This window comes from Candidatus Accumulibacter necessarius, from assembly GCF_036625085.1.
Window position 1 is genome coordinate 115343 of sequence record NZ_JAZKUM010000005.1, and the last position, 113394, is coordinate 228736.

General features: G+C 64.2%; 104 protein-coding genes, 9 pseudogenes and 1 riboswitch (1 of these 114 running past the window's edge). Of the genes and pseudogenes, 70 read left to right on the forward strand and 43 right to left on the reverse strand.

Annotated features, from left to right (window positions below):
* On the reverse strand, positions 1–779 hold the 5' portion of the coding sequence (locus V5B44_RS14385) for a transposase (protein WP_332359712.1). 139 nt of this gene lie to the left of the window's left edge; 779 of the gene's 918 nt are visible here — the first part of the coding sequence; it begins with the start codon at positions 777–779; its stop codon lies beyond the left edge, outside the window.
* Between the two features lie 239 nt (positions 780–1018).
* Positions 1019–1198 (reverse strand): annotated as a pseudogene (locus V5B44_RS26740) (hypothetical protein); the annotation flags it as partial.
* A 38-nt stretch (positions 1199–1236) separates the two neighbouring features.
* On the opposite strand from V5B44_RS26740, the gene V5B44_RS14395 reads away from it, so the two are divergent.
* The 3 genes from V5B44_RS14395 to V5B44_RS14405 all read left to right on the forward strand — a co-directional run bounded on the left by V5B44_RS14395 (position 1237) and on the right by V5B44_RS14405 (position 2664).
* Positions 1237–1653, forward strand: coding sequence for a hypothetical protein (locus V5B44_RS14395; protein ID WP_332359714.1), 417 nt, complete (start codon positions 1237–1239; stop codon positions 1651–1653).
* Positions 1654–2005: 352 nt separating this feature from the next.
* Positions 2006–2248 carry a type II toxin-antitoxin system Phd/YefM family antitoxin gene (locus V5B44_RS14400; protein ID WP_332359715.1) on the forward strand — a complete coding sequence of 81 codons (243 nt, stop codon included), beginning with the start codon at positions 2006–2008 and terminating at the stop codon, positions 2246–2248.
* The gene (locus V5B44_RS14405; protein WP_332359716.1) at positions 2248–2664 is read left to right on the forward strand and encodes a type II toxin-antitoxin system VapC family toxin; all 417 of its coding nucleotides are present in this window, start codon (positions 2248–2250) and stop codon (positions 2662–2664) included. Before V5B44_RS14400 ends, V5B44_RS14405 begins: the two co-directional genes overlap by 1 nt.
* A gap of 16 nt (positions 2665–2680) precedes the next feature.
* Here V5B44_RS14405 and V5B44_RS14410 read toward each other — a convergent pair.
* Positions 2681–2948: pseudogene (locus V5B44_RS14410) on the reverse strand (cobyrinate a,c-diamide synthase); the annotation flags it as partial.
* 270 nt (positions 2949–3218) lie between these two features.
* On the opposite strand from V5B44_RS14410, the gene V5B44_RS14415 reads away from it, so the two are divergent.
* Positions 3219–3800, forward strand: coding sequence for an amino acid permease (locus tag V5B44_RS14415; RefSeq protein WP_332360049.1), 582 nt, complete (start codon positions 3219–3221; stop codon positions 3798–3800).
* Between the two features lie 178 nt (positions 3801–3978).
* On the opposite strand, the gene V5B44_RS14420 is transcribed toward V5B44_RS14415, so the two are convergent.
* Both V5B44_RS14420 and V5B44_RS14425 read right to left on the reverse strand, forming a co-directional pair.
* Complete coding sequence (locus V5B44_RS14420; protein ID WP_332359717.1) at positions 3979–4719, reverse strand: RES family NAD+ phosphorylase; 741 nt, start codon at positions 4717–4719, stop codon at positions 3979–3981.
* Entirely contained in the window at positions 4716–5153 is a 438-nt protein-coding gene (locus V5B44_RS14425; protein WP_332359718.1) for an antitoxin Xre-like helix-turn-helix domain-containing protein, read from the reverse strand. Before V5B44_RS14425 ends, V5B44_RS14420 begins: the two co-directional genes overlap by 4 nt.
* 281 nt (positions 5154–5434) lie before the next feature.
* Here V5B44_RS14425 and V5B44_RS14430 point away from each other — a divergent pair, with 281 nt between their 5' ends.
* Together V5B44_RS14430 and V5B44_RS14435 are read left to right on the forward strand one after the other, a co-directional pair.
* The gene (locus V5B44_RS14430; RefSeq protein WP_332359719.1) at positions 5435–5815 is read left to right on the forward strand and encodes a hypothetical protein; all 381 of its coding nucleotides are present in this window, start codon (positions 5435–5437) and stop codon (positions 5813–5815) included.
* An 84-nt stretch (positions 5816–5899) separates the two neighbouring features.
* Complete coding sequence (locus V5B44_RS14435; RefSeq protein WP_332359720.1) at positions 5900–6052, forward strand: hypothetical protein; 153 nt, start codon at positions 5900–5902, stop codon at positions 6050–6052.
* Between the two features lie 53 nt (positions 6053–6105).
* On the opposite strand, the gene V5B44_RS14440 is transcribed toward V5B44_RS14435, so the two are convergent.
* From V5B44_RS14440 to bluB, 4 genes are all read right to left on the reverse strand, one after another.
* Positions 6106–6918, reverse strand: a complete 813-nt coding sequence (locus V5B44_RS14440) for a DUF1223 domain-containing protein (protein ID WP_332359721.1) — start codon at positions 6916–6918, stop codon at positions 6106–6108.
* Positions 6919–7282: 364 nt separating this feature from the next.
* Positions 7283–7870 (reverse strand): cob(I)yrinic acid a,c-diamide adenosyltransferase, encoded by a 588-nt coding sequence (gene cobO / locus V5B44_RS14445; RefSeq protein WP_332359722.1) that lies wholly within the window; start codon positions 7868–7870, stop codon positions 7283–7285.
* Positions 7857–8885 carry a threonine-phosphate decarboxylase CobD gene (gene cobD / locus V5B44_RS14450; RefSeq protein WP_332359723.1) on the reverse strand — a complete coding sequence of 343 codons (1029 nt, stop codon included), beginning with the start codon at positions 8883–8885 and terminating at the stop codon, positions 7857–7859. The genes cobO and cobD overlap by 14 nt, the downstream gene beginning before the upstream one ends.
* Before the next feature lie 111 nt (positions 8886–8996).
* On the reverse strand, positions 8997–9752 hold the full coding sequence (gene bluB / locus V5B44_RS14455; RefSeq protein ID WP_287697676.1) for a 5,6-dimethylbenzimidazole synthase: 756 nt from the start codon (positions 9750–9752) through the stop codon (positions 8997–8999).
* Between the two features lie 41 nt (positions 9753–9793).
* Positions 9794–9979: riboswitch (cobalamin riboswitch) on the reverse strand.
* A 274-nt stretch (positions 9980–10253) separates the two neighbouring features.
* On the opposite strand from bluB, the gene V5B44_RS14460 reads away from it, so the two are divergent.
* The 4 genes and pseudogenes from V5B44_RS14460 to V5B44_RS14475 all read left to right on the forward strand — a co-directional run bounded on the left by V5B44_RS14460 (position 10254) and on the right by V5B44_RS14475 (position 14742).
* Positions 10254–10445 carry a hypothetical protein gene (locus tag V5B44_RS14460; RefSeq protein WP_332359724.1) on the forward strand — a complete coding sequence of 64 codons (192 nt, stop codon included), beginning with the start codon at positions 10254–10256 and terminating at the stop codon, positions 10443–10445.
* A gap of 2 nt (positions 10446–10447) precedes the next feature.
* Complete coding sequence (locus tag V5B44_RS14465; RefSeq protein ID WP_332359725.1) at positions 10448–11113, forward strand: DUF4194 domain-containing protein; 666 nt, start codon at positions 10448–10450, stop codon at positions 11111–11113.
* A pseudogene (locus tag V5B44_RS14470) lies at positions 11106–14481 on the forward strand (ATP-binding protein). The gene V5B44_RS14465 and the pseudogene V5B44_RS14470 overlap by 8 nt, the downstream one beginning before the upstream one ends.
* Before the next feature lie 30 nt (positions 14482–14511).
* On the forward strand, positions 14512–14742 hold the full coding sequence (locus V5B44_RS14475) for a Wadjet anti-phage system protein JetD domain-containing protein (RefSeq protein ID WP_434735468.1): 231 nt from the start codon (positions 14512–14514) through the stop codon (positions 14740–14742).
* Between the two features lie 40 nt (positions 14743–14782).
* Here the strand turns inward: V5B44_RS14475 and V5B44_RS14480 are convergent, their stop codons facing one another.
* Together V5B44_RS14480 and V5B44_RS14485 are read right to left on the reverse strand one after the other, a co-directional pair.
* Positions 14783–15067: a helix-turn-helix domain-containing protein gene (locus V5B44_RS14480; protein ID WP_287697670.1), complete on the reverse strand. Its 285-nt coding sequence runs from the start codon at positions 15065–15067 to the stop codon at positions 14783–14785.
* 3 nt (positions 15068–15070) lie between these two features.
* Positions 15071–15385: a type II toxin-antitoxin system RelE/ParE family toxin gene (locus V5B44_RS14485; protein WP_287697669.1), complete on the reverse strand. Its 315-nt coding sequence runs from the start codon at positions 15383–15385 to the stop codon at positions 15071–15073.
* A 198-nt stretch (positions 15386–15583) separates the two neighbouring features.
* On the opposite strand from V5B44_RS14485, the gene V5B44_RS14490 reads away from it, so the two are divergent.
* The 9 genes and pseudogenes from V5B44_RS14490 to V5B44_RS14530 all read left to right on the forward strand — a co-directional run bounded on the left by V5B44_RS14490 (position 15584) and on the right by V5B44_RS14530 (position 23515).
* Positions 15584–15967 (forward strand): transposase, encoded by a 384-nt coding sequence (locus V5B44_RS14490; protein ID WP_332359726.1) that lies wholly within the window; start codon positions 15584–15586, stop codon positions 15965–15967.
* Between the two features lie 134 nt (positions 15968–16101).
* Positions 16102–18465 carry an EcoAI/FtnUII family type I restriction enzme subunit R gene (hsdR, locus tag V5B44_RS14495; protein ID WP_332359727.1) on the forward strand — a complete coding sequence of 788 codons (2364 nt, stop codon included), beginning with the start codon at positions 16102–16104 and terminating at the stop codon, positions 18463–18465.
* An 18-nt stretch (positions 18466–18483) separates the two neighbouring features.
* Positions 18484–18966, forward strand: coding sequence for a hypothetical protein (locus tag V5B44_RS14500; protein WP_332359728.1), 483 nt, complete (start codon positions 18484–18486; stop codon positions 18964–18966).
* A gap of 10 nt (positions 18967–18976) precedes the next feature.
* Entirely contained in the window at positions 18977–20434 is a 1458-nt protein-coding gene (locus V5B44_RS14505) for a type I restriction-modification system subunit M (RefSeq protein ID WP_332359729.1), read from the forward strand.
* Between the two features lie 30 nt (positions 20435–20464).
* The gene (locus tag V5B44_RS14510) at positions 20465–20695 is read left to right on the forward strand and encodes a DUF4160 domain-containing protein (RefSeq protein ID WP_332360050.1); all 231 of its coding nucleotides are present in this window, start codon (positions 20465–20467) and stop codon (positions 20693–20695) included.
* Between the two features lie 4 nt (positions 20696–20699).
* Positions 20700–20918, forward strand: a pseudogene (locus tag V5B44_RS14515) (DUF2442 domain-containing protein); the annotation flags it as partial.
* A gap of 108 nt (positions 20919–21026) precedes the next feature.
* Positions 21027–21980, forward strand: a complete 954-nt coding sequence (locus tag V5B44_RS14520) for an IS1595 family transposase (protein ID WP_332358257.1) — start codon at positions 21027–21029, stop codon at positions 21978–21980.
* Positions 21981–22014: 34 nt separating this feature from the next.
* Positions 22015–22413, forward strand: a complete 399-nt coding sequence (locus V5B44_RS14525; protein ID WP_332359730.1) for a restriction endonuclease subunit S — start codon at positions 22015–22017, stop codon at positions 22411–22413.
* Positions 22414–22426: 13 nt separating this feature from the next.
* Positions 22427–23515, forward strand: a complete 1089-nt coding sequence (locus V5B44_RS14530; protein WP_332359731.1) for an endonuclease NucS domain-containing protein — start codon at positions 22427–22429, stop codon at positions 23513–23515.
* Positions 23516–23678: 163 nt separating this feature from the next.
* Here V5B44_RS14530 and V5B44_RS14535 read toward each other — a convergent pair whose 3' ends face one another.
* Both V5B44_RS14535 and V5B44_RS14540 read right to left on the reverse strand, forming a co-directional pair.
* Complete coding sequence (locus V5B44_RS14535; protein WP_332359732.1) at positions 23679–24008, reverse strand: HigA family addiction module antitoxin; 330 nt, start codon at positions 24006–24008, stop codon at positions 23679–23681.
* 26 nt (positions 24009–24034) lie between these two features.
* Positions 24035–24316 carry a type II toxin-antitoxin system RelE/ParE family toxin gene (locus V5B44_RS14540; RefSeq protein ID WP_434735469.1) on the reverse strand — a complete coding sequence of 94 codons (282 nt, stop codon included), beginning with the start codon at positions 24314–24316 and terminating at the stop codon, positions 24035–24037.
* Positions 24317–24611: 295 nt separating this feature from the next.
* Between V5B44_RS14540 and V5B44_RS14545 the strand changes: the two genes are divergently transcribed.
* A complete protein-coding gene (locus V5B44_RS14545; RefSeq protein WP_332359733.1) occupies positions 24612–25196 on the forward strand; it encodes a YbhB/YbcL family Raf kinase inhibitor-like protein in 585 nt (194 codons plus the stop codon).
* Between the two features lie 24 nt (positions 25197–25220).
* On the opposite strand, the gene V5B44_RS14550 is transcribed toward V5B44_RS14545, so the two are convergent.
* On the reverse strand, positions 25221–26792 hold the full coding sequence (locus tag V5B44_RS14550) for a sodium:solute symporter family protein (protein ID WP_332359734.1): 1572 nt from the start codon (positions 26790–26792) through the stop codon (positions 25221–25223).
* A 469-nt stretch (positions 26793–27261) separates the two neighbouring features.
* Here V5B44_RS14550 and V5B44_RS14555 point away from each other — a divergent pair, with 469 nt between their 5' ends.
* The 3 genes and pseudogenes from V5B44_RS14555 (at position 27262) to V5B44_RS14565 (ending at position 30164) form a co-directional block, all read left to right on the forward strand.
* Entirely contained in the window at positions 27262–28596 is a 1335-nt protein-coding gene (locus V5B44_RS14555) for an MFS transporter (RefSeq protein WP_332359735.1), read from the forward strand.
* Positions 28597–28731: 135 nt separating this feature from the next.
* Positions 28732–28992 (forward strand): annotated as a pseudogene (locus V5B44_RS14560) (hypothetical protein); the annotation flags it as partial.
* Complete coding sequence (locus V5B44_RS14565) at positions 28989–30164, forward strand: Wadjet anti-phage system protein JetD domain-containing protein (RefSeq protein ID WP_332359737.1); 1176 nt, start codon at positions 28989–28991, stop codon at positions 30162–30164. The pseudogene V5B44_RS14560 and the gene V5B44_RS14565, both read left to right, overlap by 4 nt.
* 40 nt (positions 30165–30204) lie before the next feature.
* On the opposite strand, the gene V5B44_RS14570 is transcribed toward V5B44_RS14565, so the two are convergent.
* The 3 genes from V5B44_RS14570 to V5B44_RS14580 are packed head-to-tail and all read right to left on the reverse strand — an operon-like array spanning position 30205 to position 30961.
* On the reverse strand, positions 30205–30348 hold the full coding sequence (locus V5B44_RS14570; protein WP_434735459.1) for an XRE family transcriptional regulator: 144 nt from the start codon (positions 30346–30348) through the stop codon (positions 30205–30207).
* Positions 30345–30731, reverse strand: coding sequence for a type II toxin-antitoxin system VapC family toxin (locus V5B44_RS14575; RefSeq protein WP_332359738.1), 387 nt, complete (start codon positions 30729–30731; stop codon positions 30345–30347). The genes V5B44_RS14570 and V5B44_RS14575 overlap by 4 nt, the downstream gene beginning before the upstream one ends.
* Entirely contained in the window at positions 30728–30961 is a 234-nt protein-coding gene (locus tag V5B44_RS14580) for a type II toxin-antitoxin system Phd/YefM family antitoxin (RefSeq protein ID WP_332359739.1), read from the reverse strand. Before V5B44_RS14580 ends, V5B44_RS14575 begins: the two co-directional genes overlap by 4 nt.
* A 494-nt stretch (positions 30962–31455) precedes the next feature.
* Here V5B44_RS14580 and V5B44_RS14585 point away from each other — a divergent pair, with 494 nt between their 5' ends.
* Both V5B44_RS14585 and V5B44_RS14590 read left to right on the forward strand, forming a co-directional pair.
* Positions 31456–32814: a glycine-rich protein gene (locus V5B44_RS14585; RefSeq protein ID WP_332359740.1), complete on the forward strand. Its 1359-nt coding sequence runs from the start codon at positions 31456–31458 to the stop codon at positions 32812–32814.
* A 188-nt stretch (positions 32815–33002) separates the two neighbouring features.
* A complete protein-coding gene (locus V5B44_RS14590; protein WP_332359741.1) occupies positions 33003–33341 on the forward strand; it encodes a DUF3322 domain-containing protein in 339 nt (112 codons plus the stop codon).
* Here the strand turns inward: V5B44_RS14590 and V5B44_RS14595 are convergent.
* The 4 genes from V5B44_RS14595 to V5B44_RS14610 all read right to left on the reverse strand — a co-directional run bounded on the left by V5B44_RS14595 (position 33274) and on the right by V5B44_RS14610 (position 37151).
* Positions 33274–33654, reverse strand: a complete 381-nt coding sequence (locus V5B44_RS14595; protein ID WP_332360068.1) for a hypothetical protein — start codon at positions 33652–33654, stop codon at positions 33274–33276. The two genes, V5B44_RS14590 and V5B44_RS14595, sit on opposite strands and share 68 nt — an antisense overlap.
* A complete protein-coding gene (locus V5B44_RS14600) occupies positions 33605–35212 on the reverse strand; it encodes an AsmA family protein (RefSeq protein ID WP_332359742.1) in 1608 nt (535 codons plus the stop codon). Before V5B44_RS14600 ends, V5B44_RS14595 begins: the two co-directional genes overlap by 50 nt.
* Before the next feature lie 157 nt (positions 35213–35369).
* Entirely contained in the window at positions 35370–35630 is a 261-nt protein-coding gene (locus V5B44_RS14605; protein ID WP_332359743.1) for a hypothetical protein, read from the reverse strand.
* 273 nt (positions 35631–35903) lie between these two features.
* Complete coding sequence (locus V5B44_RS14610) at positions 35904–37151, reverse strand: glucose-1-phosphate adenylyltransferase (RefSeq protein ID WP_332359744.1); 1248 nt, start codon at positions 37149–37151, stop codon at positions 35904–35906.
* Between the two features lie 332 nt (positions 37152–37483).
* On the opposite strand from V5B44_RS14610, the pseudogene V5B44_RS14615 reads away from it, so the two are divergent.
* The 3 genes and pseudogenes from V5B44_RS14615 to V5B44_RS14625 form a co-directional block, all read left to right on the forward strand.
* A pseudogene (locus tag V5B44_RS14615) lies at positions 37484–37840 on the forward strand (hypothetical protein); the annotation flags it as partial.
* Positions 37830–38909: an MBL fold metallo-hydrolase gene (locus tag V5B44_RS14620; RefSeq protein WP_332359746.1), complete on the forward strand. Its 1080-nt coding sequence runs from the start codon at positions 37830–37832 to the stop codon at positions 38907–38909. The pseudogene V5B44_RS14615 and the gene V5B44_RS14620, both read left to right, overlap by 11 nt.
* Before the next feature lie 100 nt (positions 38910–39009).
* Positions 39010–40149: pseudogene (locus V5B44_RS14625) on the forward strand (IS5 family transposase); the annotation flags it as partial.
* Positions 40150–40172: 23 nt separating this feature from the next.
* On the opposite strand, the gene V5B44_RS14630 reads toward V5B44_RS14625, so the two are convergent.
* The 9 genes and pseudogenes from V5B44_RS14630 to V5B44_RS14670 all read right to left on the reverse strand — a co-directional run bounded on the left by V5B44_RS14630 (position 40173) and on the right by V5B44_RS14670 (position 50676).
* Positions 40173–41006: an isocitrate lyase/PEP mutase family protein gene (locus V5B44_RS14630; RefSeq protein WP_434735470.1), complete on the reverse strand. Its 834-nt coding sequence runs from the start codon at positions 41004–41006 to the stop codon at positions 40173–40175.
* A gap of 23 nt (positions 41007–41029) precedes the next feature.
* Positions 41030–41293 (reverse strand): phosphopantetheine-binding protein, encoded by a 264-nt coding sequence (locus V5B44_RS14635; protein ID WP_332359748.1) that lies wholly within the window; start codon positions 41291–41293, stop codon positions 41030–41032.
* Positions 41287–42810 (reverse strand): class I adenylate-forming enzyme family protein, encoded by a 1524-nt coding sequence (locus V5B44_RS14640; RefSeq protein WP_332359749.1) that lies wholly within the window; start codon positions 42808–42810, stop codon positions 41287–41289. Before V5B44_RS14640 ends, V5B44_RS14635 begins: the two co-directional genes overlap by 7 nt.
* Before the next feature lie 13 nt (positions 42811–42823).
* Positions 42824–44209, reverse strand: a complete 1386-nt coding sequence (locus V5B44_RS14645; protein WP_332359750.1) for a hypothetical protein — start codon at positions 44207–44209, stop codon at positions 42824–42826.
* 483 nt (positions 44210–44692) lie between these two features.
* Positions 44693–44941 (reverse strand): hypothetical protein, encoded by a 249-nt coding sequence (locus tag V5B44_RS14650; RefSeq protein ID WP_332359751.1) that lies wholly within the window; start codon positions 44939–44941, stop codon positions 44693–44695.
* Between the two features lie 588 nt (positions 44942–45529).
* Entirely contained in the window at positions 45530–45874 is a 345-nt protein-coding gene (locus V5B44_RS14655) for a hypothetical protein (protein WP_332359752.1), read from the reverse strand.
* 142 nt (positions 45875–46016) lie between these two features.
* On the reverse strand, positions 46017–46895 hold the full coding sequence (locus tag V5B44_RS14660; protein ID WP_332359753.1) for a hypothetical protein: 879 nt from the start codon (positions 46893–46895) through the stop codon (positions 46017–46019).
* Positions 46896–47434: 539 nt separating this feature from the next.
* The gene (locus tag V5B44_RS14665) at positions 47435–47917 is read right to left on the reverse strand and encodes a phosphate-starvation-inducible PsiE family protein (protein WP_332359754.1); all 483 of its coding nucleotides are present in this window, start codon (positions 47915–47917) and stop codon (positions 47435–47437) included.
* Between the two features lie 96 nt (positions 47918–48013).
* Positions 48014–50676 (reverse strand): annotated as a pseudogene (locus tag V5B44_RS14670) (cation-translocating P-type ATPase).
* Between the two features lie 743 nt (positions 50677–51419).
* Here V5B44_RS14670 and V5B44_RS14675 point away from each other — a divergent pair.
* A complete protein-coding gene (locus tag V5B44_RS14675; protein ID WP_332359755.1) occupies positions 51420–51812 on the forward strand; it encodes a hypothetical protein in 393 nt (130 codons plus the stop codon).
* A 96-nt stretch (positions 51813–51908) separates the two neighbouring features.
* On the opposite strand, the gene V5B44_RS14680 is transcribed toward V5B44_RS14675, so the two are convergent.
* Positions 51909–52061, reverse strand: a complete 153-nt coding sequence (locus V5B44_RS14680) for a hypothetical protein (protein ID WP_332359756.1) — start codon at positions 52059–52061, stop codon at positions 51909–51911.
* Positions 52062–52248: 187 nt separating this feature from the next.
* Here V5B44_RS14680 and V5B44_RS14685 point away from each other — a divergent pair, with 187 nt between their 5' ends.
* Positions 52249–52641: a hypothetical protein gene (locus V5B44_RS14685; protein ID WP_332359757.1), complete on the forward strand. Its 393-nt coding sequence runs from the start codon at positions 52249–52251 to the stop codon at positions 52639–52641.
* A 35-nt stretch (positions 52642–52676) separates the two neighbouring features.
* Here V5B44_RS14685 and V5B44_RS14690 read toward each other — a convergent pair whose 3' ends face one another.
* On the reverse strand, positions 52677–53036 hold the full coding sequence (locus V5B44_RS14690) for a hypothetical protein (protein ID WP_332360069.1): 360 nt from the start codon (positions 53034–53036) through the stop codon (positions 52677–52679).
* A complete protein-coding gene (locus tag V5B44_RS14695; protein WP_332359758.1) occupies positions 52984–54399 on the reverse strand; it encodes an esterase-like activity of phytase family protein in 1416 nt (471 codons plus the stop codon). Before V5B44_RS14695 ends, V5B44_RS14690 begins: the two co-directional genes overlap by 53 nt.
* A gap of 567 nt (positions 54400–54966) precedes the next feature.
* On the opposite strand from V5B44_RS14695, the gene V5B44_RS14700 reads away from it, so the two are divergent.
* The 6 genes from V5B44_RS14700 to V5B44_RS14725 all read left to right on the forward strand — a co-directional run bounded on the left by V5B44_RS14700 (position 54967) and on the right by V5B44_RS14725 (position 67029).
* A complete protein-coding gene (locus tag V5B44_RS14700) occupies positions 54967–57138 on the forward strand; it encodes a PhoX family protein (protein ID WP_332359759.1) in 2172 nt (723 codons plus the stop codon).
* A 70-nt stretch (positions 57139–57208) separates the two neighbouring features.
* Positions 57209–57853, forward strand: a complete 645-nt coding sequence (locus V5B44_RS14705) for a PEP-CTERM sorting domain-containing protein (protein WP_332359760.1) — start codon at positions 57209–57211, stop codon at positions 57851–57853.
* Positions 57854–58244: 391 nt separating this feature from the next.
* Entirely contained in the window at positions 58245–60065 is a 1821-nt protein-coding gene (locus V5B44_RS14710; protein WP_332359761.1) for a serine protease, read from the forward strand.
* Positions 60062–62416 (forward strand): tetratricopeptide repeat protein, encoded by a 2355-nt coding sequence (locus tag V5B44_RS14715; protein WP_332359762.1) that lies wholly within the window; start codon positions 60062–60064, stop codon positions 62414–62416. Before V5B44_RS14710 ends, V5B44_RS14715 begins: the two co-directional genes overlap by 4 nt.
* A gap of 20 nt (positions 62417–62436) precedes the next feature.
* The gene (locus tag V5B44_RS14720) at positions 62437–63816 is read left to right on the forward strand and encodes an SWIM zinc finger family protein (RefSeq protein ID WP_332359763.1); all 1380 of its coding nucleotides are present in this window, start codon (positions 62437–62439) and stop codon (positions 63814–63816) included.
* 12 nt (positions 63817–63828) lie between these two features.
* On the forward strand, positions 63829–67029 hold the full coding sequence (locus V5B44_RS14725; RefSeq protein WP_332359764.1) for a DUF6493 family protein: 3201 nt from the start codon (positions 63829–63831) through the stop codon (positions 67027–67029).
* A 71-nt stretch (positions 67030–67100) separates the two neighbouring features.
* Here the strand turns inward: V5B44_RS14725 and V5B44_RS14730 are convergent, their stop codons facing one another.
* Positions 67101–67802 (reverse strand): pirin family protein, encoded by a 702-nt coding sequence (locus tag V5B44_RS14730; RefSeq protein WP_332359765.1) that lies wholly within the window; start codon positions 67800–67802, stop codon positions 67101–67103.
* Positions 67762–68607 (reverse strand): DODA-type extradiol aromatic ring-opening family dioxygenase, encoded by an 846-nt coding sequence (locus V5B44_RS14735; RefSeq protein ID WP_332359766.1) that lies wholly within the window; start codon positions 68605–68607, stop codon positions 67762–67764. Before V5B44_RS14735 ends, V5B44_RS14730 begins: the two co-directional genes overlap by 41 nt.
* Before the next feature lie 95 nt (positions 68608–68702).
* Between V5B44_RS14735 and V5B44_RS14740 the strand changes: the two genes are divergently transcribed.
* Positions 68703–69590 carry a LysR family transcriptional regulator gene (locus V5B44_RS14740; RefSeq protein ID WP_332359767.1) on the forward strand — a complete coding sequence of 296 codons (888 nt, stop codon included), beginning with the start codon at positions 68703–68705 and terminating at the stop codon, positions 69588–69590.
* 144 nt (positions 69591–69734) lie between these two features.
* Here V5B44_RS14740 and V5B44_RS14745 read toward each other — a convergent pair whose 3' ends face one another.
* A complete protein-coding gene (locus V5B44_RS14745; protein ID WP_332359768.1) occupies positions 69735–72554 on the reverse strand; it encodes an EAL domain-containing protein in 2820 nt (939 codons plus the stop codon).
* Between the two features lie 569 nt (positions 72555–73123).
* On the opposite strand from V5B44_RS14745, the gene V5B44_RS14750 reads away from it, so the two are divergent.
* Entirely contained in the window at positions 73124–74707 is a 1584-nt protein-coding gene (locus tag V5B44_RS14750) for an HPr family phosphocarrier protein (protein WP_332359769.1), read from the forward strand.
* 212 nt (positions 74708–74919) lie between these two features.
* Positions 74920–75525: a DUF4337 domain-containing protein gene (locus tag V5B44_RS14755; protein WP_332359770.1), complete on the forward strand. Its 606-nt coding sequence runs from the start codon at positions 74920–74922 to the stop codon at positions 75523–75525.
* Between the two features lie 64 nt (positions 75526–75589).
* Here the strand turns inward: V5B44_RS14755 and V5B44_RS14760 are convergent, their stop codons facing one another.
* Together V5B44_RS14760 and V5B44_RS14765 are read right to left on the reverse strand one after the other, a co-directional pair.
* A complete protein-coding gene (locus V5B44_RS14760) occupies positions 75590–76327 on the reverse strand; it encodes a DUF6639 family protein (protein WP_332359771.1) in 738 nt (245 codons plus the stop codon).
* A gap of 28 nt (positions 76328–76355) precedes the next feature.
* Positions 76356–77255 carry a recombination-associated protein RdgC gene (locus tag V5B44_RS14765; protein WP_332359772.1) on the reverse strand — a complete coding sequence of 300 codons (900 nt, stop codon included), beginning with the start codon at positions 77253–77255 and terminating at the stop codon, positions 76356–76358.
* Positions 77256–77483: 228 nt separating this feature from the next.
* Between V5B44_RS14765 and V5B44_RS14770 the strand changes: the two genes are divergently transcribed.
* The 25 genes from V5B44_RS14770 (at position 77484) to V5B44_RS14890 (ending at position 100990) form a co-directional block, all read left to right on the forward strand.
* A complete protein-coding gene (locus tag V5B44_RS14770; protein ID WP_332360051.1) occupies positions 77484–78353 on the forward strand; it encodes a 3',5'-nucleoside bisphosphate phosphatase in 870 nt (289 codons plus the stop codon).
* Positions 78354–78369: 16 nt separating this feature from the next.
* A complete protein-coding gene (locus tag V5B44_RS14775; protein ID WP_332359773.1) occupies positions 78370–78996 on the forward strand; it encodes an L-threonylcarbamoyladenylate synthase in 627 nt (208 codons plus the stop codon).
* Positions 78997–79005: 9 nt separating this feature from the next.
* Positions 79006–79659 (forward strand): site-2 protease family protein, encoded by a 654-nt coding sequence (locus tag V5B44_RS14780; protein WP_332359774.1) that lies wholly within the window; start codon positions 79006–79008, stop codon positions 79657–79659.
* A gap of 17 nt (positions 79660–79676) precedes the next feature.
* On the forward strand, positions 79677–80879 hold the full coding sequence (locus tag V5B44_RS14785; protein ID WP_332359775.1) for a tryptophan--tRNA ligase: 1203 nt from the start codon (positions 79677–79679) through the stop codon (positions 80877–80879).
* A 26-nt stretch (positions 80880–80905) separates the two neighbouring features.
* Entirely contained in the window at positions 80906–81748 is an 843-nt protein-coding gene (locus V5B44_RS14790; RefSeq protein WP_332359776.1) for a segregation and condensation protein A, read from the forward strand.
* Positions 81726–82313, forward strand: a complete 588-nt coding sequence (scpB, locus tag V5B44_RS14795; RefSeq protein WP_332359777.1) for an SMC-Scp complex subunit ScpB — start codon at positions 81726–81728, stop codon at positions 82311–82313. The genes V5B44_RS14790 and scpB overlap by 23 nt, the downstream gene beginning before the upstream one ends.
* Positions 82303–83271, forward strand: coding sequence for a pseudouridine synthase (locus V5B44_RS14800; RefSeq protein WP_332359778.1), 969 nt, complete (start codon positions 82303–82305; stop codon positions 83269–83271). Before scpB ends, V5B44_RS14800 begins: the two co-directional genes overlap by 11 nt.
* Positions 83272–83399: 128 nt before the next feature.
* The gene (rimP, locus tag V5B44_RS14805; protein ID WP_332359779.1) at positions 83400–83867 is read left to right on the forward strand and encodes a ribosome maturation factor RimP; all 468 of its coding nucleotides are present in this window, start codon (positions 83400–83402) and stop codon (positions 83865–83867) included.
* 14 nt (positions 83868–83881) lie between these two features.
* A complete protein-coding gene (gene nusA / locus V5B44_RS14810; RefSeq protein WP_332359780.1) occupies positions 83882–85354 on the forward strand; it encodes a transcription termination factor NusA in 1473 nt (490 codons plus the stop codon).
* A gap of 20 nt (positions 85355–85374) precedes the next feature.
* On the forward strand, positions 85375–88227 hold the full coding sequence (gene infB, locus V5B44_RS14815) for a translation initiation factor IF-2 (RefSeq protein ID WP_332359781.1): 2853 nt from the start codon (positions 85375–85377) through the stop codon (positions 88225–88227).
* The gene (rbfA, locus tag V5B44_RS14820; protein ID WP_332359782.1) at positions 88228–88614 is read left to right on the forward strand and encodes a 30S ribosome-binding factor RbfA; all 387 of its coding nucleotides are present in this window, start codon (positions 88228–88230) and stop codon (positions 88612–88614) included. It begins immediately after the preceding gene.
* Position 88615: 1 nt separating this feature from the next.
* Complete coding sequence (gene truB / locus V5B44_RS14825; protein ID WP_332359783.1) at positions 88616–89521, forward strand: tRNA pseudouridine(55) synthase TruB; 906 nt, start codon at positions 88616–88618, stop codon at positions 89519–89521.
* Between the two features lie 102 nt (positions 89522–89623).
* The gene (locus V5B44_RS14830; protein WP_332359784.1) at positions 89624–90049 is read left to right on the forward strand and encodes a c-type cytochrome; all 426 of its coding nucleotides are present in this window, start codon (positions 89624–89626) and stop codon (positions 90047–90049) included.
* Positions 90050–90228: 179 nt separating this feature from the next.
* A complete protein-coding gene (locus tag V5B44_RS14835; RefSeq protein ID WP_332360052.1) occupies positions 90229–91266 on the forward strand; it encodes a quinone-dependent dihydroorotate dehydrogenase in 1038 nt (345 codons plus the stop codon).
* A gap of 97 nt (positions 91267–91363) precedes the next feature.
* Entirely contained in the window at positions 91364–91948 is a 585-nt protein-coding gene (rsxA, locus tag V5B44_RS14840) for an electron transport complex subunit RsxA (RefSeq protein ID WP_332359785.1), read from the forward strand.
* On the forward strand, positions 91945–92487 hold the full coding sequence (rsxB, locus tag V5B44_RS14845; RefSeq protein WP_332359786.1) for an electron transport complex subunit RsxB: 543 nt from the start codon (positions 91945–91947) through the stop codon (positions 92485–92487). Before rsxA ends, rsxB begins: the two co-directional genes overlap by 4 nt.
* Before the next feature lie 10 nt (positions 92488–92497).
* A complete protein-coding gene (gene rsxC / locus V5B44_RS14850; RefSeq protein WP_332359787.1) occupies positions 92498–94258 on the forward strand; it encodes an electron transport complex subunit RsxC in 1761 nt (586 codons plus the stop codon).
* Positions 94255–95280 (forward strand): RnfABCDGE type electron transport complex subunit D, encoded by a 1026-nt coding sequence (locus tag V5B44_RS14855; RefSeq protein WP_332359788.1) that lies wholly within the window; start codon positions 94255–94257, stop codon positions 95278–95280. Before rsxC ends, V5B44_RS14855 begins: the two co-directional genes overlap by 4 nt.
* Entirely contained in the window at positions 95277–95948 is a 672-nt protein-coding gene (gene rsxG / locus V5B44_RS14860) for an electron transport complex subunit RsxG (RefSeq protein ID WP_332359789.1), read from the forward strand. The genes V5B44_RS14855 and rsxG overlap by 4 nt, the downstream gene beginning before the upstream one ends.
* Complete coding sequence (locus V5B44_RS14865; RefSeq protein ID WP_332359790.1) at positions 95945–96643, forward strand: electron transport complex subunit E; 699 nt, start codon at positions 95945–95947, stop codon at positions 96641–96643. Before rsxG ends, V5B44_RS14865 begins: the two co-directional genes overlap by 4 nt.
* A gap of 22 nt (positions 96644–96665) precedes the next feature.
* Positions 96666–97322, forward strand: coding sequence for an endonuclease III (gene nth / locus V5B44_RS14870; RefSeq protein ID WP_332360053.1), 657 nt, complete (start codon positions 96666–96668; stop codon positions 97320–97322).
* Positions 97319–98425, forward strand: a complete 1107-nt coding sequence (locus tag V5B44_RS14875; RefSeq protein ID WP_332359791.1) for an FIST C-terminal domain-containing protein — start codon at positions 97319–97321, stop codon at positions 98423–98425. The genes nth and V5B44_RS14875 overlap by 4 nt, the downstream gene beginning before the upstream one ends.
* Entirely contained in the window at positions 98418–98855 is a 438-nt protein-coding gene (locus V5B44_RS14880; protein WP_332359792.1) for a DUF1841 family protein, read from the forward strand. The genes V5B44_RS14875 and V5B44_RS14880 overlap by 8 nt, the downstream gene beginning before the upstream one ends.
* 103 nt (positions 98856–98958) lie before the next feature.
* Positions 98959–99801 carry an AAA family ATPase gene (locus V5B44_RS14885; protein ID WP_287635325.1) on the forward strand — a complete coding sequence of 281 codons (843 nt, stop codon included), beginning with the start codon at positions 98959–98961 and terminating at the stop codon, positions 99799–99801.
* Between the two features lie 19 nt (positions 99802–99820).
* Positions 99821–100990 carry a vWA domain-containing protein gene (locus V5B44_RS14890; protein WP_332359793.1) on the forward strand — a complete coding sequence of 390 codons (1170 nt, stop codon included), beginning with the start codon at positions 99821–99823 and terminating at the stop codon, positions 100988–100990.
* Positions 100991–101012: 22 nt separating this feature from the next.
* On the opposite strand, the gene V5B44_RS14895 is transcribed toward V5B44_RS14890, so the two are convergent.
* The gene (locus tag V5B44_RS14895) at positions 101013–102878 is read right to left on the reverse strand and encodes a bifunctional metallophosphatase/5'-nucleotidase (RefSeq protein WP_332359794.1); all 1866 of its coding nucleotides are present in this window, start codon (positions 102876–102878) and stop codon (positions 101013–101015) included.
* A 421-nt stretch (positions 102879–103299) separates the two neighbouring features.
* Here V5B44_RS14895 and lysM point away from each other — a divergent pair, with 421 nt between their 5' ends.
* Positions 103300–103812: a peptidoglycan-binding protein LysM gene (gene lysM / locus V5B44_RS14900; protein ID WP_332359795.1), complete on the forward strand. Its 513-nt coding sequence runs from the start codon at positions 103300–103302 to the stop codon at positions 103810–103812.
* Positions 103813–103945: 133 nt separating this feature from the next.
* Entirely contained in the window at positions 103946–104194 is a 249-nt protein-coding gene (locus V5B44_RS14905; protein ID WP_332359796.1) for a GlsB/YeaQ/YmgE family stress response membrane protein, read from the forward strand.
* 38 nt (positions 104195–104232) lie between these two features.
* Here the strand turns inward: V5B44_RS14905 and V5B44_RS14910 are convergent, their stop codons facing one another.
* Together V5B44_RS14910 and V5B44_RS14915 are read right to left on the reverse strand one after the other, a co-directional pair.
* A complete protein-coding gene (locus V5B44_RS14910) occupies positions 104233–104364 on the reverse strand; it encodes a hypothetical protein (RefSeq protein WP_332359797.1) in 132 nt (43 codons plus the stop codon).
* A gap of 271 nt (positions 104365–104635) precedes the next feature.
* Positions 104636–105142 (reverse strand): hypothetical protein, encoded by a 507-nt coding sequence (locus tag V5B44_RS14915; RefSeq protein ID WP_332359798.1) that lies wholly within the window; start codon positions 105140–105142, stop codon positions 104636–104638.
* Positions 105143–105556: 414 nt separating this feature from the next.
* Here V5B44_RS14915 and V5B44_RS14920 point away from each other — a divergent pair, with 414 nt between their 5' ends.
* The 3 genes and pseudogenes from V5B44_RS14920 (at position 105557) to mscL (ending at position 107251) form a co-directional block, all read left to right on the forward strand.
* Complete coding sequence (locus tag V5B44_RS14920; protein ID WP_332359799.1) at positions 105557–105829, forward strand: hypothetical protein; 273 nt, start codon at positions 105557–105559, stop codon at positions 105827–105829.
* Positions 105766–106724: pseudogene (locus V5B44_RS14925) on the forward strand (aminotransferase class I/II-fold pyridoxal phosphate-dependent enzyme). Before V5B44_RS14920 ends, V5B44_RS14925 begins: the two are co-directional and overlap by 64 nt.
* A 92-nt stretch (positions 106725–106816) precedes the next feature.
* Positions 106817–107251, forward strand: a complete 435-nt coding sequence (gene mscL / locus V5B44_RS14930) for a large conductance mechanosensitive channel protein MscL (RefSeq protein ID WP_332359800.1) — start codon at positions 106817–106819, stop codon at positions 107249–107251.
* A gap of 100 nt (positions 107252–107351) precedes the next feature.
* Here mscL and V5B44_RS14935 read toward each other — a convergent pair whose 3' ends face one another.
* Positions 107352–110093 carry a M16 family metallopeptidase gene (locus V5B44_RS14935; RefSeq protein WP_332359801.1) on the reverse strand — a complete coding sequence of 914 codons (2742 nt, stop codon included), beginning with the start codon at positions 110091–110093 and terminating at the stop codon, positions 107352–107354.
* Between the two features lie 448 nt (positions 110094–110541).
* On the opposite strand from V5B44_RS14935, the gene V5B44_RS14940 reads away from it, so the two are divergent.
* Positions 110542–110814, forward strand: a complete 273-nt coding sequence (locus V5B44_RS14940; RefSeq protein ID WP_332359803.1) for a hypothetical protein — start codon at positions 110542–110544, stop codon at positions 110812–110814.
* A gap of 208 nt (positions 110815–111022) precedes the next feature.
* Here V5B44_RS14940 and V5B44_RS14945 read toward each other — a convergent pair whose 3' ends face one another.
* Positions 111023–112765, reverse strand: coding sequence for a SulP family inorganic anion transporter (locus V5B44_RS14945; RefSeq protein WP_332359805.1), 1743 nt, complete (start codon positions 112763–112765; stop codon positions 111023–111025).
* Between the last annotated feature and the right edge of the window lie 629 nt (positions 112766–113394).

Consider the following 113394-nt stretch of genomic DNA (forward strand, 5'->3'; position numbering starts at 1 on the left):
CCCAGATGGGTCAGGATGTCGCGCACGGCACCGGCGTCGGTGATGAAGGCGATGATTCGCATCTCGCCGCCGCAGCGTGGACAGACGAGCGGAAAGACCTCATAGATCCGCGCGAGCAGCAGCGCCCAGGCGTAACGGGCGGCGCGACGGAGGATCGCTTCCGCTTCCCCCGGTGCTTCCTCTGTCCCCTCGGACGACCGGCTAGGCGTGACGATTGGCGCAGCGATTGACCCGGTCGCGTCTGCCGCCGGCGTACCGTCTGGCACGCCGGCGAGCGCAGTGACCTGCCCCCGCAGCGGCGCGTTCGGTGCCAGCACCCCGTAGTAACGATGCCGATGTCGACGCGGCGGCGGAATCAGCGCTGCCAGACGCTCAATCAGTTCGAGGGGTGTGAGCATCAGGCTGACGCTGCCGCCGGGACCCGGCTTGATGCTCTCATAGACCAGGTGTTCGGCGTCGATTTCACGCCAGCGCTCCAGCGCAAAGGCCGGTCGAGCGCAGTAGCGCAGCAGCCGTTCCAGACCCGGGCGGTCGGTGCCTTCGATGCGCACGCTGGCGTCGAGCGAGAAGCCACCACCGTGCGCCCAGTTTGCCATCGTCTCGGCGTCTTCCGGCTCAAGCACACCGCGTCGGGTCAGCGCGCGCAGCAGACGGCGGCGGACCTTGGCCTGGACTTCGTCGAGTAACTTCTGGTCGGGGGCACGGCTTTCGTGAAACGTCGCAGCTCCCGAGGCGTCCGCCTCGAAGACGCCCTCGATGACGAGGCAGTGGAAGTGCACCTACGGATTGAGCAGCGCGCCAAAGCGGGGTAGATGAAGGCCACCGCGCCGATCCGGGAATCCGAACCCGCAGCCGGGCAGGCGCGGCGCAAGGCTTGTTCCACGACGCTCAGGAAAATGCGCAGCGCCAGCGTCTCGATCGCCGGATCGTGTTCGAGGTGATAACGCAGCCGCTTGGGAACCGACAGCACCCACTGGCGGACCGGCAGGCGCGGAAAAACGTGGTCGGCCAGATGGGCTGCGGTTTCGACCATTCGCCGAGTGTTGCAAGCGGGACAGACGCCGCGGCCCTTGTACGACCAGGCGATGAGAAAATCGTGACCACACTCGGCGCATCGAGCGCGGGCAAAACCATGCGCTACGGGACGGTGGACAAGAGCCAGACGTTCCACGAGGAGCACCTGGCCAGCAAGACCCATGGTTCGCACGCGACGTCCATTGCGGTCAGGACCGACCAATGACCAAAGCGGAGGTCGGGCGCCACGAGTTGCCGCCGCGCCTTGATCGCGCCGAGCAGCTGAGGTGGCTCGATGGGCAGCGGGTCCGCGTCGTCGGAACCTACCTGTCCGTGCCCAGCCTGAAGAGGATGCCCCGTCCGGGGCGGTTGCCCGAGTACGTGGACCTGGGCGAGGTCGTCATTCAGATCGAGGGCAGTTCCGAGGCCTACGACCCGGCGGCCGGCGACACGCCGGCACGCATCGGGCTCGGCATGGCAGCACGGCCGAGCGACGAGATCGTTCGGCTCAACGATCGCCGCGTCTTCGTCGAAGGTCGAATCGTGCTGCGTCCCGAGATGGCTTCGACGCATCGTTCAGCGGTACTGAGACCCAGTCAGGTATTGCAGGACCCAACCGGACTGCGCCTCGATGAGTGAATTCGGCTGGAGTCAAAAGGGCAAGTCAGGAGGGGGTCGACGGTAAGGGGGCCAGGCTCAAATATCCATCGACAACTGCTCTGCCGGAGATGAAGCTGTTTCCTCCACAGGCTTGCGCGGTCTGCCTCTTGGTCTGAGCTCACGTCGCTGCCCTATGGCCTTTCGATGCTGGCGATGAAGCGCGACTCGCGGAGCGGCTGGCCTTGGTTGAGAGCCATGCGGATATAGCGCGAAAACGGGCCAGGCTCGAACACTCTTGCGGAGTGACGAAGGGTCAGTGAATGATGGACTTGCCTCGGCGGGTATTGAGTACTATATTCCTCAACAGGATTGCTAAACAGGTCTGTTGACAATGATCACTGTCGGTATTTTTGAAGCCAAAGCCTCGCTTGGGCAGCTTGTGCAGAGTGCTGCCGAGGGTGAGGTGGTCGTGCTCACCCGCCGGGGAAAGCCAGTGGCTGAGATTCGCGCGCCGGAGGGTGAGTGGGCTCAGGCCGACGCAGCGGCCGCCATTGCCGCCTTGCGCAAGGCGCGCAGCACGGTCCGCGTCGGGCCTGTCGATATCGCCGAACTGGTTGCCGAGGGACGCCGTTGATGGCTGCGGCGCTGTACGTCGTCGATTGTTCGGTCAGCATCGCCTGGCTGTTGGAGGAACAGGCGGATGACTACACGGAGGCGGCTCTCGACGCCTTGGCTTCCGGTTATGCCGTGGCGCCGCGTTGGTGGAATGTCGAAGTGGTCAATGTGCTGTTGACGCTGGAGCGGCGCCAAAGGATCACCACCGGGAGGGCTGTCGAATTGCTGCGGCGTTTGCAGAATCTGCCGATCCGCCCGCGCGATTCCACAGCCTCGGCGTTTGAACTGCATGCGCTGGCCGCGCAGCATCAACTCACCAGTTACGACGCCTTGTACCTGGAAGCCGCTTTGGCCGATGGCCTGCCACTTGCAACGCGCGACAAGGCTTTGCAGCAGGCTGCAAATGCTTGCGGTGTCGGCGTCTGGGGCGCTTGAACGATGCCGCGTGTGTGCATGATGGGACGGACTGTGAGTCGCCGGTGAGTGGCGAGAAGAAACGGATCTCCGCGCCCAGTTCGCGCAGCGTGTCGACATTTGCCGGGTAGATTAAGCCACGGGCGGTGTCGCGCGCGATGGCGCTGCGGCGGCAGGCCGACGCCCGCCGGGGCGGCCAGCGCGTCGGCAATACGGCCGAGGCGGCCGGCCAGGTCGGCGATCTCGGCTGCCTGCCACAGCCCGAGATGACGCTCCGGCAGGCTGTCGTCGGTGCGGCGCCGAACCAGGTCCTCAGGCGGCCCCGTGTAGCCTGCGGCTATACGCCAGCGAATCCTGCGCCCTGGTCCTTGGGCTGGCGCACCCCGCCCATTCCGCCAGGAACTGCGGCGACGAGCAGTTCCGCCTCGAACACGGGCACGACGGCAACCGTCACCGTCACCGCCGACGGCCGGCGCCCCGTCGGCCAGCAGAAGCATCCGCAGGCCACCGGCAGCGGGCGCGGTGAGCGCCGCTGACGCGCCAACCATGGACGCGCCGACAACCCCAGCCGCCTGCTGCACACGACGGGTGCGGTCGCCATCGTCGTCGGTGCCGGCATCTTCAAGACGCCGGCCATGGCAGGACCACGGCTGGCCGGCGCGCTGACCAGCATCCATTCGACAATGATCGTCGGCGCCCGCAGCAACTACGCGCTCGGCCGCGACTGGGCGGCGCTACGCCGCCTCGGCCGCTGGCAGGCGGGACGGGGTGTACCGGTGAAAGGCTATGTTCTGCAGACGACCATCGGCCTCGCGCTGGTCGTTTTCGCCGCCTTCCAGGCCGATGGCTTCGAGGCGATGGTGGAGTTCACGGCGCCGGTCTTCTGGACCTTCCTGTTCATGGTCGGGCTGGCCGTCGTCCGGCTGCGCCGGCGCCACCCCGGCATCGCGCGGCCGTTCCGCGTGCCGCTCTACCCGCTGACGCCGATGGTGTTCTGCGCCGCGTGCGCCTGGCTGGCATGGTCGAGCGTCAGCTACGCAGCGAGCAAGGCGGCGCTGCACATCTCGCTGCTCGTGATGCTGGCCGGTCTCGTCGTCCTCGGCGGGCTGTTGCTGAACGACAACGTCGCCGGCCAGCGTGGTCCCGGTTCGCCATAGTTTCGGCGTCTCCCGGCGCGAGCACACGACGGCGGGTGAAAGTCAGCCGCGCCGAGTGGCAGGCCGTGGTGCGTCAACGCGGCGGACCGTCCAGCTGTATTGCCTGGTTGATGAAAGCCCATGCGCCCCCGCTCTGGGAGATGCACGGCGCCACCCTGGGCGAGGACCATCCCCAGGCTCATTCGGCCCTGAGTGCCAATTCGACCAGTGCGTCGCCTGGTGTTTCCTGGCGGCCCAGTCTCTCCACCTGGGGTTGCCGGCTGCCCGCCCAGGTCAGGCGAAACGACGAAGCGCGGCGGGGATTGCCGACCAGCGCCGGCCGGAAGCAGGCGAGGTTGGTACCGCCGGCGCGGCGCACGCTGGGGTAGATGATTCCCAGCGAGCCGGCGTCGAGCAGGCGTACGGCGAGACTCTGCGAAGCGACATAGCTGCCGGGGTCGAGGCAGGCGGAAAAGGTCGGCGCGTCGCGCAAGTCGTGGAACTCGCTGCTGAAGTCGGCGAGCAGTTCCTGATAGTTGACGCTGTCGTCGAAGCGGCCGATTTCCTGGTATTCGACGGTCTTGTGGAAAATGATCTCGGCGAGTGCCGTTTCCAGTTCGAAAGCGCAATACCAAGCGCCGCGCTCGCCGTCGTTGAAGCGGCTGCCTTCCGGGCGCGGGTAGGTGAAGGCGGCATTGACGATGCGGAAGTTCGGTACGCCGAAAACCAGTTCGTCGACGCCGATTCCCGGCAGCCCGCCACGCTCGCCGATCAGCCGCTCGTTGGTAGCGTTGTCGAGTTCGAAGAGGTCGCGCAGGTGGTCGAGGTTCTCGGCGATTGCGGTCAGCACCGAATCCTCGCGCTCGGCAAAGCGCGAAGGAATCAGCCGTACCGTATCGATCCGGCGCAGGCGCGACAGGCGCGGCTGTGGCGGGCTCATATGCCGCCGCGGCGCGCTTCGAGCAGTTTGCGAACGGTCTGCATCGCCAGCAGACCGCCGCCAAGCATGAAAGCGAGCGGCGAGCGGCCGGCAAAAATCCGGTTGCTGTTCGGCAGGCTGACCCACTCGTCGGCCAGCTTGTCGCCGTAGAGAATGTGCAAGGCCTTGTAGATGCCGATCAGGTAGGAGATGCGTGTGATCCGATCGACTTCGAGCAGCCGGTCGGGGTTCTTCTTCCATTCGTAGAAGGCGCTGCTCGACAAGCCGCCGAGCAGCTCGCGCGCGTCTTCGTCGCGCAGCCGCCAGGCAGTGGCCAGATTGAAGAAGCCCTGCAGCGCCGACTTCGACAGACGCTCGCGCTCGGCGCGCGCATTGAGATCGACCAGAGCCGCCGGTTCGAAACGGCTGGCGGGGTAGGCATAGGCAAGGTTCATCCGGTAACTCCTTTTTCGGACAGTCTACACTCCGTTCTCTGGATTGCAAGGCGAATTGCCGATTGCCGGGGTGCCGCAGAGCCGCCGGTTCCCGCGATCGTCTCGAGCCGGGGCTGGCCGTGCGGCGATGAAGAGTGGTAGAAGAACGTCTGCAGATCGCGCCACGCAACTTCCGCAACGGTTCCCCGCTCTGGCCGGCCCTGACCGCGGTCGTGATCCGGGGAAAGGGTGCCGACCGATCCCGAACAGCTCGCCCGAATCGCAGAGCAAGGATGACTTCGATGAAAACCCTGGCCAGCATCGTCACGTTGTTTCTCCTCAGCACTGTCCTGTTGGCCGCGGATGCCTTTCCCAAGCACATCCTGGAGACCGAGAACCACATGGTCGAGATCACCGTTCGTTGTCCTGAGGGGAATGTGACGTGTGAAAGGGTCAGTTACAAGGGTATCAACAAGAAAAACGGCGCGACGCTCGAGTTGCGTGGCGAAACGATGCATACCACCTGTGGCGACGGCGTGACGCCTTGTCGCTTTCTCGGCTACCGCTTTCGCAATGGCAAGACCTACTACTTCGTCTGGGAAGACGGGGACGGCGAGAAAGGCACGCTGGAAGTCCGGACGGATCGCCAGGTCCTGCTGACGGAACGTGGCACATGGAAATGAATCCGGAAGCGGATGCGACCCGACCGCGCGGCCACCGGCGGATGCGCGGCAAGGTCTGCCTTGGACGCTGCGAGTCAGCTTCACATGGCTGCTGGCGCGGGCAGGGGACTGGCATTTGACCCGACCTGCCTCCAGGTCCTGGTTGCCGATGGCCCGGATCTCGACTGGCGCCAACTTCTGCCGAGTTTCCTCGAAGGAAGCACCGTCCTGCAGTGCGGCCCTGGCTTCGTCGCCTGACGGCGGCTACCGCGCGGCGACGGGCAGTCGTGGCGGAAGACGCCGTCGTGCCGTCAATGCTGCGCCGCGATGCAGGCGGGCAGCGATACGGCCTGCAGTACCTCGCCGCTGCGCACATCCTGGACAAAGGCGGCGAGCCCGATTCGGGCAGGATTCCAGTCGGCGGCGAGCGGCAACGTCTGGCGCAGCGACTGGGCTGTCTTTCCCGGTGGCAGTGGCAGCGGCGGTGACCAGAAGCGGACGACGCGATCGTGCTGCAGCAGCGCGCCGCGGTTCTCTCCGCGCTGCACGGACGAACTCAGGCGGTCTTCATACAGCACCAGGACGCCCTGTAGTCCGCTGCGCCCGGTCGCCCCGTCGGCCAGGCTGAAGCTCCCCGTCGCCTCAATCGAGCGTGCCCCGACGCTGCGCATGGCGAGCCGGATCTCGGCACCTGCGGGTTGCCGGTTGATCTCCTGCAGTCGCCGGTCGAAAGTGACCGGATCGCGCCAGTTGCGCAGCTCGCGCATGCCGACGAAGACCTCCGGGGTGTAGATCGTCGGACTGGTGGCGAAGCGGCCGAGTTCGCGCTGGCGTTCGCCGAATTGCCGCTGCGCATAGGGATCCTGCCAGCCGATGTAGTCCCAGTAGTCCACGTGCAGCGACAACGGGACGATCCGGTCGGCCCCGTAGCGCGCCGCCAGCCCGCTCAGCCAGCGGTCGGCCGGCGGACAACTGCTGCAGCCCTCCGACGTATAGAGCTCGACGAGCGCCACCGTATGCGGCGGGCTGCTACGCTCGCAGGCAGCCGGCGGTGCGGCGTGCACGCCAGCCGCGCGAGCGAGGGCGGCGAGCAGCAGCAGAGGCAAGGCGACGGATCGGGGCATGCGGGTCTCCACAAGGATCGATGTGGCTTGGTCGGCCAGCAGCGGCGAGTCCTTACAGCGCGGATCGAGAAGACCAAGGCGAGCTCCAATGATGGCCGTAGTATGTGTCATCGCTTCAGGAGCAGCCCCAGCCCGACATGATCAGGGCTTTCGGCGGTTCTGTGGCGCCCCGATCGCCGGGATTTGCTCCCGTTGTTGCGCTGCGTTCCTCAGCCCAACGGGTGAGCAGAACGACCCACTTGGCCCCAAGGCAGGCGATGTTGGCGTTTTGCGCGGGAATGCCTGCGCCCGTGCAGGTTGGACGCGGATCTGCTTTCGCCAGAGCTTCCAGGCGCCGCGTGCCCGCCGCCCCAGCCGCAGGCTGCTAGTACTCGACTCCAGGCATTGCCTTGACGCCGGCCTTGAAGGCGTGCTTTTCCATGCCCATGTCGGTCACGGTGTCGGCAATCTCGCGCAGCGCCGGCGGCGCGCCGCGGCCGGTGACGATCGCGTGCTGCAGCGGCGGCCTTGCCTGCAGCGCGGCGATCACATCCGGTAGCGGCAGCCAGTCGTACTTGAAGGCGTAGGTCAGCTCGTCGAGGATGACGAGGTCGATGTCGGGATTGGCCAGATGCTCGCAGGCGATCTGCCAGGCGGCTGCCGCGGCACGGGCGTCGCGCTCGCGATCCCGGGTTTCCCAGGTGAAGCCTTCGCCGCCGACGTGCCAGGAGACGTTGGCGTGGCCGCGGAAGAAGGCTTCTTCGCCGGTATCTGAACGTCCCTTGACGAACTGCACGACTGCCGCCCGCAAGCCGTGCCCCAGGGCACGCGCGAGGACGCCAAAGGCGGCGCTCGACTTGCCCTTGCCGTTGCCCGTATTGATTAGCAGGATGCCGCGTTGCTCCTGCGCGGCGGCGATCCTTTCCTGCACCACGGCCTGTTTCTTCTGCATCCGCTGCTCATGAGTCGGCATGGCTGTCTCCTTGCTGCGCATCGGTCGGCGGGCGTGGGATCGACCGCAAGCCGACGCTCAGCCGATGCCACTCGCCTTCGTTGCCGGGCAATCCCAGGCGCAGCAGGCCGTGTTGCGCAAAATGCCGGGTGAGGATGCCGATGCCGGCGAGAGTCTGGTGGATGTTCATGGTCTCAGTGCTGCGCAAGGTGGCGAACAGCGCCGTGCTGCGCACTTCGCCGAGCCCGGCCAGCAGACCGTGCAAGCGCCGACCGGCGGCAAGCAGGTGCGCACGCGTTGCCAGCTGCCAGTCACGATCGGCCAGCGCCATGCGCGCGACGGCTCTGGCCGGGCCCGATATCGTCCACGGGCCGATGCGTTCGCGCAGCTGGTGCAGCAGATCGGGAGCCCCCAGGACAAAGCCGACCCGGGCCCCGGCCAGGCCGAAGAATTTTCCCAGCGAGCGGAGGACGATCAACCGGGGCGCGTCAGCCGTCCCCGCCAGATCCGCCACGCTGTCTTCGGGGGTGGGGTCGATGAAGGCTTCGTCGACGATCAGCCAGCCACCGCGCTGGTTCAACCGGCGGGCAGCATCGATCAGCACATCCCGCGAATGACGGCTGGCCGTCGGGTTATTGGGATTGCACAGCAGCACGTAGGGAGTGGCGGCCGCCAGCGCCCGTGACAGCTTGCCGTCAAGCATGCGCAGGCGGTGGCCGGCGTTTTGCCAGGCCTGCGGATGTTCGGCGTAGAGCGGCGAGAGGCAGGCAATCACTGCCCGTGGCAGCAGGGTCGGCAGAAGCTGGATGGCTGCCTGCGAGCCGGCAACCGGCAGCAGGTTGGCGTTACCGTAACACGAGGCCGCTGCCGCCTCCAGCCCATCTTCCTCTTCCGGGAGGCGCTGCCAGACGCTGGCCGGCAGTGCCGGCAGTGGCCAGGGGCTGGGGTTGATGCCGGTGGACAGGTCGAGCCAGTCGGCGAGCGGAATGCCGTAGTGCGCGGCTGCGGCGCGCAAGCGCCCCCCGTGTTCAAGCATCCGCCGGGCCGCTCGGCAAGGGGTTACCCGGCATGGACGACAGGCGCCGCGGCAGCTGCGCTTCGGCGACGCGCTGGTCGTCGACCCGCGCCGGGAGGTCGCGTGGCAGCGTCATGCAGGGAAAGTGCCCCGTTGATGAATGGCGGTCTGCAGGTCGGCCAGCGCCGCGCTCAGCGGCTCGGCCTGTGCCGGCCGGGTCTCACCCCATTGCTCGTAGTAGAGCAGGTCGGCGAGCGCCAGACGCGGCAGCCAGCCGGCCTTTTCCAGCTCTGGCCGGTCGTTGAAATGGCTGACCCAGCCGACGCACAGGTAAGCGATCGGCACGATGTCGTGCGGGATGCCCAGTGCATCCTGCAGCGCCTGCTGGTGGAAGATGCTGACCCAGCCCACCCCCAGCCCTTCGGCGCGGGCGGCCAGCCACAGGTTCTGCACGGCGCAGACGCTGCTGTAGAGGTCCATCGCCAGCATGTGCGTGCGGCCGAGCACCACCGGCCCGCTGCGCGAGCGGTCACAGGTGATGCACAGGTTCACCGGTGAGTCGACGATGCCCTGCAGCTTGAGGCGGCTGTAGATCGCGCGCTTCTCGTCCGGAAACATCCGTTCCGCTTCGGCATTGGCGCTGCAGAACACGTCGTGGACGCGTTGCTTGACGATCGGTGCGCGCACGACCAGGAAGTTCCATGGTTGCATGAAACCGACTGATGGCGCATGGTGGGCAGCCAGCAGCACCCGGCCGAGAACGTCGTCGGGCACCGGGTCGGGCAGGAACTGGCCGCGTACATCGCGGCGGCTGAAGATCGCCTGATAAACCGCCGACCGGTCGGCGTCTGAAAAGGCATGCGCCGGCGGCGCGCCAGGGTTTTCCATCGATTCCCCTTCTGGAAAAGCGGCGGCTGCCTGGCCGGGCAGCCCCTTTTTGCCTCCTGGCCGGTCTTCTGACTCGGATTCACCCGGTCGATGCGCCTTCCCGACTCGCGTCAGTGGCCAATGCATCGCCCGTCCTCCTTACAGCGCTGGGCACGTGGCGGACTTGCACCGCCTTCCCGATTCTCCGCCCAGCAGCGCTGGGCAGCACCCGGAGACTCCTGCCCGAAACATCTCGGGCGGATGCGATGGTGCCATAACTGCCGACTTTTTTCACGCACCAGCAGCCCTGAGCGACGCCGGCGCGCGAACGGCCGCCCGACTTGCGCGAGGTCGAGCAGGATTTTCCCGGCCGCGGCCGGCACGTGCGCGAGCGGATCGCGCTGCTCGAACGCCTGCTGGCGCTGGCGCCGCATCCGTCCGGGCCAATGCCTGCCGGGCAGGTCACGGGGAGTTTCATTGTTCCGCCACGGTCAGCCAGCAAGGAGGGGTGCTGTCAAACCCATGTTAGCATCGTCGACGTTGCGCGAGCACGATCTCGCTGAACGGGTGACCACCCTGCAGCTCGCCGACGATACCTGCAAGGCGCTGATCGACGAAACCGCAACCGAGGTCAGCACTTGGCACGGCTTGGGCGCCGACGGTGGGCAACATCTGAAGCCGGCGCGGCTGTCGCGGGTGATTTTCGTGAGGTGACGATGGCAGCAGAGCAACTCCAAACATCGGTCGCAGAGGGGCTGGCGAGTGCCAGCCAGGCTGCCGCCGCGTACGACCTGTCGACGCTGGTGATCCCCCTGCTCAAGGGGGTGATCTACCAAGACGCCGACGCCGGTCTGTGGAATGCGCTGCTGACGCTGCAGGCGCGGGTGCGCGACTATGTCGCGGTGCTCAACCTCGAACTGGTGTTCGACGAAGCCGAAGGCTACGCCTTCCTGCGCTCGCGCCCGGAGCCCGACGACGGGGCTACGCCGCGCTTGCCACGGCTGGTCGCCCGCCGCCCGCTGTCGTTTCCGGTCAGCCTGATGCTGGCGCTGCTGCGCAAGAAGCTGGCCGAGTTCGACGCCAGCGGTGGCGACACGCGCCTGGTCCTCGCGCGCGATGAAGTCGCCGAGCTGATGCGCGTCTTCCTGCCCGAAGGCAGCAACGAGGCGAGGTTGATCGACCAGATCGACGTCCATCTCGGCAAGGTGATCGAACTCGGCTTCCTGCGCCGGCTGAAGGTCGAACCCGGCCAGCCGACGATGGTCGAGGTGCGGCGCATTCTCAAGGCGTTCGTCGATGCGCAGTGGCTGGCCGAGTTCGACCAGCGGCTGGCCGGCTACCGCGCGCTGCTCGCCGGGCAGGCGGGGGCATCCGATGAATGAGCCGCAAACCCTCGGCCTCGATTTCGTTGCCGACGACACCCTCTCGGGCTTCCGCTTGCAGCGGCTCGAAGTGTTCAACTGGGGCACTTTCGACGGGCGTGTGTGGACGCTCAATCCGGAGGGCAGGAATGCCCTCTTGACCGGTGACATCGGCTCGGGCAAATCGACGCTGGTCGATGCGGTGACGACGCTGCTGGTGCCGGCGCAGCGCATCGCCTACAACAAGGCCGCCGGGGCCGACAGCCGCGAACGGACGCTGCGCTCGTACGTCCTCGGCCACTACAAGTCGGAGCGCAACGAGGTCAGCGGCACGGCGCGGCCGGTGGCGCTGCGCGACCACAACAACTACTCGGTGATCCTCGGCGTCTTTCACAACGCCGGTTACGACCAGACGGTGACGCTGGCGCAGGTGTTCTGGATCAAGGACGCGCAGGGGCAGCCGGCGCGCTTCTTCGTCGCCGCCGAACGCGATCTCTCGATCGCCGGTGACTTTGCCCACTTCGGCTCCGACATCGCCAGCCTGCGCAAGCGGCTGCGGCGGCCGGGGAGCGAGGTCTTCGACAGCTTCCCGCCCTACGGCGCCTGGTTCCGCCGTCGCTTCGGCATCGACAACGAGCAGGCGCTCGATCTCTTCCACCAGACGGTGTCGATGAAATCGGTCGGCAACCTGACCGACTTCGTGCGCAGCCACATGCTCGAGCCCTTCGATGTCGAGCCACGCATTGCCGCGCTGATCGGTCACTTCGACGACCTCAACCGCGCCCACGAAGCGGTACTCAAGGCCAAGCGGCAGGTGGCACTGCTCTCGCCGCTGGTCGCCAACGGCAACCAGCATGCCGCGCTGGCGGTACAGGTCGAGGAACTGCGCGATTGCCGCGAGGCGCTCACGGCCTATTTCGCCAGCCTCAAGCTCGGCCTGCTCGACAAGCGCCTTGCCGGTCTCGCCGAAGACTGGCGCCGCCAGGACGCGCAGGTCAGGCGCAGCGACGGGCAGCGCGACACACAGCGCGCGCAGGAAGCCGAACTCAAACAGAACATCGCCGACAACGGCGGCGACCGCCTCGAACGGCTGGCCGCCGAGATTCGCCGGCTCGATCAAGATTGCCAGGCGCGCCAGCGCAAGGCACAACGCTACGCCGACCTGGTGCGCGCCATTGGCGACACGCCCTGCGCCGATGAAGGGGCGTTTCTCGACCAGCGGCAGCGCTGGTCGTCGCTGGCCGAAGAGGCCCGGGAACGCGAGGCCGGGCTGCAGAACGAACTCACCGAGCACGGCGTCAGCCTGCGCCAGGGCAAGCTCGAACACGACGAGCTAACGGCCGAGATTCAGCAGTCTCAAGGCCCGGCGCAGCAATATCCCGGCCGAACAGGTGTCTATGCGCAGCGCACTGTGTCGGGCGCTGGCGCTAGCCGAAGACGCGATGCCCTTTGCCGGCGAGCTGCTGCAGGTGCGCGACGACGAGCGCGACTGGGAAGGCGCCGGCGAGCGGCTGCTGCGCAACTTCGGCCTGTCGCTGCTGGTGCCCGACGACGATTACGCCCAGGTCGCGGCGTGGGTCGACCAGACCCAGCTCAGGGGGCGGCTGGTCTATTTCCGCATCCGTCGCAGTGCGCGCAAGCGAACTTCCCGACCTGCACCGCGACTCGCTGGCGCGCAAGCTGTCGATCAAGCCCGACTCGTCGTACTACGACTGGCTCGAGCGCGAGCTGGCGCACCGCTTCGACGTCGCCTGCTGCGCCACGCAGGAGCAGTTTCGTCGCGAGCTGCGCGCGATCACCCGCGCCGGCCAGATCAAGGCCCCCGGCGAGCGGCACGAAAAGGACGACCGCCACCGCCTCGACGACCGCAGCCGTTATGTGCTCGGCTGGACCAACGCCGCCAAGATCGCCGCGCTCGAAGCCAAGGCGCGGACGCTCGAAGTGCGGCTCGGCGAGCTGGGCAGCCGTATCGGCAGGATCCAGCAGGAACAGAACGCGCTCAAGTGCGCCTGACGACGCTGTCGAAACTCGACGAGTATGCCGACTTCAACGAGCTCGACTGGCAGTCGCTGGCGACCGAGGTGGCGAGGCTGCAGGAAGAGAAGCGCAGCCTCGAATCGGCGTCCGACCTGCTCAGGCAGCTCAGCGAGCGGCTGCGCGAAGTCACTGCCGCGCTGAAGGCGCTGGAAACGCAGCTCGAGGAACAGCGCGACAAGCGCTCACGCATCGAGCAGCGGCAGAGCGACGCCAGCGCGCTGCGCGAGCAGACGCAGGCGCTGTTGCTCGATCCGAAGATGGCGGCGCAGACGCCGTACTTCGAGCGCCTCGAGGCGGTGCGCCGCGAGGCGCTCGGCGAGCATCAGCTCAGCGTCGAATCGTGCGAAAACCGCCAGCAGGAGACCCGCGTCTGGCTGCAGACGCGGATGGATGCCGAAGCGCGCAAGCTCAACCTGCTGCGCGACCGGATCATCCAGGCGATGGTCGCCTACAAGGAGGAATTCAAGCTCGACACCGCCGAAGTCGATGCCAGCATCGAAGCGGTCTTCGAATACCGCATCATGCTCGACAAGCTGCAGGCCGACGACCTGCCGCGCTTCGAAGCGCGCTTCAAGGAACTGCTCAACGAGAACACCATCCGCGAGGTCGCCAACTTCAACGCCCAGCTCGCAATGTGGCGCGAGACGATCCGCGAGCGCATCGCGCGCATCAACACCTCGCTGACCCAGATCGACTACAACCCCGGCCGCTACATCGCGCTCGAAGCGCAGCCGACGCCGGATGCCGACATCCGCGATTTCCAGAGCGAACTGCGCGCCTGCACCGAAGGCTCGCTGACCGGATCGGAAGATGCCCAGTATTCGGAAGCCAAGTTCCTGCAGGTCAGGCAGATCATCGAGCGCCTGCGCGGCCGCGAGGGCCTCTCCGAACAGGACCGCCGGTGGACAGCCAAGGTCACCGACGTCCGCTACTGGTTCGTCTTCGCCGCCAGCGAGCGCTGGCGCGAGGACCACAGCGAGCACGAGCACTACTCCGACTCGGGCGGCAAATCGGGCGGCCAGAAGGAGAAACTCGCTTACACCATCCTCGCCGCGAGCCTCGCCTACCAGTTCGGTCTCGAGTGGGGCGCCGTGCGTTCGCGCTCGTTCCGCTTCGTCGTCATCGACGAAGCCTTCGGTCGCGGCTCGGACGAGTCGGCACAATACGGCCTGCGGCTGTTCGCCCAGCTCAACCTGCAACTGCTGATTGTCACGCCGCTGCAGAAGATCCACATTATCGAACCCTTCGTTGCCAGCGTCGGCTTCGTGCATAACGAGGAAGGTAGCACCTCAAAGCTGCGCAACCTGACGATCGAGGAGTACCGTGCCGAGAAGGCGAGGGCGGCCGGGTGAGCTGGACGCGGCCGGCAGCGCTGCGCGCGCATTTTTGGGCACACCGAATCCTTCCTGATGGATCGTGCGACCCTGCTGACCTTTGAAACGCAATGGGGCGAGGAGGGCAGGCAGACGCTGCGCGAGCTGCCACGACTGAACGCGGAGGAGGGCGCCCTGTACGACGACCTGCGCGACAACCGCCTGCGCAGGAACCTGCGTATCGAGCAGGAGAGGATCGGTTTTGGCTGGGTCGAGGCGGCGCTGGCGGCTTTGGCGTGACTGTTTGCCGCAACTCCGCCCGATCGATCTGCAGATTCGCTCAAGCCAGCGCCAGCTCGACCCGCCGCCCGGCCCGAGTCGCGAGCGTCACCAGCATGTCGAGACTGAATTTGTCGTACTTGTTGCGCATCAGGTCAGAAACGCGCGATTGCCCTATACCAAGCCGCTCTGCCGCTTGCACCTGCGTCCATCCGGCTTCGGTAATGCGTTCTCGAAGGGTGGCCATGAGCTGCGCGCGCATGCTCAATACGGCAGCCTCTTCCGGGGGAAATCCCAGGTCGGCGAAGACGTTGCCGCTCGATGGGATGATTACTTCCTTGGTCATGATTCAGTCTCCGATTTGCTTGTATCGACGGGCAGCCAACTCGATGTCTTCCTTGCGGGTTTTCTGCGTCTTCTTCTGGAAGGCGTGGAGCACATAGATCGCCTGCTCGAATCTCGCCACATAGATCACGCGCCACTCACCCAGTACGCGCACCCGGATTTCGTAGGCTCCCGGTCCGACGGCAAGAATCGGCTTGAAGTCTGATGGCATCAGGCCGCGCTGCACGGCATCAAGCTCGAACCCCGCGTCTCTCCGAGCGTCTGCAGGGAAGTTCTTGAGATCGTCCAGGCTGGAGCCGACGAAGCGGAGCGCCTTCATGCCTGGAATTATCTAAGTGTTGTGATAAAACTTCAAGTATCTGCAACATGTTCCGGCGATCGAGACGCTGGCGCTGCGCATTTTCCTGAGCGCGGTGGAACAAGCCTTGCGCCGCGCCTGTCCGGCGGGGGGCCCGGATTCCCGGATCGGTGGGGTGGCCTTCATCTACCCCGCTTTGGCGCGCTGCTCAATCCGTAGGTGCACTTCCACTGTCTCGTCATCGAGGGCGTCTTCGAGGCCGACGCCTCGGGAGTGGCGACGTTTCACGAAAGCCGTGCCCCCGACCAGAAGTTACTCGACGAAGTCCACGCCAAGGTCCGCCGGCGCCTGCTGCGCGCGCTGACCCGCCGCGGTGTGCTTGAGCCGGAAGACGCCGAGACGATGGCGAACTGGGCGCATGGTGGCGGCTTCTCGCTCGACGCCAGCGTGCGCATCGAAGGGGCCGACCGCGCGGGTCTGGAACGGCTGCTGGCCGCACAGGCAGCGCGATTAGCATTACTTCTTCGTCCGAAAACCAATTGTAGGAAATTGACCCTCACACCGTCACATCGTCACCGCCGCCGTGATGATGTGACGGTGTGACGATTACCTCACGAGCGTCCTCGCCCGGAAGAACAATGAATATCGCAAGCACAAGCCTACCTAGGCTATCACCCGACACCATGCCGGAGTAATATGGACTTTTGCGCAGCCAACCTACTCAATTCGCTCCTTCCGTGCCCAACAAGAAAAGCCTCTCCGAGCGCGATATCTGCACCCAGTTCATCACCCCCGCGCTGCAGCGGGCGGGCTGGGATTTCGGCAGGCAGGTGCGTGAAGAAGTCACCTTCACCAAGGGCCGCGTCATCGTGCGGGGCAAGCTGCACACGCGGGGCAAGCAGAAGCGGGCCGACTACGTCCTCTACTACGCCCCCAACCTGCCCATCGCTGTCATCGAGGCCAAGGACAACAACCACACCGTCGGCGACGGCATGCAGCAGGGCTTGAACTACGCCGAGACCCTCGACGTGCCGTATGCCATAAGCAGCAACGGCGACGCCTTCCTCGTTCACGACCGCACCGGCCAGCACACCCCCATCGAGCAGCAACTCGCGCTCGACGCCTTCCCGACGCCGGCCGAACTCTGGCAACGCTACTGCGCCTGGAAGGGCATCGCCGGCCCGGAAAAGCGCGTCACCGTCGAAACGCCCTATTACGACGACGGCAGCGGCAAGACCCCGCGCTACTACCAGGTCAACGCTATCAACCGCACCATCGAAGCCATCGCCCGCGGACAGCAGCGCATCCTGTTGGTCATGGCGACCGGCACCGGAAAAACGTATACCGCCTTCCAGATCATCTGGCGGCTGTGGAAGTCGAAGGCCAGAAAACGCATCCTTTTCCTCGTCGACCGCAACATCCTCGCCGACCAGGCCCGCACCAACGACTTCAAGCCCTTCGGCCAGGCGATGACCAAGATCGTCAACCGGCAGGCCAACAAGGCCTTCGAAATCTATCTCTCGCTCTATCAGGCGGTCACCGGCAACGAAGAAGAAAAGAACGTCTACAAGCAGTTCTCGCCGGATTTCTTCGACCTGATCGTCATCGACGAATGCCATCGCGGCAGCGCCGCCGAAGACTCGGCGTGGCGCGAGATACTCGATTACTTCGCCGGCGCCACCCATATCGGCCTGACCGCCACGCCCAAGGAAACGAAGGACGTTTCCAACATCCACTACTTCGGCGAGCCGGTCTACACCTACTCGCTGCGCCAGGGCATCGACGATGGCTTCCTCGCTCCCTACAAGGTCGTGCGCATCGACATCGACAAGGACCTGCAAGGCTGGCGGCCCAGCCAGGGCCAGACCGACAAGCATGGCAACCTGATCGAAGACCGCATCTACAACCAGAAGGACTTCGACCGCAGCCTCGTGCTGGAGAAGCGCACCGAACTCGTCGCCGGCAAGATCACCGAATTCCTCGAGGCCACCGACCCCTTCGCCAAGACCATTGTCTTCTGCGAGGACATCGACCACGCCGAGCGCATACGCCAGGCGCTGACCAACCTCAACCCCGAGCGCATCGCCGAGAACCGCAAGTACATCATGCGCATCACCGGCGACGAACAGGAAGGCAAGGCCGAACTCGACAACTTCATTGATCCCGAAAGCCGGTACCCGGTCATCGCCACCACCAGCAAGCTGATGACCACCGGCGTCGATGCCCAGACCTGCAAGCTCATCGTCCTCGACCAGCGTATCCAGTCGATGACCGAGTTCAAGCAGATCATCGGTCGCGGCACCCGCATCAACGAGGACTTCGACAAGTACTGGTTCACCATCATGGACTTCAAGAAGGCCACGGAGCTGTTTGCCGACCCGGATTTCGACGGCCCGCCCGAGCAAATCTATGAACCCAAGGGTGATGACCCTCCTGTTCCGCCTGACCCTCCCCCCGGTGACGATGACATTCCGCCCGGCGAAACTCCCCCTGAGCCGCCATTCCCTCCCCAACCTGCGGGCGAAAAGCGCATCAAGTACGTCGTTGGCGGCGAGGTCACCGTCTACGTGGTCGCCGAGCGCGTCCAGTACTACGGCCCGGACGGCAAGCTGATCACCGAATCGCTCAAGGACTACACGCGCAAGGCGGTGCGCAGGGAATACGCCTCGGTCGATGATTTTCTGCGCCGCTGGACCGGCGCCGAGCGCAAGAAGGCGGTCATCGACGAACTCGAAACCCAGGGCGTGCTGCTCGAAGCACTGGCCGAGGAAGTCGGCAAGAAACAGGGCAAGGCTTTCGACCCCTTCGACCTGATCTGCCACGTCGCCTTCGACCGCCCGCCGCTGTTGCGCAAGGAACGCGCCGAACAGCTCAGGAAGCGCGACGTCTTCGCCAGGTATGGCGCCCAGGCCCGCGCCGTCCTCGACGCCCTGCTCGTCAAGTACGCCGACACCGGCATCGAGAGCATCGAGGACATCAAGATCCTGACGCTTGATCCATTCTCCAGGCTGGGGACCGCGCCGGAACTGGTTGCCGCCTTTGGCGGCAAGTCCGGCTACCTCAAGGCCGTTCAGGAACTTGAACAGCAACTTTACGCATAGGGAAAAGGAAGCAGCAGCATGGGGAAAGCCAGTCGTCGCAAGGTCGCAGCACGGACAAGGGAATTGTTGAATGCCACACAATCGAGACTGAAGGCATTGGGGGTCGATCATCCACTGGTGATTCGCAGCGATTTGCCGCAGGAGCAGAAGATTTCCAACGGCATCAGCAGAATGCTCGACAGCGAAGTCGGTGAGGATGCGTCGCTGGACGAATACCGCCATCGGGCGAATGCAATCGTTCTTGCATGGAATGTCAGCCTGTTGCCCCTGGAAGAGCAGGCGAATACGCTGAAAAATCTTGGCGACTTCGCTCGAAAAACCGACCCGGGTGGTGCGGCGGCGGCGCAGGCAGAGCTTCTGCGGCTGATCGAAAAAAAGCGCCTCATGTTTCCCGACGACAAGCGCTTCATTGTTTCCTGTGACCTGCAGCTTGTCGGCAACAAGGTGCATGTGACGGCAGCGGCGATTTCGGCGCCACCGCAGCGTTCCGCCACGTCCTAAGCCCTGGCTCATGTCCCTCTCCACCACCATCAAATCCATCCAGGACATCATGCGCAAGGATGTCGGCGTCGATGGCGACGCGCAGCGCATCGGCCAGCTCGTCTGGATGTTCTTCCTCAAGATCTACGACGACAAGGAAACCGAGTACGAGCTGCTCGAAGCGAACGATGGCGACTACCGTTCGCCGATCCCCGAGCCGCTGCGCTGGCGCAACTGGGCGGCCGACCCCGAGGGCATGACCGGCGACGAGCTGCTCGACTTCATCAACATCCGGCTCTTCCCCACCCTCAAGAACCTGCAGCCGGCGCATGCCGACCGGCGCGGCTTCGTCATCCGCAGCGTCTTCGAGGATGCCTACAACTACATGAAGTCCGGCCACCTGATGCGCCAGGTGATCAACAAGATCGTAGCCGGTGTCGACTTCAACAAGGCGCAGGACCGTCACCTTTTCGGCGACCTCTACGAACAGATCCTGCGCGACCTGCAGAACGCCGGCAATGCCGGCGAGTACTACACGCCGCGCCCGGTCACCCAATTCATGGTGGATGCGGTCGCCCCCCGATTGGGCGAGAAAATCCTCGACCCCGCCTGCGGCACCGGCGGCTTCCTCACCTGCGCCATCGAACACGTGCGCAAGCAACACGTCAAGACGGTCGAAGACGAGCAACTCCTGCAGCGCTGCATCAACGGCGTCGAGAAGAAGCCCCTGCCGCACCTGCTGTGCACCACCAACATGATCCTGCACGGGCTGGACGTGCCGACCAACGTCCGCCACGACAACACCCTCGCCCGCCCGCTGCGCGACTACGGCCCGCGCGACCGCGTCGACGTCATCGTCACCAACCCGCCCTTCGGCGGCATGGAAGAAGACGGCATCGAGAGCAACTTCCCCGCCACCTTCCGCACCCGCGAAACCGCCGACCTCTTCCTCGTCCTCATCATGCACCTGCTCAAGGACGGCGGCCGCGCCGCGCTGGTGCTGCCCGACGGCACGCTGTTCGGCGAAGGCATCAAGACGCGCATCAAGGAGCAACTGCTCGAAACCTGCAACCTGCACACCATTGTCCGCCTGCCCAACGGCGTCTTCAACCCCTACACCGGCATCAGGACCAACCTGCTCTTCTTCACCAAGGGCACGCCGACACGGGACGTCTGGTTCTACGAACACCCCTACCCGCCAGGCGTGAAGAGCTACAACAAGACCAAGCCCATGCGCTTCGAGGAGTTCGCAGCGGAGAAAGCCTGGTGGAACAACCGGGTCGAGAACGAATTCGCCTGGAAGGTCAGCGCCGCCGACATCAAGGCGCGCAACTACAACCTCGACATCAAGAACCCGCACAGCCCGGATGTCGTGGTGCATGACCCGGCAACGTTACTTGCAGACTACGCGGCCTTGCAGGCGAAGATTGGCGAGACGCGGGCTAAACTCAAGGGCGTACTGGCCGCCGCCTTGCAAGGAGAAAACTGACCATGCCCATCATCAGCGCAGTTTCTCGGCATCGTGATTACGATGCTCTGGAACGACCATGCGCCACCCCACTTCCATGCGAAATATGGCGAATTCGAAATCACGGTCGAGATCGAAACCGGCATTGTTGAAGGAAAATTTCCACCGCGCGCGCTTCGTCATGTGCTCGAATGGCGTGAATTGCACAAGGTAGAATTGATGAACAACTGGGAACTGTTCCGTCAGGCGCAAATGCCCAAGCCTATCGAGCCGCTGGAGTAAGACCATGATCCTGCACATCACCGCTGTCGAATATCTGGACGATTACAAACTGGCCGTCACTTTCGACAACGGTCGTTCCGGCGTTGCCGATCTTGCCGATGCACTGGGTCAGGGGGTATTTCTGCCACTGAAGGACATCGAGCAATTTCGCCAGGTCAGGGTGGATGGCGAGCTGAAAACCATCGTCTGGCCAAATGGCGCCGACCTTGCGCCGGAATATGTGTATTTCCAGGCATTCAAGGACCTGATTAGCAACGATCGTCAGCTGGGCGCATCTGGTGAGCCCGGCTGGGCTTATCCTGAACTCTGTCACCACAGGGAGGTCAGGGCCATGGCAATGAATCGAATTCAGTTTCAACCCGGTTTGTCGATGCCAGAGTTTGCTAAGCGCTTCGGAACCGAGTCGCAGTGCGCAGCAGCGCTGGAGGCGGCGCGGTGGCCGAACGGGTTTTCCTGTCCGCGCTGCGGTGGAGCGGGACACTGTGTTCTGCGCGGGGGTTCCTGCAAGGTTTTCCAGTGCAACGCCTGTCGGCATCAAACGTCGCTGATCGCCGGGACGGTGTTTCAAGGCACCAAGCTGCCGCTGACCGTGTGGTTCCTGGCGATCTACCTCATCAGCCAGGCCAAGACGGGTCTGTCGGCGCTGGCGCTGAAGCGACATCTGGGCGTGAGCTACCCCACCGCCTGGCTCATCCACCACAAGCTGATGCGGGCAATGGAACAGCGAGAAGAGCGCTATGTGCTCGAAGGTCAGGTGCAGGTCGACGACGCCTACCTGGGAGGCGAGCGTACCGGCGGCAAGGTCGGGCGCGGTTCGGAGAACAAGGTGCCCTTCGTTGCAGCCGTCTCGTTCAGTGAGGAGGGCCACCCCTTGCGTGCCAAACTCACGCTCGTTCCCGGTTTCACCCTGACGGCAATTGCCCAGTGGGCCAAGAGCAACCTCGCTCCGGGATCGACGGTGCTGTCGGATGGTCTGGCTTGCTTCAACGCCGTCATCGACGCAGGCTGCGTTCATCAGCCGACCGTTGTCGCCGGGCGAAAGCCCAAGGACCTGCCAGAGTTCAAGTGGGTCAACACGGTCTTGGGTAATCTCAAGACCAGCCTTTCGGGCTGTTATCACGCGCTTGCCTTCCGAAAGTATGGTGCTCAGTACCTCGCCGCTTTCGCCTACCGATTCAACCGCCGATTCGATCTCAGGACCTTGAACGCGCGGCTCCTGCTCGCCGCCGTAGCCTGCTCGCCGCTGCCCCAGCGCTCGATTCGGGCGGCTGACGTTCATTGCTAATCAGGATAAGTATAGGCTTCGCCATGGCGACCTTTTGATCACAGAGGGCGGCGATTGGGACAAGGTTGGCAGAACCGCAATTTGGCGCAACGAGATCGAAGATTGTCTCCATCAAAACCATGTTTTCAGAGCCCGCCCATTGTTCGCAGAGTGGAATTGCCGTTGGACTGAGTTTTACCTGAACGCAGCTCCTGCGCGTTCTTATTTCGCAGGTGCATCGAAGCAAACGACGAACTTGGCTTCCATCAACATGACCCAATTGAAAGCGTGCGCCGTTCCGGTGCCGCCCCTCGCCGAACAATACCGCATCGTAGCCAAAGTCGATGAACTCATGGCCCTCTGCGACCGCCTCAAGGTCGACCTCGCCGAGTCCCGCACGCGGCAGGAACGCCTCGCCACCACGTTGATCGAATCCGCCCTCAAGGCCGCCTGAAACCGGAGCCGCCATGCCCATCCGTACCGATCTCTGGAAAGTCTCCGCCACCCCGCAGCCCCTGCCCGAAGCGCAGCTGGCGAGCGAAAAGAAGCTGGAAGACATGATCGTCGCCGCCCCGAAGCTCCTCTCCGACGAATGGATGCTGATCGGCCGGCAGGAAGACACCGGCTTCGGCGGGCGCATCGACCTGCTGGCCATCGCCCCCGACGGCGCGCTGGTGCTGATCGAACTCAAGCGCGACAAAACACCGCGTGATGTCGTCGCCCAATCCCTCGACTACGCCAGCTGGGTCGAGAAGCTGCGCGCCGAGGACATCGCCGCCATCTACGGCCGCTTTGCCCCCGGCCGGAGTCTCGGCGAGGACTTCCAGCAACGCTTCGGCCTGGCGCTCGACGAGGACTCGCTCAACGAGAGCCACCAGATCATCATCGTTTCGGCCTCGCTCGACGCCAGCACCGAGCGCATCGTCGCCTACCTCAGCGAACGCGACATCCCGATCAACGTCCTATGCTTTCAGGTCTTCGCCAACGGCAATGAACAGCTGATCAGCCGCACCTGGCTGCTCGACCCGGTCAAGACCCAGGTAAGCGCTGCGATCATGCAGGACGGCCCGAACGAGCCTTGGAACGGGGAGTTCTACCATTCCTTCGGCACCTACTCCGGGGAACGCTCGTGGGACGATGCCGTGAAATACGGCTTCATCTGTGGCGGCGGGGACACCTGGTACAGCAGGACGCTGCAGCTGCTCAATCCCGGCGACCGCGTCTGGGTCAAGATTCCCGGCTCCGGCTTCGTCGGCGTGGGGCGCGTTACCGGCCGCGCGCAGCGTTACCGCGACTTCATGGTGAACACCCCCGAGGGCGAGACCCGCTTCAGTGAGGTTCTGCGCAACGGCCACTACCACCAGCAGTTCGCCGACGACGAAGAGAAATCGGAATACTTTGTCCCCGTTCACTGGCTGCAAACCATTCCGGCCAGCCAGGCCATTCAGGAAATCGGCATGTTCGGCAACCAGAACACCGTCTGCAAGCCGACGACACCGAAGTGGCGGTCGACGGTGGAGAGATTGAAGACGCATTTTCCGAATTTCGATCGATAACGTCCACCTCCACCAGTCTCGCTGCGCCGACAGATTTTGCGAGAGACCCGTAGTTTTCTAGGGCAATCAAGGAGGGAAAGGGGCCAGCAAAGAGGGTAAGGGGCCAGTGTCGGATTTTACAAACCAAAGACCTGCCCCGCCCGGATAGTCGCCTCGGCGGTTTTTACGCTGCCGCCAACTCAAACCGATGAATTCGACTCAGGGCGTCGCGCATGGATTCACGCGCAAGCTCGGTGTGGTAAAGGGTCTGCAGGTTGATCCAGCTTTGCGCATCGGTACCGAAGAACGCCGCCAGGCGAAGCGCTGTATCCACAGTGATGCCGCGCGTTCCTTGCACGATTTCGCCAATGCGGCGCTGCGACACGCCGATTTCCTTGGCTAGCCGATATTGGGTGATCCCCAGGGGCAGCAGGAAATCTTCCCGCAAAATCTTGCCGGGGTGAATTGATGCCAGTTTGCCGGCGGCCACATCGGCCACGTCCGAGAAATCCATGCCGGCCATGTCTTCAGTGCGAATGTTCATGCTCTGTCCTTTTGGTGGTAATCAACGATCTCGACGTTCCAGGCGTGCCCGTCGCGCCATTCAAAACATAGCCACCACTGGCCGTTGATGCGGATGCTCCATTGCCCGGCACGGTCCCCACCCAAGGCTTCCAGCCGGTTGCCCGGCGGTACGCGCAGAAAATCGAGCGACTCCGCCGCCTGTAATGTGCGCATCGAAGGCGCCGAACGCCCGGGTCTGGAACGGTTGTTGACGTATTGCGCTCGACCGGCCTTCGCGCTCGAGCGCTGGCGTGATATCGACGCCGAACACCTGGTCTACGAGAGCATCAAGCCGGGTCCCGGCGGCAGCGTCAGCCTGATGCTCACTACCCGACTGCGAACGGCCGGCGGGAAAGATTCATCCAGCAGGGCTTGCCCGCCACGCACAGCCAACGATGGTGCAGCGCACGTAGCGCCGTGCAAGTCGGACTGATAGGGTTGCGGCGCTGAATTCAAGGTCGCGAATGCCTAAAGAAGTGACAATGACGCCAAAGGCCACCCATGCCGGCGCACGCGCACCATATCGCAGCGCCATTTTTCCACAGGAGGAAGCATGATCACCCGGAGCGTATTCGCAATGGTCGCGGCAGTTGTGACCGCCGCGCTGGCGGGCTGCGCCAGCATGGAGCCGACGGTTCCGGCCTCGGCGTTCTACCTCAGCTCACCCGGCATGGCGGATAACACGATGCTCGATCGCAAGTACGCCGGCAACGTCGCCAAGAATCCCAATTGCCTTGGCCAGAACGTCTCGCCCGCGCTGGCGTGGCGCAACGTCCCGGACAAGACCAGGAGCTTTGTCATCCTGTGGGACGATCAGGCCGGCCGCAGCGGACTGGGTGTCTCGCACTCCATTGTGTACGGCATCCCGGCCAGCGTGAACGCGTTCGCCGAAGGTGATTTGAGCGCCGCGCCCACCGCCGGCCGCTTTGTTGCGGGCAAGAACACGGTCGGCCTCGCCTGGCTCGGCCCCTGCCCACCGCACGGCAACGCGCCACAGCACTACGTCATGACCATCATCGCCACCGACCTCGAGCCCGATGCCTTGCAGCCGGGACTGAGCCGGGAAGAGGTGCTCAAGGCGCTGCAGGGTGGGCACGCGCTGCGCGCGGCGAGCGCCGTGTTCCGCTACGCCCACTGAGGCCAGTTAGTTTCGGCAGATCGCTCAGTGCCTGCCGTGCGCCGGGTGCGCCGGGTGCGCCGGGTGCGCCGGGTGCGCCGGGTGCGCCGGGTGCGCCGGGTGTGCTGGGTGTGCTGGGTGTGCTGGGTGTGAGGGGTGCGCCGCCTGGGCGTGCAGGGCCTGGGCGATCGAGTGCCCGCGGTTGGCGACCAGCTGCGGCGCAAGGCTGCCGAGCAGCATGCCGATGATCGAGGCGAAGAAGCCCACCAGGTTCGGCGGCACCATCGCCTCCGGAGCCACGGTGTTGGCGGTGAACCAGCTGCCGATGCCCAGAACGATGGAGAACAACGCGCCCTGCGTCGTGGCGCGTTTCCAGTAGGCGCCGGCGACCAGCGGCACGAAGGCGCCGGCCAGCGTCACGTTGTAGGCGTTCTGCACCATCTCGTACATCGTGCTGGTGCTGTTCAGCGCGAACAGCAGCGCTCCGGCGGTGAAGATGATCAGGATCAGCCGCGTGTTGAGCAGCAGCTGGCGGTCGCTCATGTGCGACACGAAAGGGCGCAGCACGTTCTCGCTGAACAGCGCGGCTGGCGCCAGCAGCGCGCCGCTGGCGGTGGACAGGACGGCCGACAGGAGCGCGCCGAAGAACATGATCTGCGCCCACAGCGGCATCTTGCTCAGTACCAGGTCGGGCAGGATGCGCTGGATGTCACGCGCGTCCTCGGCGGCGAACAGGCCACCCAGCGACGGGTCGGCGACCAACGCGGCGTAGGCGATGTAGATCGGCACGAAGGCAAAGCAGAAGTAGACGAGCGCGCCGATGAGTGTGCCGCGCACCGCAGTCTTCTCGTTCCTGGCGCTGGTCATGCGCTGGAACACGTCCTGCTGCGGTATGGAGCCGAAGGCAAAGGCGAAGAAGGCGCCGGCCATGGCCCACCAGGCGGCGACGTCCATGTCCACCGGGAACATCACCAGCTTGCCGTCGGCCGCGGCCTGCGTGACGACCTTGCCGAAGCCGCCCGCCAGGTCGCCGACCAGCAGCGCCACCAGGGTCAACCCGACCAGGATGACCACTGTCTGGAAGAGGTCGGTGAAGGCCACCGACCACATGCCGCCGAAGATGGTGTAGACCACCACCACCGCGGCGCCGATCATGATGCCGGTGCTCAGGTCCACCGCGCCGCCGGACAGCGTGGCGATGATCAGGCCGAGCGCGGTCATCTGCGCCGAGGTCCAGCCCAGGTAGGACAGCACGATGGCCAGGCTGGTCAGCACCTCCACGCCCTTGCCGTAACGTTGCTTGTAGAAGTCGCCGATGGTCAGCAGGTTCATGCGGTAGAACAGCCGCGCGAACAGCAGCGCGGCGATCACCAGGCACACCGACGCGCCGAAGGGGTCGCCGGGGATGCCTCTCAGGCCATCCTTGGCGAAGGTGGCCGATACCGACAGCACCGTTTCGGCCCCGAACCAGGTGGCGAACACGGTGGCCACGTTCATGTACAGTGGCAGCGAGCGGCCGGCGACCAGGAAGTCCTTGGCAACGTGGACGCGGCGGGCGGCCAGCAGCCCAATGGTGATGGTCAGGGCCAGGTAAAGGGCGACGAAAGTGATGAGCACGACAGGCCTCCGAAAAAACCGCGACGCGGAGTGTAAGGCGGCGGCGGAGCCTTGTTCAAGCCCGCCACCGGTTCAGCCAGGCGCCCCCCCGGGCACCACGCCGGCCAGCAGCCCCTGCAGCAGGCGGTTGGTGCGCCGCTGCTCGGCCATCAGCGCGACCAAGGCCGCCGAGTGCTACTCTGCCATAAAACGGAATCTCTGCACCAGAAAAAACCGTTGTCGTTTGCTGGCGTATTGATCTCGAACGCCCCGCCACACAGGAAGCGTGGACCGATCGCCTCGACGACGCTTCGTCGCTTCGCCCATTGCCTCTCGTTCCTTTCTATCAGAGGCGAGCTTGAACCATTGTCTGAAATCCGGGTTCCACTATACTGACCGGCGGCCTCGTCAGTGGCCACACGCTCAAGCACGTCGTCGCCGCGCTGGCGGTGCTCTGGGTAGTGCAGAATCTGCAGCGGCGGAGGTTCTTGTGAAGGGCGCATTGCAACCCGGTGTCAGACCCCACGAGCTGTGGGCCTGGGCGATGTTCGACTTTGCCAATTCCGGCTTCACCACCGTGGTCATCACGGCGCTGTTCAACGCCTATTTCGTGACAGTAGTCGCAGGCAACACGCCCTGGGCCACCTTCGCCTGGACCGCCGCGCTGTCGGTCTCGTATCTCTTGATTATCGTCTCCGGCCCGCTGCTCGGGGCTTACGCCGATCGCCACGCAGCCAAAAAGAAGCTGCTGGCCATCACCACCGCGGGCTGCGTCTTGTTTACCGCCCTGCTCTGGTTTGCTCGGCCGGAGTTGCTGTGGTACGCCGTCGCCTGCGTCATCGCTGCCAACTTCTTTTTCGGCAGCGGCGAAAACCTGATCGCGGCCTTCCTGCCGGAACTCGCCAGACCGTGCGCCCTGGGCCGAGTGTCGGGCTGGGGCTGGAGCCTCGGCTACCTCGGTGGACTGCTTACCCTCGGCCTGTGCCTGACCTATGTCACCTGGGCCGAAGCACAGGGGCAGGTCGCATTGGAATTCGTGCCGGTGACGATGCTCATCACCGCCGGGGTTTTCGCGCTGGCCAGCCTGCCGACGTTTCTGCTGCTGAAGGAGCGCGCCGTGCCGCGCCCGACCGATGCTATCCCGTGTGCCGCGCCACTCGCCGAAGCCTGGCGAGAAGTCGGGCACACCCTGCGTCAGACCCGGCAATTCGCCGATCTCGCCCGTTTCCTGCTGTGCAGCCTGTTCTACCAGGCCGGCATTCAGACCGTCATCACCCTGGCCGCCGTCTATGCCGGACAGGCGATGGGCTTCGGCACGCGCGAGACCTTGCTGCTGGTGTTCGCGGTGAACATCACGGCCGCCATCGGTGCCTTCGGTTTCGGTCCTGTGCAGGATCGCATCGGTCATGTGCGCGCCATCGCGCTGACCCTCGGCGGCTGGATCGTCACCGTGCTGATCGCCTGGGCCGCGCCGGTCGCTGCGTCCGGCGAAACGCTGTTCTGGATCGCGGCGAATCTCGCCGGCCTGTGCATGGGCGCGGCGCAATCGGCCGGCCGCGCGTTGGTGGGACTGCTGGCTCCGTCGTCCCGGTTGGCCGAGTTTTACGGCTTCTGGGGACTGTCGGTCAAGCTGGCGTCCATCGCTGGACCGCTTTCCTATGGCATCGTCACCTGGGCCTCCGGCGGCGACCATCGCAGCGCCCTCTTGCTGACCGGCGGCTATTTCGTCATCGGACTGTTGCTGCTCTCCAGAGTGAAGGTGGCGCGCGGTCGGTCCGCCGCACTGCGCGCCGAACGGCTTGACAAGCTGGCCGCGTCGTCATGAACCATCAGAACGGTCGCGCGTAGCGCATCCTCCATCAACTGGTCGTCAATCACGACAACAAAAACGAAACACGCTATGCTCGCCAGATGGCTGGACCAATAAAGCTGCGATCCTCTGGAACCGTTCCTCGCTGGCGTGCGCTCGCGCTCGTTCCGTTTCGTCGTCATCGACGAAGCCTTCAGGCGCGGCTCGGGAGAATCGGCGCAATACGGCCTGCGGCTGTTCGCCCAGCTCAACCTGCAACTCCTGATCGTCACGTCATTGCAGAAGATCCACATCATCGAACCCTTCGTCTTCAGCGTCGGCTTCGTGCATGACGAGGAGGGCCGGACCTCGAAGCGGCGCAAGCTGACGATCGAGGAGTACCGCGCCGAGAAGACGAGGGCAGCTGGGTGAGCTGGACGCGGCCGGCGGGGCTGCGCGCGCAGGTGCAGAAGCTGTGGGATCGCGGCGACCTGCTGGCCAGTGTCGTCACCGGCGAGCGGCTTTTCCCGCGCCGGCTGACGCTGCGCGGCCCGACCTCGCAGGAGATGACCGACCGCTTCGGCGAAGTGCGTACCTGGATCGGCGAGCTGCGCGCGCTGCCGCACTGCCGCGTCGAGATGCGCGAGTTCCGGCACCGCCTGTTCGGCGCCAATGCCGTCCCCGGCGAGGTCTGGATCGACAGCCTGGACGACGCCCTGGCGCTGATCGGCAAGCGCCGCGACGCCAGCCGCTTCGGCACCCTGCTTGAACTGACGCGCATGCGCCAGCCGCCACTGCTCGCCTGGCTGGCGAAAAGACCGCTACGCGCGCTCGAGCTGTCAGCAGAATGGAACCGCCTGCTTGACATCGTCGCCTGGCTGCAGGCGCATCCGCGCCCCGGCGTGTATCTCAGGGAGGTGGATATCGCCGGCGTGCACAGCAAGTTCATCGAAGCCCAGCGCAGCATCCTCGGCGAACTGCTCGATCTTGCCCTGGCGCCCGCGGCGATCGATTCATCGGTTGCCGGGGCGAGCCAGTTTGCCCGCCGTTACGGCTTTCGCGACAAACCGCAGCGCATCCGTTTCCGGATTCTCGATCGCCGGCACGCCCTGCTCGCTGGCGATCCCGAGCAGGACATCACCCTCGACGCCCGTAGCTTTGCCCGGATCGACCCGAAAGTCGAACGCGTTTTCATCACCGAGAACGAGATCAACTTCCTCGCTTTCCCGCACGTGACCGACAGCCTGATCATCTTTGGCGGCGGTTACGGCTTCGAGACGCTCGCCGAGGCGGAATGGCTGTCGCGCTGCCGCATCCATTACTGGGGCGACATCGACACTCACGGCTTCGCCATCCTCGACCAGTTGCGCGCGCATTTCGGGCACGTCGAATCCTTCCTGATGGATCGTGCGACCTTGCTGGCCTTCGAAACGCAATGGGGCGAAGAGGACAGGCAGACGCTGCGCGACCTGCCACGACTGAACGCGGAGGAGGGTGCCCTGTACGACGACCTGCGCGACAACCGCCTGCGCAGGAACCTGCGTCTGGAACAGGAGCGGATCGGTTTTGGCTGGGTCGAGGCGGCGCTAGCGGCTTTGGCGTGACTGGTTGCTGCAAGCCCGCCCGATCGATCTGCCGATTCGCTCAAGCCAGCGCCAGTTCGACCCGCCGTCCGGCCCGAGTAGCGAGCATCACCAGCATGTCGAGGCTGAATTTGTCGTACTTGTTGCGCATCAGGTCAGAAAGCCGCGATTGCACTGTGCCAAGCCGCTCCGCCCCAGCACTCACCACACCGTCTGCACGCGAAAGGCCGTAAACGTGGTGTCGCAGCTAATCAGCGGCACACCTTCCAGTTCGCTCTGCGCGGCCAGCATCCTGTCGAATGGGTCGCGGTGCTCGGCGGCCTGGCCACCTGCCCGCAAGGCATGCAGGTAGGTCACCGGCAAATGCTGAAACGCGTCGAGTTCGACCAATTCGTTGAACCGCGCCACCGCCTCGCCCGCCAGCGACAATTTGCCCAGCCGATGCTTGGTGGCAATTTCCCAGGCGCTTGCGGCGCTGACCAGAATGGTATTGGCTTCGTTCTGAATGCACGCGCGAGCAACCAGCGACAACTGCGGATCGTCGGTCCACCACCAGAGCAGCGCGTGCGTGTCGAGCAGGTACTTCATTTGCCCTGCCAGCTCTTCAGCTCGTCGTCTGGCAAGGGTTCGAAAAACGTCGCGTCGATTCGCCCAGCCAACCGCCCCGGCGACCGCGCACCAGCTCCCGGCGCCAATGGCACCAGCCGCGCATAGGGTTTGCCCGCCTTCGCCAGCACTATCTCCTGCCCGGCGTGGGCCTGTTCCAGCAAGCGGGAAAAATTCGTCTTGGCATCGTGCACGTTGACAATCAGCGCCATGGCAACTCTCCTGGTTGGTCAAGTCAATGGACTAAGTCTAGCAGATGCAGGTGCGATGGCGTTGGCGATGGAGAACGTATCACCTCACCGCAGGAAAGTCCCTACACCTCGAACCTTGCCACCCCCGCGGTCTGGCGACGGCGCCGACACTCATATAATCACCATGGTGCGGTTGGATTTCCTATCCTTGGCAAATCAGCAGGAAAGTGTGTCAATATTGAATCGGCATTGACAATTGTCTGGTCAAGCAGAAGATGGCCCACCGCGAAACCTGGCCCATGCTCTCGCTCAACGACCCGTTCACGGCCATTGCCCATATGCTGCCAAGACGGCAGATGCCCGCGCCTGAACTGGCCGACATCCTCTCCCGAAGGCATCAGGCACGCCACGCCGCCAAGGATTGCCATGCCAGAAAGCAACGGCGACTACATCTCCACCCAACACCTGCCATAGGGCTGGGTGGGAATCTGACAACGTAGAACCAAGGAGAAGCCATGATGCGCACGCCCCCGCTCGACGGGCACACCGGTCCGCAGGTCCGAGTATCTCGTAACGCCCTCGTCCGCCGTTGGCTTTCTGGGAGACTGGCCGTTGGCTTGATTCCCCTGGCGCTCATCCTGGTGCTGATCAGCAATGTGCCGCACGCGCAGGGCAGCGGCGATGCCCTGTTCATTGACCAGGATGGCAATGTCGGAATCGGCACGAGCCGGCCGGCCGCCAAGCTGGACGTCGAGGGGACGGTCAAGGCAAAGGAGTTTCAAGGTGATGGCACCGCTTTGACGGTCGAAGGCAAGGGGAGCGTCAGGGAGACGCTGGACAGGAAGCTCGACAAGGCCGGCGACACGATGACTGGCGACCTGACGATCAACAGCACGGGCGCCATCAGCATGCCTTCCGGCACCAGCGATCAACGTCCACCGTCTCCACGAAACGGAGCGCTGCGATACAACACCACGACGAAGGCGGTCGAGGTGTTCCTTGAAGGGATGTGGTTCTCCTACGACACCACGTTGAGCTTCGGAAACAATGTAAAGGTATTTCAAGCGACAGGCGCCGACCAAACATTCACCGTGCCAGCAGGCGTGACCAAGATCTTTGTCAAAACTTGGGGTGCGGCTGGAGCAGGTGGAACGCAAGGAGGCTGGGTTTATGGCTCGTATGGTGGGGGTGGCGGTTTTTCACGTGGCGTTTTGACCGTAACCTCTGGCGAGACATTGACCGTTATGGTCGGTCGCGGTGGACGGGTGAACCAGAAAAAGGATGACGTCAGTTATGGCGGTGGTGCCCCGGCAACCAATAATGACGTCGATAATCGCTATTGCGGCGGAGGGGGCGGCAGATCTGCCGTCGTAAGGCCGGCGGACAGGGTGCAATTGATCGTTGCGGGCGGTGGCGGCGGTGGCGGCTCCACACGATCGGTCGCGCTCGGTGGCAAGGGCAACTCCGGCGGTGCAGGTGGCGGTCTCCCTGGCGAGAATGGATACTCGGCATACGATGGCAAATTCAGATTCGGGGGCAGAGGCGGGGGGCAGGACCTTGAGGGAGCCGGCGGCGAGACCAATGGTGGCTTTGCTAGCGGGTTTGACGGGGGCCGACCACAAACGAATTCATACGGCGGCGGTGGCGGGGGCGGCTGGAAGGGCGGCGGCTCGGGGGCTTATTCTGAGCCGAACACCATGGGAGGCGGTGGTGGTGGCTCGGGATATATAAGGAATGCTTCATACGCCCTCACGATCTCCGGGACGCAACGACAATGCCCCATGCAGGACGACCGGGATTATGTCCAAGGGGTCTGTATCGGAGGGGATGTGGCCAAGCCAGGTGGTGATGGTCTCGTCGTCATCAGGTGGTGATTCCGTGATGTCTCCGCCATAGAGAAATCCATGCCGGCCATGTCTTCAGTGCGAATGCTCATGCTCTATCCTTTTGGTGGTAATGGGCCTTTTTCGCTTCCGGGTAGACCAGCACGTAATGGGGCACGCTTTCCGTGCGGTAGAGATCGAATTGGACAACTTCATCTCGGCGGGTGGTCTTGGGCGCGATGACTTCGACAATCGGATCCGGCGTGTATCTCAGGGAGGTGGATATCCCCGGCGTGCATGGCAAGTTCATCGAAGCCCAGTGGGCGTCCTCGGCGAGTTGTTCGATCTCGTCCTGCCGCTGGCGGCTTTGGCGTGACTGCTTGCTGCAAGCCCGCCCGATCGATCTGCCGATTCGCTCAAGCCAGCGCCAGTTCGACCTGCCGTCCGGCCTGAGTAGCCTGGGTCACCAGCATGTCGAGACTGAAATGATGGTCGAGCCGCAAGCGCTGACTACCGCTTTCCGGCACGTGGTGCAATATCGCTCGACTTCACGCGCGCATCGGACTTGGCCTGGTTAATGAGCAAGGCACAGTCGCTGTCCTTGTCGTCGCCAAAGTCGAGCAGCGGTAGCAGTACTCCCACACCTGAGGTCAACGCACCCAAAGCCACAGCGAGAGCGCCGCGCGCAATCACGCCGCCCATTTCCGGTCGTAGCGTCGGGCTTTTGAAGGTGCCCGTGATAGCGATGGGGCCGCGCAGCGATGCCAGACTGAAGCCCTTCGACTGGGACACCAATCTGAGGTTGAGCGATTCGTCGGTGAAGTCTACGTTGCCGCTACCGCTAATGTTTGGGTGTATCGAGCACCAGATCCTGAACGCTGAAAACGCCATCAATCGCTTTGAAATTGCCCACCATGCAGCGAATCGGAACCTGCCTGTCGCCACCGAGCATGACCAGGAGCGAATTGGCCATGTCCAGGTTCGACAGCCTGAGAACCAACTCCCCGACCGACCCACCATCCATGATCAAAGCGGTTTCGCCGTTGGCCGAGGCGAGCATTTGTGCTACCGAGTTGCCGTGGCCAGCCAGTCTGGCACGCCCCCCCAGCGTGCCGGTATTGGCGTCAGCCAGCCTGAAAGTCGGGAACAACTGGTCCAGGTGCAGACCTTTCGCGGTGGTGTCTACATGTATCGCGATCGGCAGGTGGCGTCCGTCCATTTCGATGCGCGACACCAGATTTCCGCCAGCGATGCCGAAATCCAGCGGTGCGAGCTTCAGCACACCGTCGTTTACAGTGAGATGCGCATTCATCTTGTTGAGCAGCATGTTCTCGGTCAGGATCTTCTCGCCACGGAAATGCACATCCGCGTTGGCCGCGTTCAGCTTTTCCAGACTGAACGGCTCGGCCGGCAGCACCTTGTCGCTGAGTGGCGGGGTCCGGCTCGGCTGCGTACCGCGCTCAGCTCCGATGAAGCCGCCGAGGTCTCTCATCAGCAATTGTTTTGAGACCAGGTCGGCGCTGATCATTTGCGGCCGCTGACCCCGATCAACCGTGAAATTTCCCCCCAGATCGCTTTGCCCCACCGTCCCCTTGAAGCGGCGAAAAGTCCACACGTCGCCATCATGATTCAGAAATCCGGCGAACTTGTACGCTGGTGTCGGCGGAAATGGCACACCGATGATCGGAAAGAGTAACGCCAGGTCGCTACCTTCAAGCTTGAAGTTCAGTTCCTCGCCCTTGAGATGCAGAGGATCGAGCAAGCTGCCCTCAATACTGGCCCTGGTGGTTCCCAGCGTCGCATTTGCCCGGATCGGGTAGGGCTTATCGGCGCGGCGTAGGCTCAGCAGCCCGCCAGCGCGCGCGTGCAGCGTCGTCGGCAGGCCCTTGAAGCGGCCTTTGCCCGTAACTTCCAGCCTGCGTTGTGGATCATCCTTGGCGTCTTCCAGCGTTCTGATGTCAAGCGCCAGTTCGGTGTTGTTGTTGCGATCCCGATAGGTCACGCTGCCGTGATCGATGGTCAGCACGCCGATGGTCGGAACATCGACGGACTTGTCTTTGTCCTGCTCGCCGAAGACCCAGTTGGGCACGCCATCCTGACTCACCTCAAGTAGCACGTGAGGCTCGAACAACGCGACTTCAGGAAATTCCACCCTGCCGATCAGAAGCTTGAAGAGGTCGATCGTGAACTCCAGGCGCTTGATCTCGGCCATCGCGGGGTCGGGGCTCCACGCGGCATTTCCGAAGACCACCTTGTTGGCAACGATGCGCGGCGGCCACGAAAGACGCACGCTCAGATCGCCGTTGACGGCGACGCTTCTGCCAGTGGCGCTACTGATCCGGCGCGCAATCGGCTCATGCAACCCGGTCCAGTCGACAAGCATGACGAGCAGCACCAACAGTGCGAGGAAAACGCCAGCCGTCCATTTGAGCGAGTGCGTCAGGGTCATCGCGGTGCAGGAGGAAAGGTGGGTGATGTTTCCAGGAGAAGCCAGTTCAAAAGCCGGCCCGGCGCGACAAGTGCGCGCCCGATGCAGCCAACAAAACTACCCGGGATGGCTTGCCGTCCGAGTGGCGAGGTCAGCCGGCTCCTCGCCGCGCCAAGGATCAGGCCATCTGCAAGCGATGCCTTGCCGCCAGGTCGGTCGAGGCCCTCGGCGCCGAGGAGACGGCCATAGCGGGCGAGATGCTCGGGAACGACGCGCGCAAGTGCCCGACTGCCGACTGCCAGTATTCTGGCGACTCAATCACGACACCTTCGGCGGTGGCGTCGCGCACCGCCTGTCTCCAAAGGCGATGGGCGGTATGATCGGGGGTTCCGGTCTTGCCAGCCAACCAGGACAGTATCTGGGGGTACATTGGTTTCATTGCGTGCTCCCTCGTTAGGCATGCTGAAGCGCCTTGCCGTCGCCATCTCGATCGAGTTCGCGAATCGTGTGCTTCAACAACCACGGCCAACGATACGCTCGCGAGCCGAAGCCGTCGGTACGGCAGCGCACAACGCCATCTCGTTGCTGCCGGGATTGTGGAAGCGGGCCCCGGTGAAGCACCACGACTTTTCGGCCGTCGCAGCGGACTGCTCTGGCGCCTATCCTCGTGCTGCCGGGTCCATCACTTGCATGCACAACTGACTTGCGGCGCTTACAGATAGCGAAACATCACCCCGTCGGCTCGCGTATCCGTGCATTGGCCCCTCGGGACGACGACGATGCCCGAGTCGGTGACGCTGAATCGGCGACGGTCGGAGTCCTCATCGTAGCCAATGTGGTCACCGGCCTCGATCGTGTTGTAGCGGTCGACGATGACTCGTTTGAGCCGCACTCCCTGTCGCAGCACGGCGTAATCCATGACGATGCATTCATCAAGTTCCACATCCTCCTCCAGGAGCACTTCGCTGCGTACGATCGAGTTGCGCAGCCGAGCGCCCTTTATCAGCCCGCCAGAACTGACGATGCTATTGTCCACCTCGGCCCGGAAGAATTTCGGCGAGGGCCCTTGGTAGTTGCTGGACCCGATTCGCCACTTGGGGTTGAACATGTCGAACTTCGGCTCAGCACCCAGCAGATCCTGGTGGGCCTGAAAATAGGCATCGATGGTCCCCACGTCGCGCCAATAGCCCGGCTCCTCATAGTCGCGTACGCCCGGGACCCGGTTCTCAGAGAAATCGTAGGCAAACACCCGCTGTGTCTGAATGAGGCGCGGCAGCAGGTCCTTGCCGAAATCCTTTTCTCCCCGCCGGTGACCCTCCCGCAGAGCTTTGGCCAGGACGTCGGTGTTGAAGATGTAATTTCCCATCGAGGCGAAGGCGTGGGTTGGATCGGTCGGCAAGGGCGCCGGGTCGCTTGGCTTCTCGTGGAAGTGGCGGATGGCTCCATCGCCAGCGGCGTCAATGATCCCGAATGCGGAGGCCAAGCGAATCGGCACCGGTAGCGCCGCGACAGTCACTTCTGCATGGCTGCGCAAGTGGAAGGCGACCATCTGGCGAACGTCCATTCGGTAAATATGGTCGGCGCCAAACACAACCACCAGGTCTGGCGCATGCCTCTCGATCAGTCGCAGGTTCTGATAAACGGCGTCCGCAGTCCCCTGAAACCACTCCGGGCCCTCGCGCATCTGCGGCGGGACCACGGCGATGAACTGCTCGGGGAATATGGGTGCCAGAACCCAGGAGCGGCGGATGTGCTCGATCAGCGACTGCGACTTGTACTGGACCAGGAGGTAAATGGCAAAGATCTTCGAATTGACCAGGTTGGAAAGGACAAAATCGACGATGCGGTACCGACCGCCGAAGGGAACCGAGGGCTTGGACCGATGTTCGGTAAGCGGATGCAGGCGAGAGCCTTCGCCGCCTGCGAGGACGACGGCAACAATATTGGGCGAATTAACCATTTCCTTTGCTCTCGATGACAACTCGCAGGAAAAGCGCCCACACGCTGCGGTTTGGCCAGCCTACCTCGGCCGCACCACGTTCGCCCGACCCGCATCGTTCCTGACAAGCCCTGTGGGGAACAGATTACAGTTGGTGCGACTGCCAGATCGTCAGTAAGTTCTTGATCGTCGACTGGCAAAAGATGACAGCGCTTCATCCCTGTCGGCATGCGTGACGCGTGTTCACCGCCATGCGGGCCAGAGATCCAGCGCCGTGGGAAGGTCAGCGTGCGCTAATTGCCGCGCTTCGGCTCTGACTACGCCCAGTATTCGGAAGCCAAGTTCCTGCAGGTGCGGCAGATCATTTCTACCAGTTCGGTCTCGAGTGGGGCGCCGTGCGCTCGCGCTCGTTCCGCTTCGTCGTCATCGACGAAGCCTTCGGGCGCGGCTCGGACGAGTCGGCGCAATACGGCCTGCGACTGTTCGCCCAGCTCAACCTGCAACTCCTGATCGTCACGCCGCTGCAGAAGATCCACATCATCGAACCCTTCGTTGCCCGCGTCGGCTTCGTGCATAACGAGGAAGGCCGCAGCTCGAAGCGGCGCTGGCCAGCTCCTTTTCGTGCGTGTGGTCCTTGCTTCGCTCTCTGGCTTGGACTACGTTATCGAATCATCACGGCATCAGCGGGCGAGGCTTCCCATGTTCGATAAATTGATTTTCCGGCAATTGTTCGATGCGGCGTCGTCGACCTACACCTACCTCCTGGGTGACGTTCAAAGCCGGCAGGCTGTGATCATTGACCCGGTATTCGAGCAGCACTTGCGTGACCGCGCGCTGATCGAAGAGCTGGGACTGGTGCTGGCCGTTGCCCTGGATACCCATTGCCATGCCGATCACGTTAGCGGCGCCTGGCTGATGCAACAGGCCACCGGATGCCGGATCGGCGTCTCCAGACGCTACGATACCTTGCAGGGCGCCGATCTGCGCCTGGATCATGGTGACCGGGTGGTTTTCGGAAACTCGTGTCTGGAAGTTCGTGCCACGCCCGGACACACCGACGGCTGCCTCACCTACGTCACCGCTGACCATGCCATGGCATTCACCGGCGATGCTCTGCTGATCCGGGCCGCTGGCCGCTGCGATTTCCAGCAGGGCAGTGCGGCCACGCTGTACCACTCCATCACCGAACAGATATTCAGCCTGCCCGACGAGTGTCTGGTCTTCCCCGCCCACGACTATAACGGCCGAACGATGTCGTCAGTCCGTGAAGAGAAAGAGTACAACCCGCGTATCGGCGGCCGTGCCAACGAGCGCGACTTCGTCGGCTTCATGGAAAACCTGCAGCTTCCGCATCCCAAGCAGATTGCGGTTGCCGTACCGGCCAACCTGCGTTCGGGCAGCCCTGAGGACGGCAAGGTGCCCAGCCCGGCGGACTGGGGGCCGGTTCGCCAGAGTTATGCCGGGCTGCTGGAAATCGAACCCGAGTGGGTCGCCGAGCATCTGGGCGAAGTGCTTGTGCTCGACGTGCGACAAAGCGATGAGTTGGCGGACCGCCTGGGTTGCATTGCCGGAGCGCAATTCATTCCACTGAGTGAACTCCAGCAGCGCCTGGGCGAGATCGCCCCGGAGCGGCCGATCGTCCCCGTTTGTCACTCCGGGATGCGATCGGGTCAAGCCACGGTAATCTTGCGCCAGGCCGGCTTCCCGCGTGTGGCAAATCTGCGTGGCGGAATGCTGATGTGGTCACAGTTGGGGCTACCGCTCGTGCGCGCGGATTGATGTCAACAGCCAGTCGCCTGCCGAATGAAACCAAGGCGAATACCAGGCATTGCCCTCCCAAGCCGTCCAGGAGTTCCGTCATTCCCGCGCAAGCGGGAATCAATACTTCAGTGGTCTGGAGTACTACACGCCGAAGCTCCCGTGCGACGCCACCCAGCTCGGCCGCTTTCGCACTGCCATCGGCGAAGCCGGCGTCGAGGAACTGCTCAAGGCGACCATCGACACCGCCGTCCAGACCAAGGCCGTGCGCCCAGCCGAGTTCGAGCGGGTGATCGTTGATACGACCGTGCAAGAAAAGGCCATCGCCCATCCGGTCGACAGCCGCTTGCTGGAGATCGCCCGGGCCAAGGTCGTGCAAGCCGCCAAGCAGGTGGGCCTCACCCTGAAACAGACCTTCGTCAAGGAAGGCCAGGCACTGCGCCGCAAGGCCAGCGGCTATGCGCACGCCAAGCAGTTCCTTCGCCTGCGGCGTACCGTCAAACGGCAGCGCACCATCCTCGGCATCGTCCTGCGCGAAGTCCGGCGCAAGCTGACGACCATCAGCAGCGACTGCGCTACGGCCATCGCCCGTCTGAACACACTGCTCGAACGCGCCGAACGCATCCGCACGCAACAAACCCACGACAAGAACAAGCGCTACGCCCTGCATGCCCCCGAAGTCGAGTGCATCAGCAAAGGCAAAGCCCGCAAGCGCTACGAGTTCGGCGTCAAGGCCAGCATCGTCGTCACCCACCAGAGTGGGCTGGTGGTCGGCGCCCACAGCTTCCCCGGCAATCCTTACGACGGACACATTCTCTCGGCCCAACTGGAGCAGACACACATCCTGCTAGAAGACACCGGCAAATCACCCAGGCAGGTCTTCGTCGATCTGGGATACCGCGGGGTGGATCGCGACAATCCGAGCGTTGAAATCATTCACCGCGGCAAGTACCGATCGCTGACCCGGCAGCAGCGCCGCTGTCTCAGGCGCCGACCAGCCGTCGAGCCGACCATTGGCCATCTGAAGTCGGACCACCGAATGGATCGCTGTTGGTTGCCAGGCCAACTCGGCGATGCTCTGCACACGGTGCTGTGTGCCACCGGCTATAACCTGCGCTGGCTGTTGCGGGCGATGGTTCGCCTGGGACTGAAGGCGGTTTTTTTGCGCTCGCTGTGGCTGGCGCTGTGGGCGGCAATTTCAGGGAACGAACCTCGTCGGGCGGTGCGTCACGCGCCGGGCCTCGCGTTCCTGGGCTGGTAGGCGAATTTTGCAGGGCCGACTCGCTAATCCCGCGTATCGCGCCGAACCTGATTTTCGGCCAATAGGAGAGTGCAATCCTTGACGCCGACGCGGCTTCCGGCGAGGGTCCCGTCGCGCGCCTTGAGGTCCGCCATGGCCTCCTCGATCGCCGCCTGGGCGGCGAACAGGCATGGCGTGCTGTAGATCACCAGAGAAACGCCGGCGTCCTTCAACTCGCTCTGGGTACACACCGGCGATTTGCCGCCTGCAATCTGATTGAAACAGAAAGGACGATCAACCCGCTGTGACAAGGTACGAACCACATCCAGACTGGTCAGCCCATCGACCAGCACCGCATCCGCCCCGGCCGCAGAAAACGCCTCAACGCGACGCGCAATATCCTCCAGATCCGACGCATCGGTGCGCGCAATCACGACCATATCGCGCCGGGTCGCCAGAATGGCGCGCAGCTTGGCCAGATATTCATCGAGGTCCATGATCTGCTTGCCCTCGAAGTGACCACAGCGGCGTGGTCGCTTCTGATCCTCGAGCACCACCCCGGAAGCCCCGGCGGCCTCGAGTACCGACACCACATGGCAAGCCACCTCTGGGTCACAGTAGCCGTCATCAATATCGACCAGCAGATGATGGAACGGCAGCACGGTGCGCAAACGCTGCACATAGTCCACGATGTCGGTCCACGTGATGAACCCGATGTCGGGCAAGCCGTAATGGCTTGCGGCAAAACCAAAACCGCTTACAAAGAGGCTGTCGAAATGACGACCAGCGAGCGTCGCCGAGAAGACATCGTAAACCCCGATGAACGGGATCAGAGCACGGTCGGCCATCGACTCCCGGAGACGATGGCCTGCCGACAAGCGCGTGCGAGGCAGGGGCGAATTCAACGGCGGGTTTCCTCAATCAGGTCAAGAATGCTGGTCATCGTGCCCAGCCGCTCCGGGTCCATTCCGCTGGCGGCGAAATCAATCCCGTAGGTGGTTTCAAGGTAAAGGACAATCTGGATGATGGCCAGCGAGTCCACCAGTCCGGAGGCGAACAGGCTGTCATCGACGCCAACGTTTTCGATCCGCTTGGTGGGTTTCTGTATGGTGCGCAGAAAGGCGATCAGGTCCTGCAGGCGTTGCGGGCGGTCAGCGCTCAACACGGCTTTTCCCCGTCAAGAATCCGGGACAGGTCGAGCGCCTCCCGAGTGACGCAGAAGGCCTTGACTGCATCCCGGTTGATCTTGCCGCGCGAGGTTCTGGGAATCTCGTCGATCACCCACCAGCGCACCGGCATCTTGTGTTCCGCCAGTTGTGACTTCATCCACTCGTGCAGGGCGCGGACCGTCGCGTCCTCGGGATTACCGAGCACCACCGCCAGGCCCACCGCCTGACCGTAGATCTCGTCGTCGAGGGCAAAGGTACAGACGTCGCTGGCCCCGGCGAAGCGTTCGACGACGGTGTCGATATCGGCCGGGTAGATCTTCATGCCACCCTTGTTGATTTCGTCGCGCTCGCGGCCGCGCAGCACGAGCCGGCCGCGCTCATCGATGAAGCCAATGTCGCCGGTCAGGAACCAGCCCTCGCTGACGGCCAGGGCGGTCAGGTCGTCGCGCTGGAAATAACCCTTCATCAGGGCCGGTGTGTTGAGCCAGACAAAGCCGGATTCTCCCGTGGCGCATTCGTCATCGGGACGCAGCGGCCGCTCCGTATTGGAGGTGCGCAAGACCTTGATCACGGCGCCCCAGCCGACGCCGATCAGGCCGTCTTCTGCGGCACAGTCGGCGTCGTTGCTCAGGCCCGCGACCCAACTGCCGGTCTCGGTGATGCCGTAGGCGTTGCAGACGTTACGGGTGCCGGTCCAGGTGCGGATTTCTTCCCACGCGTGCGCCGAGAGCGGCGCCGAACCGCAATGCACCCGTTGCAGGGTGCCGGCTTGAGGCGGTTTGCCGAGTTTGGTCGCGAGTTTCCAGATGGCGGGTACCGAGGACATGAAGGTGATCCGGTTCTCGTCGATCAGCCGGCCCAGGCGCATGATGATGTCCGGGCGGAAGGGCGGGGTGATGAACAGGTCCTGCCCGGCGAGCCAGGGGTACAGGCAGTTGCAGATCAGTCCGTGGCCGAAGTGCGTCGGGAGCAGGCACAGCGAGCGGGCAAAGGGAATGAGACCCAACTGGTCATGAATCCCCATCCAGCGGGCGCGCAGCGAGCGGTGGGTATGCACCACGCCTTTGGGCGCACCGGTTGATCCGGAGGTGAACAGGATCAGGGCGTCATCGTCGAGCTGGCTGAGTCCGACCGTCGCTTCTTGGTCACCGGTGTCCGTGGTTTCGAGGGCCGGGACCGCGGCGTCGCCGAGCGCCTGTCTGATCGTCGCTTCGGTCAGGTGGTCAACGACCGCCAGTCTGGGCTGCGCCGCAGCGACCAGGGTCTTGATTTCAAAGGCGGTCAGGCGGGCGTCGATCGGTACGGCGCAGGCGCCGAGTTTCCAGATGGCCAGCAGTTCGGCAAAGAATTCCAGGTTGTTGCCGAAGGGCAGGAAGACGCGGTCTCCGCGCGACAGTCCATGTCTCTGGAAACGGGCCACCCGCCGCGCAACCTGGCCCGCGATCTCCTGACGAGTCCATGAGCGCCCGCTGATCGGTTCGGCAAGGTTTCCTACATTCAGATCAAAATACATTTGAACTCACTCCTCAAAATGCCCATGCAATTCCGAATAGACTCAAAAAGAAACTCAGCCTGGCGGTAAAGGGGGCGCCGACGCCGACATTCCAGATATAAATGAGGGCGAAAAAAGTCCATACCCCGGCTATCCGCAACAGGCGGTTTGCTTGACCCGGTGGCGGCGGGCGTCCTCCCCGGCGTTGCTCACGCAGCATGGACACAAAAATTCCCAGAGCCAGCAAAAAACAATAGAAGATTCGGGAACGAAGCGCATACAGGCCCTCGAAAACCTGCCCTTGCACCATCACATCGCTGAACTTGATGAGGTGGTAATAGGTGTTGCCGATAAAGGCCGCAGCAAAAACCGCAGCAAACAAACGCAAAGTTGGCCAATTGCGCAATGTTCTTCCCAACTGGGTGAAGGTGGGAAGGAAAAAGAAATTGGCCATGATCTCCTTGAAATAGTAGTAATAGCGGTTCCAGAAGTCCACGATCGATTCTGCCAGAAGCGGCTTGTAGGTATTGCGGAATACGTTGAAGCCAAAAATCCGCAGGACGGCAATGACGAGGTGCCCGCGAACAGCATGGCGAAGCACCTGATAAACAAGCTCGCAGTAGATGCTTATCCAGGATATCCAGATTGCGGTGTTCTTCCCCTCTATTGAAATCAGGTAACCGACCGTCGGGATTCCCAGGGTGTATCCGCCGATCATTTTGGTGAGCGCATTTCCAGGGCCATAAAAGACCCCTTCCAATACCTTCATGGCGACGAGCAACAAATTGGACAGAATGAAAAGCTTGATTCCTGCCAGTTGTGAACGGGCAAGTTCCTCCTCGTTTTTTGCTTCGAATCGGGACAGGTATCCAAAGCCTTTGCCATAGGGCGCATTGGAGCCACCGTAAATCGGCCATATTGTGAGGAAATGGTCGGAGAATCGAGTCCCGCTCATTCGGCCGTGCTGCCCTGAAAGCAGAAGGTATCCGAATCGCCAGAGCAGGAACGGAAACATTGCCGCTACCCCGAACAGCACCTGCCGCCAAAGCCCGCTGTCTGGTGTGCTAGTCCAGAGAACCACGAGAAAAGCCCAGTAAACCGAGTGCAGTGACAGTTGAGGATGCTTTCTGACGAACTGTGGCAAGCGGGAGAATTCCGTAGCCGCCCGGTAGAACAGCCAGGTCATTCCGAGCAGGGCAAGCACCACGAGAAGCGGACCCAGGCGATCAGCCGGAACAGGCACATCGGCAGGCCTGAAACTTTCCGGTGATTCCCTGATGCATACCCACAGGCCACCGACTGCCAGAATTGCCCTGCGCCGGAATGGAGTGAGCCATCTCAACATCGCCCCCATCTTTGTCTGCCACCAGACGATGACCCGCGGGTCCTCATGGAATTGCATCAAGTGGGTTAATTGCATAGGAAAATCGGCAGGAAAGCGGCACCAACGACGCTATACGCAGTGGAGGGGGGAGATCGAAGGAGGCGGCATTATTGCGTGTCGTCGACCTGCGCGCAACTCTTGAGCAAATCGCAAATCGGGTCACCCATCAGGATCAAGGCTATCCGTCCGGAGCGAGTCCGGATGATGCCTCTGACCGCCATCGCGGCCCCAGAAAGCCGTCGGTGCCCTGCGCGTGTCCATGTCCCGCGGCTCGCGCCAGCTTGTGCGCCACCGCCTTGATCTCTACCACCGGCTTGGTCCTGGCACATTTACGCTGGCAAAAACGCTTGACCGTAGGATCGTAGCGCACGGTGAAGTTCGCTGCCTCGACAAACGCCAAGGCCAGATACCGGTTTCTGTTTCTGACATTGCCGTTGCCTTTCTTCTTGCCATTCGATCAATGTTCGCTGCCACTGCAACGGCAATACGAGGAGAAATCGCCCACCGTCGGAAAGCGCTTCACGTTCCGGTTTCCAGCGCAATCGTCAGCGACAGCACCTTCCCGATCTCGCGCACCTTGAACAGGTACTGGTACTCCGGGCGTCGGTTTGCCTTGGCGACGATGGCCGCTTCCAGCCGTTCGATCGGTTCATCGGCACAGTGCATCAGGGCCAGATTGTTCTTCACCGCCAACTGGCTCAACTCGGCCAGCTCGCCATCATCCACCTCCGCCTCGGCAACCTCCCCGCCGCCGAGCACTACGCCCACGCCGCCCGCCAGGACCCCGTCGCGGCCGCCAACTCGCCGCCGGCCAGATCCCCGCGATCCCCGCCGCTCTGCCGAGCGAGCTGCAGCAGATCCTCACCGCGATCGTCGAGGCCATCCGCAAGGCCTGATGCGCGGGCCGCGCGAGCGACCACCGAATCCCCCTCGCCCGCTCGCAGGGGCCGGCGAGTGAGATGGGGAAGTCACGGCGCATGCTCCGTGGCCAACGAGTACTGTGGAGTTCGGGAGGTTGCCGCACGCGCAGCAACTCCTCCTGGTTGCGGCGCATTGGTTTCAGGGCCTGATCGAGGCATAGCCGGTGCGGGTGGCGCAGAGCTTCTCGAAGCGGTGGCGGACCAGCCAGCCGATTTACAACAGTTTACGGAGTTGATCCGCCATCGGTCCCCGAGTCGCCCGCATGCCCTCACCAGTGCGCTGCCAGTTCCCCTGCCTTGTCCATCTCTTCCTCCTGTCAAAAACCCGAAGGTTGCTGCATAGCTCGGGGTCTTACAGGTGGATGGGCTGGACGCTTACAACTTGTCGTCCCGCGTCGTTGTTCTCAGGCCGCCTGCCTTGCGCCGCGTTGCGGCCTCACGGCCCAACGGTACTGCTTCGTGGATAGTTTTCCAAGCTCTGCCACGGATGAACATTTTTCGACGAGGCTGAACGTCCTTCCGATCCGGTGCTCGATACTATGCTTCTTGGCGGATCGTTCTCCGGATAGTTTTCCAAGCTCTGCCACGGATGAATACTGCTCATTGCCGGGGCCGAACGTCCTTCCGACCCGGTGCTCGATCCGACGTGGCTTGGCGGGTAGTTCTCCAAGGTATGTGGTGCCCGAGCATTGTTGTCCATTGGCGCGGTGGACTCCGCATATCCGGTGTATGGAACGGCCAGACCGCCGACGAATGCCAAAGCAATCGAAAGTTTTTTCATGGCAATCTCCTAGGTAAGTGAAGGAACCCCTCCCCACCTTGAGGATGCGTACTACTGGCCAAGCACGATCTCGTGCCCATCCCGAGGAATCGATCAATTCCTCCATGCATGCACAGGCGCGCTGACCACATGCACGTACCCTTCAATTACCTGACAAGACCACGGGACTGATTTGAAGTTCCGGAACAAGGCCGAAGAGGCCGAGTATTTTCTCAAGAAAGCGACGTTGTTCCGCCGGAACGGCGTCGTGCCAATGTTGCAGGTAGGCGCCGAAACTCAGCTTGTCCGCGGTCGTCGGAGCATTCAGATAGGGCAGTGATTTCCAGCCCTCTGGTTGCGCCTCGAAAAGGGGCAGCAAATGATGAGCACAATATTCGTTGTCGTTGCGACCGTACGGATTCTGCAAGAGTCGCGTCGCGTTGTGGGCATACCACGGCCCGAGTGTCAGTGGGCCTTGTCGATGCACTTCATTCATCAATAGCTTGGCATACTCGGCAAAAATGGGCGCGTAGTTCCGCTGCTCGAATCCCCGTGCATGCCACGTCAAACCCATGCGCCGTAAGACGAAGAGAGATGCAGTCTCGCACAGCGATTCCTCAAACCATTGATGTGGCGCGAGTGCAGAATTGGGGCGCTGGTGGTGGTTGCCGTAGATATGACAGAGTTCATGCGCAAACTCATAGGTGTATTGCTCCCAGCGACGCCCGGTGACCGTGAGGTACACAACATATTCACCCGCTGCGTTGCGCTGGTACAGCACCGTCGGTGCGCGCGTTGAGCGCTCGACACGAATGGCATCGCCGTGCCGTTCGGGAAAGAACATCTGCAGTTCGCGTGCCGTGGCGACCAGAACGTCGTGAATCTCGGCGCGATTGACATTACCCCAATCGCCTTCTGAAACACTGATTGCGGGAGCACCGAATTCGTCCGCGCCATCGCCAAACGATTGCTCCGACGCATTTGAATTCGCGCCGAGACAGACTAGGGCAAGCCAAGAGATCAGAAAGCGGAGGGAAATCAAAACAGGTCTCGGGCAAAAACCAGATGCCCTACAGGGCAATGACGAATGTGTTCTCGAATCGTGCGGCGCTCAGATACAGCAGGGGTGGCAGACAAACAAGGTAATCGCTTCCATGTTGTTCATTCGTCTTTCGCGAACGTCAACCCCGGAGTGTAGTCCGGCGCAAGCGCGCAAGCAAGAGATAGGGTCGTGTCTTGCATTTTGCCCCCGGTTGTGCGCTCGGAAGGAAGAGGGGCCAAGCTCGAAAAGCGGCTGGCGTTGAGGTCGGCAGGACAACCTTACGAGTCGGCATGGGAGTCTCGTGAGGATCAGCGGGTGTTGGCACGATATGCCATCGGCGCCCAGTTGGACAAGGACCATCAATCCGGGTCAATCCGGGTCACCTCCTGATGCCTCGGGGACGAAACAATGAAGTGGACGACAAGAGAGTGTCGATCCTGTTTGGCCACGGAAGACCGCAAGCAGATCAAGGGGTAGGCATCGCATGGGGTTGTGAACAGGTACCGTTGAATGTCCTGTCCTTCCATTACCGGCTGCGGTCACTCGCCATTCGGTCTCGCCTGCGTTCGGTGCAGCGACCTGGTCAAGTAGTATCCGACTGACAGTGCCAGAGCAAGTGCCGCCGTAGCATAGACGTAGTCCGGGCTGATTTCCTTGTAATCCAGGATGACGATCTTGCGGAGTACCGCCATGTAGGCAGTCGCCAGAACGATGTCGAGGTGCAGTCCGTCCTCCTGCAGGTAGCTGACGATGTTGACGAACACTTCGATGGCGATCAGGACGGCCATGAAGGCCCCGAAGGTGGCGAGAATGTCACTGATTTCGAGCAGATAGTAGGGGTGCACGCTGACCCGGCTGTAGAGCACGTAAACCACGTCGGCGACGCCCCACCAGATCACCATGACCATCAGTACGGCCAGCACGCGCGCCGCATGGCGGATGCTGCCGCGCAGGCGGCTGATCAGCGGCTCGTCGGGAAAGGGTTTAACTGGTGCTTCAGTATCTGTTCCCTGGCCTTTCATTGGTACCTCCCATGATTCGAGAAACGTTCGTGCCGGTGAGCCTCGATGCCGTCGATCTGTTGTTCTCCGGCTCGCGGCAGGTTTCCATGCCGGCCATTATCGTCCACTGGCGTGGGCGTGGAAACGTTTTCCCAGGTACTTGCGCGCTTCGTCGAGAAACAGGACCGTCGCCGCCACCGCCAGTCCCCAATCGCGCAGGCTCAGATCGACGGTATCGAAGATGCTCTGCGCCGGGCCCCAATGCACGACCACCACCTGCAGCGCGAGCACGCCGGCAAGCGCCTGCCAAAGCTTGCCGTTGGCAAAGCAGGCGGCGTTGAAGGCGCTGCCCTGCTCGGCGCGGGCGTTGAAGACATTGAAGAACTGAAACAGCACAAAGGTGGTGAAGGCCAGCGTCAGTGCGTACTTCTGGCCGTGCGCGGCGAGCCCATGGCGGAACATGAACAGGGTGCCGACCATCATCGTCAGGCCATAGAACGCCAGACGCAGCAAGCGGCCGCTGTTCAGGATATGCGCCGCTGGCGATCGCGGCGGGTCGCGCATCAGGCCGGGGCGTGCGGGTTCGACGCCCAGCGTCATCGCCGGCGGGCCATCCATGATGATGTTGATCCACAGCAGGTGGATGGCCGTGAAAGGCGCCGGCCAGCCGAGCAGTGTGGCGGTCAGCACGGTCAGGATCGCGCCGATGTTGGTCGATAGCTGGAAGCGCACGAACTTGACGATGTTGTCGTAGATCACGCCCTTCCTCGACGGCCCGGACGATGGTCGCGAAGTTGTCGTCGGGGAGTACCAGCGTCGCCGCCTCGCGGGTCACCGCCGTACCGGTGATGCCCATGGCCACGCCGATATCGGACGCCTTCAGTGCCGGCGCGTCGTTCACGCCGTCGCCGGTCATTGCCACCACATGCCCGACGGCTTTCAGGGCACGCACGATGCGCACCTTGTGGGTCGGCGAGACGCGCGCGAAGACGGCGATGTCATTGATGCGCGTGGCCAGTGCCGCGTCGTCGAGCGAGTCGAGTTCGGCGCCGCTGAGCACGTCACCGGCCAGACCCAGCTCGCGGGCGATCGCCGCGGCGGTCGCCTTGTGGTCGCCGGTGATCATCCTGACCTGGACTGCGGCCTGGTGGCAGAGCGCGATCGCCGCCTTCGCCTCCGGTCGCGGCGGGTCCATCAGGCCGGCGAGGCCCCGGAAAGTCCACTCGCTGGCCCAAGCCATCAGATCGCCCGCCGGGTCGAACTCCTGGGACGGAATGCTGCGTCGCGCCACCGCCAGCACGCGCAGCGCCTGGGCAGCCAGATCGTCGTTCCGGCTCTCGATCAGGTGGCGGGAGGCGGCGTCGAGCGCCTGCTCGCCGTTCGCGCTCAGCCAGCGGGAGGCGCGCGCGAGCAGCACGTCCGGCGCACCCTTGACGAGTACCTCGACTGTTTCTCCGGCGTCGTGGAAGGTGGCCATGAACTTGTGCGCCGAGTCGAACGGGATTTCCGCAAGGCGAGGCCGGTCCTGCAGTTCGGCCTCGGGTGCGAGACCTCCCTTCTCTGCGAGGACCCAGAGTGCGCCTTCGGTCGGGTCGCCGATCAATTGGCCGTTGCGGACGCGCGAGTCGGTGCATAAGGCCATCGGCAGCAGCAACGGGCGCAGATCGAGTCCGGGCGGCGCCCGCAGGCTGCCCTCGGCAAGATAGCCTTCGCCGCTGACCGAAAAGCCGTTGCCGGCAAACCAGCCGGCCCGTGCGGTCATCTGGTTCAGGGTCAGTGTGTCGGTCTTGTCCGAACAGATCACCTTCGTCGAGCCCAGCGTTTCGACGGCGGAAAGCTTCTTGAGAATGGCGCGGTTCCTTGCCATGCGCCACATCCCGATGGCCAGCATGATCGTCACCACGGCCGGCAGACCTTCGGGAATGCCGGCGACCGCCAGCGCGACGGCGGTCATCGCCGCTTCGGTCCACGCTTGGCCACGGACGGAATCGACGAGAAAGATGATCGTCACGACGCCGCCGGCGATGGCGGCCAGCTTCTTGCCCAGGGTGTCGAGCTGCCGCTGCAGCGGCGTGTTGCCCTCGGGCGCGGCGGCGATCATGCCCGCCAGCTTGCCCATCTCGCTGCGCATGCCGGTCTCGGTGATCAACAGCTCGGCGCGACTGCGGGTGAGTACCGGATTCATTAAGAGCAGGTTCAGACGCTCGCCCAGCGGCAGGTTGTCGCTTGCCAGTGCGGCGACATGCTTGCCGACGGCGTGCGACTCACCGGTCAGGGCGGCTTCCTCCGCCTCCAGGTTGTGCGCGGCCAGCAGCCGGCCATCGGCCGGCACGCGGTCACCGGCCTCGAGCAGGACAATGTCGCCGGGCACCAATTGACTCGCGTCGACGTCGGACACCAGCCCGTCGCGGCGCACTCGGGCGCGCCGCGAGCATCTGCTTGAGGGCGGCCAGGGTGCTCTCGGCACGATGCTCCTGCCAGAAGCCTAGGCCGGCATTGAACAGGACGACAACGAGGATTACGGCCGCGTCCTTGACGTCGCCGATCGCCCAGGCTAGCACCGCCGCGAACACCAGAACGATGACCAGGAAGTTTCTGAACTGGTCGAGGACCTCCAGCCAGAGGGGACGTGGGCGCGCCTCGCTGAGCCCGTTCTCGCCGTGCCGGGCCAGCCGCTCGGCGACATCGGTCCTGCTCAGGCCGGCGGCCGGATCGACAGCCAGCGCTTCGGCGGCGTCAGTGGCCGACAGGGTGTGCCATGGGCGACTTCTTGAGTTCATGATTGCCTCGCAAGGGGATCAGGTCTCAGGTGACGCGCGGCAATGTGGGCGGCGAGCGTCGTCGCGGCGGTCGTGTACCGTTGCCGCCTTCTTCGCGCCTGCCAAACAAGCGTTCGCCTGTCAGCTGGTCTGTCAGTCGCGGATGGCCCTGGATCCAGCGGATGAGCCGATTGTTCGCCAGATCCGACTTTTCGATGGCAAGAAGACGCCGCCCACACCCATGCGCTACCGATGGTTTCCATCACCTGCTGCTCCCGCTCAGAATCTGTCTTCCGTCCAGCCTGCCGCGCCTGCGCAAAACAGAACGGCCCTTGTCCAGCGAGGACGAAGGGCCGTGTTTCCAAAAAAGGGGGACCATTCGCCAGCGTGGCAAAGGTCTTGCTCGTGGTCACCTGGCGGTGACCACCCGGGCGCCGGGTGGTCTCGAAACTTGAGACCTTCCGTCCTGACGACGCCGCGGCGGAGAGCTACTCCCCCTTGGGACGAACGGAATTTACTTAACCTGATTTCGATAGTCAACTATTGAAGTGTGCCTGCCAATGGGTCTGGCCGCTTGCCGTCGTCAGGACAGCGCCAGTGCCCTACGCGTGTCCATGTCCTGCGGCTCGCGCCTATGACAGACCTGTGGTTGCCGGAAGACGGGGCTTCGGGCACCAACCGCTGGTGGCTCAGGGCAGAGGCGAACCGGTCAAGCGGCTTGCCTCTTCAAAAAAATGTTGTCCTGTCTGCCGCCCGGGCAGTTGTTGATCGACGCCCTGCAGGCTCCGCTGCATCGCGAGAGTGAGGTGGAGTCGCGTCGTTCGACCATGCCTGCGCGCGCGGTCAAGCTGCGGGCAGCTGGCTACTCGACGCCAATGCAGTTCCGGTTGCGTTGGGTTCACCCCAATGCGCGAGTCGCTGGTCAGCCGCTGGAGGAACGGCTCGTCAGCACCATGACATTTGCCGAGACCCGGTACGGCATCGAGATGGTCGACGATCCGATTCACCGCGCCGAGCTCAACGACTGGCTGGCGCACAGAGTGCGGTCGGTGTTCGACCAGCGCGTACTTGAGGTTTCAGAGATGTCATGTCCAAGTGGCGCTTGCGCGTCCAGGATGGGCGTAAGGCGGGCCATCCGTTTTCGCTGCCTGACCTGATCATCGCGGCAACCCCCTTTACCCCCGGTTGTCGGTCGTGGCCCGCGACACCGGAGACTGACAACTCGCACGAGTGGCGCTGGTGAATCCTTGGGTTCACGAGATGCCCCAAAGTCTTCTCTGGCGCAACCTGACGATCGAGGAGTACGGCGCCGAGAAGGCGAGGGCAGCCAGATCAGATGGATGCGGCTGGCTGCGCTGCGCGCCCAGGTGCAGAAGCTGTTGGACCGCGGCGATCTGCCGGGCCATCCGCGCTCCGGCCTCTACCTGCGGCAGGTGGCTATCGCCCGCGTACAGTCGAATGACTTTTGTCGACACCGTTGGATTTCCAATCCTCAGCGACTATATTGAATAAGTGAGGGACGGCACGGATTCGAAGCAGGTGCGCGGCCATCACCCCGACCGGATTGTCCTTTGATCATTCAGGAAGGCTTTAATGAACAGCCTGCAACGTTGCTTCGCGATAATCCTTCCGTCGGCCTGCTTCAGCTTTGCTGCAGCTGCCGTCGAGGTTTACGAGGGTAGCCTGACGGCACCCAATAATGCGCAGCAGGATACGCATTTCCGCTTGACCCTCAAGTACGACCTCAATCCCGACAACACCATCACGGGAATCCTGCAGGTCAACCCTTGGGGACCTTGCATCAAGGGCGACGGCCGCCCGATCAGCGGCGTCATTGAGGGAGGCAAGCTGACCTTCGAAACCGTTGCCAGCGAACTCAAAGGCTGTGGAATAAACAGGTTCCGAGGTGTCAAGAAGGGCGACGCCTGGGCAGGAACGATAAGTTTCCAGGGCGGTCGCCGGGAAATCACGTTAAAGAAGCAGTAGCCTGCCCGCCTGCTTGTCTGATCCGATCGATTCGGCTACAAGAAAGGCGGCGGCCTTTTGTTAAATGCCAGCTTCGGTTGCTTTGGCGTGCCGCCAGTCTTAGGGCTTCTGCTCCACTGAGCCACCGCCGCCGGAGCCATCGGCAGCTTGGCCGGTTGGGTGCTGCCGGCCTTGGCCCTGCCGGTCAGGTCGGAGGCGGCGCCGACGATCAGCGTGACCTCGCCGCCACCCGTCGACGCCAGTACGACCGGAATCCCTTCGCCCAACGTGAGGCGAAAATCGAGTTCGATCAGCGAATCACCAGCATGCGGGCGCGAACGCCGGATCGAGAAACACGGCGAATCATGCTGCAGCGTTGCTCTTGCGGCGACGTACGACGAAGCCCAGTAGGCCAAGGGCTGTGAACATCATCGTGGAGGTTGCAGGCTCCGGTAACGGAGGGGTGTAGCCAGCCAAGTCTTCGGCGCTGGCCTTGTAGGCGTGCAGGACTCCCGGGAGCAGTTGGTAACTGCCATCGACTGGCACGCTGGCAGCCGCACCGCTACAGCCAATCGTTGTGCCCAACGGGCACTGGATCGAAGTGGCATAGGGATCGGCGTCGCTGAAACGCAAATAGACGTCTAACTGATTGCCGCTGTTGTTCTGTGTGACGCTGTAGTCGTTGTCGGTACCGGCGAGCAGCAGGTAGCTGCCGTCGGTGAGCTTCGGGCCGACCGCCAGTCCTTCCCACTTTTCCGGGGACTTGTTGCCGAGTGCGGCCAGCGTGTCGGCGTCGAGATCGAGGATCGGGCCCGATTTAGTCACTCTCGTAAAGCCGGCGCCCGCGTCCAGAACGATTTTGCTAACGTCGGTCGCGCCATTGAGGTCGATCCTGTAGACCTCCTTATCAGCGGTTGCCAACGTGGCGCCGATGCCGACGCCGCGATTGTTGCGCTCGAGTACGAAGAACTCGTGGTCGTTGATCGCGACCAGCGCGGAGATGCCCTGGCCCTGGCCCGAACGCTTCATCTCGTAGGCGTACTGGGCGACGGCTTTGCCGGTCGTCGTGTCGAACTTGACGATGCGATTGATCGTGCCATTGCCGCCACCTTCGTCGAGCATTGCGCTCTGCAGCATGGCATAGGCGTAGTTGCCGTCCGGGCTGATCGCCAGCCCCTCAAAGCCGCGGTTGGTGCGTTTGCCGGCAGTGTTGCCGGTGTCGCTGGCGAAATTGGGGGTACCGCTGGCCGCATTACGCGGAATGATGTTGGCTGGTGTCGTGAAAGTTCGCACTAGCTGGCCATTGCGGTTGAACTCGAGTAGCGACGGGCCGTATTCGTCCGAGACGAGAAAGTTGCCGTTCTTCGGGTTGATCACGAAGCCTTCCGGGTCGTGGGCATTGCCGAGCACGTTGGTCGGGTTCGGTGCGATGCCGTTCAGCGACGAGCGGCTGTTGCTGAACTTGATGGTCTGCGCGATCTGAAAGTTGGAAATCGCGCCGGTGGTGGCGTTAACGTCGAGCGTGAAGCGCTGGACCCGCGTGTCGTAATCGAGCGTGCCGCCGCCGGGTCCGCGGTCGGAGAGTCCCCACCATTCGTTGCGGTTGGTATCGTAGTAGATGTCAGAAAAATAGCCCACCCGCCCGTTGTTTGCGCTGGTGCCGCCGGAGAGGTCGAGCATCCCGCCGTCCAGGGCAAGCCCGTTGACGAAGGCAGGGCCCGCGTTGGCAGCGCTGGTGAAAAGTATTGTCAGAAACGCTACAGTCGTTTTGATTTTCATGATGTTCCTCCAGGTGTGAGCGAAGCGTCGACTGAACAGTTCGTCGCCGGGTTGATGAAACAACCGTCGCGGACGACCGGGATTTCGGGCAACGCAAGCCAGTGTCGATCCAAACTCTTGGCGGAGATGCTAAGGAATCATTGTTACGGCATTGTTACAGTACTTGCCTTTATTGCGGTGAGACATGACAACAGGAGCAGAGGAGCGGTTCGAGGAGGAGAGGAGGAGGAGAGGAGGAGGAGAGGAGGAGGAGAGGAAGCCAACAGGGCCAGGGTCGGATGCCACAGAGCGAAGCCCTACTCCGCCCGAATAGCCGCCTCGGCGGTCGTGTCCGCTGTCGCCGATTCAAACCGATGAATTCGGGTTAAGGATCAGCGCATGCTCTCGCTGGCGAAGCGCCAGCGCCATCACCTGCGAGGTCGGGACGTTCCAGTCGGTACGGGCCTGCGAACCTAGGTCATCAATCTGTCACGTTGGCCGGTTAGCCTGCCAGCGTCAGCCCCATTCGGGAGATTGATGAGGAGTCTCGCGACCCCTTGTTCGACTACACCCTACGAAAGGACTTCCATGAAAGGCAAAGCACATCCCAGCAATGACCTGACGATCAATCCGTCGGGCAACGAATCCATCTTCGACGTGATCGGTCGCGTCGATCTCAGTCGCCGTCGCTTCGTCCAGGGCTCGGCCAGCGCCGGCATGCTGGTAGCAGCCGGTGGCTTGACGCTGTCGGGCATCGTTAATACCGTTGAGGCAGCCGAGAACTTCCCGGTTGGCATCGGTTTTTCAAGCATTCCGGCCAGTCTGGCCAGTCTGGGCGCGGTGGCCGACCGGGTGACCGTGCCCGCAGGCTATACCGCTGCGGCACTGGTGTCCTGGGGTGATCCGATCATGCCCGGCGGTGTCGCCTTCAAGGCCGACGCCAGCAATACCGCTGCCGAGCAGATGAAGCAGTACGGCATGCACACCGACGGCATGCACTTTTTCCCTTTCAGTAGCCGTGGTCAGTTGAGCAACGACCGGGGTATCCTGTGCGCCAACAACGAATACACGCACGAAGAAATCCTCTTCACGGATGGGCAGGTGGGCGCCGGCTACACCATCGAGAAGTGCCGCAAGTCGCAATCGGCGCACGGCGTATCGATCGCCGAAATCCGCCGCGTCAACAACAAATGGACGGTGGTGCAGAACTCGCCCTTTGGACGGCGTCTGACCTCCAATACGCCGATGCGCCTGTCGGGCCCCGCCGCCGGCCATGCCCTCGTAAAGAGCAAGGAGTACAGCATCACGCCGGCCGGCTCGGTCGCTACCGGCAGCCTGACGGACGGTTTCGCGGTCAACGGCACCATCAACAACTGCGCCAACGGCATCACCCCCTGGGGCACCTACCTGACCTGCGAAGAGAACTGGAACGGCAATTTCGGCTCGACAGCCCCGATTCCCCCCGCCGCGTCCGGCGAGACCGGCAAGCTCTTCAACCGCTACGGCATCACTGCCTCCGGCAATGGCTATCGGTGGCACACCGTCGATCCGCGCTTTGATGTCGCACAGAACCCCAACGAACCGAACCTCTTCGGCTGGGTAGTGGAGGTAGATCCCTTCGATCCTGCCCACAAGCCGGTCAAGCGCACCGCCCTTGGCCGCTTTAAGCACGAAAGCGCCCAGTACGTGGTCGACAGTGCCGGCAATCTGGCCTTTTACCTGGGTGACGATGAGCGCAACGAGTACATCTACAAGTTTGTCTGTGCCGGCAAGTACAACCCCAGCAACCGGGGCGCCAACCGCGACCTGCTGGACACCGGCACCCTTTACGTCGCACGCTTCGATCCCAACCTGAAAGGTACCTGGCTGCCGCTTCTGCCGACAACGGTAGGGGTCAATGGCGTGCTCCTGCGCGACAATCCCGACTTCGCCGGTGTCAACGACGCCGAAGTGCTGGCCAAGATCCTGATCAAGACCCGTATGGCCGCCGATGCTGTCGGCGCCACGATGATGGATCGCCCCGAGTGGACCGGCGCCCGCCCGCGCGTCAACGGCTACAAAGAAATCGAGGTGTACTGCACCCTGACCAACAACAACCGTCGCGGCACCACCACGGCGTCGTCCAACAATCCCGATGGCTCGACTGCAGCCGCTTCGGCCCGCCCGCCGGTGGATACAGCCAACCCGCGCGAGGACAATATTTACGGCCACATCATCCGCTGGCGCGAAGACGGCGAGACGGTGCTTGCCACCGAGTTCACCTGGGACATCTTCGTGCAGTGTGGCGATACGGCCACCACCAAGAAGCCCAAGCCGACCAACGACTACAAGGGCGATATCGTGGATAACCCGGACGGATCGGCCGACATCGGCGCCCCGGACGGTCTCTGGTTCGACTGGTTCGGCCGTCTCTGGGTGCAAACCGATCAGGTGGGCGACGGTTCAGGCGACTGGGTTAACATCGGCGCGAACAGCCTCTCGTGTGCCGACCCTGAGACCAAGGAATTCCGTCGCTTCCTCACCGGCCCGAACAAATGCGAAGTCACCGGCATCACCATGACGCCCGACGGGAAGACCCTGTTCGTCGGAATTCAGCATCCCGGCGAAGATGCGACTGCTGCCAACCCGACGCAGTTCTCGAACTGGCCAGCCAGCCAGTGGGCGACCCGTGCAGACGGCGTCACACCGCTCCCGGGCGGCCGTCCCCGCGCCGGTGTGGTGGTCATTACCAGGGACGACGGCGGCATCATCGGCGCCTGACCAAGGTTCAATTGCCCTGGCAGCCCGCCGGGGCGATCAAGTCAATGCAATGAATGAAAGGATTCAAGCAATGAACAAACTCAGCCTGATCGCCGGCATCGTGCTGGCCACTACCGCCGCCATTGCCCAGGCCGGAACCCAGGTCCTCGTGGACTTTGAAAACGAGGATGGCCTGATCATCGGCCTGGGTGAGTCCTACAACTTCGGCGCCGGTACCCTCTCCGCAGACCAGCCCGACCCCGACAAGCCCCGTCGGTTCACCGTTGGCCAGGACGATGCCGACCTCGGCGAAAACGGCCTCTGGGGGGGCGCCGGCAACAAGTTCGTTTCCTTCGATCACATCGGCGGAATGACGCTGAACGTCCTTTTCAGGGGCTGGACCCCCTCAGGCTTCAGCTTCGATTACAGTGCCTACCAGGAACTCGGCTCGAACACTCCCGCCCAGATCAGCGTCGGGTATTACGATGCCATTGGCAACCTGATCGGCTCATTGAACGAGACGATTGATCCCGCTTTCGGATGGGATACCTATGACCTGTTCCAAACGACCGGTTACGCCGGCGGCAACGCCAGTATTGCCCGCATCAGCATTTCCGGCGACGGCGTTGTCCTCGACAACCTGAGTTTCGTTCCCGAGCCGGCAAGCTCCACGTTGCTCCTGGCCGGTTTGGGTATGCTCGCGGGTGTTGCCCGCCGCCGCCGCACCGCGGACTGATCGCTTCTCCTCTGAAGCATTTGCACACTGGCGGTCTCGTGACCCGCCAGTGTCGTTTTCGGGGCCGCGCGTCCTGCCATACGGCAAGACCTGCATCAGGCCGCTGTCGCTTGGCGAGCGCTGGCGCGAAGTCCCCAGCGAGGTCGCACCGGCGGATGACCGCAGGCACTGGGCGCGCGGCATCAAGAGGACCTTTCAGGGGCTCCTGGAACAGACTTGGCGATTGTCGCCGCTTGGTGGCGGCTCATAGGCTCATCATGGCGCGATTGGATGTCCTGTCCTGCTGGCGACGGTGTGCCGCGATGCGTTCCCGTCACCGAACGATATCGCTTGTCGGCGGGTGGGTGAGCCGCTATCTTGCGGCTCTCGCCCATCTCCAGGATCAGGACCGGTGTCCCTGCCGCTTCGCTCACTCGTCGTTGTTTCCGCCGCGGCGGCCGTCTTGCCGTTTGCCGTACCAGCGGCGTTCGCCGCCTCGCCGCAGGCGGTATTCGAACAGGTCGCGGGGCAAGTGCGCGAACTCGAAGTGCTGGATGCCGCCGGCCAGGTGCTGGCCGCCCGCTCGGCGGTCACCATCGGTGGCGCACAGGTCGTGACCCAATGCGACCTGGTTGATGGCGCGGCGGGTCTTCGGCTGCGCGCGGCGACTTCGCCGCTGGTCGCGCGGGTGGCGCATGCGGACGTGCGCCGCAATCTCTGCCTGCTCGACGTTCCCGGCCTGTCGGGGCGAGCGGCTGACCTCGCGCCAGCCCTGCCAGCGGCCGGTGCGCGGGTGATTGCCGTCGGCAACATGCTCGGCCTTGGCGTCGGCGTTTCCGACGGCGTCGTCGCGGCGATCCGCGAGATCGGCGGCGAGCGCCTGATCCAGCACACCGCGCCGGTCGCTCCAGGCTCGGAAGGCGGCGGCCTCTTCGACGAGGGCGGCCGCCTGGTCGGGGTGATTCGCTATCGCAAGCTTGCCGGCCAGAACGTGAACTTCGCCGCACCGGCCGCGTGGATCGCCGAGATCGCCGAGCGCGCGGCGGCGCAGAGCGAGCTGCGCGACTGGCGCAGGCAGGCGGTCGCGCTTGAAGGCGAAGCGCGCTGGGCAGAGCTCGCGGCGCTTGCCGCGCGCCGCAGCGAGCGCGCCGCCGACGAGCCGGAAGCCTGGTTCTGGCTCGCCGTCGCCAGCGAAGCGCAGAGCGCCTGGCCGGCGGCCGAGCGCGCGTACAGGCAGGCGCTCCTGCGCGCTCCCGGTGACGTGACTGTGGGTCTCGGTTTGGCGCGCGCGCGCATCAACCAGGAGCGCTTCGACGAGGCGCTGGCCGGCGCTCGTGAACTGCTGGCGAGCCAGAGCGAGGACGCGCGCGTCTGGGCGATGATCGGCTGGATCGAGATCCGCCGCGGGCAAGCGCCGGCCGCCGCCGAAGCGCTCGCTGAAGCAATGCGGCTGGCGCCGGGGAATACGGGGGCGCAGTACCTCGCCGCGACGCTGGCGGTGAACCTGCGTGACTGGCCAACGGCCGTGCGGCTGTTCCGGCAACTGACGCGCGCCGAACCGGCGAATGCCTTGTTGGCGATCCAGCTCGCCGAGGCGCAGTATGGCGCGCAGGACTATGAGCGGGCCCTGGCCACCGCCAACCAGTTGCTGGCGCTGTCGCCAGAGCACGCCGACGGCCTGCTCTGGAAAGGTGCCGCGCTGTCGGCGCTCGGCCGACGCCAGGAAGCAATCGAGGCGCTCAGGGCGGCGCTCGCGCGCGCTCCGGCGAGCCCGGTGCTGGCCTGGCTGGTGCTGGGCCACACTTACTACGCGCTGCGCCTGTTTCCCGAGGCGATCGCGGCCTATCGGGAGGCCGAGAAGTTCGCGTCGCATCGCGAAGCGGCGCAGGACAGCCTTGGCATCGCGCTCAAGGATGGGGGCCAGTTCGACGCAGCGCGGCAGATGTTCGAGGCGGCGAAAGCGAAGCGACCGGAGGATCCTTTCGTCTGGCGCCAGATCGGTTTTGTCAATGCCATCCAGGGTCGTAGCCAGCAGGCGATCGTGGCGCTCGAGCAGTCGCTCAAGCTCGACCCGAAACAGGCCACGGTCTGGCACGCGCTGCTCGAGTCCTATCACGCCGCCGGCCGTCCGGAGGACGTACGCCGCGTGCATGCACGTCTGCTCGAACTCGACCGCGTGCATGCGGAGCAGGCCTACCGCGACTACCTGTTGCCCTATGAGGCCGCACGATGAGGACGGTCGGTTGCTTTGGCCGGGTCGGATGGCTGCTCCTGGCGGCGGCGGGCGCGCACGCCGACCAGGCGCAGGACGTGCTGGCGCGCGTGCGCACGCAGGTGGTGACCGTCGCCACACTGAATTCCCGCGGTCTGGTCGACAGCGAGGGCAGCGGGGTCGTCGTCCAGGCGGGTCGGGTGGTGACCAACTGCCATGTCGTCGCCGAGGCGCATTCGCTTCGCCTGACCCTCGCCGACGGACGCCAACTCGGGGCGACGCTGCTGCGCGAAGATCCGCTGCGCGACCTGTGCCTGTTGGCGGCTCGTGATCTGACGGTCGCGGGCGTGTCACGACGTGCGCTGGCCGAAGTCGGGCAGGGCGAGGCGGTCTTCGCGGTCGGCAATCCGCTCGGCCTCGGCCTGGCGGTGAGCGCCGGCGTCGTCTCGGCGGTCGACCGGCGCGGCGCCGAGCCGCGCATCATCACCAGCGCCGCCGTGTCGCCCGGGTCGAGCGGCGGCGGCTTGTTCGATGCTGCCGGCCGGCTGCTCGGGATCACCAGCAGCGTCCTCGAACCGGGGCAGAACGTCAGCGTCGCGATTCCTGCCGAAGCGATCGGCCGTCTCGAGCGTGACGGCCGATCGCCGGTCGTACCGACGCCGGTCACGGCCGAGCCGGACTGGCTGGCCGTCGCCGAAGAGCTGCGGCTGCGCGCCGACTGGGCCGGCCTGCTGGCGCACGCCGAGCGCTGGCAGCAGGTTTACCCGACTTCGGCCGACGCACTTGCCGCCGCCGGGTTGGCCGAGGGTAATCTCGGTCGGTTGCCGGCGGCGCGTGAGCGGCTGACGCGCGGCGCCGCCGCCGCACCCTGGCACGTTTCGACGAGTGGTTATCTGGCGCGCACGCACCTGGCCCTCGGCGATTACGCCGCGGCCGAGGCAGAGGCACGCCGTGCGACCCGCCTGCAGCCGTCTGGCGGCTACTACTGGGGCCTCCTCGGTGACGCCCTGCGCGGGCTGGCACGCCTGGACGAGGCAGCGAGCGCCTACGCCACCGGGCTACGATTTTCTCCCGGACAGGCCTCGGTCTGGGAGGGCTGGGGAGATCTCGCCGTCGCTGCCGGCCAGGGCGATGAGGCGGCCGAGCGCTATCGCGTCGCCGTCCGCCTGGCGCCAGCGGCCGACGGTGTTCGCCGCAAGCTGGCACACGCGCTGGCGCTGCGCGGCGAGGGTGCTGCCGCAGGCCGCGAACTGGCGGCCGTCAGGGACAGTGGCAAGGCCGACGACGCCAAGGCGTGGAACAACGTCGGCACCGGCGAGGAAAAGGCAGGCCGCTACCGCGAGGCCGAGCAGGCCTACCGCAAGGCGCTGGCGATCGACCCCGAACTGCCCGAGGCCTGGCACAACCTGGGCCTCGTGCTGCGCCGTTCCGGGCGTGACGACGAGGCCAGCAAAGCCTTCGAAAAGGCCATCGAGCTGAACCCGCGCGCGACCGGTGTGATGATCATGCTTGCCGAATTGCGACAACGCGCCGGGCGAAGTTCCGACGCCGCCGAACTGGCGGCACGCGCGTGTGAAGCGCCTGACGAACAGGCTGCCGCCTGCCGTCTTCTCGGCTCGATCGCCAGCGAGCGACGCGAGTGGGAGCGCGCCGAAAACGCCTACGCCCACGCGACGCAGCTCGACGGCACGCTCGCCGACGACTGGGTGGCGCTCGGCCAGACGCGCGTGCAGCGCGGCAAAGCGTCCGAGGCGGCGGTAGCCCTGCAACGCGCGCTCGCGCTGAACCCGAACCAGGGCACGGCGTACCAGGCGCTGTCGGCGCTGCATGGCCGGCGCGGCGACTATGCGAAAGCGCTCGAATACGGCGAGCGCGCGACGCAGCTCGAGCCGACCGATCACCAGGCATGGAGCAACAAGGGCTACAGCCTGCTCAAGCTGCAACGCCCGGGCGAAGCCGTGCCGGCCTTCGAGACGGCCCTGCGGCTGAAGCCCGACTTTGCCAATGCCTGGATCAACCTCGGCGAGGCGAAGATCGCGCAGCGTCAAATGGGCGAGGCGATCGTCGCACTCCGCAAGGCGCTCGAGCTCTCGCCCGACGCCAATGACGCCCGGGTTCACCTTACCTCGGCCTATCTCGGTGCCGGCCAGTTCGCTCTCGCCCGGGAGCAAGCGACGCTGCTCGCCGAGAAGCTGCCGCAAGTGCCGCAGGTGTGGTATCTGATGGCGCTGGCCAATGCCGGGCTCGGCGATCGGCAAGCCGCCATTGCCGCGCACGCGCGCCTGAAGTCGCTCAACCCGGCTGCCGCGAGCGAGCTGCGCGTGCGCCTGGCCGCGCTGCCCGGCGGCAAGGCCATGCAACTGCCCGAGTAAGCCACCAGAGCAACGATCGCATGTCGGCAAGCGCACTCAACTTCACCTACCGCTACCCCTGGGCATCGGGCGTCGTCGCTTCGCCGCAGGCGCAGACGCTGCAACTCGCCACCTCATCGAGCGGCGACCAACATCCGCACTTCTTCCACGGCCGTATCGAGCAGCCGCGCAGTGTCGCCGACATGCTGCTGGCGCTGCTCGACGTAGTGCGCACGCACTACTTCCTGCCGCGACCGCCGCAGATGGACCCGGTGGTGACCTGCAACGACGCGATGTTGCGCTTCGAGGGCTTCAGCGGCTGTTGCGGGGTTTACGTGCGTGTCGACCTCGACACCGCCGGGCTGGCCGCCGAGCGGCTCGGTCGCGGAACGACCAACGTCGACTTCAACATGCCGATGCGCGCCGCGCTGATGCGCCTGCAGGACCGCGAGCGGGTCGATTTTTCCGTTGGCCGCGAAGCCTTCACGCTGAGTCGCGACGAGGCGCGCGTCGTCGAAAAGAAGGTGCGCCTGCCGCTGCGCTGGATCAAGGGGTTCAGCGAGGTGCAGGCCTACCTGCCGCGGCTGGTGCTGATGGCCGACGTTGCCGGCGCCGAAGCGCGCCGCTTCGCGCGCAGCCTGCCGCTTGGCAGCGTTCCCCGGCAACCGTCGTTCGTCGTCCAGTCGGGCGCTTCGCTGCGCCTCAGCCAGCGGCCGGCCGAGGGCGCGGTCGCGGTCAGTGGCGTGCAGCGTCTGCGTACGCTGCCCGGACTGGCGCAGCGCGCCGAACGTCTGCGGATCTGGAGCGACGCGGCTTCCGGCGCTTCGGCGTGGGAAGTCGTCTTCGCGGTCGGCCGGGTGACGCTGCTGGTGAGCCCGGAAACGCAGCGCGGTTTCTCGGGCGAGGGCCAGGCGTTGTCGACGCTGGCCTCCGCGACCTGGCAGAAGGCGCTGCCGAGGGTGCGCGCGCAACTGCGCTGGCAGAACGAGATCGACGTCGGCGAGGTGGCGCAGGCGACCGCCCTGACTGCCGGCGAGGTTGAGGCCGCACTCGCGGCGCTCGGCGCGCGCGGGCTTGCCGGCTACGATTGCGGCACCGGCCGCTACTTCCACCGCGAACTCCCCTTCGACCTCGAACGCGTCGAGGCGATGCAGCCGCGCCTGCTCGACGCCCGCCAACTGCTGGCCGAGAACAAGGTGCGGCTGCTGGCCACCGGCGACGCCAACAGCCATGACTTTGCCGTCGCCGGCAGCGACGTCGTCCACCACGTCCGCTTGCGCGCCGACCGTGACCGCTGCTCGTGCCCGTGGTTCAGCAAGTTGCAGGGCGAGCGCGGACCGTGCAAGCACATCCTCGCCGCGCGCCTGTTGCGCGACGGCGATGCGGAGCCGCCAGCGCTTGCAGGAACGAATGGCCGATGAACGGGTGAACGGATGAACGAGAAGGACTTCGCCGCTCTCGTCGCCCGCCAGTCGCCTGCGGAGGTCGTCGAAGCCCTGCTTGTCTTGCCGCTCGAAGAGCGCCGCGCGCTGGCGCCGATCGCCGCCGATCTGTGGAAGGAAATCGATGGCGGGCGGGTGATGAACGAGTGGCTGGTACTCCTTCCCGGGGCGTCGACGACGCGCACCGGAAGCCTCGGGCGCCGCTGGCGCGAGCAGCACGCGAAGCTCTCACTGGCTGTCCTGGCGCTGTGCAACATCGACAAGGCCAAGCGCGTGCACTGGCTGGGTCAGCGCGATTCTGGCGTACTGCTGCGGCGCGTGTTTGCGGCGCGTGACGCGGGCTGGCGTGACGCCTGGCTGCGCCATCGCTTGCGGGGCGAGTTCCCGGGAGTTCCATGGGATTTCGTGCGCGGCCTGGTGCGCGACGGACTGTGTTGCCGTCCGGACGAGGGCGACTCACTGCGCGGCTACCTGCGGCTGATGGTCAGTGGCCTCAATCCGGGCTGGTCGCGGCCCGGCGTCGCGTACGTTTCCCTAAGTGCCCGACTGTTGGCCGACCCCGGCCTGCTCGACGACGAAATCTGGCGGCTCTTCGAAACCGACACCAACGTTTTCGACGACGCCTGGACGCGCCGGCATCCGCAAAGCCCCGCCGACTACGAGAGCTGGAGCGACGCGCTGGTTAGGCTCGCCGGCGAGGGGTATGTCGACCGCCAGCGCCTGCTCGATGCGAGTCTCGCCGGTTTGTGGGCGAGCAGCAGCAACAGCGTCCTCGCCGGTTACCACAAGCTGCACTGCCGGCTGGCGCCGGGCGGCGACGAACTCGACGCGCGCGAGGCGCCTTACCGCGAGTTGCTCGGCCACCGCACCGGCCATGTTGTCGGCTTCGCACTCAGACAACTCGCGCTGATTGCGCGTCGGCGGCCAGTGGCCGCCGACGCGACGCTGGCGGCGATGCCGCCGCTGTTTGCGCTGCCGGCCAAGGCGCAGCCGCTCGCGGCGCTGAAACTCGTCGGCCGGCTCCTGCAGCAGGAAAAGCCGGATGGCCACCTTGCCGAGGCCGCGCACGTTGTCCTGCTCGAAGCGCTACGCCATCCGGCGAGCGACGTGCAGCAGACGGCAGCGCAACTCCTCTGCGCTTATGCCAGCGCCTGGAGCGACGACCAGCTCGCACAGGTGCGCGGCGTCGAGGGCGAGCTGGCTCCGCTTGCGCGCGCGCAGCTCGCCGCGCTCGGTGGCGAAGCGGCAACTACCCGGCCGGCACTGCCGCTGCTGACCGATGCCGAGGTGGCTGCAGCAAGGAAATCGGGACAGCAATGGGGCGCGCGCGTGCAGGTGCTGCCGCCTCGCCTGCGCGCCTTGGGCGGATTGGACGGATTGGATGGCGAAGTCGATTTCTCGCTGCCACCACCGCCCCTGGCCTTCGCGCTGACCGACGTGCCGGTCCTGACGACCCTGCCGCCGCTGCTGCCGATCGCCGGCATCGACGAACTGATCGACTGCGTTGCACACGCCATCGAGGCGATAGATTCCGCCGACGAAGTCGAGCGCATCGTCGACGGCATTGCGCGCCTGTTCGACGAGCGGCCCGCCGACTTCGCGGCGCGCACGCAGGCGTTGGTGAAACGGATGTACACGGGTGCGCTCGCCGATGCGCGCGGCCTCGTCCTGCCCGGGACTCCGAACGGCCTGCGCGACCTGGTGCTGACCTGGCTCGAAGGCGGCCTGCACCATACCAACTATCCCTACTGGTGGCAGGTGCGCGGGCCGATGCGCTTCATCGACCGGCGCCTGCGCGAGATTGCCCGCCACCTCGATCGGCACGGCGCGCTGTCTCTACTGGCGACGCCAACGCATGCGCACGGCTGGATCGCGCCGCGTCTCCTGGTCGAGCGTCTGGCCGGCTACGAGCGGGCAGGTCGCCGGCCGCTCGCCAGCGACCTCCTGCAGGCGCTGCTGCGCCTGGCGCCCGACGGCCGCGGCGAAGCGCTGGCGCTGGCCGGTGATCTGCGCGGCGAATGGGCAGCGGCAGTCCGCTGGGCGCTCGGCGGCGACGCCACTCCGGACGTGCAGGGCAGAAGGCAGGCGGCCCTGTGGATCGCCGCCGGCCGTGCCCGTGCGCCACACGCCGACCTCAGTGGCCCGCTGGCGGCGCTCGGCTTGCGCATCGACTGGCCGGATGTCCTGCGCCCGGCCAGCTATCAGTGGCAAGCCGTGACGCGTACGCTTCGCCGGCAGCATCGTGAAACGACCTACCCGAGCCTCGATCTGCAGGTCTCGCCGGCGTACTCGGGAACGCCACGCGCGCCGACGGCCGTCTGGGGAGCGGCAGCGAGGATTCGCGCCGGCGCCGCCTGGCTGAAGGGTCTCGCCCGCTGGTTGCGGCTGGCGGCTCCGGCGCTGGCGCTGCGCACGCTCGACCCGAGCCTCGCCGTGCCGACCTGTCTGGCGCACGAATCGGCGCCGCATCGGTCGCTGGCCGTCGGCTACTCGGCGCCCTGGCTGATCGAATGGACGCAGACGCTCTGGCCGCTCAATGTCGACGCGTCGCTGGCGCTCGGCGCGCGCCTGATGGTCGAGCGTATCGACCTGACGGCGAGCACCGGCGAACCCCTGCATCCCTTCCTGACGCCGCTGTTCGCGAGCAGCCGGCCGTGGTCCGAGCTGGGCATGCTGGCGCTGTTGATCGCCCTGGCCAGCCGTGACGGCGATCTGCGCCGGCTGGCGACCGACCTGCTGATCGAAGGCATCGCCGACGGCCGCGCCCACCCCGGCGAGCTGGCCGGCGTACTGCGCCGTCTGGCCGCCGGCGGCTGGCTGAAGGCCAATCGCCTGAGCGAGACGCTGAGCGAAGTCGCGCGCGTTTCGCCACTGCACCAGTGGGCGGTGGCCGGCATCATCGAGAGTGCGCTCGATGTCTTCCTGGCGCAGACCGGCAAGGCCAACGTCGCCCTCGAACTGTTGCACGAACTGCTGGTTGCCATGAACGGCGGGCCTTCGGCGGAAACGGCGCAACGCCTTTCGGCGATCACCAGCGGCAAAGCAGGAATCGCCGCCAGCGCAATCCGCGTGCGCACCGATTGCCCAGCCCTGGAGGGCTCGGCCCAAGCGCTACGTCCCGCCTGGGAAGTGCGCCTGAGCCGGGTCGAAGCCTGGGCGGCGGGTCAGCCCCTGAACCGGCCGGTCACCTGAGCTACGCGCTGTCCGAACAACTGGGCGGTTTCCAGGTCGCCCACGGCTTGACTCCGTTTAGGGTCGGCTGATCAGGGGGCGAGATCGAAAACGAGGACTTCGGCGTTGTCGCCGCTGCCCAGTACGAGACGGTCTTCGTTGGCCAGCAATCCAGCATCGCCGGCATGCAGGACATGGCCATTGACTGCGAGGCTGCCGCGCACCAGATGGACGTAGGCCTTGCGCGCCGGGTCAAGCGGCAGCGTGGCCGATTCGCCGCCGGTGAACAAACCCGCATAGAGCGCGGCGTCGGCATTGATGGTCACCGAGCCCCCGGCGCCGTCGGGCGAGGCGATCAGACGCAGGCGGCCACGCTTTTCGGTTGCCGCGAAGGTCTTCTGCTCGTAGCCCGGGGCAATGCCTGTTTCGCGCGGTTCGATCCAGATCTGCAGGAGGTGGGTGGGCGCATCGGGCGCCTGGTTGAACTCGCTGTGCCGGACGCCGCTTCCGGCGCTCATGCGCTGCACGTCGCCCGGCGGAATGACCGTGCCGTTGCCCATGCTGTCCTTGTGCGCCAGCAGGCCGGTGGTGACATAGGTGATGATCTCCATGTCGCGATGGCCGTGCATGCCGAAGCCGCCGCCGGGGGCAATCAGGTCGTCGTTGATGACGCGCAGATTGCCCCAGCCCATGTGCGCCGGATCGTGGTAGTCAGCGAACGAGAATGAGTGATGACTCTGTAGCCAGCCGTGGTCAGCGTGGCCGCGATCGGCTGACTTGCGCAGGGTGAGCATGGGGTGTCTCCTTTCGTTGATCAAATGAATAGGCATCCATGGCGATGACGTAATCGTCAAAGCCCGCGTGGATACGTTCGACTTTGGCCGCGTCACCGCCGGCCCCGAGTGCGAGAAACAGCGGCAGCAGATGTTCTTCGCTCGGGTGGGCCGCGACGGCGCCCGGTGCCTGGCGGCGATAGTCGAGCAGCGCCGCTGTGTCGCCCGCCTGCAGGCGATCTGCCAGCCAGTCCGGGAACTGGCGGACATAGGCCGGGACCCGGCCGCCGTCGCGTGCCGCCAGCTGGTAGTCGCGCAGGTTGTGCGTGACGTTGCCGGAGGCGATGACCAGAAAGCCCTGTTCAGCCAGCGGTGCGAGTGCCTTGCCAAGCAGCCAGGCCTGTTCCGGCCCGGCGTGACTCTGGACGGAGAGCGGAATGACCGGCACGTCGGCCTCCGGAAACATCAGCCGCAGCGGCACCCAGGCGCCGTGGTCGAGGCCGCGGGCAGTCTCCCATTCGACCGGCAGGGTTGCTGCCCGGATGGCGGCGACGACCTGTTCTGCTGCCTCACGGCAACCGGTGGCGGGGTAGCGCAGTTCGTACAGGGCTGCCGGGAAGCCATGGAAATCGTGCAGGGTTTCCAGGCGGTCGGCGCAACCGACGGTCGGCACGGCAGTATCCCAGTGAGCGCTGACGATCACGATCGCGCGTGCCGGCGGCAGCGTGCGGGCAAGGTCGGCGATGGCTGCCCCGGCCGCGCCCGGCCGCAAGGCAAAGGTCGGTGCGCCGTGGGGTACGAACAGTGCGGGTTGAGGCTGTGTCATGTCGACGAATCCTGATGCGATGGGCGAACTGTAGTCTTTATGGGTGCAACGAAATAGACGACAATAGGCAATTAATCATTGCTGGGAACACAACAATGGACCGACTCGATGCCATGAAACTCTTTGTTCGCGTCGCCGAACTGGGGAGCTTTGCTGCCGTGGCGCAGCAACTTGGCGTGGCACGCTCGGTCGTGACGCGGCAGGTGGCTGCGCTGGAGACGCATCTGGGCGTCAAGCTGATGGTGCGCAGCACGCGCCGGCTATCTCTGACTTCGGCCGGCACCGCCTACCTGGAGAAATGCCGGGTCATCCTGAATCTGGTCGACGCGGCGGAAACCGACGTCGCCGAGGAGCGCATGGCGCCGCGCGGCCATATCCGGATGAGCCTGCCGCTCAGCTTTGGCCTGAAGCGGCTGGCACCGCTGTTGCTTGAATTTGCGCAGTGCTACCCGGAAGTCGGGCTGAACATGGATTACACCGATCGTCGCGTGAACCTGATCGAGGAAGCCATCGATCTCTCGATCCGCATCACGCGCAAGCTGGATGGCGGCGACGTGGCGCGGCGGCTTGGCTCGGGCCGCATGCAGGTCGTCGCGGCGCCCGCTTACCTCGCCCGCCACGGTCGACCGCAGCATCCGTCGGAGCTGATCCATCACGAATGCCTGGGCTATACCTCCGCGGGCGTCGTGCAAAGCTGGCAGTTCATGGTTGCCGGTAAACTGGAGAGCTTTGCCGTGCGCAGCCGCGTCCAGGGCAACAATGGGGAGGTGCTGACCGAAGCAGCGGCGCAGGGACTGGGCATCAGCTTGCAGCCGGATTTCATTCTCGACGACTTTCTCGCTGCCGGACGCGTCGAGCCCATCCTGACCGCTTTTCCCGCGCCGGAGCTCGGCATCTACGCCATTCTGCCCAGCAACCGCCACGTGCCGCACCGGGTCCGGGTGCTGATGGATTTCCTGGCAGCCAGAGTCGGCGCCGGGTGAACCCGCCCGGGCGGTTCGGGACTCCAGTGGCGTCCCGAGCAGCAGAATCCAGGCGCTGCCGCGCTTGGCGGCGAAGCCAGGGGGCGGGTCGGCAGTCGCCTGGCCCTCGAGGTCACGTTCCAGGGCGCTGGGAAAAGCGCGGTGCTAGACGCTGGCGCGGAGCAGGGCGGCATCGTCATACCGCAGCGGCGACAGCCACGACGCGTCGCGTTGCCAGGCGGCTGCCCAGGCGGGCAGGGCGGCTGCCGGCATCGGGCGAGCGATGCCGAAGCCCTGGCCGAGTTCGCAACCCAGCTGTCGCAGCAAGCGGCCCTGTTCATGGGTTTCCACGCCCTCGGCGATGACCAGGCGCTGAAAGGCGCCGGCGAGCCCGAGGATGCCCTTGATCATCGCGAGATCGCCGGGGTCGTCGAACAGCTCGCCGACGAAGCTCTGGTCGATCTTGAGCACGCTGACCGGCAACCGCTTGAGGTAGGTCAACGACGAATAGCCGCTACCGAAATCATCAAGCGCGAAAGTGACGCCCAACTCCCGGCAAACCTCGATTACCTGCGATACCAGCAGCAGGTCTTCGAGCGCGCTGCTTTCGACGATCTCGATTTCGAGGCAGCCGTGGTCGAGGTCCGGATGCGCCGCCAGGAGAAGGCGCAGACGGTCGACGAAGTCTGCCTGCTGCAACTGCCGCGCGCTGATGTTGACGCTGACCGGAACCTTCAGTCCAACCGCCTGCCACTTCGCCATTTCGCCGAGAGCGGTCGCGATCGTCCATTCACCGACTTCGACGATCAGCGGGTGCTCCTCGATCAGCCGCAGGAACGACGCGGGCAGGAGCAGCCCCTGCTGCGGATGCTGCCAGCGCAGCAGCGCCTCGACGCCGATCAGCGCGCCGCTGCAGAGATTGATCTTGGGTTGGTAGTGGAGCACGAACTCGTCATTGGCCAACGCGCTGCGGATACGGGCCAGGGTCTCGTGCTGGCCGCGGACGTTACGGTCCAGTTCGGCGTCAAAGACGTGGTAGCGATTCTTGCCGGTCAGCTTGGCCTGATACATCGCCTGGTCAGCCTGACGCAACAGCTGTTCCGCCGCCAGGTTCTCCGCCGGCCGGTAGAAGGTCACCCCGAGGCTCGCCGAGACCTGCAGCACGAGGTCGCCGATCCGCAATGGTTGCGCCGCCGCGGCCAGCAGCCGCTGCAGCAGGGACACGCCAGCAGCGCCGTCGGCGAGATCGACCAGGACCGCGACGAACTCGTCACCGCCGAGGCGGGCGAGGGTATCGCCTTCGCGCAGGCTCTGCTGCATGCGCCTGCCGACGGTGATCAGCAACTGGTCGCCGGCGGCATGCCCGTAGTGATCGTTGATGGCCTTGAAGCCATCGAGGTCAACATAGACCACCGCTAGCGCATGCCCGCGCCGCTGCGCCTGCGCAATCGCATGCTGCAGTCGGTCGGCCAGCAGCGCACGGTTGGGCAGGCTGGTCAGCGCGTCGTGATAGGCGCTGCTTTCGAGTTCGCGCTGATGCGCCTTCTCTGCGGTGACGTCCGAGAACAGGGCGACACAGTGATGGATACGGCCGTCGGCGTTGCGGACGCCACTGATGGTCAGCGCCGCCAGGTAGACCTCACCGTCCAGGCGCTGGCTCCAGAGTTCGCCGCGCCAATGTCCATTGGTGATCACTGCCCGCCACAGTTCGGCGTAGAACGCCGGTGGATGCCGGACCGAGCTGAACCGCCGCGCATGCGTGCCTATCACCGCGTCGGCAGGGTAGCCGGTGATGCGCGTGAAGCTGTCATTGACCTCGATGATCGTGCCGCGGGCATCGGTGATCATGATCCCTTCGGCGGCGCTGGTGAACACGCTCGCGGCAAGCTCCAGCCTGGCTTCGACCTGGCGACGTCGGGTGATGTCGTGGGCAATGCCTTCGAGCGCGACCACCTTGCCCTGCTCGTCGAAGAGGGGGAATTCGTCGATCTCGATCCAGCGCTCGCTGCCGTCCTTGTGACGACCAACCACCAGCGACGTTGGTTGCCGGACGCCAGTGAATGCCGCCGCGTTGGCCGCCTCGATGGCCTGGTTGACCGGGTGCTCGCTGACCACCTGGCTGTAGTGGGTCAGAAACTCCTCCGGCTGCCAGCCGAGCATCGCGGTGACCGAAGAACTGACAAAGGTGAATACACCGTTCCGATCATTGGCGTAGAAGAAATAGGCCGGTGCCAGGTTCGCGACGATTCGCTGATAGCGTTCCTCGCTGCTGGTGAGCGCTGTGCCGGCTGCCTTGAAGTCGGTCAGGTCGCGCTCGCTGCCGGCGACGCCGACGACCTCTCCGGCAGCGTTCCTGATCGGGTAGAGGCGGCTCTCGATCCAGCGCGTGCCGGCATGCCCGCTCACCCGCTGGCGGAGGTCGCGGACTGGCGGGCCGCCGGCGAGGATCTGCCGTTCAGCAGCATAGCCACGATCGGCCTCGGCCTCGGAAAAGAAATCGTAGTCGCTCTTGCCGAGCAGCTCGCGCCAGTCCGCGACGCCCCCGGCGAGCGCCGCGAAGCGCTGGTTGGCGCAGGTGAAGAGATGCTGACCGTCCTTGAAGTACAGTCCATCGTCGCTGTTGTCGAGCAGCGCGCGGAAATTACGCCCTGCACCGGGCGTCGCGCGCCCTGCCGTCAGGTGGCCGGGATCGCTCAACTCGATTTCGCGCAGGCGGCGGAGTCCGTCGCCAGACTTCCGGCAGCGTGCAGCCAGGCAGCGGATGCGTCCATCGGCGTGCCTGAACCTGAGGATCCGCGCGTCCGCCGGCGGGTCGCCAGCGCCCGCAAGAAGCGCTTCGACGAGACCGCGATCATCGGCATGGATCGCTGCCAGCAGGTGCACCCGGCCGTGCACGAAGTCGTCGGGACGGTAACCGGTGAGCGCCGCAATCGTGTCGCCGGCCGACACGATCGGCAAGCCGTCGATCAGCTCGACTTCGAGCATGGCTTTCACCACGCTGTTTGCGCCGACCCTTCCTGTTTTCTCCCGCACGCTGTCGTCCCCTCAGGCGCTTCCTCACCAGTCTCCGACGTCGATTGTGATCCTCTTGCAGCGCTTTGTCATTGGCCGCCCTTGTCCAGCGTGGTACGAGCCTGAACGAGAAGAACAACAGGGGACAAACAACAGGAAACAGCAGGGGACGACACCCGAGGACAGGCCAGGGTTTTGTTTGCTTCTAGCAAGTCGAGCGACTCGGGCTTCTCTTTCTTTCTCGGGTGCCCAGACTGGCCCGCCTGGGCCCGCCGCCCGAGCATGCGCGCGATCTCCTCGCCAAACCGCGAATCCCCGCGCGTGAAGTTGCCATTCGTCGCCCGCCGAATCGCATCCACCAACCCGGAGGATTCTGCGGTGACTCGGCAAGCTGCGGGCAAACGCCGTTGCACACCGAGCGGCACCACGGCCGTGCCGCGTCTGCCCGCCGTCTGGCGATTTTTTTGCGCTCTCGGACCCGAATTCGTCGGAAAATGTCGCCCGCCAGCCCGGCACCCAACACCGGACGAGGGAGAAGAAACATGAACGAATCGACGCAAGCGATCACCGCGGCCAGCAAGCCAGGCGGGGAGCTGATCGCCGACAGCGAGTTGTGCGACCTGGTCCGTACTCGTGGCCGGACCCTGCTCGAACTCGCCAGGAGCCTGGCCGCCATGCGGGCGGCTGAAGTTTGCCTGACGCGGCCGCTGATCGGCCGCCTGCTGCTGGAATCCGGGCAGATGGAAACGCTACTCGACGAGTACGGCGCGCGTCAGAATCAGCACTGGAGCCGCTTCCGTGCGTTGACGGCATCCCTCAAGAACTTCGCCCGCATCGGCGAAGTCCTTGCCTACGTGCAGCGCCGCCTGCCGACCTACCGGCTCCTGCCTGTCGCAGGCGATTTCCGGTTGGCGACCTGCGAGCGCCTGCAGCTGGTGGGTAGCGTCGTTGCCGAGATCGCTGGCGCTCTGCTTGACGAGGCGCAAGAGGTTGGCATCGACGTCTCCGGCATCGCTCCGCCCGCCGAGGAGTTCGGCGAATGGTTGCCGCCTGGCCGCCTGGCCCGCAACCGCGGCGACCGGATCGCTGGCGACACCGCCACCACCGTCACCCACCTGGCCACAGAGTTCCTTAACCTGGCAGCCGAAGGCGAGTTGCTGCGGGCTGCTGCGCAGGTTCCGCCCGCGGACTATGCCGCCTGCTTTCCGGATCCGGTCAGCGAGGAGCGCCTGCGCCAGCTCACTTTCCGCTTCCATAACCTGCAGTCTCTCTACGACACGCATGTTGCTGGCACCTCCATCGAAACCTCTGACGCCGAGCTGCCAATCCTGCGTGGTCACGCCAGCGTCATCTACCACCTGCTTGAGATCGCCACCGACCTGGCCCACTACTACGAGCGGCACGCCAGCCCGCATACGGCCGACGCTATCCTGCGCGAACGGCCGGTGGTGGATACCGACGCTACCATGGCGACCCTGTTCGCCTACGCGATGGCTTTTTCCAGCGACTATCTGGCCGGTGGACAGAGGCTCTGCCAGGGCATCCTGCGCCGCTACGCCGAGTCGGGGCGCCTCGACGTGCCGGTGCCCAGCTACCGGGGCTTCCACGTCCGCCCCTCCAACCTGGTGGCGCGCATCGTCGCTCACTATGGCAGTTCGGTTCAGATGGAACTCGAGGGGAAGCGCTTCGATGCCGCCTCGCCGCTCGAGCTTTTTCGCGCCAACGAGGCGATCAACGCCCGCAAGCGCCGCTGGCTGGCGTCAGAAATCGCCCGTGTTCATCCCGACTGCGCCGGCACCCTCGCGCCGGAAGCCGTTGCCGCCGCCGTCCTGGCGATCGTGCATCGCCTTGCTGGTGAGGGAAAGATCATGCTCTACCGCCAGCCCCTGCAGTTCTCCGACCAGCTCGGTCGCCGCGAGGGCAGTGTCCTCGAGAACAGTGTCGCCGAGATCGCCCAGTTGCAGGCTACCGGCCAGCTCGACATCCGCACTGATCTGACGGTGACCTTCATTGGCGACAGACGCGTCCTCACAGACGTGGACATACTGGCCCACCACGGTTACGGCGAGGACGCTTTCGGCAACAATGTGGCGCTGCCGAAAGCGCTCTCGTATTTGAGGCGGTAGTGGAACCCAGTAGTTCGTTCCGTCAATAAGATTACAAATGAAAATGATGCATTCTCGTGCAAGGCAAGGCGCAAACCACAGCCATAGCCCTAGCTATGGCGAGGATTTGCAACGCCGCATGGCGCGAGAAGGTGCGATTTCATGTAATTGGTTTGGCGGAACGAACTACTAGGTAATGCAAGCTTGGCTTTTTTTGAGAGGAGGAGGTTGCAATGGCTGACATCAAGGATGCAATTGAAGACGTGGTCGACAAGGCCGAAAGGGCTTCCGACCGGCTTAACCACGTGATTGCCGCGCTGGTCGCCGTCCTGGCGACGATGATGGCGCTGTTCAATGTCAAGGACGGGAACATCGTGCAGGCGATGGCGCAGGCGCAGGCAAGGACTGTCGATTCCTGGACCTATTTCCAGGCCAAGAGTACCAAACAGTCACTCGCCGAGTCGACGCTCGATCAACTCACCTTCGAGCGCGAGCGGGGTACCTCGCTGACGCCGGAGTCCGCCGCCGCGCTGGACAAGAAAATCGATTTCTACCGCGGCAAGGTGAATCGCTACGAAGTCGAGAAGGAGGAGATCAGGCAGCAGGCCGAGGCCTACGAAAAGGAATACGATCGGCTGAATCTTCACGACGACCAGTTCGATATCGCCGAGGCCGGGATCACGGTCGCCCTTGCCGTGCTGGGTATCGCCGCCCTGACACGCCGTAGCTGGCTGGTGTGGTTCGCTCTGCTGTTCGCCGGCGTGGGGCTTGCCTCAGGAATAGCCGGTTTTGTCGGCCATGACTTCCATCTCGGTTTCATCGCCGCGCTGCTCAGCTGAGCCGTGTCGCTGTCCCAGGCGCAAACGCAAGAGGGTCAGATCACGATCGTTTGCCGAAAGGGTGCTAGTTGGGCAAGCCCCGCTGCAACAGCCGCCGAACGAACGCCGCGCCGTTTTCCGGTTTCAGGAAGTGAAGATAGGCTTTGACAGCGAATCGCGAGGGGTCGGTGCAGTAGAAGAGTTCCGTTATTTCGGAATCCTGTCCGAAAGCGATCGTATCGCTGTAGTTCGCCAGAATCCTCCCTTGCACGGTTGGCGACAGGGTCGTCAGTTGTGTGACTGCAGCCAGATACTCGCTCGCGGTGAACGTCGGCACACCCGTTGCGAAGTAGGCTTGTGCGACGGTGTGCGCCATTTCATGGGCGACGTAGCTTTCCCACAGCACAGTACTCATCGGTACACCAAAGGCCGGCGGGTACTTTGTCGAGGCTTGTAGCGCCGCGTCGTAGCTGAGGATTTCGATACGCTGGCGTCGGGGGTGACAGCGCCCGATGGCATGACCGCCATTGTTGCCAGGCAGTTCCTCCAGGAGCTCGATGGTGATGCCGGTATCGGTGCGGGCAGGCAAGCCGAGTGTCGCGAGGAAAGCGGCGGCGGAAGCCGCGGCCGCACACGCCCGATTCCGATCGGTCTCTGCCGCGGCGATGACGGTGACCGGTGCGTCGGCGCAAGGGAGTGGCCCGGCCGCGGACAGGTGGCAGAACGAGAGCAGCAGGCTGGCAGCCGGGATCAGGCTGCGCCACCGATGCGATGCGGCGCCCGAGGCGTCATTGAAAGCCAGGCGTGCAGTCTGTCGGGTCATCAGGCGCCGCGCTGTCCGCTATTCCGGATTACATCGCTGCTGTCGCCTCGCCACCCAGCGCCGCCAGCAGGTCGTCGAGTAACTGCGCCACTTCGCCGCTCATCAGGGTGAAGTCGATATCGAAGCGCTCATCTTCGTTCTCGCCCTGGCCTTCGGCCTGTTCCTTGAGGATGTCGAGGAAGGCGAGGCGCTTGATCTGCAGCAGATCGTTGAGGATGAAGGAAATCCGGTCGTTCCAGGTCATTGCGAGGCGGGTGACGATCTTGCCGGCAGCGATGTGCTGGCGGATCTCCTCACCTTCGAGCGAATGGTTCGCGTAACGCACGGTCGCCTTTTCAGTCGAGCGCAGTTCGAGGTCCTGGTCGAGGGTGAAGCCGGCTGGTGCCTCGCCGTCGGCCACCCAGGCGGTCATCGCCGCCGAGGGCGACAGGGTGACCTTGAGCACCTTGGCCGGCAGGGTGTCGATCGACTTCCGCAGCTGTTCGAGAAACTCCTCGGCCTTGGCCGGTGAGGCGGCATCGACGACCAGCCAGCCGTTGCTGCGGTCGATCCAGCCATAAGTGCTGCGGCGACGGATGAAGGCGCGCGGCAGCAGTTCGACGGTCATCGCCTCGACGAGTTCACGCATTTCGCGGCGGCCGATGCGGCGGCCTTCGGTTTCCTCGATCTCCTTTGCCCTGTCACTGGCAAAGCGCTTGACGATCGAAGTTGGCAGCAGCTTTTCCTCGACGCCGAGCGCGAGCAGCCACTGCTGGTTGACTGAGTGAATCAGCGAGCCGCCATCACGCGGTGACACCCAGCCGATGCTGCGCGGATCGGTGGCACTGCAGCCTTGCAGGGTCAGTCTGGCGAGCTGTTCTTCCAGCGGCGCCGCCTCGGCGGCCCAGTTCTTTGGCAGACGGTAGAGTTGAAGGTTCTTGAACCACATGGCTGGACCCGAAAAAGTCGGGGATTATAGGCTGGAAAGGCGGCAGCGGTCGCGTTGATCCCGAAGCGGGTCCTGACTTCGACGGCCGCGGCCTCCGGCGAACGATCACATCTACGGCATAATTCCGGCGTCTGACGTGCGGCCACGGCCCGGCGGCGACGGCAGCCGCACCAGTACGACTCCCGCAGCGTCGCGCGTGGGCGGGAGCGGGCCGGTGCCTGTGCTATGATGCACAGTTCTTTCCGCTGCCCTAAGCTGCCTGTTGCCGTGCTCAACTGCGATCTCCACTGCCATTCCACCTGCTCGGACGGTCTCCTGTCGGCGGCCGACGTTGCCCGCCGCGCGGCCGCAAACGGCGTCGACATGCTGGCGCTGACCGATCATGATGACCTCGATGGCCTGCCGTCGGCGCGTATCGCCGCCGACGAACTTGGCATGGCCTTCGTCAATGGGGTCGAGATTTCGATCGAGTGGGAGAAGCTGCAGATCCACATCCTCGGACTCGCCTTCAATAGCGCGGATCAGGTCTTGAACAGTGGCCTGGCCAAGGTTCGCTCCGGCCGTATCGAGCGCGCGCAGCGCATGTCGATCGAACTGGCGAAGGTCGGCATTGCGGGGGCTTTCGAGGGCGCTATGCGCTATGCCGCCAACCCGAACCTGATCAGCCGCGCGCATTTTGCCCGCTATCTGGTGGAAAGCGGGGCGTGCAAGGATATGCGCAGCGTCTTCGAGTCGTACCTGGTTCCCGGTCGGCCGGGTTACGTCGATCATCGCTGGGCAAGCCTGGCCGACTCGCTGGCCTGGATCATTGGCGCCGGGGGCGTCGCGACGGTGGCTCATCCGGGGCGCTACAAGCTCTCACGCGGCGACATGCGGCGCTTTCTGTCTGAATTCAGGGATCTGGGCGGACAGGCGATTGAGGTCATGTCGGGAAGTCACACGCCGGAGCACGTCGATCTGTATGGCCGGCTGGCCAGGGAGTACGGCTTTCTGGCGTCGCGCGGATCGGATTTCCACGGACCGGGCGAGAGTTATGTCGATCTGGGCAAACTCGCGCCGCTGCCGGAGGGTCTGAAGCCCGTCTGGCTGCTCTTCTGAGCTTCGGGAACGCGCCATGGCACAGTACATCACGATTCATCCGGACAATCCTCAGGAGAGGCTGCTGCAGAGGGTGGCCGACGTCATCCGCCATGGCGGGGTCATCGCCTTGCCCACCGACTCCAGTTATGCCCTCGGCTGCCAGCTCGGTGACAAGGCGGCAGTCGAGCGCATTCGTGCTCTGCGTGGCGTCGATGACCGGCACCACCTGACCTTGATGTGCCGCGACCTGTCGCAGATCGGTCAGTTCGCGCGCGTCGACAACGCCCGCTATCGCCTGCTCAAGGCGACGACTCCGGGAAGCTACACCTTCATTCTCGAGGGGACGAAGGAACTGCCGCGCCGCGTGCTGCATCCGAAGCGCAAGACGATTGGTCTGCGTGTGCCGGCGCACACGATCACGCTGGCTCTGCTCGAGGCCCTCGGCGAGCCGCTGCTGACCTCGACGCTGATCGTCTCCGGTGACGAGGATCCGCTGACCGAAGGCTGGGAAATCCGCGATCGGCTCGATAGCCAGCTCGAACTGATTCTCGATGGCGGCCATTGCGGGATCGAGCCGACCACGGTCATCGATCTGACGGCTGCGCTGCCGGTGCTGGTGCGTGCCGGGCTGGGTGCGCTGGCACCGTTCGGACTGGATTGAGGATCGCATATGGAAGCATTGATTCAGACCATCGCCATCGCGGCGCTGCCGGTGATCCTTGCGATCACCCTGCATGAGGCGGCGCATGGCTATGCTGCCAGGCACTTCGGCGATCCGACGGCCTGGCAGGAGGGGCGGATCACGGCCAATCCGCTCAAGCATATTGACCCGGTCGGCACGATTCTGGTGCCGGCCATCATCCTGCTGCTGTCCACAGGCGGCATTCTCTTCGGCTGGGCGAAGCCGGTGCCGGTCAATTTCGGTCGCCTGCGGCATCCCAAGCGCGACATGCTGTGGGTGGCCGCGGCCGGCCCGGCGGCCAATTTCGTGATGCTGATGTTCTGGGCAGCGCTGATGAAACTCGCCTGGCTGCTGCCGCTCAACTTCTTCAGCCTGCCGATGGCGCGCATGGCGGAGATCGGCATGTCGGTCAACCTCGTGCTGATGGTGCTCAACCTCTTTCCGCTGCCACCGCTCGATGGCGGGCGCATCGCCGTCAGCCTGCTGCCGTCGCAGGCCGCCTGGCGCTTTGCCCAACTGGAGCGCTTCGGTTTCCCGATCCTGCTGCTGCTGTTGTTCACGGGTGTCCTCGGAACGCTGCTGACCCCCGTAATGCGCCTGGTCGGCGGGCTGGTCGCGGTTCTTTTTCAATTACCTTCCTGAATCGTCGAAGATAGAACATGTACGCAGAACGAGTCCTCTCCGGCATGCGCCCGACCGGCAGCCTGCATCTGGGCCACTACCACGGCGTGTTGAAGAACTGGGTCAGGCTGCAGGACGAGTATCCGTGCCTTTTTTTCGTCGCCGACTGGCACGCGCTGACGACCCAGTACGATGACCCGCAGGGCATCGTCAATTCGTCGTGGGAGATGGTCATCGACTGGCTGGCCGCGGGCGTCGATCCGGCACGGGCGATTCTGTTCATCCAGTCGCAGGTGCCCGAGCACGCCGAGCTGCATCTGCTGCTGTCGATGATGACCCCGCTGGGCTGGCTGGAGCGCGTCCCGACCTACAAGGACCAGCAGGAAAAGCTGGAGAACAAGGATTTGTCGACCTACGGCTTTCTCGGCTATCCGCTGCTGCAATCGGCCGACATCCTGATCTATCGCGCCGACAAGGTGCCGGTCGGCGAGGATCAGGTGCCGCACATCGAGTTTTCGCGCGAGCTTGCCCGTCGCTTCAATCATCTTTATGGGCGCGAAGCGGGCTTCGCAGACAGGGCCATCGAGGCGGTCAGAAAGCTCGGGTCGAAGCGGGCCCGACGCTACGAGGAACTGCGCAGGGCTTACCAGCAGCAGGGCGAACAGGCAGCGATCGAGCGGGCGCACGCCTTGCTCGACGAGGTGCACGATCTCTCGCACGTCGACCGCGAGCGCCTCTGCGGCTACCTCGAAGGGACCGGCAAGATGATTCTTGTCGAGCCCGCTGCACTGCTCACCGAAGCCTCGCGCATGCCCGGTCTCGACGGCCAGAAGATGTCGAAGTCCTACGGCAACACGATCACCCTGCGCGAAGACGCCGCCTCGGTCACGCACAAGCTGAGGCGCATGCCGACCGACCCGGCGCGGATTCGCCGCACGGATCCCGGCGACCCGGCCAGGTGCCCGGTCTGGCAACTGCATCAGGTGTACTCGGACGAGAGCTGTCAGGCCTGGGTGCAGGCGGGTTGCCGCAGCGCCGGGATCGGTTGCCTGGAGTGCAAGCAGCCGGTGATCGATGGCATCCTGCGCGAGCAGGCGCCGATGCGCGAGCGCGCTCAGCCCTTTCTCGACGACCCGAAACTGGTGCGCGAGATCATTGCCGACGGCAACAGCAAGGCGCGCCACCTGGCCCGGGAGACGATGCGCGACGTTCGTCAGGCAATGGGGCTGGACTACCACTGAACACGAGTACAGCTTGCCGACGGCAGATGAGCGACAGCGCCATCATCGAACAGGCAGCGGCGACGGCCGAGGCCGTTGCCAGCCCACTCGCCAGAATCTATGGCGAACCGCTGGCGCAGATGCCGCACGACCTCTACATCCCGCCGGATGCGATGGCGGTCATGCTCGACGCCTTCGAGGGGCCGCTGGATCTCCTCCTGTACCTGATCCGCAAGGCCAATGTGAATGTGCTCGACATTCCGATGGCGCCGCTGACCGAACAGTATCTGGTTTATGTCGAAGCGATGCGCTCGCAGAACCTCGAACTGGCGGCCGACTATCTGGTCATGGCGGCGATGCTGATCGAGATCAAGTCACGGATGCTGCTGCCGAGACCGAAGGCCGTGGCCGGCGACGACGCCGAGGATCCGCGGGCCGAACTGGTGCGACGGCTGGTCGAGTACGAGCAGATGAAGCTCGCCGCGCATCGCGTCAATGAACTGCCGCAGGCCGAGCGCGATTTCGACTGGGTTGAGGTCTGGGTCGAGAAAGCCTTGCTGCGGCGCTTGCCGGAAGTGAACCCGCTTGACCTGCAGAACGCCTGGCGGGGTATTCTCCGCGAGGCCAGGCTACATACGCGTCACCAGTTGCAGCGCGAGGAACTCTCGGTGCGCGAGCACATGGGCTTGATCCTGCGTCGTCTGCGTACGGCCGGCGGCTTCGTCGAGTTCGTCGATCTTTTCGACCCGAGGCTGGGCGCACCGGTACTGGTCGTCCACTTCCTCGCGCTGCTCGAGCTGGCGCGCGAACACCTGCTGGAAATGACGCAGGTGGAAGCATTCGCCCCGATTTACCTGCGGCTGGCAGATGAGCGAAACGACTCCCGATAAGGATCTGGTGCCCGAGCTGCCGGCCAGTCCGGCCGAGCTGAAGCGGGTGCTGGAGGCAGTGCTGCTGAGCACCAGGGAGCCCCTGTCGCTGCTCGACCTGCGCAAGCTATTCGCTGATCAGGTCGGCGCCGATGTCCTGCGCGGGCTGCTCGACCAACTGCGCACCGACTGGAGCAGCCGCTCGCTGGAACTGCTGCAGGTGGCCAGCGGCTGGCGTTTCCGGACGCGAGCCGAATTCATGCCCTACCTGGAGCGGCTGAACCCGGAAAAGCCGCCGCGTTACTCGCGCGCGGTGCTGGAGACGCTGGCGATCATCGCTTATCGTCAGCCGGTCACGCGCGGCGACATCGAGGACATTCGTGGCGTGACCGTGGCCACGCAGGTCATCCGGGTGCTTGAGGAGCGTGGCTGGGTCGACGTCGTCGGCCATCGCGATACCCCCGGGCGACCGGCCCTGCTGGCCACAACCAGGAAGTTTCTCGACGATCTCGGCTTGCGCAGTCTTGCCGAGTTGCCCGCACTCGAACAGATCAATCCCACCCTGGACCTCGCTGATGCCCACTAACAAACGTCGACCGCCTGCCGATCCCTCCCGTCCGCCACGACCGGCTTCGCCCGAGGGCGGGCGGCGGCGTCCGGCGGCGGCTTCACCGGAGTCTTCCGTCGCCACGGCGGGCATTCGTTCCGGCGCACGGACGGGTTCGGCCGAGTCGTCAAGGCGTAGCCGTCACCAGGAGCCTGTGGGCAAGCCGGAGCGCCTGCACAAGCTGCTGGCGAACAGCGGCGTCGGGTCGCGTCGGGAGATGGAAGAGCTGATTGCCGCCGGCCGTATCGTCGTCAATGGCGCGCCGGCGCATGTCGGGCAGACGGTCAGTCCAGGCGACCGGATCAAGGTCAATGGCAAGCTCGTGCAGTTGCGGTTCTCCGATCGCCTGCCGCGGGTGATCCTCTATCACAAGCCGGAAGGCGAGATTGTTTCGCGCAACGACCCCGAGCATCGACCGAACGTCTTTACCTCCTTGCCCAGGATGTCGGCCGGGCGCTGGGTAGCCGTCGGCCGCCTCGATTTCAACACCAGCGGCCTGTTGCTGTTGACCACGTCGGGCGATCTCGCCAATCGACTGATGCATCCGCGCTATGAGTTGGTCCGCGAGTATGCGGTGCGCATCCTGGGCGAATTGCCCGATGAGGCGCGTCGGCAGTTGCTTGACGGCATCGAACTTGACGACGGCCCGGCGAAGTTCGGATTTTTTCAGGAAGCCGGTGGCGAGGGCGCGAACCGGTGGTACCGCGTCTCGCTCTTCGAGGGCCGCAACCGCGAGGTGCGCCGCATGTTCGAAGCGGTTGGTGTGGTCGTCAGCCGCCTGATGCGTGTTCGCTACGGTCCTTTCCTTCTGCCGCCAAGCCTGAAGCGTGGCCAGGTGCACGAACTGCCCGAGCCGGAAGTGAAGAAGCTGCTGGTCGAATTCGGCATGGCGATTGCCGACTCCGGGCGCCCGCCGCGGCGACCGCGAGCACCCTGAGTGATCCCGAGCGATCGCAGGGCAATTTACGTCGGCTGATATTTTCGTTATAATCCAACGGTTTTCCGCTCGCCCCCCAGGGGGCTTTTTTCGGGGATGGGCTTTTTGCCCATTTTTTATTTGCAGCCATGGATGTGCACGAAATACTGGAAAAAACGGTGACTGGCCTCGGCTACGAGCTGGTGGATGTTGAACGCAGTCCGCGCGGCCGCGTCCTGCGAGTCTTCATCGACAAGCCGGATAAGATGCGCGGGGTGGATATTGACGACTGTGCACTGGTCAGCAACCAGTTGTCGCGCGTGCTGACGGTCGAAAACATCGACTACGACCGCCTTGAAGTCTCTTCGCCAGGGATCGACAGGCCGCTGAAGAAGGAGGCTGATTTCGGGCGTTTCGCGGGTTCGGAGATCACCCTCAAGCTGCGCCTTCCCCTGAACGGTCGCCGCAACTTCAGCGGGCGGTTGCAGGGGGTGCTGGACGGCAAGGTTCGCGTGCAGACGGATGCAGGCGAAATGGCGTTCGATCTGGTCAATATTGACAAGGCACGCGTTGTGCCGCAGTTCGACATGAAGAAATCGGGCGACAGGCTGGTTTAGGAGGTAATGAGGAAATGAGCCGCGAAATCTTGCTGCTGGTGGATGTCCTGGCACGTGAAAAGAACGTGACCAGGGACATCGTCTTCGGCGCGCTGGAAATGGCGCTGGCGTCGGCGACCAAGAAGCGCGTCCACGAAGACGCCAACGTCCGTGTCGCGGTGGATCGCGAAACTGGGGACTTCGAGACCTTCCGCCGTTGGGAAGTGGTTGCGGACGAGGATTTTCTTGACGAGGAACAGCAGGTGCCTCTGTCGGAAGCCCAGACCCAGGATCCCGAGGTCGAGATTGGTGACTATCTGGAAGAGTCGCTGGAGCCGATAGACTTCGGTCGCATTGGCGCACAGGCTGCCAAGCAGGTGATCTTGCAGAAGATCCGTGATGCCGAGCGCGAACAGATACTGAGTGACTTCCTGGCCCGCAAGGAGCACCTGGTTACCGGTACGATCAAGCGTATGGAGCGCGGCAACGCGATCGTCGAAACTGGCAAGATGGAGGCGCTCCTGCCACGCGATCAGATGATTCCGCGCGAGAATCTGCGCATCGGCGATCGGATCAAGGCTTATCTGCTGCGTATCGACCGTTCCGCCCGTGGTCCGCAACTGATCCTGTCACGCACCGCGCCGGAGTTCATCATCCAGTTGTTCGCACTGGAAGTTCCCGAAGTGGATGATGGGCTACTGGAGATCAAGGCGGCCGCCCGGGACCCCGGCATGCGCGCCAAGATCGCCGTCAAGTCCAACGATCAGCGCATCGACCCGATCGGCACCTGTGTCGGGATGCGCGGTTCGCGCGTGACTGCGGTGACCAACGAGTTGGCGGGCGAGCGCGTTGACATCGTGCTCTGGTCGGCCGATCCGGCGCAGTTCGTGGTGGGTGCGCTGGCTCCGGCCGAAGTCAGCTCGATCATTGTCGATGAAGACAAGCACAGCATGGATGTGGTGGTTGACGAGCAGAACCTGGCGATCGCCATCGGTCGTGGGGGCCAGAACGTGCGCCTCGCTTCTGAAATGACTGGCTGGACGATCAACCTGATGACCGAGGAAGAGTCCAAGACCCTGGTCGAGGCCGAGGCGGCCGCGATCCGCGTCCTGTTGATGGAGAAACTCGATGTCGACGAAGACGTCGCGAACATCCTGATCGACGAGGGCTTCACAACGCTCGAGGAAGTGGCTTATGTGCCCCTGCACGAGATGCTGGAGATCGAGGCCTTCGACGAGGAAACGGTACAGGAGCTGCGTGAACGCGCCCGCAATGTTCTCCTGACCGAGGCGATTGTCACGGAAGAGAATATTGAGGACGTGGCCGAGGACATGCTGAACCTGGCAGGAATGGACAAGTCACTGGCAGGCAAGCTGGCTGCCAGTGGCATCAAGACGCGCGACGATCTCGCCGACCTGGCCGTCGACGAACTGACCGAGATGACCGGCATTGAGGCGCAAAGGGCGAAACAACTGATCACCACGGCGCGTGCGCACTGGTTCGAGTAAGCGGGAAAGAGGAATTCTATATGGCGCAAACAAGTGTTGCCCAATTTGCCACCCAGTTGCGGATGCAGGCGGGTTCGCTGCTCGAGCAGTTGCAAAAAGCCGGTGTGGCCAAAAAGCAGGCAGATGATCTGCTGTCCGAGCAGGACAAGTCGCGGCTGCTCGAATATCTGCGTCGGTCGCATGGTCAGGGGGAAGCGAAAACCAAGATCACTCTGACCCGCAAGGAAACGACGGAGATCCGGCAGCAGGACTCGCACGGAAAATCGCATACGGTGCAGGTCGAGGTTCGCAAGAAACGCGTTCTGGTCAAACGGGATGCGGCCGAGCCGCGCGCACCGTTGTCGTCGGGGGCAGCATTTCCAGTCGCGCCGGAAGGGGTGGTGGCTGTCGCCGAACCGTTGATCGAAGTCAGCCCGCCGCCCGCGGTCGAAATCGAGGCCCGAATCGAGGCCCGAATCGAGGCCCCGGCAGCCGTTGCCATCAAGGGGCAAACGGTCCCGGAAGAAGAAGTGGCAGCGGTCGTTGCCGTCGAGGCTGAACCGGTTGTCGAAGCGAAGGCGCAACCGGTTGCCGAGGCGAAGGTCGAAGCGGCGCCGCCGGATGTCAAGGCGGGAGCCAAGAAGGTGGTGACGCGGGCTTCGATCATCGGCGAGGAGCAGCAGCGGCTGCGTGCGGAAGAAGAGCGGCGCAATGCCGAGTTGCGGGCCCTGCAGGAAGCCGAGTTCAAGAACAAGCAACAGCGCAGCGCTGACCTCGCGCGTCTGAAGCAGGATGCGGAACAGAAGGCGGTCGCGGCCAAGGCCGCCGGCGTTGCGAAACAGGTGGCAGCACAGACCGCGAGCGATCGTCCGGCCGAAGACAAGACCTTGCACAAGCCCGCTGGCAAGCCGGCGACGACCGACAAGAAGGCTGCCGACAAGAAGGCGCCGGAAAAGAAAGTGGCCGACAAGAAAGGCCAGTGGAAGAACGAAGGTGCCAACAAGCGTCCGGGCCTGAAGACGCGCGGCGCCACCGGTAGCATGGGCTGGCGGGACAACAAGCACGGCAAGCGCTCCGCCCGGGGGGCTGGCGACGAGGACGAGCAGCACTCCTTCCAGTTGCCGGTTGAGCCGGTGAGTCACCAGGTTTATGTCCCCGAGACCATCTCTGTCGCCGACCTGGCGCACAAGATGGCGGTCAAGGCGACCGAGGTGATCAAGGCCCTGATGAAAATGGGTTCGATGGTGACCATCAACCAGTCGCTGGACCAGGAGACGGCGATGATCATCGTCGAGGAAATGGGCCACAAGGCGTTCGCTGCCAAGCTCGACGATCCTGATGCCTTCCTTGATGAGGGCGCCGTGGATCAGAAAGACGTGCCGCTCGAGTCGCGCGCTCCGGTGGTGACCGTGATGGGACACGTCGATCACGGCAAGACATCGCTGCTCGACTACATTCGCCGCACCCGCGTGGCCAGTGGCGAGGCCGGAGGTATCACCCAGCACATTGGCGCCTATCACGTGCAAACCGACCGCGGCATGGTGACCTTCCTCGACACACCGGGTCACGAAGCGTTTACCGCCATGCGGGCACGCGGTGCCAAGGCCACCGACCTGGTCATTCTGGTCGTGGCGGCCGACGACGGCGTCATGCCGCAGACCCGGGAGGCGATTCACCACGCCAAGGCAGCCGGGGTCCCGATCATTGTCGCGGTGAACAAGATCGACAAGCCGGGTGCCCAACCCGAGCGGGTGAAACAGGAACTGGTCACCGAACAGGTGGTGCCGGAAGAGTACGGTGGTGACGCGCCTTTTGTCTCCGTTTCGGCGAAGACCGGTGTCGGTATCGACGAGCTGCTGGAAAACGTTCTGCTCCAGGCTGAGGTGCTGGAACTGAAGGCGCCCAGGGCGGCGCCGGCCAAGGGTCTGATCATCGACGCCCGCCTCGATCGCGGGCGAGGGCCCGTGGCGACGATGCTGGTCCTGTCGGGAACGCTGCACCAGGGCGACGTTTTGCTTGCCGGTCAGGTGTTCGGCCGGGTGCGGGCGATGCTGGACGAGAACGGCAAGGTGATCAAGGAGGCTGGGCCTTCGATTCCGGTCGAAATCCTCGGCCTCTCTGATGTGCCGGCGGCAGGGCAGGAAGCGGTGGTGCTCGCCGACGAGCGCAAGGCGCGAGAGATCGCGCTGTTCCGTCAGGGCAAGTACCGCGACGTCAAGCTGGCGACCAAGCAGGCCGCCAATCTGGAGAGCATTCTCGATCAGATGACCGAGGCGGAAGCCAAGGTCCTGGCTCTGATCATCAAGGCCGATGTGCAGGGATCACAGGAAGCGCTGGTGCAATCACTGCAGAAGCTCTCGACCGGGGAAGTCAAGGTCAACGTCATCCATGCTGCGGTCGGCGCGATCAGCGAGTCGGATGTACACCTTGCGCAGGCCTCCAAGGCGGTCATCATCGGCTTCAACACCCGTGCTGATGCGGGTGCGCGGAAGGCGGCAGAAGCCGCCGGCGTCGATATTCGCTACTACAACATCATCTACGACGCGGTGGACGAAGTAAGAGCGGCCCTGTCGGGCATGCTTTCACCGGAGAAGCGGGAAGATATCACCGGCCTGATCGAGATCAGGCAGGTGTTCCGCGCCACCAGGATCGGTACCATCGCTGGTTGCTACGTCCTCGAAGGCGTCATCAAGCGGAGTTCGCGCGCCCGTCTGTTGCGCAACCACATTGTCGTCTGGGACGGCGAGATCGAGTCGTTGAAGCGCTTCAAGGAAGACGTCCGGGAGGTCCGCAGCGGCTTCGAGTGCGGTCTTTCGCTGAAGAACTACAATGGCTACGAGGAGGGCGACCAGCTCGAAGTGTACGATGTCACGGAAGTTGCAAGGACCCTGTAAGTGCCTGCCAGCAAGGGATTCTCGCGCCGGGACCGGATCTCGGAGCAAATTCGCCGCGAGCTTGCCGAAGTGATCCGGACCGAGCTCAGGGATCCTCGCGTCGGCATGATCAGTCTGACCGATGTGCAGGTGAGTGCCGACTACGCCCATGCCAAAGTGTTCTTCAGCAGCCTGGCCGGCAGCGACAGTCTCGACCTGGTGCAGGCCGGTCTGCAGAACGCAGCCGGGTTCCTGCGCAGCGAACTTGGCAAGCGCATCAGCATTCACATGACGCCACAACTCCATTTCGTTTTCGACGAGTCGCTGGAACGTGGTGCCCAGTTGTCGAAGCTGATCAGCGAGGCGGCGGCGATCTCGGATCAGACCGATCGTTCAGATCAGGCCTGAGTTGACCAGCAGGAAAAGCTGGCGCCGGGTCGATGGCGTGTTGCTCCTCGACAAGCCGACCGGCCTGTCTTCCAACTCGGCCCTGCAGGCTGCGCGGCGTCTTTTTTCGGCAGCCAAGGCTGGGCATACCGGAACACTCGACCCACTGGCCAGCGGCTTGTTGCCGCTGTGCTTCGGCGAAGCGACCAAGTTCTCGACTGATCTGCTTGCGGCCGACAAGACCTACGAGACTGAGGTGCTGTTCGGTGTCAGGACCGACACCGGAGACGCCGACGGTACGGTCGTGATGCGTTGCCCGGTCGACTTCGGGCTGACTGAACTAGAGGCCGCTCTGCCAAGTTTCCGTGGCCCGATTCGACAGGTTCCGCCGATGTACTCGGCGCTCAAGCGAGACGGGAAGCCGCTCTACGAGCTGGCGCGGCAGGGGATCGAAGTCGAGCGCGAGGCGCGCGAAGTGATCATCCACGAACTGCGGCTGCTGGATTTTTCTGGAGACCGTTGTCGGCTTCGGATCTCCTGCAGCAAAGGCACCTATATTCGCAGCCTGGCCGAGGATCTGGGCGCTGTACTTGCTTGCGGAGCGCATCTGACTGCCCTGCGCCGGGTGGCCGTCGGCCCGCTGCAGATTGCCGATGCGGTGACACTCGATCACCTGGCGGCAATTGCCGAAGAGGATCGTACAGCCTGGCTGCTGGCGCCCGATGCCCTGCTGCAGAGTCTGCCGGCGGTGTATCTGGAGGAGCTTGCGGGCTGCCGCTTTGTCCACGGCAACCCGGTCAGCAGTGACGCGGTGCCAGGTCGCTGCCGCGTCTACGCCGAGAACCGGCTGCTTGGCCTGGGCGAGGTCGATGGCCAGGGCAACCTGCAGCCTCGGCGTGTGATCGGCGCGCTGGCTGAATCCGGGTGAAGCGAGTGGCTACGAAATAGCTTGCGCAGTCGCGTATGGGGTCTAGAATTAAGTCGACTCAAAGGCTTTTGCAGTCCACGTCGTTGACCAGGGAGAGTGATCATGAGCAGGAAGTTCATCGAGATCTGTGTAGTCGCTGCCGCCGCCGGTGTGTTTGCGGGTAGCGCCGTTTCGGCCGAGCGCCTTGACATTGGCAAGCGGGAGTATGAGGCGAACTGTGTTGCCTGCCATGGTGTCAAGGGCAAGGGCGACGGTCCGTTCAACGAGTTCCTGAAGGTCAAGACACCGGACCTGACGACCCTGAGCAAGAATAATGGCGGGCTCTTTCCCGTGAACCGCGTGCTCGAGATCATCGACGGCCGAACGCTGGTCAAGGGACACGGGACGCGCGAGATGCCGATCTGGGGCGACGTCTATAATGCACAGGCGGTCCCGCAGTTCGACGACTACCCGTACAATGCCGCACTCTTCGTCTGGGCCCGCACCCTGGCGCTGGTTGACTATCTGAACCGTTTGCAGGTCAAGTAAGCCGCGCCGCGCGGTTTCTTCCGGGACACCCGCCGCAGGCGGGTGTTTGTCTTTGGGCGACCGGCCGATGGCGCCGTCTGTTCAGAGGCGCAAGCGCGCCAGCCTTCGCCGGGCAGGCGCAGACCAGACGATCGGTCCCCGCCAAGCGCCGCATGCTGCGATGCGGTAAAATCGTTGCCATGTTCTATCCTTTATTACGCCGCCTTTTCTTCACCCTCGATCCCGAAACCGCGCATGGGATCGGCATGACCGGGGTCGGCCTGCTCAATCTTGCTGGCGCCACCTGTCTGCTGGCCAGTCCGGTGCCGCCGGACCCGGTGCAGGTCATGGGTCTCAGCTTCCCCAACCCGGTTGGCCTGGCGGCTGGGTTGGACAAGAACGGCGACCACATCGATGCGCTGGCAGCGCTCGGTTTCGGCTCCATCGAGATCGGCACCGTCACCCCCCGTCCGCAGCCGGGGAATCCCAGGCCGCGCCTGTTCCGCATTCCGGAGCGGCAGGCGATCATCAATCGTATGGGCTTCAACAACGATGGCGTGGACAAGTTGCTGGCTAATGTCGCTGCCGCCCAGTTCCCGCGCGGCGGTGGAATTCTGGGTATCAACATCGGCAAGAACTTCGATACGCCGATCGATAAGGCCGCCGATGACTATTTGACCTGCCTTGATCGCGTCTATGACGCGGCCAGTTACGTCACGGTCAATATTTCCAGTCCGAACACGAAGAATCTGCGCGAACTGCAGCGGGACGATGCACTCGATGCGCTGCTTGGCGGTCTCAAACGCGCTCAGGCGCGGCTTGCCGATCGCCACGGCAGGTACGTACCGCTGGCGCTGAAAATCGCTCCCGACCTCGACGAGGCGCAGATTCAGGCGATTGCCGACCTGCTGCGGCAGCACCGTATGGATGCTGTCATCGCCACCAACACCACCGTCACTCGCGCCGGAGTGGATGGCCTGCCAAACGCCGAGCAGGCCGGCGGCCTTTCCGGCGCGCCGCTCCTGGCGATGTCGACCGCCGTCGTCAGGAAACTGTCGGCTGCGCTGGCCGGTGAGCTACCGATCATTGCTGTCGGTGGCATCATGAGTGGTGCCGATGCGGCAGCGAAGATTGCTGCCGGCGCCTCCCTGGTGCAGCTGTACACCGGTTTCATCTATCGTGGTCCGGCGCTGGTCGCCGAAGCGGCGGCGGCGATCGCCCGCCAGCGCCGTGCCTGAATCCGGAAAGCGTTGGTCATAACGTGGTTGAATGCGTTCACTTGTCGGAGGATAATCGCGCGGCCCTGATCCGTCCTGCCCTCTGTCCCTGCGAGCCATGACCCATTATCTGTTCATCATTGTCGGCGCAGTCTTCGTGAACAACGTCGTGCTGGTGAAGATCCTCGGCCTGTGTCCCTTCATGGGCGTCTCCAAGAAGCTGGAAACGGCCTTCGGCATGGGGGCAGCGACCACCTTCGTCCTCACCGTCGCCACCGGTGCCAGCTACATCATCGACCACTACCTCTTGCTGCCCTTCGGGCTCGAGTACCTGCGCACGCTGTCGTTCATTGTCACGATTGCCGCCATTGTCCAGCTCACCGAGATGGTGATCCAGAAGACCAGCCCCTTGCTGCACCAGGTGCTCGGCATCTACCTGCCGTTGATCACCACCAACTGTGCGGTCCTCGGCGTGCCCTTGCTGAACATCGCCAACAAGCATGATTTCGTCGAGTCGCTGTTGTTCGGGGCCGGCAGTGCCATCGGCTTCTCGCTGGTCCTGGTGATCTTTGCCGGCATCCGCGAGCGCGTCGAAGGCGCCGACGTGCCGGTTCACTTCCAGGGGACGGCGATTGCGATGGTCACTGCCGGCCTGATGAGCCTGGCGTTCATGGGCTTCGCCGGACTGGACAGGTATCAATGATCTCCGCTCTGGCGATCATGGCGCTGGGCGCCGTTGTCCTGGGCGCGGCGCTCGGCTATGCCTCGATCAGGTTCAAGGTCGAGGGCGATCCGCTGGTCGAGAAGATCGAAGCGATCCTGCCACAGACGCAATGCGGCCAGTGCGGTTACCCTGGCTGCAAACCCTACGCCGCAGCGATTTCGGCGGGCGAAGCGGACATCAACCTGTGCCCGCCGGGCGGCATGGACGGGGTGCGCAAGCTGGCCGATCTGCTCGGGCGCGAAGTCAAGCCGCTGGAGGCGGAGGAGAAACCGAAGCAGGTGGCGATCATCGACGAGGCGACCTGCATCGGCTGCACGCTGTGCATTCAGGCCTGCCCGGTCGATGCCATCGTTGGTGCGGCCAAACAGATGCACACGATCATCGAACCCCTGTGCACCGGCTGCGAACTGTGTATCAAACCCTGTCCGGTCGAATGCATTCACATGCTGCCGATCGCCGAGAATCTCGACAACTGGAAATGGAAATACCCGGTGATCGAAATCAAGCGCGCGGCCTGAGGCGAACGGAATGCTGGCACAACTGTTCGGCTTCAAGGGGGGAGTGAAGCCGCAGACCAACAAGGCGCCTTCGGTGCAACTGCCGATTGGCCAGGCGCCACTGCCGTCGCGCCTGTTTGTACCGCTGCACCAAAGCATCGGCGGTGCGCCCAATCCGCTGGTCATTGTCGGTGAGCACGTACTCAAGGGACAGCTGATCGGTGGCGCCGACGGCTGGGTGTCGGCGGCCGTACATGCACCGACTTCCGGCACCGTGCTGGCCATCGAAGAGCACGTCGCCGCTCATCCCTCGGGCCTGCCGACGCTGAGTGTGGTCATCGAGCCCGACGGCCGCGACCAGTGGATTCCCCGCACGGCGCTCGATCACCGCAGCCTGGCGCCCGAGCGTGTACGCGAAATCCTGCGCGATGCCGGGGTGGTCGGCCTCGGCGGCGCCGCCTTTCCGAGTCACGCCAAGCTGACTCCTGCGCGGGCGGTGCCCATGCAGGACCTCGTCATCAATGGTGCCGAGTGCGAACCGTTCATGACCTGCGATGACCTGTTGATGCGCGAGCGGGCCGAGGAGATCGTGCGTGGAATCGCCATCTTCCGCGACCTGCTGGGCGCGAAGCGAGTGCTGATCGGTATCGAGGACAACAAGCCGGAAGCGATCTCGGCGATGAACAAGGCGGTGCTTCGGCTGGCCGAGGACTATGCCGTGGTCGCCGTTCCCACCCGTTACCCGGCGGGCGGCGCCAAGCAGTTGATCCGTGTACTGACCGGCAAGGAAGTTCCGGCCAGCAAGCGCTCGACCGAACTCGGCGTGCAGTGCTTCAATGTCGCCACCGTGTACACGGCCTATCGTGCACTTGCCCATGGCGAGCCGGTGATTTCGCGCATCGTCACCTTGACCGGCAATATCGAGCAGCCGCGCAACTGGGAAGTGAGGCTAGGCACACCGATGCGCGAACTGATCGCGCTCGGCAGACCGAAGGCCGACACCGATCGCTATCTGATGGGCGGGCCGATGATGGGCTTCGAGATCCCCGACCTCACTGCGCCGGTGGTCAAGGCAACGAACTGCCTCATCGCCGGCTCGCCGGCGCTGTTTCCGGCGAGCCCGCCCGAGATGCCGTGCATCCGTTGCGGCGCCTGCGCCGAGGTCTGTCCGCACGAGTTGCAGCCCTTCGAGTTGTACTGGTTCTCGCGCGCCAGGAACTTCGGCAAGACCCAGGAGTACCACATCTTCGACTGCATCGAATGTGGCTGCTGCAGTTACGTCTGCCCTTCGCACATTCCCCTGGTGCAATACTTTCGCTTTGCCAAGAGTGAAATCTGGTCGCGTGAGCGAGAAAAGCAGGCGGCAGATGCTGCCAAGGCCCGTTTCGAACTGCGCAATGCCCGCGAAGAGCGTGAACAGGCCGAGAAAGCCGAGCGCTTGGCCAAGGCTGCTGCCGCCAGGGGCTCCGAGCGGAAACCGGCGCCGGCCAGCGCTGCGGTGCTCCCGCCGACGGTGGAACCCGTCCAGCCAGTCGCGGCTGCCGAGAGTGCGGAGGCTGTCTCGCCGAGCGATCCCGATACGGTCAGGAAGGCGACCATCGTGGCAGCGATGGAACGTGCCCGGGCCCAGCGCGAGGCGGTGAAGCCAAGAAATACCGAGCAGCTGACTGTCGAGCAAAAGAATGAGATCGCCGCCATCGAGGCGCGACGGGCGGCGCTCAAGCCTGAACCGGCGGCCGCTCAGGGCGGCCGGGCAGACTCTGCGACCAGCCAGGAGCGTCCGGGCGAATGATGAACTGGACAACGCCGCCCTATCTGCTCGATGGCCAGGCCAGCGTGCGGCGTGTGATGCTACAGGTGCTGGTCGGCCTGTTGCCCGGGATCGCCGCCTACGTCTGGCTGGTCGGCCCGAGCATTCTGCTGCAGCTGGCGCTCGCCACGATCTCGGCACTGGCCGGCGAGGCACTGATGCTCAGGCTGCGTGGCAAGCCGCTGAGCCTGTTCCTCGGCGACGGCAGCGCGATCGTGACTGCCTGGCTGATCGCGCTGACCTTTCCGCCGCTTGCTCCGTGGTGGTTGGTCGTCGTCGGCACGCTTTTCGCCATCGTCGTTGCCAAGCACCTCTACGGCGGGCTCGGCCAGAATCCGTTCAACCCGGCGATGGTCGCCTTCGCCGCGTGCATCGTCTCCTTTCCGGCCCTGATGTCGCAATGGCCCGCACTCGGCCTCAAGCTGACGTTTGCCGAGCAGGTCAGCATCATTGCCGGCCTGGCACCCCGGATCGACGTGATGAGCGGCGCAACCCCGCTCGATGCGATCAAGACCGCCCTGAAGCTCGGTGAGGGGACGGTCGACGTGCCGACGCTACTGGCGACGCAGGACGTTTTCGGCAACTTTGCCGGTCGTGGCTGGGAGTGGGTGACGACCGGCTATCTGCTCGGTGGCCTCTGGCTGTGGCAGAGAAGGATCATCACCTGGTACGCGCCGCTGGGTTTCATCTGCGGCCTCTCGTTGCTCGCTGGCGCCTTGTGGTTGTGGAATCCGCAAGGCTTTGCCAGTCCGCTGTTTCATCTGTTCTCTGGCGGTGCCATGCTCGGGGCCTTCTTCATCGTGACCGATCCGGTGTCAGGCTGCACGACCAGCAGGGGCAAGCTGATCTTCGGCTTTCTGGCGGGTCTGCTGGCCTATACGATACGCGTCTTCGGGGGCTATCCGGACGGTGTGGCTTTCGCCGTGCTGCTGATGAATCTCTGCGTGCCGCTGATCGACATGTATACGCAGCCGCCGATCTTCGGAATGAAGAACCAACGATGAGGCTGTCGATCAAGCAGCCCAGCGCTGCCGGAATGGCGTTGCGGACGGCAGTAATCCTGCTGATCTTTGTCGTCGCCTTCACCAGCCTGCTGGCGGCTGCTTTCCTGTGGACCCGCCCGGCGATTGAAGCGGCCGCGGCAGAAGAAAAAATGAAGCTGATCGGCGAGGTACTGCCGCGTGAGCTCTACGATAACGATGTTCTCAAGGACAGCCGGCAGCTTGCTCCGAGCGCCGTGCTCGGACTCGACGAGGCCTCGACCGCCTATCTGGCGCGAAAGGGTGGCGAGGTCACTGCGCTGGTCTTCGAGGCCGTCGCGCCCGACGGCTACTCGGGAAAGATCCGCCTGCTGCTTGGCGTCTCGGCCGACGGTACTCTGCTCGGCGTACGCGTCATACAGCACAAGGAGACGCCTGGTCTCGGTGACTACATCGAGCCAAAGAAGGACAGGAACAAGGAACGGCCGTGGATCAGGCAGTTTGATGGCTTGTCGCTGGCGGCGGTCGCTGATCGCGACTGGCGAGTCAGGAAGGACGGCGGCCGTTTCGACTCAGTTGCCGGCGCGACGGTGACACCGCGAGCCGTGATCAAGGCCGTGCACAAGGCGCTGCAGTATGTCGCCGAGAATCACCGGCAGCTCTTCGCATCCAGTCAGGGAGGAAGCACATGATCAGTCGAGAGACGTTCCGTCAGATCACTGCCAATGGCGTCTGGCAGCAGAACACCAGCCTGGTGCAGATCCTCGGCCTATGCCCGTTGCTGGCCGTCACCACCAATCTGGTCAATGGTGTGATGCTGTCGCTGGCGACGATCATCGTCATGGCGGTGGCCAATGTGGCCGTTGCCTCGCTGAGAAACCTGATCCCGCACGAAATTCGCATTCCGGTGTTCATCCTGATCGTTGCCGCGCTGGTGACCGTCGTTGACCTGGTCTTCAACGCGCAGTTTCATGAGCTGTATCTGGTGCTCGGCATCTTCATCCCGCTGATTGTCACCAACTGTATCGTGCTGGCGCGAATCGAGGCCTTCGCCAACAAGAACCCGCCGCTGCAATCGCTTCTCGACGGTGTCTTCATGGGCGTCGGCATGTTGTGGACGCTGGCCTTGCTCGGAGGTCTGCGCGAACTGATCGGGGGCGGCACGCTGTTTGCCGGCATCGACATGGTCTTTCCGGGCTTGCAGCCGCTGCAGTTGCTGCCGGCCGACTATCCCGGCTTCCTGCTCACCCTGCTGCCACCAGGCGCCTTCATTCTGCTCGGCTGCCTCATAGCCTGGAAAAACTGGGTCGAAGCCCGCGTCGCGGCGCGCCAGGCGGGGCCGGGCCAGCACCCGGCAGCGCCGACTGTGCTTGCCGACGGGGTTTGACACGCTGGCTGAGCGGACGATGATGACTCAAGCCCAGTGCCACGAACTCTTCGCCCGCCTGCGTTCTGCCAACCCGGATCCGGTCACCGAACTCCAATACGCCAGCGCTTTCCAGCTGTTGATCGCCGTCATCCTGTCGGCGCAGGCGACCGACAAGAGCGTCAACCTGGCGACCAGGAAGCTCTTTGCCGACGCACCAACGCCACAGGCCATGCTCGCGCTCGGCGAAAGCGGCCTGACGCCGTACATCAGCCGCATCGGGCTTTACCAGAGCAAGGCGCGGAACGTCATCGCCACCTGTCGGCAGTTGCTCGACCGTCATGGCGGCGAGGTTCCACCGTCGCGTGCAGCGCTGGAGGCCTTGCCCGGTGTCGGCCGCAAGACCGCCAACGTGGTCCTCAATACCGCTTTCGGAGAGCCGACGATCGCCGTCGACACGCACATTTTCCGGGTGGCCAACCGCACCGGCCTGGCCGTCGGCAGGACGCCTCTGGCGGTCGAACTCGAGTTGCTGCAGGTCGTGCCGGAGGGGTTCAGACAATCGGCACATCACTGGTTGCTCCTGCATGGGCGCTACGTCTGCAAGGCGCGCCGGCCTGATTGCTGGCGCTGCCCGATTGCCGACCTCTGTGCCTACCCCGGGAAAGCCGACGATCCCGGCGGGACGGCGCGCGGATGAGCGTTGGCAGCGCGTTGGTGTCCGGCGACGATGCGGTGCCGGGACTGGCGGTGAAAGCGCTCGCCCTGGCGCTCGAAAAAGCCGGGCAAAGTTACGCCAGCAGCGTGCTGATGTTCCTCACCGCGGAGTTCTCGCGTCAGGCGCAGCAGACGGTTACCGCCGTCGCGCGCGCGGCGCGCTGCACGCAGGTTGTCGGGGGGGTCGCTGCCGGCGTGGTCACCGACAGTGGCTGGGTGCTCGATCGGCCGGCCGTCGCGCTGATGGTCTTTGCCGACGATCTTTCCCTGGCTGGATTGGACGCCGGCCGTACCATTGCAGCGCCCATCCTGAGCTATGCCGGCGGCAGCCTGCCACCTGGCTGGGCCGAGGGGGGGAGGCGCTTTGGTGGCAGCTTTACCGGCCCGCCCGGATCCGTTGAGCCGGTCGCCTGGCAGCAGGGTCGGCTGCTCGGGAAATGCAGCGTGCGGCTCCAGGGCGGGCGAGTCGAGGTCGATGTTTCGCTCGGTTGGCGATTTCTCGGTCGGGCGCATGCGATCGAAAGCAGCCGCGCCTACGAACTCGTCCGACTGGGTGGCAAGCTTGCGCTGGCCAGCTTGATGCGGGACGTGGCGGCCAATGACGACCTTGTGGCGCCGCCGCCGATCAGTACGCTGTGCGCGGTCCTGATCAACGCCGGCGATCCCTCGCCGCGACCGGGACAACTCCTTGATGCCAGCCATCATCCGGTCGCCATCGTGGACAGCAGCGCCGACGAATCGCTGACCCTCTCCGAGCGGCCGTTGCCGGGCCAGCATCTGGCCTGGGCGATACGCTCACCGGCGACGGCCACCGAAGACATGCACCGCAGCGTCGCCCAACTGGCGCGCGCCGCACCCGATCCGGAAGCCGCGCTGCTCTTTTCCTGCCTCGGCCGCGGCCCCTATTTCCATGGCGGCGAAGACGCTGACGTCGATTGCCTGCGCAAGCGCTTTCCGGGTTTGCCCCTGATTGGCTGTTATGGTACCGGGCAGATCGCGCCCAGCCCGGCGGGCGGCAATCGGCTGCTGCAGAATGCCGTCGTCACCGCCTTGATCAGCAGCTCAGCCCGGGAGGCCGATGTTTAATCCTAGCCGCGAACAGGTCCGACAGTTCTTCTGCGAAGCCTGGCGAAAATACCGCCAGCGGGCGATCCTCGAGGGCGCCGAGGTGGCGGCCGCCGACCTCATCGTGCATCACCCCGAGTATCATGCGTTGCTCGAAGACGCAGCGACGGCAGTCGAGCAGGAGTTCACACCCGAGAGCGGCCAGATGAACCCCTTTCTCCACCTCTCGCTGCACCTGGCCGTTGCCGAGCAGATCAGCATCGATCAGCCGCCGGGGATTCGCGCTGCCTACCAGGCATTGCGCGACCGACTCGACGTACATGCAGCCGAACACGCGATCATCGAGTGCCTTGGCGAGACGATCTGGCGTGCGCAGCGGCATGGTGCGGCGATGGATGCGCAGGCCTACCTCGACTGTGTTCGGCGGGCGGCGGGTGGTGCCAGCAACTGACTCGGCGTTCCCCTGGCGGCACGTCAGGCCGGGCTGGTGCAGACCAAATGCTGAAGACGGTGTTTGCGGGTAGAATCAGGGGGTCTTCCTGAGGAACAACCCCATGCGCTTCTCCGGTTCTGAAACTTACGTTGCCACCCGTGACCTGACCCTTGCCGTCAATGCGGCGATCACCCTGCAGCGACCGCTGCTGATCAAGGGTGAGCCGGGGACCGGCAAGACCATGCTGGCCGAGGAAGTTGCCGCCTCGCTCGGATTGCCGCTGTTCGAGTGGCATGTCAAGTCGACGACCAAGGCGCAGCAGGGTCTCTACGAATACGATGCCGTCTCGCGCCTGCGGGACTCGCAGCTTGGCGAGGCGAAGGTCGCCGACATCGGCAGTTACATCGTCAAGGGCGTCCTCTGGCAGGCGTTCGAATGTGAAACGCCGTCGGTGGTCTTGATCGACGAGATCGACAAGGCCGACATCGAGTTCCCCAACGACCTGCTGCGCGAACTCGACCGCATGGAGTTCTTCGTTTACGAGACCCGGCAGAAGGTACGCGCCCGCCACCGGCCGCTGCTCTTCATCACCTCGAACAACGAGAAGGAGCTGCCCGACGCCTTCCTGCGGCGCTGCTTTTTCCATTACATCCGCTTTCCCGACAAGGAGACGATGACGAAGATCGTCGACGTCCATTTCCCGGGCCTGAAGCCCGCCTTGTTGCGCGAGGCGCTGGAAGTGTTCTTCGAACTGCGCGAAATCCCGGGTCTGAAGAAAAAGCCTTCGACCTCGGAGCTGCTCGACTGGCTCAAGCTGCTGCTGGCCGAGGACATCCCGCCCGAAGCGCTGCGCAGCAAGGACCAGAAGACCGCCATCCCGCCGCTGCACGGCGCGCTGCTGAAGAACGAACAGGACGTGCATCTCTTTGAGCGCCTGATTTTCATGGCCCGCCACAACCGCTGAGGCGGCGACGGAAGCGACGATGCTGATCGACTTCTTTCTCCACCTCAAGGCGAGCCGGCTGCCCGTATCGATCAAGGAATTCCTCACCCTGCTCGAAGCGCTGCAGCAGCACGTCATCGAGTACAGTCTCGATGACTTCTACGTCCTGTCGCGGGCTATCCTGGTCAAGGACGAAACCAACTTCGACAAGTTTGACCGCGCTTTCGGGGAATACTTCAAAGGGGTCGAGGCGCTGCCGGGGATGGACGTGCTGATCCCCGAAGAGTGGCTGCGCCGGGCGGTGAAGAAGCACCTGACCGACGCCGAACGCGCCAGGCTGGAGAAACTCGGCTGGGACAAGCTGATGGAAACCTTCAAACAGCGCCTGGCCGAGCAGAAGGACCGCCACTCGGGTGGCAGCAAGTGGATCGGCAGCGGCGGCACTTCACCCTTCGGTCACGGCGGGACGCATCCCGAGGGGATCCGGGTGGGTGGCCGGAGCGAGAACCGCTCGGCGGTCAAGGTCTGGGAAAAGCGCGAATACCGCAACCTCGACGACAGCGTCGAGCTCGGCACGCGCAACATCAAGGTCGCCCTGCGCCGCCTGCGCCGTTTTGCCCGCGAGGGGGCAGCCGAAGAGCTCGATCTCGAAGGCACCATCGCCGGCACGGCGCGTAACGCCGGCTGGCTCGATCTGCACATGCGCCCCGAACGCCACAACGCGGTCAAGGTGCTGCTCTTTCTCGACATCGGCGGCTCGATGGACGATCACATTCGCGTCTGTGAAGAGCTTTTCTCGGCCTGCCGCAGCGAGTTCAAGCATCTTGAACACTATTACTTCCACAACTGCGTCTATGACTACCTGTGGAAGGACAACCGGCGCCGCCATAGCGAGCGCATTCCCACCCCTGACGTGCTGCACAAGTACGGCAATGACTACAAGCTGATCTTCGTCGGTGACGCCGCGATGAGTCCTTACGAGCTCGTGCAGCCCAACGGCAGCATCGAATTCAACAACGCCGAACCCGGCGCCACCTGGCTGCGCCGGCTGGCCGACACCTGGCCGCACGCGATCTGGCTCAACCCCGAATCGGAGCATTCCTGGCAGTACCGGCAATCGACCTCGCTGATCTACAACCTGCTTGGTGGCCGCATGTTTCCGCTGACGCTCGACGGGCTGGCGCGGGGGATGCGCTTGCTGAGCAAGTAGCGCCGCCTTTTTTTCGTGGCGATCACGGAAGCCGCTTGCCCTGACGCGTGATCACGCGCTGGTGGCTGTACTCGCTGGCTGATGGTCGGGCCACGGTGCCACGCGCCAGCAGGTAGTCGACGAAGGTCTGGGTGTAGTTCAGATAGGTGTTCACGCTCTTGCCGGCCTGGTGGACCCGGGCGAGCGTCGCGTAGCCGTCGCCTCCGGCCGCCAGGTAGTCGCTGGTGACCACGGTGTAGCTTGCGTCCGGCTCGACCGCACGCCAGACGTCGCTTCCCTTGCGCTTCACTTCGACGCCGCTGAAACGGCTGCCGCGCGCCTGCGACAGGTCGAGCTGCCAACGCAGGCCAGCGGCGTAGGGATGCGATCCGTCCGATCCGCCGCGGTCGAGGTAATTGCCGACCGCATCCTCGAGCACCTCGACGAGCTGGCGGCCGGTCAGTTGCAGCTCGAAGAGAACGTTGGTGTAGGGGAGAACCGTGTAGGCGGTACTGAAGGTGATATCGCCCTGGGGCAAGGGGGTGCGGATGCCGCCGCCGTTCTGCAGGGCGATGTCGGCGAGTTTGCTGGCCTGGCGGTAGGCTTCCGCAACGGCCTGGGCAACGTCGCTGCCGCGGGCCAGCGTGTTGGCTTCCTCGCAGCCGGCGACACCGCTGCTGCGGTTGGTCGATTCGCCGGGGACGCGAACGAGACAAAGCGATTGGCTGGCGATACCGATCTTCTGCCGCTTCATGTCATCGAGGCGGCCGGCGTAGCGCGCGAGTTCAGCCTGGGCAATCGGGTCCGGCGCAACGACACGGGCGCCGGAGCCGCTGAGCTGGCCGAGAATCCGCGCCCGCTGTGCCGCGTCCACCGCAACGAAGGCGCCGCTGCCATCCTTCTGACGGAAGTCATCGCCAATCGGCAGCGTTACCTCGCCGCTGCAGCTAGCCACCGCCCCCCGGTCGTTGAAGCGCACCTGCAACAGGCCGAAGAGCTTGGCATACTCCCACGCCTGGGCGATGCAGACCGGATCGCCGTCGCGGTTGCGGGCCACGGTGGGATACGGACCCGAGGACGAGGTGATGCCGATGGCCGAGAAATCGCCGAGCAGCGTATGCGAATCGCCACCGATGATCGCGTCGACGTCGGTCAGCCGGGCGGCCATCGCCAGGTCAGCGTCGTAGCCCTGATGGGTAACCAGGATGATGTGACGGATGCCCCGGGCGCGCAGGGCGTCGATGGTTTGCTGGGCGGTATCGACCTCGTCGAGGAAGCGGGTGCCGGGCAGCGGCCGTGAAGAGTTCATCGTCTTCCCGCTCACCTCGATGCCGATGATGCCGACCGTGACGGCGCCGAACTGCTTCAGCAGATAGGGTTGAAGGTAGTCATTCGGGGTCCGTGGCGCCAGCGGCGAGCCAATTGCCGGCGCGACGTTGGCGGCCAGAACGGTCGTCCGGCACTGGCCGCTGCGCAGGAGATCGAGAAAGCGCCGCAGGCCCGCGTCACCCTCGTCGAACTCGTGGTTGCCGAGTTCGAAAGCGTCGAAGCAGACCGTGTTCATCAGAGCCGCATCGGCCTCGCCGTTGTAGAGGGTGTGGTAGAGCGTGCCGGTCATCGCGTCACCGGCGTGAATCTTCAGCAGATTGGGGAGTTGGGCACTGGCCCTGAAAAGGGTCGTCAGACGGGGAAAACCGCCGGCCTCGACGCGTGTCGGGACGCCATCGAGCACCAGTTCGAAATCCCGGTGGGGTTCGAGGTTGGAATGGTGGTCGTTGATATGGGCGATACTGATTTCCAGGCCAGCTACCGGGATGGGTGGCGGCAGGGGTGGCGAATGGCAGGCGGTCAGGGCAAGCGCCAAGGCGACGCCGGCCGGCAGGACGCTGGAGCAGGAGGTTTTGCGCATGGGAGCAGCTCCGAAGAAGAGTCTGGGGAGTTGGCGAAAGGTGTACTCGAGACTGCACAGCATAAACGCAGCCGACGCCCTTGGGTCATTGCCAAGAAAGAACATCGTCGAATTCCCAGAAAGAGGGCAGTTGCTGGCCAAGGAATTTCTTTCCATGAAGGGGGGAAGCGCGCCGGGCCGGCACGGGCGTGGCGGAAAGTTGCCCTGGTAAAGTACTCGGAATCACCGGTAACGCTTGGCGGCCCTGGTTCGGGCGGTCGAAGCCTTGCCGGCGGATCGCCGCCAGGGCCCATGCTGCTCACGGCTTGCTGTCTTTGTGAATCCCCCGGGAACTGCTAGACTCGCGCTGGCCTGCCGATGACGGCAGCGCCGTGGGGATTTTCGGTGCCAGCCAGCGCCGCCTTTTTGAGGAGGAGACAAGATGGGGTTTTTTGATTTCGTCAAGGAAGCAGGCGAGAAACTCTTTCGTGCCAAGGATGCAGAGGCCGCGTCAGCCGAGCTTGCCAGTGCTCCGGATGACGAGGCGGCGAAAGCGCGCCTTGACGAGTTGAACCGTACTGCCAGCGAAGCGATCGAGGCGTACATCAATACCCAGGCCCTGCCGGTGACCGGTCTGACGGTGACCTTCGACGGCGCCAGTGGCGTGGCGACGGTATTCGGCGTCGCCGGCGACCAGGCGAGCAAGGAAAAGATCCTCTTGTGCTGTGGCAACGTCACCGGCGTGTCCCAGGTCAACGACATGATGTCGGTCGACCAGAGCGAACCGGAGGCGACCTTCTACACGGTCGTTTCGGGTGACAACCTGTCGAAGATAGCCAAGCAGCACTACGACAACCCGAACAAGTACATGCTGATCTTCGAGGCCAACAAGCCGATGCTCAGCCACCCGGACAAGATCTATCCCGGGCAGGTGCTGCGCATTCCGCCGCTGTAGAGAGTTTCGTCCCTGTGGGCTGAATCTCCTCGTCCGCAGGGGTGGCCGGCAAGGCGGTGAAGGGGGCAGGTCACCGGCTTGCAGAACTCGTGGCCGGCCGTTTCGGGGGCGGTACTTTTACTGGGAGTTGGCGATGGGAATCGTCTGGACAATCGTTCTTGGCTTTGTAATCGGCGTGATCGCCAAACTTCTGCTTCCGGGTAGGCAGAACATGGGATTCATCGTCACCGTTCTGCTCGGAATCGGCGGTTCCCTGTGCGCCGGCGTGGTTGGTCAGTTTTTCGGCTGGTACCAGGCCGGGGAAGGGGCCGGATTCATCGCCTCCGTGATCATGGCGGTGATCCTCCTGGTGATCTACGGCAAGATTCGCGGCGGGTCCTAGCCGCGCCGGCTTCCTGCCGTCGCACGGTCCCGGGGGCCCTACGGCTGGCGAGGGGCGGCAAGGCGCTCGACCATGGCGCGCACGGCCTTGATCTGCAGGCCATCGCGCGTGTGGTAGTCGCTCCCGAATAGCCCCACCAGTCCCAGCAGGCAAAGGGGTTGTTTACCCACTTCCACGAGCCGAACGCCAGGCCGTGGCGCGGAATGGTCTGCGGGTAGAGGACGACGATGCGGTTGTTGTCGGCCCAGGCGTTGTAGCCGGCGCCATCGACGAAGCGTCGCCCGATCTGCGCCGCGCTCTGACGGCAGCCGTGGAAGGCGACATGCACCCGGCAGGCGCTGCTGCGGCAGGCCTGCGGCACATAGACGTAAGCCTCGTCGGCGAGTCCCGGCATCGATCGGCTTGCCATCGACGAAAGGCCGCTGGTCGAAAACCAGCGGCTCACCGCGCGCGGGCGGTGCGGGGGCTGCAGCGGGCCAAGCAGGTGCGTGAGCATTTCGCCGGCTGGATCGAGATCGCCACAGCGGTTGATGAACGGCGCCCGGGCGCTGCTGCAGGCGCGGCCTGCGGGTCGGCGACCGAGATCATGGCGTGCGCGGCCTCGGGCACCTTGACGAAAGCGAATCGCGGCCGGGGCAAGCCATTCGCCATAGAAAGCGGCCAGCTCTCGACACCGCGGTGTCTACGACGCTCGTCCTTGCCGCCGGACAGCAGCCACACGCGGTCGTCGCGCAGATGCTCCAGGGGATCGATGCGGCCCGCCCGCGCGATCGCTTCGGCGCTGGGCGGCGCAGTTCGGCGACGGTCGGCAGTGGCGCCCACGAAGAGGGCGACATGCAACGGTGAGCGCACGCCGGTCGATCCTTCGGCGCAGTAATACGGTCCGCCGGCGAGTACGCCGGCGCCGCGCACCAGCTTCGAGTGCGCGACCTGGAACTGCACCGCCATGTAGGCGCCCGAAGAAACCCCGGAGACCGTCAGCTCGCTCAGATCGGCGCCGAGCGCCGGCAGTGCGGGCGCCGCAGGCTGTGTTGCTGCCCAGGCAGAGCGACAGGCTCAGCAGCAGTGCCGCAAGGCTGCGCGGGGCGCGGCGATCGGGGCCATGAAGTTGGTAGCAGGCACGAAGATGATGCTTCGGAGCGGCTGTGAACAACGGCTGCAGCGCCAGGAACCCCTCTTCCCGCTGGCTCGGGAATGGCAGCGAGGATCACGCTTGCTGGCCAACCATTCACCAGCTGTCCGGCAATGGTAGCAGATTGGCTTGTCGCCTGCCGGCCCGCCGGCCGACCAGCAAGGAGCATCCGCCTTGTTTCCGCATCAAGGCGCCCCTAAACTAGGCGCTCCCTCACTCCTCCACCGCGTTTGGCGCGGATCGCCATGCACCCGTCGTCCGTCGTCATCGACTCCAAGCTGCCCTGGGTCGGGACCACCATCTTCACCGTGATGTCGAAGCTCGCCGCCGACTGCGGCGCGATCAACCTGTCGCAGGGCTTTCCTGATTTCCAGGCCGAGCCGGCGCTCTTCGACGCCACGCTGGCCATGCGATGCGCGGGCGAAACCAGTATCCGCCGATGGCCGGTGTGGCCGAATTGCGCGCGGCGATCGCCGACAAGGTCGCAGCGCTCTATGGCGTAGAGTACGACGTCGACAGCGAAATCACCGTCACCGCCGGTGCGACGCAGGCATCTTCACCGCCATTGCCGCGTTCGTGCGCAGTGGCGACGAGGTGATCGTTTTCGAGCCGGTCTACGACAGCTACGTGCCGGCGATCGAGACGGTCGGTGGCAAGGCGGTCTACGCCACGCTGCGCTTCCCGGATTACCGGCCCGACTGGGAGCAGCTGCGCTCGCTGCTCAGCCCGCGCACGCGGATGATCATCATCAACTCGCCGCACAACCCGACCGGCAGCCTGCTCGAGCCGACGATCTGGCGCGCTGGCCGAGCTGACGCGCGATACCGATATCGTCGTGCTTTCCGACGAGGTCTACGAACACATCGTTTTCGACGGGCGCAGCACCAGAGCGTCGCTGCCCATCCGGAACTGGCGGCGCGCAGCATCGTCGTCTCGTCGTTCGGCAAGACCTATCACATCACCGGCTGGAAAGTCGGCTACGTGCTGGGGCCTTCGCGAACTGATGAGCGAGTTCCGCAAGGTCCATCAGTTCAACGTGTTTACGGTCAATACGCCGTGCCAGTTGGGGATCGCCGAGTACATGCGCGACGCCTCGCGCCACCTCGGCCTGGCGGCGTTCTACCAGGGCAAGCGCGAGTTCTTCCGCAGCCAGTTGCGCGGCTCGCGCTTCGAGTTGCTGGCCTGTCGCGGTACCTACTTTCAACTGGCGCGTTACAGCGCGATTCCGATCTGCCTGACCGCGAGTTTGCCCGCTGGCTGACCCGCGAGGCCGGCGTGGCGGTGATTCCGGTGTCCGTGTTCAACCACGATGGTCGGGACGACCGCGTCGTGCGTTTCTGTTTCGCCAAGCAGGAAGCGACACTGGCCGCCGCCGGTGAAAAGCTGCGGCGTCTGTAAGGGCTTCACAGCGACTCGCCTTGCACCTATAATCGCGCGCCGGTCCGGATAGACAGTCCAGGCATTGCCAATCACCCGTTGAAGGAGACGTCATGAGCATGATGCAGGAGTTCAAAGAGTTTGCCATGAAGGGCAACGTCATGGATCTCGCCGTTGGCGTGATCATCGGCGGTGCTTTCGGCAGGATTGTCGATTCGGTGGTGGCTGACCTGATCATGCCCTTCATCGCCTGGGTCATGGGTGGCAAGCTGGATTTCTCAGGGATGTTCCTGGTCCTCGGCACCATCCCCGAAGGCACCGTCAGGAACCTCGATGCGCTCAGGAAGGCGCAGGTGCCGGTTTTTGCCTACGGCAACTTCCTCACCATCCTGGTCAATTTCATCATCCTTGCCTTCATCATTTTCATGATGATCAAGCAGATGAATCGCCTGAAGCGGAGCGAGCCGGCCCCTGCGCCAGCACCGGAGCCGGAGGCAGCCGAGGAAGTGCTGTTGCTGCGCGAGATTCGCGACAGCCTGAAAAAGTAGCGCCCGTTCCGGGTGGGTCAGTGAATGGCGTTCAGTTGCGTGGCGCCGTTCCAGTATCCGTACAAGCCAGCGAGTCGGGCCGTCGCGCGACCTGGGGTGGTCACTTGCCGAGTCCCTTGCCGGTGTCGCCCGCAATCACCAACGTCAGTTGATCGGGATCGATGTACTTGCGGAAAGCAGCGCTGACCTGCTCGGGGCTGACCGCCAGCACTTTGGCCTCGAAGTCCCGGGAAAACTGCCAGTTGCGGTCGAGGTCGAGAAAAGATATCCAGCGCGCGGCGACTGCGCTGTCCTGCGAGCGCGCGACAGCGCGTGCTTCGACAATCCCCTTCTTGGCCTCGGCAACCTCGCTGGCCGTGAAGCCGTCGCTGCGGACTCGCCGCACTTCTTCCAGGAAGGCCTGCTCGGCGCGGGCGGCGTTCTGCGGCGCAACCATGGCCGCAACCGTCCAGCTTGACAGCCGCTGGCGACTACCCATCGACAAGCTCGATCCGGCGCTGTAGCTGAGCCCCTCCTTCTGCCGCAGACGATCCAGCAGTCGGCTGCTGAGTCCGCTGCTGCCGCCGAAGATATGGTTGGCGACGTAGAGCGCCGGTGCGTCGGCGTCGTCATCGCGCAGCGTGAAATCGAGACGTGCGCGCAGGAAGGCATTCTCCTTATCCGGCGTGTCGATCACCAGCCGTCGCGGCGCCACGTGGCCGTATTCCCGGTCAAGGCGCTGATAGTCCGACCTTGAGGTATTCCCGGGAAACAGCCGGCGCAACTCATCCTCGATCAGCTTCTCATCGAAGTCACCGACGATCGCGATTTCGCCACGGGCGGTTCCGATCAGATCGCGCCGATAGCTGATCACGTCGTCAAGGGTGACCTGGCGCAGATGTTGAATACGTTCTGGCAGCGTTGAGTGGTAACGAGGATCAGCAGGCGGGTAGCGGTTGAAATATGCGTTCAGGGCGTCGCTCGACAGTTCTTCGGGACTGTCGAGCTGGGACTGGAGGTTCGTCAGGTACTCGCGCCGCAGTTCTTCGAACTCCTCCGGCGGGAAGCTGGCGTCGCGGAACATCTGGGCAACCAGCCCAAGCGCTTCTGGCAATTTGTCCCGCGTCGTTTCAAACTGAGTCAGGCCGCCCCGGATCTTCAGGCGGGTGATCTCGTCGGCTATCTGCTGGCGGTTCAGGCGGTCGGTGCCGCGGGTGAGCATGGACATCGCGAGCGCGCCGCTGAGCTTGCGGTCCTTCAGTGAGCTCTCATCGCCCCAGCGAAAGCGCATCGCCACGTTGACGGTCTGCCCGCGGTTCCTTTTCGGCAACAGCGCAACCTTGAGGTCAGCGAAGGTTTGCAGCCGCGTGCGTCGCTCCAGGTTGTCGTAAGACGGGTCGAAGGCCTCGCCGGTATCGCCTTTTTCCTCTGGCTTGAAATCGGCCAGCAACTGCGCCGCAGTCGGCGCCTGGGGAAGCACGGCACGCTGCGGCGAATCGTCGGGGATGAAGGTGCCGAGCACACGATTGTCGCGTACCAGGTACCTGCCGGCGGCAGCGTCAAGCTGCTCGGCCTTGATCCGGTCCAGTTGATCACGGGCGTAGAAGAAGAGTCGCCAGTCGCCGAGCGCGATGTACTCGGAAAGCGTCACCGCGAACGCTTCCGGGTCAGCCAGTGCGCGCTCATAGGCCGTGCGCGCCTGCTCGAGTGCGCGACCGAGTTCGCTGGCCGTCGTGCCCTGGCGCGAAAAACCGCCCTCGACCACCTCGATCATCCGGTCGCGAACCGGCTCCAGTGCTGCGCCCTTGTTGACCACGGCGCCAAAGACCACGAAGCCAGGCTCGCGCGTATTGATCGTGTACGCGAAAACCTGTGACGCCAGTCCCGGCTGGACCAGCGCACGGTAGAGGCGACCATTTGGCGTGTCACCGAGGATCTCGGCCGCCATGCCGATGGCGTCGGCGTCGGCGTGCAGGCTGGACGGTGTCCGATAGGCCACGGTCACGAGCTGCACTTCGCCCTTGCGTCGCAGCACGAACTGGCGCTCGCCATCGGCCGTTGGCTCCTGTGTCCAATGTTCCGGTAGTGTACGGCTCGGCCGTGGCAGCTTGCCAAAGGTGGCGACAATCCAGTTGAGCGTTTCCTGTTCATCGAACTTGCCAGCCACCGTCAGGACCGCGTTGTCCGGCTGGTAGTACTTCCGGTAGAAAGCCTGCAGGTTCTCGATCCGGACGTTCTCGATGTCGCTACGGGCGCCGATCGTGTTGTTGCCATAGTTGTGCCAGTCGAAAAGCATTGACTGCAGCCGCTTGAACATCACGCTCGCCGGCTCGTTCTCTCCCATCTCGAATTCATTGCGAACGACGCTCATTTCGCTCTCGAGGTCTTTCCGGGCGATGAAGGAATTGACCATCGCGTCGGCGCTCCAGGACAGCGCCCACTTGAGGTTGTCGTCACTGGCGGGAAAGGTGAGATAGTAATTCGTCCGATCGAGCCAGGTCGTGCCGTTGATCTCGAATCCGCGCGCCTGGAATTGCCGGGTCGGGTCGGGGAAACGCTTCGACCCCTTGAAGATCAGATGTTCGAGGAGATGGGCCATGCCGGTCTCGCCATAATTTTCATGGCGGGAACCGACCAGATAGGTGACATTGACGGTGGCGGTCGGCTTGGCCGCATCGGCGAAAAGGATGAAGCGCAGGCCATTGGCCAGTCGGTACTCACTGATGCCCTCGACCGTTGACAGCTTTTCGATGCCGCTGGGCAGCATCGTCGGTACAGCCGGTCGGGCAGAGGCACCCGTCGGTGCGAAGGCTAGCGCGAGCCACGACAGCACCCAGACCAGAGTCTTCATCCATCGCTTCATTGCCACCACTCCATACGATCCCCAGGTTGCCGAAAACGACCTGCTTGCTGCGTTGCTGCAAGCTGCAGGCGGGCAGATCATACGCTGCCAGAATAGAAACGGCCCGCGCAGAGGGAGGGCTGGGCGGGCCGGGTGAAGCCGTCACTGTCACGCGAGAGGGGAGGGGTGGGGAGAGCGTGGCAGCGACGGAACAGATGATAGCCAAGCCGGCGCCGTTGAGCTGTGGTGTCTCTGTCTTCCTTGTGTAACGGCCTGTGATCTGTCGGCCAGTGATCGTCCGAACGGGGACCGGAGCAGTGGTCTCTCGAAGCGGCGTGGATGTCTATTGCCTTTCCCTCGCGGGTACTGGCATTATCTACGGTTGAAGTCGCGTCACTAACCCCGCAACACGCCGCCGGCAGATCGCCCGTCAAGTCGGCGTCAAACAAAACCCCAGGAGGAGCGAGCAATGAATCAGGAAGCGAATGACACCGGTGTGGCGACAGTTATTTTCGAGCGCCTGGAAAAAGAGCGGCTGCCGCGAGCCCTCGACCTGAAGGCAAAGGTCGATGCGGGCGGGCGGCTCGACGACATGGACATTGCTTTTCTGGAGCGCGTGTTTGCCGATTCGGAAGATCTCAAGCCCCTCCTGGACCGACACCCGGAATACCACGAACTCGCGTCAAAAATGATGAGGCTGTACCAGGAGATCACCGCCAGGGGGCTCGAAAACGAGAAGTAAGCCTGAGAGGATCCTCACAGCCTGGAGAATTTCTGCCTGGCAATGATGATCCTCGTTGTCATTCCCGCGCAAGCGGGAATCCACATTGTGTATCTTGTCTTATTTATGGGCGATCCGGTGCACGGCGGAGATTGCCCCTGGGCGGAAATGACGGCTGTCATCGCCGCCGCCGTTCTTCACGCCGCTGACGCAGCCAACCGGGTGCGCCTCAAGTTGACCAGCCTTGCCTGTCCTCCTCCGCCGACGGTTCATCGGCCGTCCCCACTTCGTCGCGCCCGTGCCACTGGCGAATCGCCTGGCGCATCGTCGGGTAGACGCGCTGGTGCATTGACTGATCGGGGTGGCCGGTGGCCTCCAGCCAGCGTTCGAACTCGATCTGCCGGCCGGCAAGCGTCAGCGTGATGTTCTGCGCCGCGAGTTCCGCGTCCAGTCGCTCAAGCGTGTCGATGCCGGTGATGTCGAGACTGGTCATCGGGATCAGATCGAGCACCACACGTTCGACGGGGGCCTTCTGGCGGGCGATCGCACGCTGCAGTTCGCTGCGGAAATGGCTGGCGTTGAAGAACACCAGCGGACCACAGAAGCGCAGCAGGAGCAGGCCGTCGATGGTCGTCGCTTCGGGAAAGAACAGGCGGTTGTACAGGCCGGGTCGGCCGGGGACATTGACCAGCTCCTCGCACGCCGGGCGCGCCACACGGCGGATGAACATCAGCAGGGCCAGCGTCACGGCCAGCATGATCGCCTTGATGGCGCCAAAGGCGAGAACGCCGAGCATCGTGATCGCTCCCAGCACCAGCGCGGCGCGCTCCACCTGGTGGTAGCGCCGGAAGACCTGCAGGTCGAGCAGCGACCAGGAGGCAAAAAGCAGCACCACGCCAAGCGCGGGGATCGGCAACCAGGCCAGCGAGCCGGTACCGACCAGCAGCAGCAGCGAGATCGCCAGCGCGGCGATGACGCTGACCATCTGGGTACGTCCGCCGTTGGCGTCGTTGACCGCCGTGCGGGAATCGGCACCGGTGACGGCAAAGCCCTGCGACAGCGCCGAGACGATATTGGCCATGCCAAAGGCGGCAAATTCACGGTCCACATCGATATCGTAGCCGTTGCGTTCGGCGAAGCTGCGCGCGGTGAGCATGCCGCTGGTAAACAGCACCAGCGCCAGACCGGCGGCCGAACCGGCCAGGTCGCCGACTTCGTGCAGCGGCAGGTCGGGCCACTCTAGGTCCGGCAGACCGCTGGCCACCGGGCCGATCAGCGCCACGCCCATCTGATCCAGCCGCAGCAGATAAGCCGCCAGACCGGCAAGGATCATGGTCATCAGCGACGCCGGCACGCGCTTCGACAGGCGCGGCATCAGCAGCATCACCGCCACGCTGCCCAGCGACAGGAGAACGGTCGGCCAGTGTGCCTTGAGGACGAGCTCGGGGATTTCGAGTACCTGGCGAAAGAATCGCGTTGCTTCCGGCTTGCTGCCGAGCACCTTGCCCAACTGGCCAATCATGATCGAGATCGAGACACCATTGAGCAGGCCCACGAGGATCGGCCGGGCGAGAAAATCGGCCAGACCACCGAGCCGCAAAAAGCTCGCCGCAACGCAGAAGACCCCGGTGAGCAGCGTCAGGGCAATGGTGAATGAAAGGTACATCCCACTGTTGCCCGCCGCCAGCGGCGCCACCACGGCGGCGATCATGGCGCAGGTCGCGGCGTCGGGACCAATGATCAACTGGCGCGAGGTGCCGGCGAGCGCATAGACGATCATCGGCAGGATCGAGGCATAGAGGCCGGTCGACGGACTGAAGCCGGCCAGTTGCGCGTAGGCGATGGCCACCGGGATGGCCACCGCGGCGACCGAAAGCCCGGCCTTGCAATCGTGTGGCCAATCCGCCGCACGGTACTTGACCAGGGGTTGCAGGCCGGGCAGCAGGCGATTCAGATGAGCAATGGCGGTCATGGCGATCCTTTCCTTCGGGTTCAATCGCCGTCGATGGCATCGATCGCTTGCCTGACGGGAGCGGCATTGTACTGGAAAGCCATCAGCCGCCGAGGGCCGAGAGCGAGCGCGTCGCTCTCGAGACCGCGGCCCGGTGGCGTGGGCCACCTCACAGCCGGGGTTGCCGGCGGACTCTGCGCCAGTGCGCCAAGCCGGCGGAGCTGACCGCAACGGTGAGCGAGTTGTCGGAAAAATTTACACTGATCGCGCCCTGATCCCTGGATGGGAAATAAAAAATCCTTATATCAAAGCTTTTCTGAAGTTGGAACGACTATTGCTTTGATCGCCTGTCTCGGATCGTTTCCCGATCGATCCCTGGCAATCAATGATCGACGTTTGCAGAAGGCGCCCTGAATGCTTCCCTTGGCCACTGTCTCGTGCTTTGAATCTCTTTGGCGATGAGCGCTGATACGGAAGATTTCGACTGCCACAACGCGCGTCGAACGGACAGAGGCTACGGAACTGCGGCTCCGCCGATCGGACCGCCTCACCAACCACCGCCTGCCATCGCGCCGGGCCAGATCATGGCCGCCTGCCTGCCGCAGTTACGGTCACCTGGCCAAACAGGCCAGGCGCCAGAATCGCCGCTC

Bases quoted from the DNA above. Each gene is read 5' to 3' on its own strand.
- V5B44_RS14405 (WP_332359716.1), top strand. From the start codon at position 2,248: ATGGCTGCGGCGCTGTACGTCGTCGATTGTTCGGTCAGCATCGCCTGG.
- V5B44_RS14600 (WP_332359742.1), bottom strand. From the start codon at position 35,212: ATGACCCTGACGCACTCGCTCAAATGGACGGCTGGCGTTTTCCTCGCA.
- V5B44_RS14575 (WP_332359738.1), bottom strand. From the start codon at position 30,731: ATGAAGTACCTGCTCGACACGCACGCGCTGCTCTGGTGGTGGACCGAC.
- V5B44_RS14685 (WP_332359757.1), top strand. From the start codon at position 52,249: ATGAACAGCCTGCAACGTTGCTTCGCGATAATCCTTCCGTCGGCCTGC.
- V5B44_RS14720 (WP_332359763.1), top strand. From the start codon at position 62,437: ATGTCGGCAAGCGCACTCAACTTCACCTACCGCTACCCCTGGGCATCG.
- V5B44_RS14855 (WP_332359788.1), top strand. From the start codon at position 94,255: ATGATGAACTGGACAACGCCGCCCTATCTGCTCGATGGCCAGGCCAGC.
- nth (WP_332360053.1), top strand. From the start codon at position 96,666: ATGACTCAAGCCCAGTGCCACGAACTCTTCGCCCGCCTGCGTTCTGCC.
- V5B44_RS14535 (WP_332359732.1), bottom strand. From the start codon at position 24,008: ATGGATTTCTCGGACGTGGCCGATGTGGCCGCCGGCAAACTGGCATCA.
- V5B44_RS14865 (WP_332359790.1), top strand. From the start codon at position 95,945: ATGATCAGTCGAGAGACGTTCCGTCAGATCACTGCCAATGGCGTCTGG.
- V5B44_RS14945 (WP_332359805.1), bottom strand. From the start codon at position 112,765: ATGACCGCCATTGCTCATCTGAATCGCCTGCTGCCCGGCCTGCAACCC.
- V5B44_RS14935 (WP_332359801.1), bottom strand. From the start codon at position 110,093: ATGAAGCGATGGATGAAGACTCTGGTCTGGGTGCTGTCGTGGCTCGCG.
- V5B44_RS14530 (WP_332359731.1), top strand. From the start codon at position 22,427: ATGCCCATCCGTACCGATCTCTGGAAAGTCTCCGCCACCCCGCAGCCC.
- V5B44_RS14395 (WP_332359714.1), top strand. From the start codon at position 1,237: ATGACCAAAGCGGAGGTCGGGCGCCACGAGTTGCCGCCGCGCCTTGAT.
- V5B44_RS14645 (WP_332359750.1), bottom strand. From the start codon at position 44,209: ATGCAATTAACCCACTTGATGCAATTCCATGAGGACCCGCGGGTCATC.
- V5B44_RS14460 (WP_332359724.1), top strand. From the start codon at position 10,254: ATGTTAGCATCGTCGACGTTGCGCGAGCACGATCTCGCTGAACGGGTG.
- V5B44_RS14760 (WP_332359771.1), bottom strand. From the start codon at position 76,327: ATGACCCGACAGACTGCACGCCTGGCTTTCAATGACGCCTCGGGCGCC.
- V5B44_RS14485 (WP_287697669.1), bottom strand. From the start codon at position 15,385: ATGAAGGCGCTCCGCTTCGTCGGCTCCAGCCTGGACGATCTCAAGAAC.
- nusA (WP_332359780.1), top strand. From the start codon at position 83,882: ATGAGCCGCGAAATCTTGCTGCTGGTGGATGTCCTGGCACGTGAAAAG.
- V5B44_RS14465 (WP_332359725.1), top strand. From the start codon at position 10,448: ATGGCAGCAGAGCAACTCCAAACATCGGTCGCAGAGGGGCTGGCGAGT.
- V5B44_RS14440 (WP_332359721.1), bottom strand. From the start codon at position 6,918: ATGCCCCGATCCGTCGCCTTGCCTCTGCTGCTGCTCGCCGCCCTCGCT.
- V5B44_RS14745 (WP_332359768.1), bottom strand. From the start codon at position 72,554: ATGCTCGAAGTCGAGCTGATCGACGGCTTGCCGATCGTGTCGGCCGGC.
- rimP (WP_332359779.1), top strand. From the start codon at position 83,400: ATGGATGTGCACGAAATACTGGAAAAAACGGTGACTGGCCTCGGCTAC.
- V5B44_RS14700 (WP_332359759.1), top strand. From the start codon at position 54,967: ATGAAAGGCAAAGCACATCCCAGCAATGACCTGACGATCAATCCGTCG.
- V5B44_RS14915 (WP_332359798.1), bottom strand. From the start codon at position 105,142: ATGGCGGTGCAGTTCCAGGTCGCGCACTCGAAGCTGGTGCGCGGCGCC.
- V5B44_RS14830 (WP_332359784.1), top strand. From the start codon at position 89,624: ATGAGCAGGAAGTTCATCGAGATCTGTGTAGTCGCTGCCGCCGCCGGT.
- V5B44_RS14785 (WP_332359775.1), top strand. From the start codon at position 79,677: ATGTACGCAGAACGAGTCCTCTCCGGCATGCGCCCGACCGGCAGCCTG.
- V5B44_RS14725 (WP_332359764.1), top strand. From the start codon at position 63,829: ATGAACGAGAAGGACTTCGCCGCTCTCGTCGCCCGCCAGTCGCCTGCG.
- V5B44_RS14750 (WP_332359769.1), top strand. From the start codon at position 73,124: ATGAACGAATCGACGCAAGCGATCACCGCGGCCAGCAAGCCAGGCGGG.
- V5B44_RS14520 (WP_332358257.1), top strand. From the start codon at position 21,027: ATGGCAATGAATCGAATTCAGTTTCAACCCGGTTTGTCGATGCCAGAG.
- rsxC (WP_332359787.1), top strand. From the start codon at position 92,498: ATGCTGGCACAACTGTTCGGCTTCAAGGGGGGAGTGAAGCCGCAGACC.
- V5B44_RS14875 (WP_332359791.1), top strand. From the start codon at position 97,319: ATGAGCGTTGGCAGCGCGTTGGTGTCCGGCGACGATGCGGTGCCGGGA.
- rsxB (WP_332359786.1), top strand. From the start codon at position 91,945: ATGATCTCCGCTCTGGCGATCATGGCGCTGGGCGCCGTTGTCCTGGGC.
- V5B44_RS14545 (WP_332359733.1), top strand. From the start codon at position 24,612: ATGATCACCCGGAGCGTATTCGCAATGGTCGCGGCAGTTGTGACCGCC.
- V5B44_RS14610 (WP_332359744.1), bottom strand. From the start codon at position 37,151: ATGGTTAATTCGCCCAATATTGTTGCCGTCGTCCTCGCAGGCGGCGAA.
- V5B44_RS14595 (WP_332360068.1), bottom strand. From the start codon at position 33,654: ATGGCGTTTTCAGCGTTCAGGATCTGGTGCTCGATACACCCAAACATT.
- V5B44_RS14695 (WP_332359758.1), bottom strand. From the start codon at position 54,399: ATGAAAATCAAAACGACTGTAGCGTTTCTGACAATACTTTTCACCAGC.
- V5B44_RS14640 (WP_332359749.1), bottom strand. From the start codon at position 42,810: ATGTATTTTGATCTGAATGTAGGAAACCTTGCCGAACCGATCAGCGGG.
- V5B44_RS14735 (WP_332359766.1), bottom strand. From the start codon at position 68,607: ATGACACAGCCTCAACCCGCACTGTTCGTACCCCACGGCGCACCGACC.
- V5B44_RS14605 (WP_332359743.1), bottom strand. From the start codon at position 35,630: ATGAAACCAATGTACCCCCAGATACTGTCCTGGTTGGCTGGCAAGACC.
- V5B44_RS14790 (WP_332359776.1), top strand. From the start codon at position 80,906: ATGAGCGACAGCGCCATCATCGAACAGGCAGCGGCGACGGCCGAGGCC.
- lysM (WP_332359795.1), top strand. From the start codon at position 103,300: ATGGGGTTTTTTGATTTCGTCAAGGAAGCAGGCGAGAAACTCTTTCGT.
- V5B44_RS14905 (WP_332359796.1), top strand. From the start codon at position 103,946: ATGGGAATCGTCTGGACAATCGTTCTTGGCTTTGTAATCGGCGTGATC.
- V5B44_RS14480 (WP_287697670.1), bottom strand. From the start codon at position 15,067: ATGACCAAGGAAGTAATCATCCCATCGAGCGGCAACGTCTTCGCCGAC.
- V5B44_RS14800 (WP_332359778.1), top strand. From the start codon at position 82,303: ATGCCCACTAACAAACGTCGACCGCCTGCCGATCCCTCCCGTCCGCCA.
- V5B44_RS14765 (WP_332359772.1), bottom strand. From the start codon at position 77,255: ATGTGGTTCAAGAACCTTCAACTCTACCGTCTGCCAAAGAACTGGGCC.
- V5B44_RS14590 (WP_332359741.1), top strand. From the start codon at position 33,003: ATGACTTCGACAATCGGATCCGGCGTGTATCTCAGGGAGGTGGATATC.
- scpB (WP_332359777.1), top strand. From the start codon at position 81,726: ATGAGCGAAACGACTCCCGATAAGGATCTGGTGCCCGAGCTGCCGGCC.
- bluB (WP_287697676.1), bottom strand. From the start codon at position 9,752: ATGGAAAACCCTGGCGCGCCGCCGGCGCATGCCTTTTCAGACGCCGAC.
- V5B44_RS14755 (WP_332359770.1), top strand. From the start codon at position 74,920: ATGGCTGACATCAAGGATGCAATTGAAGACGTGGTCGACAAGGCCGAA.
- infB (WP_332359781.1), top strand. From the start codon at position 85,375: ATGGCGCAAACAAGTGTTGCCCAATTTGCCACCCAGTTGCGGATGCAG.
- V5B44_RS14680 (WP_332359756.1), bottom strand. From the start codon at position 52,061: ATGGCCCGGCAGATCGCCGCGGTCCAACAGCTTCTGCACCTGGGCGCG.
- V5B44_RS14880 (WP_332359792.1), top strand. From the start codon at position 98,418: ATGTTTAATCCTAGCCGCGAACAGGTCCGACAGTTCTTCTGCGAAGCC.
- V5B44_RS14580 (WP_332359739.1), bottom strand. From the start codon at position 30,961: ATGGCGCTGATTGTCAACGTGCACGATGCCAAGACGAATTTTTCCCGC.
- rsxA (WP_332359785.1), top strand. From the start codon at position 91,364: ATGACCCATTATCTGTTCATCATTGTCGGCGCAGTCTTCGTGAACAAC.
- V5B44_RS14705 (WP_332359760.1), top strand. From the start codon at position 57,209: ATGAACAAACTCAGCCTGATCGCCGGCATCGTGCTGGCCACTACCGCC.
- V5B44_RS14585 (WP_332359740.1), top strand. From the start codon at position 31,456: ATGATGCGCACGCCCCCGCTCGACGGGCACACCGGTCCGCAGGTCCGA.
- V5B44_RS14500 (WP_332359728.1), top strand. From the start codon at position 18,484: ATGGGGAAAGCCAGTCGTCGCAAGGTCGCAGCACGGACAAGGGAATTG.
- V5B44_RS14740 (WP_332359767.1), top strand. From the start codon at position 68,703: ATGGACCGACTCGATGCCATGAAACTCTTTGTTCGCGTCGCCGAACTG.
- V5B44_RS14770 (WP_332360051.1), top strand. From the start codon at position 77,484: ATGCACAGTTCTTTCCGCTGCCCTAAGCTGCCTGTTGCCGTGCTCAAC.
- V5B44_RS14620 (WP_332359746.1), top strand. From the start codon at position 37,830: ATGTTCGATAAATTGATTTTCCGGCAATTGTTCGATGCGGCGTCGTCG.
- V5B44_RS14940 (WP_332359803.1), top strand. From the start codon at position 110,542: ATGAATCAGGAAGCGAATGACACCGGTGTGGCGACAGTTATTTTCGAG.
- V5B44_RS14665 (WP_332359754.1), bottom strand. From the start codon at position 47,917: ATGAAAGGCCAGGGAACAGATACTGAAGCACCAGTTAAACCCTTTCCC.
- V5B44_RS14780 (WP_332359774.1), top strand. From the start codon at position 79,006: ATGGAAGCATTGATTCAGACCATCGCCATCGCGGCGCTGCCGGTGATC.
- cobD (WP_332359723.1), bottom strand. From the start codon at position 8,885: ATGCTTGAACACGGGGGGCGCTTGCGCGCCGCAGCCGCGCACTACGGC.
- V5B44_RS14775 (WP_332359773.1), top strand. From the start codon at position 78,370: ATGGCACAGTACATCACGATTCATCCGGACAATCCTCAGGAGAGGCTG.
- V5B44_RS14730 (WP_332359765.1), bottom strand. From the start codon at position 67,802: ATGCTCACCCTGCGCAAGTCAGCCGATCGCGGCCACGCTGACCACGGC.
- V5B44_RS14435 (WP_332359720.1), top strand. From the start codon at position 5,900: ATGGCTGCTGGCGCGGGCAGGGGACTGGCATTTGACCCGACCTGCCTC.
- V5B44_RS14835 (WP_332360052.1), top strand. From the start codon at position 90,229: ATGTTCTATCCTTTATTACGCCGCCTTTTCTTCACCCTCGATCCCGAA.
- V5B44_RS14895 (WP_332359794.1), bottom strand. From the start codon at position 102,878: ATGCGCAAAACCTCCTGCTCCAGCGTCCTGCCGGCCGGCGTCGCCTTG.
- V5B44_RS14890 (WP_332359793.1), top strand. From the start codon at position 99,821: ATGCTGATCGACTTCTTTCTCCACCTCAAGGCGAGCCGGCTGCCCGTA.
- V5B44_RS14425 (WP_332359718.1), bottom strand. From the start codon at position 5,153: ATGAACCTTGCCTATGCCTACCCCGCCAGCCGTTTCGAACCGGCGGCT.
- V5B44_RS14505 (WP_332359729.1), top strand. From the start codon at position 18,977: ATGTCCCTCTCCACCACCATCAAATCCATCCAGGACATCATGCGCAAG.
- V5B44_RS14715 (WP_332359762.1), top strand. From the start codon at position 60,062: ATGAGGACGGTCGGTTGCTTTGGCCGGGTCGGATGGCTGCTCCTGGCG.
- cobO (WP_332359722.1), bottom strand. From the start codon at position 7,870: ATGCCGACTCATGAGCAGCGGATGCAGAAGAAACAGGCCGTGGTGCAG.
- V5B44_RS14430 (WP_332359719.1), top strand. From the start codon at position 5,435: ATGAAAACCCTGGCCAGCATCGTCACGTTGTTTCTCCTCAGCACTGTC.
- V5B44_RS14420 (WP_332359717.1), bottom strand. From the start codon at position 4,719: ATGAGCCCGCCACAGCCGCGCCTGTCGCGCCTGCGCCGGATCGATACG.
- mscL (WP_332359800.1), top strand. From the start codon at position 106,817: ATGAGCATGATGCAGGAGTTCAAAGAGTTTGCCATGAAGGGCAACGTC.
- V5B44_RS14400 (WP_332359715.1), top strand. From the start codon at position 2,006: ATGATCACTGTCGGTATTTTTGAAGCCAAAGCCTCGCTTGGGCAGCTT.
- V5B44_RS14885 (WP_287635325.1), top strand. From the start codon at position 98,959: ATGCGCTTCTCCGGTTCTGAAACTTACGTTGCCACCCGTGACCTGACC.
- rsxG (WP_332359789.1), top strand. From the start codon at position 95,277: ATGAGGCTGTCGATCAAGCAGCCCAGCGCTGCCGGAATGGCGTTGCGG.
- V5B44_RS14655 (WP_332359752.1), bottom strand. From the start codon at position 45,874: ATGAAAAAACTTTCGATTGCTTTGGCATTCGTCGGCGGTCTGGCCGTT.